At 57.0% G+C, this 115,343-nt stretch carries 102 protein-coding genes, 3 tRNA genes and 2 pseudogenes (2 of these 107 cut by a window edge); 67 read left to right on the top strand and 40 right to left on the bottom strand.

What is annotated here, in order from left to right:
- A protein-coding gene (locus AC4ICF_RS18645; protein ID WP_116341848.1) for a LysR family transcriptional regulator crosses the window boundary here: on the bottom strand, positions 1-636 show its 5' portion. Its footprint begins 291 nt before the window's first position; 636 of the gene's 927 nt are visible here — the first part of the coding sequence; the start codon lies at positions 634-636; the stop codon falls past the left edge of the window.
- 122 nt (positions 637-758) lie between these two features.
- Here AC4ICF_RS18645 and lysA point away from each other — a divergent pair, with 122 nt between their 5' ends.
- The gene (lysA, locus tag AC4ICF_RS18640; RefSeq protein ID WP_166712268.1) at positions 759-2,021 is read left to right on the top strand and encodes a diaminopimelate decarboxylase; all 1,263 of its coding nucleotides are present in this window, start codon (positions 759-761) and stop codon (positions 2,019-2,021) included.
- On the opposite strand, the gene AC4ICF_RS18635 is transcribed toward lysA, so the two are convergent.
- Complete coding sequence (locus AC4ICF_RS18635) at positions 1,991-3,028, bottom strand: LacI family DNA-binding transcriptional regulator (protein ID WP_316380102.1); 1,038 nt, start codon at positions 3,026-3,028, stop codon at positions 1,991-1,993. The genes lysA and AC4ICF_RS18635 overlap by 31 nt on opposite strands.
- Before the next feature lie 220 nt (positions 3,029-3,248).
- Between AC4ICF_RS18635 and AC4ICF_RS18630 the strand changes: the two genes are divergently transcribed.
- Positions 3,249-3,734, top strand: a complete 486-nt coding sequence (locus tag AC4ICF_RS18630; RefSeq protein ID WP_163329623.1) for a GNAT family N-acetyltransferase — start codon at positions 3,249-3,251, stop codon at positions 3,732-3,734.
- Here the strand turns inward: AC4ICF_RS18630 and galR are convergent.
- Positions 3,695-4,711, bottom strand: a complete 1,017-nt coding sequence (gene galR / locus AC4ICF_RS18625; protein WP_116341842.1) for an HTH-type transcriptional regulator GalR — start codon at positions 4,709-4,711, stop codon at positions 3,695-3,697. The genes AC4ICF_RS18630 and galR overlap by 40 nt on opposite strands.
- A 624-nt stretch (positions 4,712-5,335) precedes the next feature.
- Here galR and aas point away from each other — a divergent pair.
- Positions 5,336-7,495 (top strand): bifunctional acyl-ACP--phospholipid O-acyltransferase/long-chain-fatty-acid--ACP ligase, encoded by a 2,160-nt coding sequence (aas, locus tag AC4ICF_RS18620; RefSeq protein WP_491466119.1) that lies wholly within the window; start codon positions 5,336-5,338, stop codon positions 7,493-7,495.
- Positions 7,488-8,681: a lysophospholipid transporter LplT gene (gene lplT, locus AC4ICF_RS18615; RefSeq protein ID WP_302221231.1), complete on the top strand. Its 1,194-nt coding sequence runs from the start codon at positions 7,488-7,490 to the stop codon at positions 8,679-8,681. Before aas ends, lplT begins: the two co-directional genes overlap by 8 nt.
- 94 nt (positions 8,682-8,775) lie before the next feature.
- Here the strand turns inward: lplT and AC4ICF_RS18610 are convergent, their stop codons facing one another.
- The 4 genes and pseudogenes from AC4ICF_RS18610 to AC4ICF_RS18595 form a co-directional block, all read right to left on the bottom strand.
- Positions 8,776-9,816 carry an NADP(H)-dependent aldo-keto reductase gene (locus AC4ICF_RS18610; protein ID WP_028014287.1) on the bottom strand — a complete coding sequence of 347 codons (1,041 nt, stop codon included), beginning with the start codon at positions 9,814-9,816 and terminating at the stop codon, positions 8,776-8,778.
- 131 nt (positions 9,817-9,947) lie between these two features.
- Positions 9,948-10,166 carry a YgdI/YgdR family lipoprotein gene (locus AC4ICF_RS18605; RefSeq protein WP_014885085.1) on the bottom strand — a complete coding sequence of 73 codons (219 nt, stop codon included), beginning with the start codon at positions 10,164-10,166 and terminating at the stop codon, positions 9,948-9,950.
- A 128-nt stretch (positions 10,167-10,294) separates the two neighbouring features.
- A complete protein-coding gene (gene mutH / locus AC4ICF_RS18600; RefSeq protein WP_233003223.1) occupies positions 10,295-10,987 on the bottom strand; it encodes a DNA mismatch repair endonuclease MutH in 693 nt (230 codons plus the stop codon).
- A gap of 151 nt (positions 10,988-11,138) precedes the next feature.
- Positions 11,139-11,228: pseudogene (locus AC4ICF_RS18595) on the bottom strand (hypothetical protein); the annotation flags it as partial.
- Positions 11,229-11,670: 442 nt separating this feature from the next.
- Between AC4ICF_RS18595 and rppH the strand changes: the two are divergent.
- The 12 genes from rppH (at position 11,671) to recD (ending at position 30,191) form a co-directional block, all read left to right on the top strand.
- Complete coding sequence (rppH, locus tag AC4ICF_RS18590) at positions 11,671-12,201, top strand: RNA pyrophosphohydrolase (RefSeq protein WP_013098553.1); 531 nt, start codon at positions 11,671-11,673, stop codon at positions 12,199-12,201.
- Between the two features lie 12 nt (positions 12,202-12,213).
- Complete coding sequence (gene ptsP, locus AC4ICF_RS18585; protein ID WP_116341830.1) at positions 12,214-14,460, top strand: phosphoenolpyruvate--protein phosphotransferase; 2,247 nt, start codon at positions 12,214-12,216, stop codon at positions 14,458-14,460.
- A 259-nt stretch (positions 14,461-14,719) separates the two neighbouring features.
- Entirely contained in the window at positions 14,720-15,595 is an 876-nt protein-coding gene (gene lgt / locus AC4ICF_RS18580; RefSeq protein ID WP_316380104.1) for a prolipoprotein diacylglyceryl transferase, read from the top strand.
- A 6-nt stretch (positions 15,596-15,601) separates the two neighbouring features.
- On the top strand, positions 15,602-16,396 hold the full coding sequence (gene thyA / locus AC4ICF_RS18575) for a thymidylate synthase (protein ID WP_014885081.1): 795 nt from the start codon (positions 15,602-15,604) through the stop codon (positions 16,394-16,396).
- A gap of 211 nt (positions 16,397-16,607) precedes the next feature.
- The gene (locus tag AC4ICF_RS18570; protein WP_239508660.1) at positions 16,608-17,045 is read left to right on the top strand and encodes a prepilin peptidase-dependent protein; all 438 of its coding nucleotides are present in this window, start codon (positions 16,608-16,610) and stop codon (positions 17,043-17,045) included.
- Positions 17,036-17,596, top strand: coding sequence for a prepilin peptidase-dependent protein (locus tag AC4ICF_RS18565; protein ID WP_491466118.1), 561 nt, complete (start codon positions 17,036-17,038; stop codon positions 17,594-17,596). The genes AC4ICF_RS18570 and AC4ICF_RS18565 overlap by 10 nt, the downstream gene beginning before the upstream one ends.
- On the top strand, positions 17,593-17,994 hold the full coding sequence (locus AC4ICF_RS18560; RefSeq protein ID WP_316380105.1) for a DUF2509 family protein: 402 nt from the start codon (positions 17,593-17,595) through the stop codon (positions 17,992-17,994). The genes AC4ICF_RS18565 and AC4ICF_RS18560 overlap by 4 nt, the downstream gene beginning before the upstream one ends.
- Entirely contained in the window at positions 17,979-18,302 is a 324-nt protein-coding gene (locus AC4ICF_RS18555; RefSeq protein WP_316380106.1) for a prepilin-type N-terminal cleavage/methylation domain-containing protein, read from the top strand. The genes AC4ICF_RS18560 and AC4ICF_RS18555 overlap by 16 nt, the downstream gene beginning before the upstream one ends.
- Positions 18,303-18,314: 12 nt before the next feature.
- Positions 18,315-21,689 carry an exodeoxyribonuclease V subunit gamma gene (recC, locus tag AC4ICF_RS18550; RefSeq protein ID WP_491466117.1) on the top strand — a complete coding sequence of 1,125 codons (3,375 nt, stop codon included), beginning with the start codon at positions 18,315-18,317 and terminating at the stop codon, positions 21,687-21,689.
- Between the two features lie 263 nt (positions 21,690-21,952).
- Positions 21,953-24,835 (top strand): pitrilysin, encoded by a 2,883-nt coding sequence (gene ptrA, locus AC4ICF_RS18545; protein ID WP_316380108.1) that lies wholly within the window; start codon positions 21,953-21,955, stop codon positions 24,833-24,835.
- The gene (gene recB / locus AC4ICF_RS18540; RefSeq protein WP_316380109.1) at positions 24,832-28,374 is read left to right on the top strand and encodes an exodeoxyribonuclease V subunit beta; all 3,543 of its coding nucleotides are present in this window, start codon (positions 24,832-24,834) and stop codon (positions 28,372-28,374) included. The genes ptrA and recB overlap by 4 nt, the downstream gene beginning before the upstream one ends.
- The gene (gene recD / locus AC4ICF_RS18535) at positions 28,371-30,191 is read left to right on the top strand and encodes an exodeoxyribonuclease V subunit alpha (RefSeq protein ID WP_316380110.1); all 1,821 of its coding nucleotides are present in this window, start codon (positions 28,371-28,373) and stop codon (positions 30,189-30,191) included. Before recB ends, recD begins: the two co-directional genes overlap by 4 nt.
- Before the next feature lie 34 nt (positions 30,192-30,225).
- Here the strand turns inward: recD and argA are convergent, their stop codons facing one another.
- A complete protein-coding gene (argA, locus tag AC4ICF_RS18530) occupies positions 30,226-31,557 on the bottom strand; it encodes an amino-acid N-acetyltransferase (RefSeq protein WP_316380111.1) in 1,332 nt (443 codons plus the stop codon).
- Between the two features lie 226 nt (positions 31,558-31,783).
- On the opposite strand from argA, the gene amiC reads away from it, so the two are divergent.
- Positions 31,784-33,037: an N-acetylmuramoyl-L-alanine amidase AmiC gene (amiC, locus tag AC4ICF_RS18525; RefSeq protein ID WP_014885071.1), complete on the top strand. Its 1,254-nt coding sequence runs from the start codon at positions 31,784-31,786 to the stop codon at positions 33,035-33,037.
- An 88-nt stretch (positions 33,038-33,125) separates the two neighbouring features.
- On the opposite strand, the gene AC4ICF_RS18520 is transcribed toward amiC, so the two are convergent.
- The 3 genes from AC4ICF_RS18520 to AC4ICF_RS18510 all read right to left on the bottom strand — a co-directional run bounded on the left by AC4ICF_RS18520 (position 33,126) and on the right by AC4ICF_RS18510 (position 33,423).
- Positions 33,126-33,202: transfer RNA gene (locus AC4ICF_RS18520), tRNA-Met, on the bottom strand.
- A 33-nt stretch (positions 33,203-33,235) separates the two neighbouring features.
- Positions 33,236-33,312, bottom strand: a tRNA-Met gene (locus tag AC4ICF_RS18515).
- A 34-nt stretch (positions 33,313-33,346) separates the two neighbouring features.
- Positions 33,347-33,423: transfer RNA gene (locus AC4ICF_RS18510), tRNA-Met, on the bottom strand.
- Between the two features lie 209 nt (positions 33,424-33,632).
- On the opposite strand from AC4ICF_RS18510, the gene mltA reads away from it, so the two are divergent.
- A complete protein-coding gene (gene mltA, locus AC4ICF_RS18505) occupies positions 33,633-34,730 on the top strand; it encodes a murein transglycosylase A (protein WP_316380112.1) in 1,098 nt (365 codons plus the stop codon).
- 75 nt (positions 34,731-34,805) lie between these two features.
- Positions 34,806-35,612 carry a tRNA cyclic N6-threonylcarbamoyladenosine(37) synthase TcdA gene (tcdA, locus tag AC4ICF_RS18500; protein WP_316380113.1) on the top strand — a complete coding sequence of 269 codons (807 nt, stop codon included), beginning with the start codon at positions 34,806-34,808 and terminating at the stop codon, positions 35,610-35,612.
- Here tcdA and csdE read toward each other — a convergent pair.
- A complete protein-coding gene (csdE, locus tag AC4ICF_RS18495) occupies positions 35,603-36,049 on the bottom strand; it encodes a cysteine desulfurase sulfur acceptor subunit CsdE (protein ID WP_047364461.1) in 447 nt (148 codons plus the stop codon). The two genes, tcdA and csdE, sit on opposite strands and share 10 nt — an antisense overlap.
- On the bottom strand, positions 36,049-37,254 hold the full coding sequence (csdA, locus tag AC4ICF_RS18490) for a cysteine desulfurase CsdA (protein WP_316380114.1): 1,206 nt from the start codon (positions 37,252-37,254) through the stop codon (positions 36,049-36,051). Before csdA ends, csdE begins: the two co-directional genes overlap by 1 nt.
- A gap of 192 nt (positions 37,255-37,446) precedes the next feature.
- On the opposite strand from csdA, the gene AC4ICF_RS18485 reads away from it, so the two are divergent.
- The 4 genes from AC4ICF_RS18485 (at position 37,447) to rlmM (ending at position 40,472) form a co-directional block, all read left to right on the top strand.
- Complete coding sequence (locus tag AC4ICF_RS18485; RefSeq protein ID WP_008499648.1) at positions 37,447-37,674, top strand: YgdI/YgdR family lipoprotein; 228 nt, start codon at positions 37,447-37,449, stop codon at positions 37,672-37,674.
- A 352-nt stretch (positions 37,675-38,026) separates the two neighbouring features.
- Positions 38,027-38,944: a glycine cleavage system transcriptional regulator GcvA gene (gcvA, locus tag AC4ICF_RS18480; protein ID WP_014885066.1), complete on the top strand. Its 918-nt coding sequence runs from the start codon at positions 38,027-38,029 to the stop codon at positions 38,942-38,944.
- 39 nt (positions 38,945-38,983) lie between these two features.
- Positions 38,984-39,379 carry a DUF423 domain-containing protein gene (locus AC4ICF_RS18475; RefSeq protein ID WP_028014272.1) on the top strand — a complete coding sequence of 132 codons (396 nt, stop codon included), beginning with the start codon at positions 38,984-38,986 and terminating at the stop codon, positions 39,377-39,379.
- Complete coding sequence (gene rlmM, locus AC4ICF_RS18470; RefSeq protein WP_028014271.1) at positions 39,372-40,472, top strand: 23S rRNA (cytidine(2498)-2'-O)-methyltransferase RlmM; 1,101 nt, start codon at positions 39,372-39,374, stop codon at positions 40,470-40,472. Before AC4ICF_RS18475 ends, rlmM begins: the two co-directional genes overlap by 8 nt.
- A 138-nt stretch (positions 40,473-40,610) precedes the next feature.
- On the opposite strand, the gene AC4ICF_RS18465 is transcribed toward rlmM, so the two are convergent.
- From AC4ICF_RS18465 to queF, 7 genes and pseudogenes are all read right to left on the bottom strand, one after another.
- Positions 40,611-40,952, bottom strand: coding sequence for a hypothetical protein (locus tag AC4ICF_RS18465; protein ID WP_491466216.1), 342 nt, complete (start codon positions 40,950-40,952; stop codon positions 40,611-40,613).
- Between the two features lie 40 nt (positions 40,953-40,992).
- Positions 40,993-41,196, bottom strand: a pseudogene (locus tag AC4ICF_RS18460) (helix-turn-helix domain-containing protein); the annotation flags it as partial.
- Positions 41,197-41,370: 174 nt separating this feature from the next.
- A complete protein-coding gene (xni, locus tag AC4ICF_RS18455; protein ID WP_116343497.1) occupies positions 41,371-42,126 on the bottom strand; it encodes a flap endonuclease Xni in 756 nt (251 codons plus the stop codon).
- A 112-nt stretch (positions 42,127-42,238) separates the two neighbouring features.
- Entirely contained in the window at positions 42,239-43,606 is a 1,368-nt protein-coding gene (gene sdaB / locus AC4ICF_RS18450) for an L-serine ammonia-lyase II (RefSeq protein ID WP_080330114.1), read from the bottom strand.
- A gap of 65 nt (positions 43,607-43,671) precedes the next feature.
- Entirely contained in the window at positions 43,672-44,967 is a 1,296-nt protein-coding gene (locus AC4ICF_RS18445) for an HAAAP family serine/threonine permease (protein WP_028014268.1), read from the bottom strand.
- Positions 44,968-45,482: 515 nt separating this feature from the next.
- The gene (gene ppnN / locus AC4ICF_RS18440; RefSeq protein WP_023309027.1) at positions 45,483-46,847 is read right to left on the bottom strand and encodes a nucleotide 5'-monophosphate nucleosidase PpnN; all 1,365 of its coding nucleotides are present in this window, start codon (positions 46,845-46,847) and stop codon (positions 45,483-45,485) included.
- 114 nt (positions 46,848-46,961) lie between these two features.
- On the bottom strand, positions 46,962-47,804 hold the full coding sequence (queF, locus tag AC4ICF_RS18435; protein ID WP_116343495.1) for an NADPH-dependent 7-cyano-7-deazaguanine reductase QueF: 843 nt from the start codon (positions 47,802-47,804) through the stop codon (positions 46,962-46,964).
- Positions 47,805-47,873: 69 nt separating this feature from the next.
- Between queF and syd the strand changes: the two genes are divergently transcribed.
- The 10 genes from syd (at position 47,874) to AC4ICF_RS18385 (ending at position 57,450) form a co-directional block, all read left to right on the top strand.
- Entirely contained in the window at positions 47,874-48,419 is a 546-nt protein-coding gene (gene syd / locus AC4ICF_RS18430; protein WP_316380116.1) for a SecY-interacting protein, read from the top strand.
- A 760-nt stretch (positions 48,420-49,179) separates the two neighbouring features.
- Positions 49,180-49,671, top strand: a complete 492-nt coding sequence (locus tag AC4ICF_RS18425) for an Hcp family type VI secretion system effector (protein WP_316380117.1) — start codon at positions 49,180-49,182, stop codon at positions 49,669-49,671.
- 87 nt (positions 49,672-49,758) lie between these two features.
- Positions 49,759-50,232 carry a putative adhesin gene (locus AC4ICF_RS18420; RefSeq protein ID WP_233003233.1) on the top strand — a complete coding sequence of 158 codons (474 nt, stop codon included), beginning with the start codon at positions 49,759-49,761 and terminating at the stop codon, positions 50,230-50,232.
- Between the two features lie 83 nt (positions 50,233-50,315).
- Positions 50,316-50,645 carry a YqcC family protein gene (locus tag AC4ICF_RS18415; RefSeq protein WP_233003234.1) on the top strand — a complete coding sequence of 110 codons (330 nt, stop codon included), beginning with the start codon at positions 50,316-50,318 and terminating at the stop codon, positions 50,643-50,645.
- Positions 50,642-51,418, top strand: coding sequence for a tRNA pseudouridine(65) synthase TruC (truC, locus tag AC4ICF_RS18410; protein WP_233003235.1), 777 nt, complete (start codon positions 50,642-50,644; stop codon positions 51,416-51,418). The genes AC4ICF_RS18415 and truC overlap by 4 nt, the downstream gene beginning before the upstream one ends.
- A gap of 24 nt (positions 51,419-51,442) precedes the next feature.
- The gene (locus AC4ICF_RS18405) at positions 51,443-51,892 is read left to right on the top strand and encodes a flavodoxin (RefSeq protein WP_163330075.1); all 450 of its coding nucleotides are present in this window, start codon (positions 51,443-51,445) and stop codon (positions 51,890-51,892) included.
- Between the two features lie 292 nt (positions 51,893-52,184).
- Positions 52,185-53,540: a galactarate/glucarate/glycerate transporter GudP gene (gudP, locus tag AC4ICF_RS18400; RefSeq protein ID WP_116343490.1), complete on the top strand. Its 1,356-nt coding sequence runs from the start codon at positions 52,185-52,187 to the stop codon at positions 53,538-53,540.
- A complete protein-coding gene (locus tag AC4ICF_RS18395; protein WP_316380118.1) occupies positions 53,540-54,880 on the top strand; it encodes an enolase C-terminal domain-like protein in 1,341 nt (446 codons plus the stop codon). The genes gudP and AC4ICF_RS18395 overlap by 1 nt, the downstream gene beginning before the upstream one ends.
- A gap of 15 nt (positions 54,881-54,895) precedes the next feature.
- Positions 54,896-56,233: a glucarate dehydratase gene (gene gudD, locus AC4ICF_RS18390; RefSeq protein ID WP_316380119.1), complete on the top strand. Its 1,338-nt coding sequence runs from the start codon at positions 54,896-54,898 to the stop codon at positions 56,231-56,233.
- A 77-nt stretch (positions 56,234-56,310) separates the two neighbouring features.
- On the top strand, positions 56,311-57,450 hold the full coding sequence (locus AC4ICF_RS18385) for a glycerate kinase (protein ID WP_316380120.1): 1,140 nt from the start codon (positions 56,311-56,313) through the stop codon (positions 57,448-57,450).
- Between the two features lie 108 nt (positions 57,451-57,558).
- Here the strand turns inward: AC4ICF_RS18385 and barA are convergent, their stop codons facing one another.
- Positions 57,559-60,318 carry a two-component sensor histidine kinase BarA gene (gene barA, locus AC4ICF_RS18380; protein ID WP_163330079.1) on the bottom strand — a complete coding sequence of 920 codons (2,760 nt, stop codon included), beginning with the start codon at positions 60,316-60,318 and terminating at the stop codon, positions 57,559-57,561.
- Positions 60,319-60,375: 57 nt separating this feature from the next.
- Between barA and rlmD the strand changes: the two genes are divergently transcribed.
- The 5 genes from rlmD to eno all read left to right on the top strand — a co-directional run bounded on the left by rlmD (position 60,376) and on the right by eno (position 68,060).
- Complete coding sequence (gene rlmD / locus AC4ICF_RS18375; RefSeq protein ID WP_316380122.1) at positions 60,376-61,674, top strand: 23S rRNA (uracil(1939)-C(5))-methyltransferase RlmD; 1,299 nt, start codon at positions 60,376-60,378, stop codon at positions 61,672-61,674.
- Positions 61,675-61,725: 51 nt separating this feature from the next.
- Positions 61,726-63,957: a GTP diphosphokinase gene (gene relA, locus AC4ICF_RS18370; protein ID WP_008499628.1), complete on the top strand. Its 2,232-nt coding sequence runs from the start codon at positions 61,726-61,728 to the stop codon at positions 63,955-63,957.
- A gap of 69 nt (positions 63,958-64,026) precedes the next feature.
- A complete protein-coding gene (gene mazG, locus AC4ICF_RS18365; protein ID WP_491466116.1) occupies positions 64,027-64,818 on the top strand; it encodes a nucleoside triphosphate pyrophosphohydrolase in 792 nt (263 codons plus the stop codon).
- Positions 64,819-65,041: 223 nt separating this feature from the next.
- On the top strand, positions 65,042-66,679 hold the full coding sequence (gene pyrG / locus AC4ICF_RS18360; protein ID WP_116343482.1) for a glutamine hydrolyzing CTP synthase: 1,638 nt from the start codon (positions 65,042-65,044) through the stop codon (positions 66,677-66,679).
- 82 nt (positions 66,680-66,761) lie between these two features.
- Positions 66,762-68,060, top strand: a complete 1,299-nt coding sequence (eno, locus tag AC4ICF_RS18355; protein ID WP_006811784.1) for a phosphopyruvate hydratase — start codon at positions 66,762-66,764, stop codon at positions 68,058-68,060.
- A 53-nt stretch (positions 68,061-68,113) separates the two neighbouring features.
- On the opposite strand, the gene AC4ICF_RS18350 is transcribed toward eno, so the two are convergent.
- Positions 68,114-69,223, bottom strand: a complete 1,110-nt coding sequence (locus tag AC4ICF_RS18350) for an SDR family oxidoreductase (protein ID WP_316380124.1) — start codon at positions 69,221-69,223, stop codon at positions 68,114-68,116.
- Between the two features lie 357 nt (positions 69,224-69,580).
- Entirely contained in the window at positions 69,581-70,405 is an 825-nt protein-coding gene (locus tag AC4ICF_RS18345; protein WP_116343480.1) for a MurR/RpiR family transcriptional regulator, read from the bottom strand.
- A gap of 165 nt (positions 70,406-70,570) precedes the next feature.
- On the opposite strand from AC4ICF_RS18345, the gene AC4ICF_RS18340 reads away from it, so the two are divergent.
- The 3 genes from AC4ICF_RS18340 to queE are packed head-to-tail and all read left to right on the top strand — an operon-like array spanning position 70,571 to position 73,563.
- The gene (locus AC4ICF_RS18340; RefSeq protein WP_316380125.1) at positions 70,571-72,130 is read left to right on the top strand and encodes a PTS transporter subunit EIIC; all 1,560 of its coding nucleotides are present in this window, start codon (positions 70,571-70,573) and stop codon (positions 72,128-72,130) included.
- Positions 72,130-72,837 carry an N-acetylmannosamine-6-phosphate 2-epimerase gene (locus tag AC4ICF_RS18335; RefSeq protein ID WP_316380126.1) on the top strand — a complete coding sequence of 236 codons (708 nt, stop codon included), beginning with the start codon at positions 72,130-72,132 and terminating at the stop codon, positions 72,835-72,837. Before AC4ICF_RS18340 ends, AC4ICF_RS18335 begins: the two co-directional genes overlap by 1 nt.
- A gap of 54 nt (positions 72,838-72,891) precedes the next feature.
- Positions 72,892-73,563, top strand: coding sequence for a 7-carboxy-7-deazaguanine synthase QueE (queE, locus tag AC4ICF_RS18330; protein WP_316380127.1), 672 nt, complete (start codon positions 72,892-72,894; stop codon positions 73,561-73,563).
- Positions 73,564-73,591: 28 nt separating this feature from the next.
- Here the strand turns inward: queE and queD are convergent, their stop codons facing one another.
- On the bottom strand, positions 73,592-73,954 hold the full coding sequence (queD, locus tag AC4ICF_RS18325; RefSeq protein ID WP_014885039.1) for a 6-carboxytetrahydropterin synthase QueD: 363 nt from the start codon (positions 73,952-73,954) through the stop codon (positions 73,592-73,594).
- 306 nt (positions 73,955-74,260) lie between these two features.
- On the opposite strand from queD, the gene cysJ reads away from it, so the two are divergent.
- Genes cysJ through cysH form a run of 3 tightly spaced genes read left to right on the top strand, consistent with a single transcriptional unit; the run spans position 74,261 to position 78,528 of the window.
- A complete protein-coding gene (cysJ, locus tag AC4ICF_RS18320) occupies positions 74,261-76,066 on the top strand; it encodes an NADPH-dependent assimilatory sulfite reductase flavoprotein subunit (protein ID WP_116343476.1) in 1,806 nt (601 codons plus the stop codon).
- Positions 76,066-77,778, top strand: coding sequence for an assimilatory sulfite reductase (NADPH) hemoprotein subunit (cysI, locus tag AC4ICF_RS18315; RefSeq protein ID WP_116343475.1), 1,713 nt, complete (start codon positions 76,066-76,068; stop codon positions 77,776-77,778). The genes cysJ and cysI overlap by 1 nt, the downstream gene beginning before the upstream one ends.
- A 15-nt stretch (positions 77,779-77,793) precedes the next feature.
- Positions 77,794-78,528, top strand: a complete 735-nt coding sequence (gene cysH / locus AC4ICF_RS18310) for a phosphoadenosine phosphosulfate reductase (protein ID WP_316380128.1) — start codon at positions 77,794-77,796, stop codon at positions 78,526-78,528.
- Positions 78,529-78,735: 207 nt separating this feature from the next.
- Here cysH and AC4ICF_RS18305 read toward each other — a convergent pair whose 3' ends face one another.
- On the bottom strand, positions 78,736-79,779 hold the full coding sequence (locus AC4ICF_RS18305; protein WP_116343473.1) for an aminopeptidase: 1,044 nt from the start codon (positions 79,777-79,779) through the stop codon (positions 78,736-78,738).
- A gap of 246 nt (positions 79,780-80,025) precedes the next feature.
- Between AC4ICF_RS18305 and cysG the strand changes: the two genes are divergently transcribed.
- From cysG to rpoS, 13 genes are all read left to right on the top strand, one after another.
- Complete coding sequence (gene cysG / locus AC4ICF_RS18300) at positions 80,026-81,375, top strand: siroheme synthase CysG (protein ID WP_316380199.1); 1,350 nt, start codon at positions 80,026-80,028, stop codon at positions 81,373-81,375.
- Between the two features lie 9 nt (positions 81,376-81,384).
- A complete protein-coding gene (cysD, locus tag AC4ICF_RS18295) occupies positions 81,385-82,293 on the top strand; it encodes a sulfate adenylyltransferase subunit CysD (RefSeq protein WP_008499613.1) in 909 nt (302 codons plus the stop codon).
- A gap of 9 nt (positions 82,294-82,302) precedes the next feature.
- A complete protein-coding gene (gene cysN, locus AC4ICF_RS18290; protein ID WP_316380129.1) occupies positions 82,303-83,727 on the top strand; it encodes a sulfate adenylyltransferase subunit CysN in 1,425 nt (474 codons plus the stop codon).
- Positions 83,727-84,332 carry an adenylyl-sulfate kinase gene (gene cysC / locus AC4ICF_RS18285; protein WP_080330141.1) on the top strand — a complete coding sequence of 202 codons (606 nt, stop codon included), beginning with the start codon at positions 83,727-83,729 and terminating at the stop codon, positions 84,330-84,332. Before cysN ends, cysC begins: the two co-directional genes overlap by 1 nt.
- 58 nt (positions 84,333-84,390) lie before the next feature.
- The gene (locus tag AC4ICF_RS18280) at positions 84,391-84,717 is read left to right on the top strand and encodes a DUF3561 family protein (protein WP_080330142.1); all 327 of its coding nucleotides are present in this window, start codon (positions 84,391-84,393) and stop codon (positions 84,715-84,717) included.
- A gap of 79 nt (positions 84,718-84,796) precedes the next feature.
- Positions 84,797-85,108 (top strand): cell division protein FtsB, encoded by a 312-nt coding sequence (ftsB, locus tag AC4ICF_RS18275; RefSeq protein ID WP_008499609.1) that lies wholly within the window; start codon positions 84,797-84,799, stop codon positions 85,106-85,108.
- A gap of 19 nt (positions 85,109-85,127) precedes the next feature.
- Entirely contained in the window at positions 85,128-85,838 is a 711-nt protein-coding gene (gene ispD / locus AC4ICF_RS18270; RefSeq protein ID WP_116343470.1) for a 2-C-methyl-D-erythritol 4-phosphate cytidylyltransferase, read from the top strand.
- Positions 85,838-86,317: a 2-C-methyl-D-erythritol 2,4-cyclodiphosphate synthase gene (gene ispF, locus AC4ICF_RS18265; RefSeq protein ID WP_116343469.1), complete on the top strand. Its 480-nt coding sequence runs from the start codon at positions 85,838-85,840 to the stop codon at positions 86,315-86,317. Before ispD ends, ispF begins: the two co-directional genes overlap by 1 nt.
- On the top strand, positions 86,314-87,363 hold the full coding sequence (gene truD, locus AC4ICF_RS18260; protein WP_316380130.1) for a tRNA pseudouridine(13) synthase TruD: 1,050 nt from the start codon (positions 86,314-86,316) through the stop codon (positions 87,361-87,363). Before ispF ends, truD begins: the two co-directional genes overlap by 4 nt.
- Entirely contained in the window at positions 87,344-88,105 is a 762-nt protein-coding gene (surE, locus tag AC4ICF_RS18255; RefSeq protein ID WP_316380131.1) for a 5'/3'-nucleotidase SurE, read from the top strand. Before truD ends, surE begins: the two co-directional genes overlap by 20 nt.
- Positions 88,099-88,725 (top strand): protein-L-isoaspartate(D-aspartate) O-methyltransferase, encoded by a 627-nt coding sequence (locus AC4ICF_RS18250; RefSeq protein WP_000253882.1) that lies wholly within the window; start codon positions 88,099-88,101, stop codon positions 88,723-88,725. The genes surE and AC4ICF_RS18250 overlap by 7 nt, the downstream gene beginning before the upstream one ends.
- Before the next feature lie 116 nt (positions 88,726-88,841).
- Positions 88,842-89,966, top strand: a complete 1,125-nt coding sequence (gene nlpD / locus AC4ICF_RS18245; RefSeq protein ID WP_041908436.1) for a murein hydrolase activator NlpD — start codon at positions 88,842-88,844, stop codon at positions 89,964-89,966.
- A 59-nt stretch (positions 89,967-90,025) separates the two neighbouring features.
- On the top strand, positions 90,026-91,018 hold the full coding sequence (gene rpoS, locus AC4ICF_RS18240; RefSeq protein ID WP_013098493.1) for an RNA polymerase sigma factor RpoS: 993 nt from the start codon (positions 90,026-90,028) through the stop codon (positions 91,016-91,018).
- Positions 91,019-91,070: 52 nt separating this feature from the next.
- On the opposite strand, the gene AC4ICF_RS18235 is transcribed toward rpoS, so the two are convergent.
- Together AC4ICF_RS18235 and AC4ICF_RS18230 are read right to left on the bottom strand one after the other, a co-directional pair.
- A complete protein-coding gene (locus AC4ICF_RS18235; RefSeq protein ID WP_316380132.1) occupies positions 91,071-91,451 on the bottom strand; it encodes a DUF4440 domain-containing protein in 381 nt (126 codons plus the stop codon).
- On the bottom strand, positions 91,448-92,650 hold the full coding sequence (locus tag AC4ICF_RS18230; RefSeq protein WP_316380133.1) for an MFS transporter: 1,203 nt from the start codon (positions 92,648-92,650) through the stop codon (positions 91,448-91,450). The genes AC4ICF_RS18235 and AC4ICF_RS18230 overlap by 4 nt, the downstream gene beginning before the upstream one ends.
- A 108-nt stretch (positions 92,651-92,758) precedes the next feature.
- Between AC4ICF_RS18230 and AC4ICF_RS18225 the strand changes: the two genes are divergently transcribed.
- Entirely contained in the window at positions 92,759-93,646 is an 888-nt protein-coding gene (locus AC4ICF_RS18225) for a LysR family transcriptional regulator (protein WP_316380134.1), read from the top strand.
- Here the strand turns inward: AC4ICF_RS18225 and AC4ICF_RS18220 are convergent.
- The gene (locus AC4ICF_RS18220) at positions 93,643-94,050 is read right to left on the bottom strand and encodes a MarR family winged helix-turn-helix transcriptional regulator (RefSeq protein ID WP_045629941.1); all 408 of its coding nucleotides are present in this window, start codon (positions 94,048-94,050) and stop codon (positions 93,643-93,645) included. The two genes, AC4ICF_RS18225 and AC4ICF_RS18220, sit on opposite strands and share 4 nt — an antisense overlap.
- A gap of 172 nt (positions 94,051-94,222) precedes the next feature.
- Between AC4ICF_RS18220 and AC4ICF_RS18215 the strand changes: the two genes are divergently transcribed.
- From AC4ICF_RS18215 to AC4ICF_RS18205, 3 genes are read left to right on the top strand one after another with little or no spacing between them, the layout of a single operon-like run.
- Entirely contained in the window at positions 94,223-94,825 is a 603-nt protein-coding gene (locus AC4ICF_RS18215; protein WP_116343462.1) for a non-oxidative hydroxyarylic acid decarboxylases subunit B, read from the top strand.
- Entirely contained in the window at positions 94,815-96,242 is a 1,428-nt protein-coding gene (locus AC4ICF_RS18210; RefSeq protein WP_316380135.1) for a non-oxidative hydroxyarylic acid decarboxylases subunit C, read from the top strand. Before AC4ICF_RS18215 ends, AC4ICF_RS18210 begins: the two co-directional genes overlap by 11 nt.
- Positions 96,243-96,252: 10 nt before the next feature.
- Positions 96,253-96,474 (top strand): non-oxidative hydroxyarylic acid decarboxylases subunit D, encoded by a 222-nt coding sequence (locus tag AC4ICF_RS18205; RefSeq protein WP_003862116.1) that lies wholly within the window; start codon positions 96,253-96,255, stop codon positions 96,472-96,474.
- Positions 96,475-96,566: 92 nt separating this feature from the next.
- Here the strand turns inward: AC4ICF_RS18205 and mutS are convergent, their stop codons facing one another.
- Positions 96,567-99,128 carry a DNA mismatch repair protein MutS gene (mutS, locus tag AC4ICF_RS18200; RefSeq protein WP_316380136.1) on the bottom strand — a complete coding sequence of 854 codons (2,562 nt, stop codon included), beginning with the start codon at positions 99,126-99,128 and terminating at the stop codon, positions 96,567-96,569.
- Between the two features lie 113 nt (positions 99,129-99,241).
- Positions 99,242-99,472 carry a SymE family type I addiction module toxin gene (locus AC4ICF_RS18195; protein ID WP_116343457.1) on the bottom strand — a complete coding sequence of 77 codons (231 nt, stop codon included), beginning with the start codon at positions 99,470-99,472 and terminating at the stop codon, positions 99,242-99,244.
- Between the two features lie 175 nt (positions 99,473-99,647).
- On the opposite strand from AC4ICF_RS18195, the gene AC4ICF_RS18190 reads away from it, so the two are divergent.
- A complete protein-coding gene (locus AC4ICF_RS18190) occupies positions 99,648-99,992 on the top strand; it encodes a nitrous oxide-stimulated promoter family protein (RefSeq protein ID WP_116343456.1) in 345 nt (114 codons plus the stop codon).
- 5 nt (positions 99,993-99,997) lie between these two features.
- Here AC4ICF_RS18190 and AC4ICF_RS18185 read toward each other — a convergent pair whose 3' ends face one another.
- From AC4ICF_RS18185 to hypA, 10 genes are all read right to left on the bottom strand, one after another.
- Entirely contained in the window at positions 99,998-101,218 is a 1,221-nt protein-coding gene (locus AC4ICF_RS18185; protein ID WP_316380137.1) for an MDR family MFS transporter, read from the bottom strand.
- A gap of 16 nt (positions 101,219-101,234) precedes the next feature.
- Positions 101,235-101,996, bottom strand: coding sequence for a siderophore ABC transporter ATP-binding protein EitC (eitC, locus tag AC4ICF_RS18180; RefSeq protein ID WP_316380138.1), 762 nt, complete (start codon positions 101,994-101,996; stop codon positions 101,235-101,237).
- On the bottom strand, positions 101,996-103,033 hold the full coding sequence (locus tag AC4ICF_RS18175; protein WP_163330096.1) for a FecCD family ABC transporter permease: 1,038 nt from the start codon (positions 103,031-103,033) through the stop codon (positions 101,996-101,998). Before AC4ICF_RS18175 ends, eitC begins: the two co-directional genes overlap by 1 nt.
- Positions 103,033-104,031 (bottom strand): siderophore ABC transporter substrate-binding protein EitA, encoded by a 999-nt coding sequence (gene eitA, locus AC4ICF_RS18170; protein WP_316380140.1) that lies wholly within the window; start codon positions 104,029-104,031, stop codon positions 103,033-103,035. The genes AC4ICF_RS18175 and eitA overlap by 1 nt, the downstream gene beginning before the upstream one ends.
- Before the next feature lie 153 nt (positions 104,032-104,184).
- Entirely contained in the window at positions 104,185-106,257 is a 2,073-nt protein-coding gene (flhA, locus tag AC4ICF_RS18165; RefSeq protein WP_316380141.1) for a formate hydrogenlyase transcriptional activator FlhA, read from the bottom strand.
- Between the two features lie 64 nt (positions 106,258-106,321).
- Positions 106,322-107,332: a hydrogenase expression/formation protein HypE gene (gene hypE / locus AC4ICF_RS18160; RefSeq protein ID WP_316380142.1), complete on the bottom strand. Its 1,011-nt coding sequence runs from the start codon at positions 107,330-107,332 to the stop codon at positions 106,322-106,324.
- Positions 107,329-108,450 carry a hydrogenase formation protein HypD gene (gene hypD / locus AC4ICF_RS18155; RefSeq protein WP_116343449.1) on the bottom strand — a complete coding sequence of 374 codons (1,122 nt, stop codon included), beginning with the start codon at positions 108,448-108,450 and terminating at the stop codon, positions 107,329-107,331. The genes hypE and hypD overlap by 4 nt, the downstream gene beginning before the upstream one ends.
- Before the next feature lie 2 nt (positions 108,451-108,452).
- Positions 108,453-108,725: a HypC/HybG/HupF family hydrogenase formation chaperone gene (locus AC4ICF_RS18150; RefSeq protein ID WP_316380143.1), complete on the bottom strand. Its 273-nt coding sequence runs from the start codon at positions 108,723-108,725 to the stop codon at positions 108,453-108,455.
- The gene (gene hypB, locus AC4ICF_RS18145; RefSeq protein ID WP_316380144.1) at positions 108,716-109,579 is read right to left on the bottom strand and encodes a hydrogenase nickel incorporation protein HypB; all 864 of its coding nucleotides are present in this window, start codon (positions 109,577-109,579) and stop codon (positions 108,716-108,718) included. Before hypB ends, AC4ICF_RS18150 begins: the two co-directional genes overlap by 10 nt.
- A gap of 3 nt (positions 109,580-109,582) precedes the next feature.
- A complete protein-coding gene (gene hypA / locus AC4ICF_RS18140; protein WP_116343446.1) occupies positions 109,583-109,933 on the bottom strand; it encodes a hydrogenase maturation nickel metallochaperone HypA in 351 nt (116 codons plus the stop codon).
- Positions 109,934-110,144: 211 nt separating this feature from the next.
- Between hypA and hycA the strand changes: the two genes are divergently transcribed.
- The 5 genes from hycA to hycE all read left to right on the top strand — a co-directional run.
- Positions 110,145-110,609: a formate hydrogenlyase regulator HycA gene (hycA, locus tag AC4ICF_RS18135; RefSeq protein WP_116343501.1), complete on the top strand. Its 465-nt coding sequence runs from the start codon at positions 110,145-110,147 to the stop codon at positions 110,607-110,609.
- Between the two features lie 73 nt (positions 110,610-110,682).
- Positions 110,683-111,291 carry a 4Fe-4S dicluster domain-containing protein gene (locus AC4ICF_RS18130; protein WP_163330102.1) on the top strand — a complete coding sequence of 203 codons (609 nt, stop codon included), beginning with the start codon at positions 110,683-110,685 and terminating at the stop codon, positions 111,289-111,291.
- Positions 111,288-113,102, top strand: a complete 1,815-nt coding sequence (gene hycC / locus AC4ICF_RS18125; protein WP_316380145.1) for a formate hydrogenlyase subunit 3 — start codon at positions 111,288-111,290, stop codon at positions 113,100-113,102. The genes AC4ICF_RS18130 and hycC overlap by 4 nt, the downstream gene beginning before the upstream one ends.
- Before the next feature lies 1 nt (position 113,103).
- Entirely contained in the window at positions 113,104-114,027 is a 924-nt protein-coding gene (locus AC4ICF_RS18120; RefSeq protein ID WP_439210002.1) for a respiratory chain complex I subunit 1 family protein, read from the top strand.
- 15 nt (positions 114,028-114,042) lie between these two features.
- Positions 114,043-115,343 carry the 5' portion of a formate hydrogenlyase subunit HycE gene (gene hycE / locus AC4ICF_RS18115; protein ID WP_439210001.1) on the top strand. Its footprint extends 409 nt past the window's final position, so only the first 1,301 of its 1,710 coding nucleotides appear in the window; the start codon lies at positions 114,043-114,045; the stop codon falls past the right edge of the window.

Below are 115,343 nucleotides of genomic sequence, written 5' to 3'. Positions count from 1 at the left end.
AGCAAAAAGCGTATCCAGCAGCTGCCGGTAGCTGTCGGTTTGCGACAGGCTAATGTAGTTCTCACCGTGAAAATCCGCGGGCGTCAGCACCGCTTTGTGGGCAAGCCGATGCCCGGCGGGCAGAACGCACACTTCATCCAGCGCGAGCAGTTCCGTGCGCGCCGTGCCTGCGGGTGTCGAGAAGGTCTCGGTTAACCCGAGATCGTGCCGCTGTGCCGACAGCCACTCTTCAAGCAGAGGCGACTCCTGCGGCACGATGGTGAGATTGACCTCGGGATAGCGGGCCAGAAAAGGCTGGAGCAGCGTCGGTAAGAAGGACTGAGAGAAGACAGGCAGGCAGACAATCGACAGCTCGCCCTGACGAAACTCGCGCAGGCTTTCCGCCGCGCTGACGATTCTGTCCAGCCCGTACCATGAGCGCTGCACTTCCTCAAACAGGCGCAACCCCTGCACCGTCGGGTGAAGCCTTCCCCGGGCGCGTTCGAACAGCTTCAGCCCCAGCACTTTCTCGAAGCGCGCCAGCTCGCGGCTGACCGTCGGCTGGGAGGTATGCAGCATCTGTGCGGCTTCGGTGAGATTGCCGGCGGTCATCACGGCGTGAAAAATCTCGATGTGGCGTAAATTGACGGCGGGCATAGGGCACCTGAAAGCAAAGAACTGTCCATATCATTTTTGCATAGACTCGCGATAAAACGATATTTTTTATTCGGCTTCCGCTGTGGCGTAATCATAAAAAAAGAATTGACCCGGAGAAGACCATGCCACGCCCGCTCAACCAGACGGATACCGATTTGAACGCTGAAAACCTGCTGCGCCTGCCCGCCGAGTTTGGCTGCCCGGTATGGGTCTATGACGCGCAGATCGTTCGCGAGAAGATCGCCGCCCTGCATCAGTTTGACGTGGTGCGTTTTGCCCAGAAGGCCTGCTCCAATATTCACATTCTGCGCCTGATGCGCGAGCAGGGCGCGAAGGTTGACTCCGTGTCGCTGGGTGAAATCGAGCGTGCGCTGGCGGCCGGGTTCGATCCGAAAACCGATCCTGATGCGATCGTCTTTACCGCGGATGTGATCGACGACGCCACGCTTGCGCGCGTGCATGAACTGCAGGTGCCGGTGAATGCCGGTTCTGTGGATATGCTGGAGCAGCTTGGGCAGGTTTCGCCTGGTCATCGCGTCTGGCTGCGGGTGAACCCGGGCTTCGGTCATGGGCACAGCCAAAAAACCAACACCGGGGGCGAAAACAGCAAGCACGGGATCTGGTACGCCGATATGCCTGCCGCCCTGGAGGTGCTGCAGCGCTACAACATGAAGCTGGTTGGCATTCATATGCATATTGGCTCCGGCGTCGATTACGGGCACCTGGAGCAGGTGTGCGGGGCAATGGTGCGCCAGGTTGTCGACTTCGGCCAGGACCTGGAGGCGATCTCTGCCGGTGGCGGTCTTTCCATTCCTTATCGCGAAGGGGAAGAGGCGATCGATACCGATCACTATTACGGCCTGTGGAGCGCCGCGCGCGATCAAATCGCCGCGCATCTTGGTCATGCCGTGAAGCTGGAAATTGAACCGGGTCGTTTCCTGGTGGCCGAAGCCGGCGTGCTGGTGGCGCAGGTGCGCAGCGTCAAAGAGATGGGCTCCCGCCACTTCGTGCTGATTGACGCGGGCTTTAACGACCTGATGCGTCCGTCCATGTACGGCAGCTACCATCACATTACCGCCCTTGCCGCCGATGGCCGCGATTTAACGCACGCGCCGCGCCGCGAGACGGTGGTCGCAGGCCCGCTGTGTGAATCCGGTGACGTATTTACCCAGCAGGAAGGCGGCAAAGTGGAAACCCGTGCGCTGCCGGAGGTAGCGCCTGGCGATTACCTGGTGCTGCACGATACCGGCGCGTACGGGGCGTCTATGTCCTCGAACTACAACAGCCGTCCGCTGCTGCCGGAAGTGCTGTTTGATAACGGCAAGGCGCGGCTGATCCGTCGTCGTCAGACCATTCAGGAACTGCTGGCGCTGGAACTCGTTTGATGAAAGTACGGCCCCGTTGTGACCGAATCGCGTAATACCAGCGTGCCGGTAAACGGCGGGATCGCATCGACCGTCTGGTTCTTCGCCAGCCGGATCGCCTGATCGATAGCCGTGACGATCATGTTATCTATCGGAAGATAAACCGATGAGAGCGCAGGCTCCAGCCACTTCGCGCTTGGGGCATCGTCAAAGCCGAACAGGGAGATATCCTGCGGGATCTTAAGCCCTGCCTGATGCAGCGCTTTGGACGCGCCCAGCGCCATATCATCGTTACAGGCAAACAGCGCGCTGAACGATACCCCTTCAGCAATCAGCTCCTTACACAGCTCATAGCCCCGCGTCATTCCCGCATCACCGTACTTTATTCGACGCTCGTCCAGACGAATGCCGTGCTTTTCCAGCGCCTTACGGTAGCCCATTAGCCGCGCTTTACCCGTGGGGGTGTGGATCGGGACGGTAATGCAGGCGATCTCCCGGTGGCCCTGATTGATCAGGTAATCCACCGCCTTAAACGCGGCATCCTGCTGTTCGAAGAATACGCAGCGCTCCGGTGCCTGGCTGACTTCACGGTTGATGACCACCAGAGGCGTTTGCACGGTATTAATCAGCTTGATGATCGCCTTTTCGCTCATATAGCGCGTGTAAAGCACGATGGCATCGCACTGGCGGTCGGCCAGCATCTGCACCGCCTGTTCTTCCTGCTCTGGCGCGTCGTGACCGTCGGTGACGATCAGTTGTTTCCCGTGGGTTTCGGTCTGCCGCGACGCCTGCTGCAAAAGACGACCAAAGTAAAAGCCGTCGAAGGTAGAGACGACCAGACCAATGCTGTTGCTGGTCTGGTTAGCCAGCGAACGCGCGAGAAAGTTTGGGCGGTAGCCCAGCTCTTCCATCGCAGCAAAGACCTGCTGACGCGTACTCTCTTTAACCTGACCTGTGCCGTTCAGCACGCGCGAGACGGTAGCCTTCGACACGCCCGCGCGCAGTGAGACATCCAGCATTGTTGCCATTCTACATTCCTGCTTCCACGTAATGGTCTGCAGTTTAACACAGACCTGACAGCGTATAAGCGATGCGGGAAGCGCAAAACTTCTGCCACGATCACGCTTTTTGGTCACGATTCGCCTGGCCTGCCAGAAGTAAAACTAAATAGTCTGACTCTGGTAAAATACTCGCCAAGCCGGGCTGGAGGCGTCAGGCCAGCATATTCATTAAAAACGCAGGTGAAACGTGAAAAAGACCGTCATCCTCCCGCTTTACGAGGCACCGCACTATGCGGAGCAGGTTACCGACTGGCTATGGCAGGCCTTTGGCGAGGGGCTTTCGCGGGAATTTTTCCACAGCATCGTTGCGCACAGCCAGACGCCGGATGCCCTGCCGCTGACCTTTATCGCCGTAGAAGATGAACGGCTTCTCGGCACGGTGGGGCTCTGGCGCTGCGATTTGATTACCCGTCAGGATCTTTTTCCGTGGCTGGCGGCGCTCTACGTTGACGACGCGGCGCGCGGCAAGGGGCTGGCAGGAAAGTTACAGCAGCACGTTATTCGCTTCGCCGCACGGGCCGGGTACGAGGAACTCCATCTCTGGTCTGCCTGCCGCGACTTCTATGAACGTTACGGCTGGCAGTATATTGGCGATGGGCTGGAGTATCCGGATAAAACGGTACACCTGTATCGTTATTCGCTCTGCGCGTCAGCAGGCGCTGCAACGGAGTGACGGCGCACTAACGTTGGGCTGAAGAGATGGGTAATCTCCGGCGGCTGGCGTTGCTCGGCCAGCGCCAGCGCCAGCTCTGCGGCCTGGGTGGCCATCGTGATGATTGGGTAACGGACGGTGGTCAGGCGCGGGCGCACGTACCGGGAGACCAGGACATCGTCAAAGCCAATCAGTGAGATTTCCGTCGGCACCTCAATCCCGTTGTCATTCATGACACCCATTGCCCCGGCGGCCATCGAATCGTTATAGCTGGCAACCGCGGTGAAATTTCGTCCACGACCCAGCAGCTCCGTCATGGCCTGTTCGCCGCCGCTCTCATCCGGCTCTCCGTAGGCCACCAGACGGTCATTACACGGCAGACCGTTTTCGCGCAGGGCGTCGTAGTAGCCCTGCAGGCGGTCTTCCGCATCAGAAATAGGGTGATTGGAACAGAGATAGCCAATCCGGGTGTGACCCTGTTGAATCAGATGACGAGTTGCAAGCCAGGCGCCGTAGCGGTCATCGAGGGCCACACAGCGTTTTTCAAAGCCGGGGATAATACGGTTGATGATCACCATTCCGGGCATCTGCTTCATCAGGTGAATCAGTTCGGCATCCGGGAGCATTTTGGCGTGAACAACCAGCGCCGCGCAGCGGTGCCGGATCAGCTGCTCAATAGCCTGGCGTTCTTTTTGTTCATTGTGATAGCCATTGCCGATCAGTAAAAAATTACCCGTCTGATAAGAGACCTGTTCAACCGCTTTAACCATGGCCCCGAAAAAGGGGTCGGAAACGTCGCCCACCACCAGCCCAATGGTATCCGTTGACTGCTGGGCGAGCGCGCGGGCGTTGGCATTTGGATGGTAATTCAGGGTTTCCATGGCGCTTTGTACCGCCTGGCGTGATGCGTCACTGGCTTTGGGTGAATCATTAATCACGCGGGAGACGGTGGCTACCGACACACCTGCCAGACGAGCCACATCCTTTATTGTCGCCATTTATAACCTTCTTATTTGGGGTAAGCGTTTACACACTAAATAGTGTTGCGGAAAAGTGACGCGCATTCAAGGGAAGCCGGTTCCCTCGCGCCACAAACGTGACGCAGACCCACCCTGATAGTGTAATCGTTACACGCCTGGTCATGTCAGAAGAATGTCAATCTGAACCTTTAGTTACACTTTGCCTCAGGCTGTTGCGATTGGCCGGTGGCGATGACGTAAAAGAGGTTGGTAGAGTTGAGGTCCCAGAGGTATTGATAGGTGGAATCAACCCCGGTTGATTAACACGACTTACACCAGCCTGCGTTCTTACGCAGGTTTTTTTTTGCCTGACAGTTCAACCTGTAACAGCAACAGAGAATATTCACACCTGGTTGCATTTCGGCTCATTCCCTTGCGTTTTCCTGCTGGCGAAGCGCAGGGTCAACAGCCACAATCAAGATCCCAGAGGTATTGATTGGTGAGAATTCTTAGTACGGTTTCGTACTCATCACTTGCACCAACCTGCGCGGATGCGCAGGTTTTTTTTCGCCCCCACTTTTGCTGTCGCTCCTGTATCACTTCTCGTGTAATCTGCCACCATTTACCGTCACCCCACCACACTGTCTGGCAAAGGGAGTTGAGATGCTATTTGGGTTTTTCCGTACACTGTTCCGTATTCTTTTTCGCATCCGCGTCACTGGCGACGCCCAGGTGCTTCGCGGCGAGCGCGTTCTCATCACACCCAATCATGTTTCCTTCATAGACGGCATTCTGCTGGCGCTATTTCTGCCCGTGCGGCCGGTGTTTGCGGTGTACACCTCCATCAGCCAACAGTGGTACATGCGCTGGCTCACCCCGCTGATTGATTTTGTGCCGCTCGACCCGACAAAGCCGATGATGATTAAACATCTGGTACGTCTGGTAGAGCAGGGGCGTCCGGTGGTTATTTTCCCGGAAGGGCGCATTTCAGTGACCGGTTCGCTGATGAAAATCTACGACGGCGCGGGTTTTGTCGCGGCGAAGTCAAAAGCGACCGTGGTGCCGCTGCGTATCGAAGGTGCAGAGTTGACCCACTTCAGCCGCCTGAAGGGGCTGGTGAAGCAGCGTCTGTTCCCCAAAATCACTCTGCATATTCTGCCGCCAACGTCGCTCCCGATGCCCGACGCGCCGCGTGCCCGCGATCGCCGTAAAATCGCCGGGGAAATGCTGCACCAGATTATGATGGAAGCGCGCATGGCCGTGCGCCCGTGCGAAACGCTGTACGAATCCCTGCTTTCCGCGCAGTACCGCTATGGCGCAAAGAAAAACTGCATCGAAGACATCAACTTTACCCCGGATACCTATCGCAAGCTGCTGACCAAAACGCTGTTTGTGGGCCGCATTCTGGAGAAGTACAGCAAGAAGGGCGAAAAGATCGGCCTGATGCTGCCAAACGCGGGCATCAGCGCGGCGGTGATTTTTGGCGCGGTTTCCCGTGGACGTATACCGGCGATGATGAACTACACGGCGGGGGTGAAAGGGCTGACCAGCGCCATTACCGCCGCTCAGATAAATACCGTCTTTACCTCCCGACAGTTCCTGGACAAAGGCAAGCTCTGGCATCTGCCAGAACAGCTGACCCAGGTGCGCTGGGTCTTTCTGGAAGATCTGAAAGCGGACGTGACCACAGGCGACAAGCTGTGGATTTTTGCACACCTGCTGATGCCGCGTCTGGCGCAGGTCAAACAGCAGCCGGAAGATGATGCGATTATCCTCTTCACGTCGGGTTCGGAGGGCAACCCGAAAGGCGTTGTTCACAGCCACAAGAGTATTCTGGCGAACGTTGAGCAGATCAAAAGCATTGCCGACTTTACTGCCAGTGACCGCTTTATGTCGGCGCTGCCGCTGTTCCACTCCTTTGGCCTGACGGTGGGACTTTTTACGCCGCTGCTGACCGGTGCGGAAGTGTTCCTCTATCCCAGCCCGCTGCATTACCGCATTGTGCCGGAGCTGGTGTATGACCGTAACTGCACCGTCCTGTTCGGGACCTCAACCTTCCTGGGTAACTATGCCCGTTTCGCCAATCCGTATGATTTCTTCCGCGTGCGCTATGTGGTGGCCGGTGCGGAAAAGCTGCAGGAGAGCACGCGTCAGATCTGGCAGGACAAGTTTGGCCTGCGCATTCTTGAGGGCTATGGCGTTACCGAGTGCGCGCCCGTGGTCTCCATCAACGTACCCATGGCGGCGAAACCGGGTACGGTGGGCCGAATTCTGCCGGGGATGGATGCGCGTCTGCTGGCCGTGCCGGGCATTGAGGAGGGTGGCCGCCTGCAGCTGAAAGGGCCAAACGTGATGAACGGTTACCTGCGCGTAGAAAACCCAGGCCAGCTGGAAGCGCCGACGGCGGAAAACGTCAACGGCGAGGTTGAAACCGGCTGGTATGACACCGGTGATATCGTGCGTTTCGATGAGCAAGGCTTTGTGCAGATTCAGGGACGCGCAAAACGCTTCGCCAAAATCGCCGGTGAAATGGTCTCTCTGGAAATGGTCGAACAACTGGCGACGGCTGTCTCCGCCGATAAAATGCATGCGACGGTGGTGAAGAGTGATGCCAGCAAAGGCGAGGCGCTGGTGCTGTTTACCACCGACGGCGAGCTTAAGCGCGACAGGCTACTGAGCTATGCGCGTGAGCATGGCATTCCCGAGCTGGCGGTGCCGCGCGATATTCGCTACCTGAAGCAGCTTCCGGTGCTGGGTAGTGGGAAACCCGATTTCGTGACCCTGAAAGGCATGGTTGAAGAGGCGGAACAGCAAAATGCGTGAGTCAGTACACACTAACACCTCACTGCGTTCAAAAGGCATGATGGCGGTCATTGCCGCGCAGTTTCTCTCTGCGTTCGGCGATAACGCGCTGTTGTTCGCCACGCTGGCCCTGCTGAAAGCCGAGTTTTACCCCGACTGGAGTCAGCCGATCCTGCAGATGGTGTTTGTGGGCGCTTACATTATCTTTGCCCCGTTTGTGGGGCAGGTGGCGGACAGTTTCCCGAAGGGCCGGGTGATGATGTTTGCCAACGGTCTCAAGCTGCTGGGTGCCGCCAGCATTTGCTTTGGCTTCAATCCGTTTATTGGCTATACGCTTGTGGGCATCGGCGCTGCTGCCTACTCTCCGGCGAAGTATGGCATTCTTGGCGAGCTGACCACGGGCGATAAGCTGGTCAAAGCCAACGGTCTGATGGAGTCGTCAACCATTGCCGCTATCCTGCTCGGCTCCGTCGCAGGAGGCGTACTGGCCGACTGGCATGTCCTGGCGGCTTTGGGCGTATGCGCGGCGGTGTATGGCGGGGCGGTCGTGGCTAACCTGTTTATTCCGAAGCTGCCGGTCGCTCGCCCGGGGCAATCCTGGCGCTTCAAACCGATGACTGGCAGTTTCTTCAACGCGTGCCGCGTGCTGTGGCGTAACGGGGAAACGCGTTTCTCCCTGATGGGAACCAGTATGTTCTGGGGGGCGGGCGTCACGCTGCGCTTCCTGCTGGTCCTGTGGGTACCGGTGGCGCTGGGAATTACTGACAATGCGACGCCGACCTATCTTAATGCGATGGTAGCGATCGGCATCGTGGCTGGCGCAGGCGCTGCAGCGAAGCTGGTAACGCTCGAAACGGTAGCACGCTGCATGCCGGCGGGGATCCTGATTGGCGTCGTGGTGCTTATTTTCTCGCTTCAGCATGCGTTGCTGCCCGCTTATGCCCTGCTGATCCTGATTGGCATTCTGGGCGGTTTCTTCGTGGTGCCGTTGAATGCGTTACTCCAGGAGCGCGGCAAGCAGACCGTCGGGGCGGGGAATGCCATTGCGGTACAAAACCTCGGTGAAAACCTGGCAATGCTGTTAATGCTGGGACTCTATTCGCTGGCGGTGAAAGTGGGGGTACCGGTGGTGGCGATTGGCGTCGGATTTGGTGGACTCTTCGCGGCGGCGATTGCGGGATTGTGGCTCTGGCAGCGTCGGCGCTGATAAGTAGCCGGGTGGCGGCTTCGCCTTACCCGGCCTACGTTTGAGCACCTGTAGGCCCGGTAAGGCGAAGCCGCCACCGGGCAAAAGCATCAGGCTACGGTGCAGGATAGGTATAAACCTGATGCACCGCTTCAATCTCCGCCAACACCTCTTCACTCAGGTTCAGATGGAAACTCTCAATATTGGTTTTCAGCTGTTCCATCGTGGTCGCGCCCAGCAGGGTGCTGGCAACAAACGGCTGACGGCGCACAAAGGCCAGCGCCATCTGCGCCGGATCGAGGCCGTGGCGCTTCGCGATATCCACATAGGCTGCAACGGCTTTTTGCGTTTGTTCGCCGCTGTAGCGGGTAAAGCGGCTAAAGAGGGTATTGCGCGCCCCGGCCGGTTTCGCACCGTTGAGGTATTTCCCCGTCAGGGTGCCAAAACCCAGGCATGAATAAGCGAGCAGTTCCACTTCCTCATATTGCGTCACTTCGGCCAGCCCCACTTCGTAGCTGCGGTTAAGCAGGCTGTACGGGTTCTGGATGGTGACGATGCGCGGCAGATCGTGTTTATCCGCCAGGTGCAGGTAACGCATGACCCCAAAGGCCGTTTCGTTGGACACGCCAATGTAGCGGATTTTTCCCGCACGCTGGCACTCCGTCAGCGCTTCCAGCGTTTCCAGCAGGGTAACGGCGGGGGCGCTCTCGTTCCAGCTGTAGCCGAGCTTGCCAAAGCAGTTGGTTGGGCGCTGGGGCCAGTGGACCTGGTACAGGTCGAGATAGTCGGTTTGCAGACGCTTCAGGCTCGCGTCCAGCGCGGCGCGGATATTTTTGCGATCGAGGATCTGATTTGGGCGGATCCCGGCATCGTTGTTTCGCGCGGGGCCACTGACTTTCGAGGCGATGACCAGCTTTTCACGGTTACCGCGTTTTGCCAGCCAATTACCGACGTAGGTTTCGGTAAGTCCCTGTGTTTCAGGGCGTGGTGGCACAGGGTACATCTCTGCAACATCAATCAGGTTAATCCCCTGACTGACGGCATAATCGAGTTGTGCATGGGCATCGGCTTCGCTGTTTTGTTCACCAAATGTCATCGTGCCCAACCCCAGTTGACTTATCTCCAGAGCGCTGTGGGGGATACGGTGATAATGCATAGCCGGCTTCCTTCAATAGACATGTAGACCGCGTCAGGAACCTCCCGACAAAGGAATATAAACATGGCAGAGGGGAAGCAAAAGGGGAAGAAAAAAATCAAAAAGGCCAGTAAGCTACTGACCTCCGACCGTTATCGCTCAATAATTTGCGAGACTTCATCGCGATTGATCTGCATTTTATTGCCTGCCTGGTCGTGGTAGCTGACCAGACCGGTATCGTCGTCGACTTCGGGTTTGCCGTCGGTCAGGATCATCCGGCCATCTTTCGTTGCCATGACGTAATCGCTGCTGCAGCCCGATACGGCAAACGCCAACCCGACTGCTGAAATTAACACCGCCCATTTTTTCATCGTTATCGTCCTCATCTGGCTCGTATCAAATCATAGTGTAGTATTAACCCGTTATGGCAACAGGGTGAAGCGGTAAAATCTTAAAAACCAGGTGATTATGTTTGTGAGCTCGCAAAATAAGTAAAAAACTATGTTTTAAGTAAGAAATGACGAGCAAGCAGCGCGCCGGTGAAATTCTTTTTAAGATAAAAACCGCGCGGCAGCGTCAGTATGGGTTCGCCCATCGCGCCGATCGCCTCGGTAAGCGCTTTGCTGTTTGCCGCTTTCGGGCGCAGCTGTAACACTTCTCCGTGTCGGGCGGTAATTCGCTCGACCTGCCCGAGCACAATCATGTCCATCAACTCTTCCCAGTCCAGGCGCAGCTGATGTTCCTCCTCTTCATCCGGGCTCCAGAGCAGCGGTGCGCCAACGCGACGTTCGGCCAGCGGGATCTGCCGTTCACCTTCAACCGGTACCCAAAGCACGCGTTTCAGCTTATGACGCACGTGGCTGGTTTCCCACGTCACGCCGGTATTGCCGGTTAAGGGCGCAACGCAGACAAAGGTTGTCTCCAGGGGACGGCCCCAGCTGTCGATGGGGATGGTTTTTAACTCGACGCCAAGGGCGGCAAAATCTTGCTCAGGTTTGCTCCCGGCGCTGGCACCCAGCCACAGCTCCAGCAGCATGCCGATCCAGCCTTTATCCCGTTTAAGATCCTTCGGGATCTGAAGCCCTGCCATAGCCGCCAGTTCGCCAAGCGAGAAGCCTGCCAGGCGCTGTGCCTGCTCTAGCAGCTGGCCTTCGCTGGACGGCGGTGAGAGCAAGGGGGTAAGCGAATGCATGAAGGTAACCTTTTGATTAAAAAATAAACGAAGAAATTGTCCCCTGTGGATAGAGTTTATCTTTTTCTGTCCCAATATTCCATGTCTATGATTTATAGGTTTTTTTATGAGGTTTTAACTGTTTCATCTGAGACGTAAAACGGGTTGTTCAAATCTGGTCACTGACAATAAACAGGATCTTACACCATGTTATCCACAGAAAAGTGGGATAACTGGGCATAACCCTGACTACTGTTTCAATTTACAGCCTTGACGTGCGATGAAAATCCAAATTTCAGACAAATTGTGCCTAACTTATTGGCACAATCTGTGGATAAAACCGACGCTGTTCGATCTTTCATCAGTACGACGATCCCTGCTGTGACGATCGTCACGCTATTCTGCGTTTTATTTACTGGTATTAAGTTAATCGTATGAAAAATATGATTTTATATTGACGGTGTGAAAGAGGGCGGGAGAGGTTGTTTAAGGTTGTTCATCGGTAATCAGACACTTCTTCACAACTATATCCACAGAAAAGGTGAATAAAATTGTCCTCGTTACCGTATATCTGTTTATAACTCTGCACTTATTTGTGAGTTATTCAAATGTTATTAGGTTGCAGGCCTGTAAGAGAGTGGTTTACCGCCTCACTGTAGTGTGAAACAATCATTCATATATAAGGTTTAGTTTGGGGTAGTCCGGTGATTGATGACGATGGCTACCGCCCGAACGTAGGAATAGTAATTTGTAATCGTCAGGGCCAGGTAATGTGGGCCCGTCGATATGGTCAGCACTCCTGGCAGTTCCCGCAAGGCGGGATCAATCCGGGAGAGTCCCCAGAACAAGCGATGTACCGGGAGCTTTTTGAAGAGGTCGGTTTAAGCCGAAAAGATGTTCGCATCCTCGCTTCGACCCGCAACTGGTTGCGTTACAAGTTACCGAAACGTTTGGTGCGTTGGGACACAAAGCCGGTTTGTATCGGCCAGAAACAGAAGTGGTTTCTTCTGCAGTTGGTGGGCAACGATTCAGACATCAATATGCAAACCAGCAGTACGCCGGAGTTCGATGGCTGGCGCTGGGTGAGCTATTGGTATCCTGTTCGTCAGGTCGTGTCATTTAAGCGCGATGTTTACCGTAGGGTGATGAAAGAGTTTGCAAGTGTGGTGATGCAGCTTCAGGAGATCCCGCCTAAGCCGCAGAGCGCACCTGCCTGGCGACGTAAAAGAGGTTAAGCTACGCAAATCATGCTCACCCGCTTGCGAGAAATAGTCGAGAAGGTGGCCAGTGCTCCGCGTCTCAACGAGGCGCTGAATATTCTGGTCACTGACATCTGTCTTGCGATGGAGACCGAAGTCTGTTCGGTGTATCTGGCCGACCACGATCGGCGCTGCTATTACCTGATGGCGACCCGTGGTTTGAAAAAGCCACGGGGACGCACCGTAACGCTCGCATTTGATGAAGGTATCGTCGGCCTGGTTGGGCGGCTGGCTGAACCTATCAACCTTGCCGACGCGCAAAAACACCCCAGCTTTAAATACATCCCTTCCGTAAAAGAAGAGCGTTTCCGCGCGTTCCTTGGCGTGCCGATTATCCAGCGTCGTCAACTTTTGGGCGTGCTGGTCGTCCAGCAGCGGGAGCTGCGTCAGTACGATGAAAGCGAAGAGTCCTTCCTCGTCACGCTGGCGACACAGATGGCGGCGATCCTCTCACAGTCTCAGCTTGCAGCGCTCTTCGGTCAGTATCGCCATACGCGCATTCGTGCCCTTCCGGCATCGCCAGGGGTAGCGATTGCTGAAGGCTGGATGGACGCCACGCTGCCGTTAATGGAGCAGGTTTACGAAGCCTCTACGCTCGATGAAGCGCTGGAGCGCGAGCGTCTTACCGCCGCGCTGGAAGAGGCGGCAAATGAATTTCGCCGCTACAGCAAACGCTTTGCGGCGGGTGCGCAAAAAGAGACGGCGGCTATCTTCGACCTTTATTCGCACCTGCTTTCCGACGCGCGGCTGCGCCGTGAGCTTTTTGCGGAAGTGGATAAAGGTTCGGTAGCAGAATGGGCCGTTAAAAAGGTCATCGAAAAATTTGCTGAGCAGTTTGCAGCATTAACAGACGGTTACCTGAAGGAGCGTGCCGGCGATCTCCGTGCGCTGGGGCAACGTCTGCTGTTCCATCTTGATGACACCATTCAGGGGCCAAACGCCTGGCCAAAACGGTTTGTGCTGGTGGCCGATGAACTCTCGGCAACGACGCTGGCTGAACTGCCGCAGGACCGGCTGGCCGGTGTCGTGGTGCGCGATGGTGCCGCTAACTCCCACGCCGCCATTATGGTGCGCGCGCTCGGTATTCCTACCGTTATGGGGGCGGATATCCAGCCGTCGGTACTGCATCGACGCACGCTGGTGGTGGATGGTTACCGCGGTGAACTGCTGGTCGATCCTGAACCCGTTCTGCTCCAGGAATATCAGCGTCTCATCAGCGAAGAGAATGAATTAAGCAAGCTGGCGGAAGATGACGTTAACCTTCCCGCACAGCTGAAGAGCGGTGAGCGGATCAAAGTCATGCTCAACGCCGGTTTAAGCCCTGAGCACGAAGAAAAGCTGGGCAGCCGCATCGACGGTATTGGCCTGTACCGTACTGAAATCCCGTTTATGCTGCAGAGCGGTTTCCCCTCCGAAGAGGAGCAGGTGGCGCAGTATCAGGGGATGTTGCAAATGTTCAACGACAAGCCTGTCACCCTGCGTACCCTGGATGTCGGGGCGGATAAACAGCTGCCGTATATGCCGATCAGCGAAGAGAACCCGTGTCTTGGCTGGCGCGGGATCCGCATTACGCTCGATCAGCCGGAGATCTTCCTGATCCAGGTGCGCGCCATGCTGCGCGCTAATGCTGCGACGGGCAATCTCAGCATCTTACTGCCGATGGTCACCAGCATTGATGAGATCGACGAAGCGCGGCGCCTGATCGAACGTGCTGGTCGTGAAGTGGAAGAGATGATTGGCTATGCGATCCCGAAACCACGGATCGGCGTCATGCTCGAAGTGCCGTCTATGGTCTTCATGCTGCCGCAGCTGGCAAACCGCGTTGATTTTATCTCTGTCGGTACCAACGACCTGACGCAATATATTCTGGCCGTCGACCGGAACAACACCCGCGTCGCCAGTATCTACGATAGCCTGCATCCGGCAATCATTCGCGCGCTGGCGATGATTGCCCGTGAGGCTGAACAGTACGGTATTGATCTACGCCTGTGCGGTGAAATGGCCGGAGACTCGATGTGCGTCGCGATCCTGATTGGTCTGGGATACCGCCATCTGTCGATGAACGGCCGTGCCGTAGCGCGCGTGAAGTATTTGTTGCGTCATATAGACATCAATGATGCCCGTGAGCTGGCTGAGCGCAGCCTTGACGCACAGCTGGCGGCTGAGGTTCGTCACCAGGTGGCGGCATTTATGGAACGACGCGGTATGGGCGGCCTGATTCGCGGTGGTCGCTAAAGCCTTCCCCTCTCTCACAGGGCTGAGGGATCCCCATAAATTAATGCGAGCAGTGAACAATCCCCTCGCCCCTTTGGGGAGAGGGCCAGGGTGAGGGGACCAGCGTGCACAAAACCCTATACACATCTTTTACATCTCTGGCGCATCCTCCGCGCCAGCCTTATGCTATGATTCGCAACTTTGGAGCCTCTGCTTAAGGCAGAATCGCATTTCTACCGCTGTCCACTTTCAGCGGAATAACAACATCTTGTGGTGACAGATGAACAGTGGTTATCTGCATTTTCCGGAGTTTGATCCGGTCATTTTCTCAGTAGGACCTGTTTCGCTTCACTGGTACGGTCTGATGTACCTGGTGGGCTTCGTTTTTGCAATGTGGCTCGCGGGCCGTCGCGCCAGCCGTCCTGGCAGCGGCTGGACCAAAAATGAAGTTGAAAACCTGCTATACGCAGGCTTTCTCGGCGTGTTCCTCGGTGGCCGTATTGGGTATGTTCTGTTCTATAACTTCCCGGTATTCCTGAACGATCCCCTCTACCTTTTCCGCGTCTGGGACGGCGGCATGTCTTTCCACGGCGGCCTGATTGGGGTGATCCTGGTGATGGTGATTTTTGCCAAACGCACCAAGCGCAACTTTTTCCAGGTGTCAGATTTTATCGCACCGCTGATCCCGTTTGGTCTCGGGGCTGGTCGTCTGGGCAACTTTATCAACGGTGAGCTGTGGGGCCGCGTTGACCCAAGCGTGCCGTACACGATGCTCTTCCCGGGCTCCCGCGCGGAAGATATCGCGCTGCTGCCGTCGCACCCGGAGTGGCAGCCCATTTTCGATACCTACGGCGTGCTGCCGCGTCATATGTCCCAGCTGTACGAACTGGCGCTGGAAGGCGTGGTGCTGTTTATCATTCTGAACCTGTTTATTCGCAAGCCGCGCCCGATGGGGGCTGTTTCCGGGCTGTTCCTGATTGGCTATGGCGCGTTCCGCATCATCGTCGAATTCTTCCGCCAGCCCGACGCCCAGTTTACCGGCGAATGGGTACAGTACATCAGCATGGGGCAGATCCTCTCCATTCCGATGATCGTAGCGGGTGCCATTATGATGATTTGGGCGTATCGTCGTCGTCCACAGCAACAACTTTCCTGAGGAATCATGAAACAGTATCTTGAATTGATGAAAAAAGTGCTCGATGAGGGCACGCCGAAAAACGACCGTACCGGTACCGGTACGCTCTCCATTTTTGGCCACCAGATGCGCTTCAATCTGCAAGAAGGCTTCCCTCTGGTGACGACAAAGCGCTGCCACCTGCGCTCTATCATTCATGAACTGCTCTGGTTCCTGCAAGGCGATACCAACGTTGCGTATCTGCACGAAAATAACGTCTCCATCTGGGACGAATGGGCAGATGAAAACGGCAACCTGGGCCCGGTATACGGCAAGCAGTGGCGCGCATGGCCAACGCCTGATGGCCGCCATATTGACCAGATCACAACCGTCATGAACCAGCTGAAAAACGATCCGGACTCGCGCCGAATCATCGTTTCTGCCTGGAACGTGGGTGAGCTGGATAAAATGGCGCTGGCACCGTGCCACGCGTTCTTCCAGTTCTATGTGGCCGACGGTAAGCTCTCCTGCCAGCTCTACCAGCGCTCCTGTGACGTGTTCCTGGGCCTGCCGTTTAACATTGCCAGCTATGCGCTGTTAGTCCACATGATGGCGCAGCAGTGTGACCTTGAAGTGGGTGATTTCGTCTGGACAGGTGGGGACACCCATCTCTACAGCAATCATATGGAACAGACGCATCTTCAGCTCACCCGCGAACCGCGTGCGCTGCCGAAGCTGATTATCAAACGCAAACCGGCATCAATCTTCGACTACCGCTTTGATGATTTTGAGATTGAGGGCTACGACCCGCATCCAGGCATCAAAGCGCCCGTCGCTATCTGATGCGATAAAGCGTGACACAACCGGTGCTGTTTAGCGCCGGTTTTTTTTCGTCTTCATCCCGTTTTACGAGGCGTTATCAAGAAAGCGTGCAACGCGCTGCAACACGCTCAATTCTTCGGATAACGCCTCGTAAAACCCTTATTCACCGCTCGCCACGCCCTCGTCGAATCGCCACACTTCCCGCATGAAAAAAGAGAACGGCTTTACGCTTATCGAAACGCTGGTGGCTGTCTCGCTGGTTGTCATACTCAGCGCCTCAGGTCTGTACGGCTGGGACAGCTGGCAGCGGCAGCAGCGGTTGTGGCAAACCGCCGACCAGGTGCGCGACTATCTGGTCTTTCTGCGCAACGACGCCAACCGGCACAACCGCGACCATCAAATTCGCCTTCAGCGGGTGGGCGAAAAGGAGTGCCTCGTGAGCTCAGCCGTACAAGGCTGTGAGAAGGGCAGCCCCTTTGTTCTGATTCCACTCTGGCCAGAGGTCGCGGTGAGCGAAGTCACGCCGTCATTAGGGTTCTATGGGTTAAGGGATACGGCATGGGCAGGGCGGATAAGGGTTCAAAGCCGTGCCGGAGAATGGCTGATCATAGTCTCAGACGGAGGGCGCATCAGAATGTGTAAGGTCTCACAGGGAGGTTCATGTCGATGAGACAGCGCGGTTTTTCGCTGACTGAAGTTCTGATTGCCACGGCCATCAGTAGCCTGTTGTTGATTGGCGCATCGCGCTTTTTACCCGGATTGCAGCGGGCGGTATTACTGCAATCCGGCCAGAGAGAGCTGGAAGAAGAGGTCTGGCAGCGCCTGTTTGCTTTCGGCAAACAGCTTCAGCGTGCGGGTTACTGTGCGGGGAACTGTCAGGGGCAAGGGCTGACGATCGCAAGGCAGGGCAGTTGCGTCATTGTGCGGTGGGATGCCAACAGTAACGGCCGCTGGGATCGTAGTGCATCAGAAAACGACAGCACCGGTTTTCGTCTGGAATCGGGCGCGCTGGAAACCCTGCGTGGGGCAACCTCGTGTGAAGGTAAGAGATGGGAAAAGCTCACGGACCCGGACAGGCTTGCGATTGCACACTTTGTGGTGAGGAAAGTTACACGCGCCGGGTTTGCGCCGGAGCTGAATATCGAACTGTCCGCCCTTCGCAAAGGCGAGCATGGGGAGCCTTATCAGGCGTTGTATACGGTCACGGGGTACAACCTGTGAACCGTCAACGCGGTATGTCTTCTCTGGGGCTGGTCCTGCTTTTGCTGGTGCTCGGTACCCTGATCCTCACTGGCCTAAACCAGCAACTCACCACGTTTAGTGCGCTCGTTGGCGGTGAAAGCCGTTCGCTACAGCAGCAGGCTTCTGTCCAGTCAGCGCTTGAGTGGGGACGCGTTCAGAACTGGTCACCCGACCCTGAAGTTCAGTGTAAAAAGGCACCCGCGTGGCGAGTGTGTTTGCGGCAACTGAGTGAGAACACTGTTTTACTGATTGCTGGAGTCAACGACCTGCTGCTCTGGCGCTCAGGAGAGAGCGTCGACGGTAAAATTCACTTTTCGCCTCACGGCTGGAGTGATTTTTGTCCGCTAGAGGAGCGTTCGCTATGCCAACTGCCATAAACAAAGAGAAAGGATTTAGCATGGTTGAGGTTCTGCTGGCGATGATGCTGCTGGTAATCATCGTCACGGCACTGGCCGGCTATCATCGGGCGCTGGCGGCGCGGTTTACCCTGTTTAACCAGTATCGCCAGCTCTGGCACCATGCATGGAATCAGGCACAGCTCTCGACAAATGTTCTGCCCGCAGGCTGGCAGGCCAGTCGGGTGCAGACAACGCACGCAGGATGTGTCAGCATCACGGTTACACTTATTTCTCCTCTGGGGCGACGCGGTGAGATAACGCGTCTGCATTGCCCGGTTAGCCAGTAGTCGGGAGCGTCTATGTTAAGGGTCTACCACTCAAATCGTCTGGATGTGCTGGAAGCGCTGATGGAATTTATCGTTGAGCGCGAGCGGCTTGACGATCCTTTTGAGCCAGAAATGGTGCTGGTGCAGAGCACCGGTATGGCACAGTGGCTGCAAATGTCGCTTTCCCGTAAGTTTGGCATTGCCGCGAACATTGATTTCCCGCTGCCCGCGAGCTTTATCTGGGATATGTTCGTGCGCGTGTTGCCAGACATTCCCGAACAGAGCGCCTTCAACAAGCAGGGCATGAGCTGGAAGCTGATGGCGCTACTGCCGGAAATGCTGCAACACGATGAATTCGCCATGCTGCGCCACTACCTCAATGACGATACCGATAAGCGCAAGCTGTTCCAGCTGGCGTCCCGCACCGCCGATCTCTACGACCAATACCTTGTTTACCGTTCTGACTGGTTAATTCGCTGGGAAGCGGGCGAGCTGGTTGAAGGACTACCGGAGGCGCAAATATGGCAGGCACCGCTGTGGAAAGCGCTGGTAGAGCATACGGAGAAGCTTGGGCAGCCTAAGTGGCACCGTGCCAACCTGTACGATCGGTTTATCTCAATACTCGAGAATGCGTCGGAGCGTCCAGCCCGACTGCCGTCACGCGTTTTTATCTGTGGGATATCCGCATTACCGCCTGTTTATCTGAAGGCCTTGTATGCGCTGGGTAAACATATTGATATTCATATTTTGTTCACCAACCCTTGCCGACAGTATTGGGGGGATATCCTCGACGAACGTTGGCTTGCGCGGCTGGTAACTCGCCAACGAAAGCGCCTTTTTGAAGAACGATCCGTCCCGCTGTTTAAAGACGGTTCGACTGCCGGGCAGCTTTTTGATGAAGACGGTATCCAGAACCTGCCCAATCCACTGCTTGCCTCATGGGGGAAGCTGGGGCGTGATTACATTCATATGCTCTCCGATATTACCTCATCAGGCGAGGGTGACGTTGACGCCTTTGTCGAGATCGCGCCGGATAGCCTGCTGCATAATATTCAATTAGATATTCTGGATCTGGAAAACCGTGCCGTTATGGGCGTGACGGCGAAAGAGTTTGAGCGCAGCGACAGCAAGCGGAAGCTGGATGCTGAGGATCGCAGTATCACGTTCCATGTTTGCCATAGCCCCCAGCGTGAGGTCGAAGTACTTCACGACCAGCTGCTGGCGATGCTGCAGGACGACCCTGAACTCACCCCGCGCGATATCGTGGTAATGGTGGCGGATATCGACAGCTACAGTCCCTTTATTCAGGCCGTTTTCGGCAGTGCGAGCGGGGAGCGGTACCTGCCTTATGCTATCTCTGACCGTCGTGCCCGCCAGTCTCACCCGGCATTGCAGGCATTTGTTACCCTGCTTTCACTGCCGGATAGCCGCTTTATCTCCGAAGATGTTCTGGTATTACTGGATGTTCCCGTGCTGGCCGCGCGCTTCAACATCAATGAAGAAGGGCTGCGCTACCTTCGCCAGTGGGTAAACGAATCAGGCGTTCGCTGGGGGATCGATGACGATAACGTCCAGGAGTTCGAGCTTCCCCCAACCGGGCAGCATACCTGGCGGTTTGGCCTGACGCGTATGCTGCTGGGCTACGCCATGGAGAGCAGCCAGGGCGAGTGGAACGAAGTGCTGCCTTACGATGAGTCCAGCGGTTTGATTGCTGAACTGGTAGGGCATTTAGCTTCTCTCCTGATGCAGCTAAACCGCTGGCGCCGTGAGCTAATGCAGCCGCGTCCGCTTGAAGCGTGGCTCCCGGTTTGCAGGGCGTTACTTAATGATTTCTTCCTGCCAGACAGTGACACCGAAGCGGCGATGGCGCTCATTGAAACGCAGTGGCAGGCTATCGTCGACGAGGGCGTGAATTCCCACTATCACGAGGCGATTCCTTTGTCGCTGCTGAGAGATGAGTTGACGCAGCGCCTTGACCAGGAGCGAATCAGCCAGCGTTTCCTGGCAGGCCCCATCAATATCTGTACCCTGATGCCAATGCGCTCAATTCCCTTTAAGGTGGTCTGTCTGCTCGGCATGAACGACGGTGTTTATCCTCGTGCCCTGGCACCGCTGGGGTTCGATTTGATGAGCGCAGATCCAAAGCGGGGTGACCGTAGCCGTCGCGATGATGACCGCTATCTCTTCCTTGAAGCGCTTATCTCTGCTCAAAGTAAGCTCTATATCAGCTATATCGGCCGCTCCATTCAGGACAACAGCGAGCGCTTCCCCTCAGTTCTGGTGCAGGAACTGGTGGACTATATTGGCCAGAGCCACTATCTGGCTGGCGATGACGCGCTTAACTGCGATGAAAGCGAGCAGCGGGTGAAGGCGCACATTACGTGTATCCACAGCCGCATGCCGTTTGACCCGGTAAACTATATTGTCAGCGAACAGCAGAGCTATGCCCGCGAATGGCTGCCGGCAGCGAAAAAAGAGGGACGAGCCCATACGGATTTCATTCAGCCGCTTGATCCGCTGCCCATTAGCACCCTGACTTTCGAACAGCTTCAGCGGTTTTGGGCGCACCCGGTGCGCGCCTTCTTCCAGCAGCGACTACAGGTCAATTTCCGTTCTGAAGAGAGTGAAATTCCGGATGCAGAACCCTTTACCCTGGAAGGGCTGGAGCGCTATCAGTTAAACCTCCAGTTGCTGAATGCGCTGGTTGAAGAGGAAGATGCTGACAAACTTTACCGCCGCTACCGCGCTGCTGGGCAACTGCCTTACGGGGCGTTTGGGGAAATTGTCTGGGAGGCGCAGTGCCAGGAGATGACCGCTCTGGCTGAGCGCGTAAGGGAGCACCGCCAGCCCGGACAAAGCATCGAAATCGATCTCCACAGCAATGGCGTACAGCTCACGGGCTGGCTAACCCAGGTTCAGCCCGATGGGCTACTGCGCTGGCGGCCTTCTTTGCTCAGCGTTTCACAAGGATTGCAACTCTGGCTGGAACATCTTGTCTACAGTGCGGGTGGCAATAAAGGCGAAAGCCGGATCTTCGTGCGCAAAGACGGCGAGTGGCGCTTCCCACCAATGGAGGCAGAACAGGCGTTACGCTATCTGTCTTTGTACATCGAGGGCTATCTTCAGGGAATGAACAAACCCCTCCTGCTACTGCCCGAAAGTGGCGGTGCGTGGATAAAAGCCTGTTATGACGCGCAGAATGATGCGATGTTAACGGACGAGGCTTCGCTGCAGAAAGCGCGCAGTAAATTTATGCAGGCCTATGAAGGAAACATGATGGTGCGCGGTGAAGGTGAGGATGTCTGGTATCAACGTTTATGGCGAACGCTTGAGCCAGAATACTTCGAAGCTATTACGGAAGAGGCGCAACGCTACCTGTTACCGTTGTTTAAATTTAATCAGTCCTGAGTGCTGTATAAAAATTGCGCAGTATGGGGTGTTCATTTATGATGCACTTCTTATCACGGACTGATGTACCCAAATAAAGAGATGTTGGCGTGTCCAGCACGCAGTTTGTTAATGATGTTTGCCCTAAGTAATTCGAGTTGCAGGAAGGCGGCAAGGGCGTGAATCCCAGGGAGCTTACATGGGTAAGTGACTGGGGTGAACGCATGCAGCCGACGCACATGCAACTTGAAGTATGACGGGATAGCCGTGATAAAGAGGTCGTAATGCCAGGCAGCACCTTGTTCAAAGCATTTGTTTTGTTTGTCGCCCTTTGGGCGCCCGTCACTCAGGCAGACTCCGGTTGGCAACCCGTCCAGGAAACTATCCGTAAGAGCGAAAAAGATACCCGCCAGTATCAGGCTATTCGCCTTGATAACGGTATGACCGTGCTGCTGGTTTCCGATCCGCAGGCGGTGAAATCCCTCTCGGCGTTAGTGGTGCCGGTTGGATCGCTGGAAGATCCTGAGGCGCATCCGGGGCTGGCGCATTACCTCGAACACATGACGCTGATGGGCTCTAAAAAATATCCGCAGCCGGATAGCCTGTCCGAGTTTTTGAAAATGCACGGCGGCAGCCACAACGCCAGTACGGCACCGTACCGCACGGCCTTTTATCTCGAAGTCGAAAATGACGCGCTGGCAGGGGCGGTTGATCGTCTTGCCGATGCCATCGCCGCGCCGCTGCTGGATAAAAAATACGCCGACCGCGAGCGCAATGCTGTCAATGCGGAGCTGACCATGGCCCGTACCCGGGACGGTATGCGCATGGCGCAGGTCAGCGCCGAAACGATCAACCCGGCGCATCCTGGGTCACGTTTCTCGGGCGGTAACCTGGAGACGCTGAGCGATAAACCGGGAAGCCCGGTCATTGACGCCCTCCATGCGTTTCGCGACAAATACTACTCTGCCAACCTGATGAAGGCGGTTATTTACAGCAACAAACCGTTGCCGGAGCTTGCTGGCCTGGCGGCACAAACGTTTGGCCGGATGCCGAATAAAAATATCGCCCTGCCGAAGATAGACGTACCGGTTGTCACGGACGCGCAAAAAGGGATCATCATCCACTACGTCCCTGCCATGCCCCGCAAAGTGCTGCGCGTTGAGTTCCGCATTGATAACAACACCGCCCAGTTCCGCAGCAAAACCGACGAGCTGGTGACCTACCTGATTGGTAACCGCAGCCCGGGAACCTTATCTGACTGGCTGCAAAAACAGGGACTGGTGGAAGGGATCCGCGCCGATTCCGATCCCGTGGTAAACGGCAACAGCGGCGTGCTGGCGATCTCCGCCACCCTGACCGACAAAGGGCAGGCCAACCGTGATGAAGTGGTTGCGGCTATCTTTAGCTACCTCTCTTTACTGCGCGAGAAAGGCGTCGATAAACGCTACTTTGATGAACTGGCGCACGTGTTGGATCTCGATTTCCGTTACCCGTCCATTACCCGCGATATGGATTACGTGGAGTGGCTGGCAGATACCATGATCCGTGTACCGGTGGCGCACACGCTTGACGCGGTCAATATTGCCGATCGTTATGATGCCGAGGCGGTTAAAGCGCGCCTGGCGATGATGACGCCGCAGAATGCCCGCATCTGGTACATCAGCCCGAACGAACCGCATAACAAGACGGCGTACTTTGTTGATGCTCCTTATCAGGTAGACAAAATCAGCGACCAGACCTTCGCCGACTGGCAGAAGAAGGCCGGTGAGATTGCGTTGAAGCTGCCGGAGCTGAACCCCTATATCCCGGATGATTTCTCGCTGATCAAAACGACTAAGGATTATCCGCACCCGGAGCTTATTATTGATGAGCCGACGCTGCGCGTGGTGTATACCCCAAGCCGTTATTTCGCGAGCGAGCCAAAGGCCGATGTCAGCGTGGTCCTGCGTAATCCTAAAGCGATGAACAGCGCCAAAAATCAGGTGATGTTCGCGCTCAATGACTATCTGGCCGGTATCGCGCTCGATCAGCTCAGCAACCAGGCGGCCGTGGGCGGGATCAGCTTCTCCACCAACGCCAACAACGGTTTGATGCTCAATGCAAATGGCTATACCCAGCGTTTGCCTCAGCTTTTCAAGGCGCTGCTGGAGGGCTACTTTAGCTACACGCCAACGGAAGAGCAGCTTGAGCAGGCTAAATCCTGGTATGCGCAGATGATGGATTCAGCAGAGAAGGGCAAAGCTTACGATCAGGCGCTTATGCCTGCGCAGATGCTGTCGCAAATACCTTATTTCCAGCGTGAAGAACGCCGTGCATTGCTGCCATCAATCTCATTAAAAGAGGTGCTGGCTTACCGTGACGCGCTGAAAACTAACACGCGCCCGGAATTTCTTATCGTCGGCAATATGAGCGAAGATCGGGCCAAAACGCTGGCAGAGAATGTTCGCACGCAGCTCGGTTCGAAAGGCGACGAGTGGTGCCGCAACCAGGACGTGCTGGTTGAGAAAAAACAGAATGTGATTTTTGAAAAAGCGGGGAGTAGCACCGATTCCGCGCTGGCCGCGGTGTTTGTGCCAACGGGCTATGATGAATTCTCCAGCTCTGCGCAAAGCGCCGTTCTGGGACAGATCGTTCAACCGTGGTTCTATAACCAGCTGCGCACAGAAGAGCAGCTTGGCTACGCGGTGTTTGCCTTCTCGATGAACGTAGGCCGTCAGTGGGGGCTGGGCTTCCTGCTGCAAAGCAGCGACAAACAACCGGCCTATCTCTGGCAGCGCTATCAGGCGTTCTTCCCGCAGGTGGAAGCAAAACTGCGCGCCATGAAGCCGGAAGAGTTTGCCCAGATCCAGCAGGCCGTCATCGCGCAGGTGATGCAGCCGCCGCAGACGCTGGGCGAAGAGGCCTCGCAGCTGAGCAAAGATTTCGATCGCGGTAATCTGAAATTTGATTCGCGTGATAAAGTAGTGGCCGAGATAAAACAGCTGACGCCGCAGAAGGTTGCCGACTTCTTCCATCAGGCGGTCATTAAGCCGCAGGGGATCACCATTCTGTCCCAGGTTTCCGGTAGCCAGAACGGGAAAACGGAGTACGTGAACCCGAAAGGCTGGGTAGTCTGGAAGAGCGTCAGCGCGCTGCAGCAATCTATGCCCTGGAGTAAGAAAGAATGACCGACACCGCTGAGTCCCTTGATCCCTTACGTTTACCTCTGCAGGGTGAACGATTGATTGAAGCCTCAGCGGGAACCGGAAAAACGTTCACCATCGCCGCGCTCTATCTGCGCCTGCTGTTAGGGCTTGGCGGCAACGCCGCTTTTCCACGGCCTTTGAGCGTGGAAGAGCTGCTGGTGGTCACCTTCACCGAGGCCGCCACCGCTGAGCTGCGCGGTCGTATTCGGACCAACATCCACGAACTGCGCATCGCCTGTCTGCGCCAAAGCACGGATAACCCTCTCTACGCGAGCCTTCTGGAAGAGATAGCCGATAAGCAACAGGCAGCCCAGTGGCTGCTCCTCGCAGAACGGCAGATGGACGAAGCGTCCGTCTTCACCATTCACGGTTTTTGCCAGCGCATGCTGAGCCTGAACGCGTTTGAATCCGGCATGCTGTTTGAACAACAACTCATCGAAGATGAATCCGTGCTTCGCTATCAGGCCTGCGCGGATTTCTGGCGTCGCCACTGCTATCCGTTACAGCGAGATATTGCCGAAGCGGTACATGCGTTGTGGAAGGGGCCTGAAGCGCTGCTGCGCGCCATCGATCGTTATCTTCAGGGGGAAGCGCCGGTCATCAAATCTCCACCGCCAGCGGATGAAACCCTGGCTTCCTGCCATGAAAAAATCATCGCGAAAATTGCCGACATCAAGCAAAAATGGATTGAGTCAGTCGGCGAGATTGACGCGATCATCGAGAATTCCGGGATCGACCGACGTAAGTTCAATCGCGGCAATCAGGGCAAATGGATCGAGAAGATCAGCGCGTGGGCGCAGGAAGAGACGCGCGGTTACCAGCTCCCGGATGCGCTGGAGAAATTCTCCCGGCGTTTCCTGGTTGAGCGGACCAAAGCCGACGGCATCGTGCCTGAACATCCCCTGTTTGTGGCGATTGAAAACCTGCTGGCGGAACCCCTGACGCTCAACGATCTGATGATCGTCCGTGCCATGACTGAGATTCGCGACGCCGTCGCGCGCGAAAAGCGCCGCCGGGGCGAGCTGGGGTTCGACGATATGCTGAGTCGACTTGATGCGGCGCTGTGCAGTGAAAATGGCGAAGCGCTTGCCGCCGCGATTCGCACCCGCTTTCCGGTGGCGATGATCGACGAATTTCAGGATACCGACCCTCAGCAGTACCGCATTTTCCGCCGTATCTGGCGTCAGCAGCCCGGCACCGCGTTGTTGTTAATCGGCGATCCGAAACAGGCCATTTACGCCTTTCGCGGTGCGGATATTTTTACCTATATGAAAGCCCGCAGCGAGGTTGACGCGCACTACACGCTCGACACCAACTGGCGCTCTTCGCCCGGCATGGTGGAAAGCGTCAATGCGCTGTTCAGCCGCATGGATACGGCGTTTATGTTCCGGGAGATCCCTTTCCAGCCGGTCAAATTCGCCCCGAAAAATACCACCCTGCGCTTCGAGTTTAACGGCGAAACTCAGCCCGCCATGAACTTCTGGCTGCTGGATGGGGAAGGCTGGGGCGTCGCGGACTATCAAAATGCTATGGCCCAGCACTGTGCCGCGCAAATCCGTGACTGGCTCAGCGCAGGCGCGCGCGGTGATGCGTTGCTGTGGAAGGAGGATAAACCAGCCCCGGTAAAGGCATCCGATATCACGGTGCTGGTGCGCAGCCGTCAGGAGGCCGCGCTCATCCGCGACGCCCTGACGCTACTGAATATTCCCTCCGTCTACCTCTCCAACCGCGACAGCGTCTTTGAAACGCTGGAAGCCCTGGAGATGCTGTGGCTGCTTCAGGCCGTCCTGGCCCCGGAGCGGGAAAGCACGCTGCGCAGCGCCTTAGCGAGCGCGATGCTCGGGCTGAACGCGCGTGACATTGATGCGCTCAACAATGACGAAGCCGCGTGGGATTCTGTGGTAGACGAGTTTGTTCGCTACCGTGAAAAATGGCAGAAACGTGGCGTGATGGCGATGGTGCGTGAGCTTATGGCACAGCGTCACATTGCGGAGAATATGCTGGCGACAGCGGGCGGCGAGCGCCGTCTAACCGATATTTTGCATATCAGCGAGCTGCTCCAGGAAGCGGGTACGCAGCTGGAGAGCGAGCATGCCCTGGTGCGCTGGCTTGCCCAGCAGATTGCCGACCCGAACAGCAACTCCTCAAGCCAGCAGATGCGCCTCGAGAGCGATAAACATCTGGTGCAGATCGTCACCATTCACAAGTCGAAAGGGCTGGAGTATCCGCTGGTCTGGCTGCCGTTTATCGCTAATTATCGCGTGCAGGACCAGGCCTTTTACCACGATCGCGAGTCATTCGAAGCGGTACTCGATCTCAGCAACGCGGAGTCCAGCGTTGAGCTGGCCGAAGCCGAGCGTCTCGCGGAAGACCTGCGCCTGCTCTATGTGGCGCTGACCCGTTCGGTCTGGCACTGTTCCCTGGGTGTCGCGCCGCTATTCCGTCGCCGTGGCGAAAAGAGCGGCGAGAGTGATTTTCATCTGAGCGCGCTGGGGCGGCTTATACAGCGCGGCGAACCCAAAGATGCTGCCGGTCTGCGCCAGTGCATCGAATCACTTTGCTCAGAGCATGTTGCCCTGCATATTCCATCCCAGCCCGACAGCAGCCGCTGGCAGACGACGGAGCAGGGAGAGTCAGCGCTGCATGCCCGCGAGGTGACGCGCACCATTGTTGACGACTGGCGCGTCACCAGTTACTCCGGTTTACAGCAGCACGGGCAGAGTATCGCGCAGGATCTGATGCCAAAACTGGACGTGGATGCCGCTGGGGCCGGTAGCGTGCCCGTCGAGCCGGTGCTCACGCCGCACCAGTTCCCGCGCGGCGCCTCACCGGGCACGTTTTTGCACAGCCTCTTTGAAGAGCTGGATTTTACCCAGCCGGTCTCTGAAGAGTGGGTGCTGAAGATGCTGCAGAGCGGCGGCTACGACGCGCAGTGGCTGCCGGTTCTCACTGAATGGATCCGCGCTATTCTGCACGCGCCGCTCACGGCGCAGGGGATCTCGCTGAGCCAGCTGACCGCCAAAGATAAGCAGGTAGAGATGGAGTTTTATCTCCCCATCGCCAGCCCGCTCAGGGCCGAGGCGCTTGATGCATTGATCCGCGAGCACGATCCGTTATCCGCCGGGTGCCCGCCTCTCAACTTCCGCCAGGTGCAGGGGATGCTGAAAGGCTTTATCGACCTGGTTTTCCGCCACGAAGGGCGCTACTACCTGCTGGATTACAAATCGAACTGGCTGGGTGAAAACAGCGAAGCCTATACCCAGCAGGCGATGGCCTCAGCGATGCAAATGCATCGCTACGATCTGCAGTACCAGCTATACACCCTCGCGCTGCACCGCTACCTGCGCCATCGCATGGCCGATTATCGTTACGAAGACCATTTCGGCGGCGTCATTTACCTGTTCCTGCGCGGCGTGGATGCGAACGACCCGCGTTCGGGTATCTTCAGCACCCGTCCGGCTGCGGAGTTGATTGAAAAGATGGATAACCTGTTTGCTGCAAGCACGGAGGAGGTGGCATGACGATGCAGGCGCTACTGCTGGAAGCAGTTGAACAACGAACACTTCGCCACCTGGACGTGCAGTTTGCCATGATGGTGGCGGGCGAGGAGCCTGCCGTTATGCTCGCCGCCGCGATCCTGAGTAAAGATGCGGGGGAGGGACATGTGTGTCTTCCACTGTCGCGTCTGGTGGTGGATGAAAAAATGCCCCCGGCGTTACAGGCGTGTTTCACGCTGCTGGGTAAGGCGGTGGACTGGCAGGCGATATTACTCGGCTCACCTGCCGTGAGCGGAGCCGATACCGGGACGCCAATGATCCTTGTCGGCGAGCGTTTGTATCTGAACCGGCTGTGGCGTAACGAACTGACGGTAGCGCGCTTTTTCAGCGAAACCAACGCCCCGCTTCCCTGTGATGAAGCGCAGCTCCGGCAAACGCTGGATACGCTGTTTACCTCTGACGACGAGACAGACTGGCAGAAAGTGGCGGCAGCGGTGGCGTTAACGCGGCGGATCTCAGTGATTTCGGGCGGCCCGGGCACCGGGAAGACGACCACCGTGGCAAAGCTGCTTGCCGCGCTGATTCAGTTATCGGGTGAGAAAAAGTGTCGTATTCGCCTGGCGGCACCCACCGGTAAAGCGGCTGCACGTCTGACGGAGTCGTTAGGCGGGGCGCTGCAAAAACTGCCGCTTACCGGAGATCAGCTTGCGCTTTTCCCTAACGAAGCCAGCACGCTGCACCGCTTGCTTGGCGCGCAGCCGGGTAGCCAGCGTCTGCGCTACCATGCCGGTAACCCACTGCACCTGGACGTGCTGGTGGTGGATGAAGCATCGATGATTGACCTGACGATGATGTCGCGGTTGATTGACGCTTTGCCGCCGCACGCGCGCGTCATTTTCCTCGGAGACCGCGATCAGCTTGCCTCCGTGGAGGCTGGGGCCGTGCTGGGCGATATCTGCACCTATGCCAGCCTCGGGTACACCGCAGAACGTGCTGAGGAGCTAGTGCGCCTGACCGGATGCTCGCTCGCGGCTGAAAACCATGCACTTGCGGGAGCGCTGCGCGACAGCCTGTGCCTGCTGCAAAAAAGCTACCGTTTTGGCAGCGACTCCGGCATTGGCCAGCTTGCAGCGGCGGTGAACCGGGGCGACCGGCACACGACCTGTGCGGTATTTGACGGCACCTTCACCGATATTGAGAAAAAATCGCTGCAAACCGGGGAAGAGTATCAGGCGATGCTGGATGACGCTCTTCTGGGGTACCAACGTTTCCTGACGGGCGTACAGCAGCAAAGCGCGCCGGAGCAGGTTATTGCTGCGTTTGGCGAATACCAGCTGCTCTGCGCGCTCAGAGAAGGGCCTTTTGGCGTCAGCGGCCTGAACGACAGGCTGGAACAGTTGCTGGCGCAAAAGCGTAAAATCAGCCGTACCCCGCACTCGCGCTGGTATGAAGGCCGGCCGGTGATGATCTCCCGCAACGACAGCGCGCTGGGGTTGTTTAACGGGGATATCGGGATTGCGCTCGATCGCGGACAGGGGCTCCGCGTCTGGTTCCAGATGCCGGACGGTAGCGTGAAGTCCTTCCAGCCGAGCCGCTTGCCCGAGCATGAGACCGCCTGGGCGATGACGGTGCATAAATCCCAGGGCTCCGAGTTTAACCATGCGGCGCTGATCCTGCCCACACAGCTTTCCCCCGTCGTTACCCGCGAGCTGATCTACACCGCCATTACGCGCGCGCGTCAGCGTCTGTCGCTGTATACCGATGAACGGGTGCTGGTGCAGGCGATCGCCACCCGAACGGAACGCCGAAGCGGGCTGAGCGCGATATTTGAGTCCCTCTGAACGAAAGCCCTCGCCGGACGGTGAGGGCGTCGTATCATCCCAGGTCAGCCATCAGCACTTTTGAACGGCGCTGATAGTTGTACATCTCTTTCTTCGTTTCCGGCAGGGAATCAATATCCACCGGCGTGAACCCGCGCTCCTGGAACCAGTGAATGCTGCGCGTCGTCAGGACGAACAGCTTGCTCAGCCCCATCTGACGCGCCTGTGCCGCCACGCGCTCAAGCAGCATTTCACCGCGTGAAGAGCTGCGGTAATCCGGGTGCACCGCCACGCAGGCCATTTCTCCGATCTTCTCTTCCGGGAACGGGTAGAGCGCGGCGCAGGCGATGGTCAGGTTATCGCGCTGGATAATAGTGAATTTGTCGATCTCCATCTCCAGCTGCTCGCGGGAGCGACGAACCAGGATACCCTGCTGTTCCAGCGGGCGGATCAGCTCCAGAATGCCGCCGATATCGTTGATGGTGGCGCGGCGAATTTGCTCCGCACTCTCCATCACAATCTGGGTGCCAATACCGTCGCGGGAGAACAGCTCCTGCAGCAGGGCGCCGTCTTCCTGATAGCTGATCAGGTGGCTACGGCGCACGCCGCTGCGGCAGGCCTTCACGGCGCCACGCAGGAAGCGGACGGTGCCGGAGTAGTAATCCCCTTCGGCTTCCAGCGCTTCCACGCGGGCCTGGGCTTCGTTAGGGAAGAGTTCCGGCACAATCACCCCTTCATCGTTTACGACGCCCTGGGAAGAGCAAAACCCAATCATTTTTTCCGCCTTCAGCTTGATCGCCAGCTGGGTGGCAATCTCTTCAGACGTCAGGTTAAAGCTTTCGCCAGTTACGGAAACGGCCACCGGCCCCATCAGCACGATGGCACCGCTGTCCAGCTGACGGTGAATGGCCTCTTCATCAATACGACGAATGCGGCCGCTGTGGCAGTAATCCACGCCATCGTCCACGCCGAGCGGCTGAGCGATGATGAAGTTGCCGCTCACGACGTTAATATGCGCGCCCTGTAGCGGCGTGTTGTTCAGGCTCATCGACAGGCGAGCAGTGATATCAAGCTGCAGCAGTCCCGCCGCCTGTTTCACCAGCTCAAGGGTTTTAGCATCCGTGACGCGGGTGTGTTTGTGGTAAATCGGCTCGTGGTGGTGAGCAGCCAGGTTGGCATCGATCTGCGGGCGAGCGCCATAGACCACCACCAGGCGGATCCCGAGGCTGTGCAGCAGGCCGATGTCATTGACGATGCTGGAAAAATTTTCATGCTCAATGGCTTCGCCGCCAAGCATGATGACAAACGTTTTTCCCCGATGGGCGTTGATATAGGGAACAGAATGGCGGAATCCCTGGACCAGTTCGGTTCTACGTTCCTTCACCATGGCACAACCCTTAATGAATGTTTATTCGTAATTTCTGTATTTTTATTCGATTGTGGTCGCGGGTGCAAGTGCAAATTTTCTGCGACCTACAGAAATTAATAAGTAATCCGTGCGTTAGCGTATGATTGTTTACCCTTTTATAGATGACAGTTTATGCGTCATTCGTTAAAGTTTTCGGTCAATCTGCACTTTTGTATATCAGTTTGTTTTCTTGCTCGGGAGAAGCATGTCGGGATCCAATTCAGCAATAAGCCGCCGCCGTTTGTTAAAAGGGGCCGGGGCAATGTGGTTGCTTAGCGTCAGCCAGGTCGGTCTTGCCGCCACGAGTCAGGTGGTTGCGGTGCGCGTCTGGCCGTCGTCGACCTATACTCGTGTGACGGTTGAATCCAATCGCGTGCTGAAATATAAGCAATTTGCCCTCAGCAACCCGGAACGTGTGGTGGTGGATCTCGAAGGCGTTAACCTCAACTCCGTGCTGAAAGGCATGGCGGCGCAGATCCGCGGTGACGATCCGTTTATTAAATCGGCGCGCGTCGGGCAGTTTGATCCGCAAACCGTGCGCATGGTGTTTGAACTGAAGCAGAACGTTAAGCCGCAGCTGTTTGCCCTGGCGCCCGTTGCGACGTTTAAAGAGCGCCTGGTGATGGATCTCTACCCGGCGAATGCGACGGATATTCAGGATCCGCTTCTCGCCCTGCTGGAGGACTACAACAAAGGCGATCTTCAGCGTCAGGTGCCCCCTGCCCAAAGCGGCCCGCAGCCGGGGAAAGCAGGGCGCGATCGTCCGATTGTAATCATGCTCGATCCCGGCCACGGCGGCGAAGACTCCGGTGCGGTGGGGAAATACCATACGCGTGAAAAAGACGTGGTGCTGCAAATTGCCCGTCGGCTGAAGGCGTTAATTGATAAAGAGGGCAATATGCGCGCCTACATGACGCGCAATGAGGATGTCTTTATTCCGCTGAAGGTTAGGGTGGCGAAAGCGCAGAAGCAGCGGGCCGATTTGTTCGTGTCGATCCATGCGGACGCCTTTACCAGCCGCCAGCCGAGCGGCTCGTCGGTGTTTGCGCTCTCAACCAAAGGCGCGACCAGTACCGCAGCAAGATATCTTGCGGATACCCAGAACGCCTCGGACCTGATCGGTGGCGTGAGCAAAAGCGGCGACCGCTACGTCGACCACACCATGTTCGACATGGTGCAGTCCCTGACCATTAACGACAGCCTGAAGTTTGGTAAAGCGGTGCTGGGCAAGCTGGGGAACATCAATAAGCTGCACAAAAACAGCGTTGAGCAGGCCGGGTTCGCGGTGCTGAAGGCACCGGATATCCCGTCCATTCTGGTGGAAACCGCGTTTATCAGTAACGTTGAAGAAGAGCGTAAGCTCAAGACGGCAAAGTTCCAGCAGGAGGTGGCGGAGTCGATTCTGGCGGGGATACGGGCGTATTTCTCAGACGGGGCGACGCTGGCGCGGCGCGGGTAGGTTTTTAGCCGGGTGAAATGCCCGGCAAATTCACAAACGGCAGATACAAAAAAACACCCTTAAGGGTGTTTATTGTTTTTAGAAGTGTTGGTTGCGGGGGCCGGATTTGAACCGACGACCTTCGGGTTATGAGCCCGACGAGCTACCAGGCTGCTCCACCCCGCGGCACCGTACTTCTTATCTTTTCTAAAATTTGATTGGTTGCGGGGGCCGGATTTGAACCGACGACCTTCGGGTTATGAGCCCGACGAGCTACCAGGCTGCTCCACCCCGCGTCACCGTACTGCTTATACTTCATCAAATTTTAATTGGTTGCGGGGGCCGGATTTGAACCGACGACCTTCGGGTTATGAGCCCGACGAGCTACCAGGCTGCTCCACCCCGCGTCCGTGGAAGCGCACTATACTCGGATAGGTTTGTGATGCAACCCCTTTTTCACATAAATCATTAACTTTGTATGTAAATTGAACGGCATTGCGTCATTTGGACTATTTTTTGCTCAGAATTTGCCAAAGGGCATGCGATCGCATTTCATTCGCTTTGTCGGTTTGTTATCTTCATCACGCGGAAATGGGCAACTTAAAGACGAGATATAATGAAAGGACGTTGGGCGAAGTATCTAATGGCGGGCGCAATGGTGGTGATTCTTGCGGCCTGTTCTTCCAAACCGACCGATCGCGGTCAGCAGTATAAAGACGGGAAGTTATCCCAGCCTTTCTCTTTAGTTAATCAGCCTGATGCTGTTGGCGCGCCGATCAACGCCGGTGATTTCTCCGAGCAGGTCTACCAGATCCGCAACGCGTCGCCGCGTCTGTATAGCTCACAGAACAATGTTTATAGCGCGGTACAGGACTGGCTGAAGGCGGGCGGCGATACGCGCAACATGCGCCAGTTTGGTATTGATGCCTGGCAGATGGAAGGGGCGGATAACTACGGCAACGTCCAGTTCACCGGCTATTACACGCCCGTGATTCAGGCGCGACACACGCGCCAGGGCGAGTTCCAGTACCCTATCTACCGTATGCCGCCAAAACGCGGCCGTCTGCCGTCCCGCGCCGAAATCTACGCCGGTGCGCTGAGTGAAAACTACGTCCTGGCCTACAGCAACTCCCTGATGGATAACTTCATCATGGACGTGCAGGGCAGCGGCTACATTGATTTTGGCGACGGTTCGCCGCTCAACTTCTTCAGCTATGCCGGGAAAAACGGCCATGCCTACCGCAGCATCGGTAAGGTCCTCATCGACCGCGGCGAAGTGAAGAAAGAAGATATGTCGATGCAGGCGATCCGCGAGTGGGGCGAAAAGCACAGTGAAGCCGAGGTGCGTGAGCTTCTTGAGCAGAACCCGTCGTTCGTCTTCTTTAAACCGCAAAACTTTGCCCCGGTGAAAGGCGCCAGCGCGGTACCGCTGATTGGCCGTGCCTCGGTGGCATCGGATCGTTCTATCATTCCTGCGGGTACCACGCTGCTGGCGGAAGTCCCTCTGCTCGACAACAACGGCAAGTTCAACGGCAAGTATGAGCTGCGTCTGATGGTAGCCCTGGATGTGGGCGGAGCGATTAAGGGCCAGCACTTTGATATCTATCAGGGGATTGGCCCAGACGCAGGCCATCGCGCGGGCTGGTATAACCACTACGGGCGCGTATGGGTGCTGAAGGCGGCGCCGGGCACCGGAAACGTATTCAGCGGCTGATTGTGGTATTCTGAGCGCAATACGGATTATTGTTCAGGGTGAGGATAACCTCACCCTTTTTACATCTGAGGTTTTATGTCTGTGGTAATCAGCGATGCCTGGCGCCAGCGTTTTGGCGGCACGGCACGTCTCTATGGTGAAAAAGCCCTGCAGCTGTTTGCGGATGCGCACGTCTGCGTTGTGGGCATTGGCGGTGTCGGTTCCTGGGCGGTGGAAGCGCTGGCGAGAACCGGGATTGGCGCGATCACGCTGATTGATATGGATGACGTTTGTGTGACCAACACTAACCGCCAAATCCACGCCCTGCGCGATAACGTCGGCCTGGCGAAGTCCGAGGTGATGGCGGAGCGCATCCGTTTGATCAACCCGGAGTGCCGCGTGACGGTGATTGACGACTTTGTGACGGCAGATAACGTCGCGGAGTATATGAGCAAAGGCTACAGCTACGTGATTGACGCTATCGACAGCGTGCGGCCAAAAGCGGCGCTGATCGCTTACTGCCGTCGTTACAAGGTGCCGCTGGTCACGACGGGCGGCGCGGGTGGGCAAATCGATCCCACGCAGATTCAGGTGGCCGATCTGGCGAAAACTATTCAGGATCCGCTGGCAGCCAAGCTGCGTGAACGCCTGAAGAGCGACTTCAACGTGGTGAAGAACAGCAAGGGCAAGCTGGGCGTCGACTGCGTATTCTCCACCGAAGCGCTGGTCTACCCGCAGGCGGATGGTTCAGTCTGTGCAATGAAAAGCACGGCGGAAGGGCCAAAACGCATGGACTGCGCTTCAGGCTTTGGGGCGGCCACCATGGTAACCGCCTCCTTTGGCTTTGTGGCGGTCTCTCACGCACTGAAGAAGATGATGGCGAAGGCGGAACGTCAGGCCTGAGCCTGACGGGCTGCGTCCAGCACTGCATCGCTGAGCGCGATTAGACCCTGACCGCGCGAGGCGCTCAGCTGCGCGCGCAGCCCCAGCTCGTCGAACAGCGCCAGCGGTGAATGCGTTAACAATTCCGCCGCGCTTTTCCCCTCTATGGCGGTTAACAACACCGCCAGCAGCCCGCGTACGATGCGTCCTTCGCTGTCGCCAAAGAAATGCAGCTTCTCACCGGAGACGCTCACGCCCAGCCAGACGCGGTTTTCACAGCCTGCGATCTCTTTCGCCTGCGCTTTGAGATCGTCTGAAAGGGCAGGGAGCTGTTTACCCAGCAGGATCAGCTGTCGATATTTATCTTCCCACTGCTGGAGCGGGGCGAAGGTCTGTTTTAAGGTCTCTTCTGTGATGACCGTGCCAAACGGATGTCCGGCTAAAGCAGCGCTAGTCATTAATCCACCAGTATTTCAAGGGCGCGGTCAACGGCGGCAACCAGCGCGTCGACATCGCTTTGAGTGTTATATGGCGCAAACGAGGCGCGCAGCGTACCGTTAACGCCGAGCGCCGCCAGCAGCGGCTGGGCGCAGTGTTGTCCGGCGCGCAGGGCAATGCCGTACCCGGCCAGCAGCGTCACCATGTCGCTATGATGCACGCCAGCAAAATCAAAGGCGAGCAGGCTGGAGTCCTGAACGCGGAACGAGCGGAAACCCGGGCGTTTTTTCAACTCTTCTTCGGCAAGAGTGGCAAGGCCCCGGCTCCAGCTTTCAGCCTGTACAATGTCTGTTTCAGCCAGCCACTCCAGCGCCGCGCTTAAGCCAATGACGCCCGCCACGTTCGGCGTACCGGCTTCCAGACGATAGGGGACATCCTGCGTTTTGAAGCCATCGAACGACACTTCGGTAATCATTTTGCCGCCACCGAGCCACGGCGTCATTTTTGCCAGCAGTTCCGGCTTACCGTACAGCGCGCCAATCCCGGTTGGCCCGTAGAGCTTATGTCCTGAGAAGGCATAGAAGTCGATATCCAGCGCCTGCACATCAGCAGGGAAATGGACCACGCCCTGAGCGCCGTCGACCATCACCACCACGCCGCTGGCATGGGCAATCTCAATGGCGCGAGCCAGATCCGGACAGCCACCGGTAACGTTGGACATCTGCCCCAGCGCCAGGATACGGCTGCGGGGGGTAATCAGCTCGGGGAGACGGGCCACCTCTGGCAGCAAGTCTGCACCTAACGGGAGCTTTACAACGCGCGCCCCCGTTTGCTCCGCCACCATCAGCCACGGCACCAGGTTAGCGTGGTGTTCCGCCTCGCTGACGATGATCTCATCGCCCGGCTGAAGCAGCGGGCGGGCATAACACTGGGCCACCATATTGATGGCTTCGGTCGTGCCGCGCGTCCAGACGATATTTTTCCCGCTTTCGGCATTGAGCAGGCGAGCGACCTGGTCCCGTGCGGCTTCGTAGCGCGCGGTCAGTCGCTGCGCTTCGGTAAACTGGCTGCGATGCACGTTCCCGGCGCTCAGGCTGTAGAACTGCTGCGTGGCCTCGATCACCGCCTGAGGCTTCAGGGCCGTGGCGGCGCTATCAAGGTAAATACCGGCATCGGCCAGCGCCGAAAACTGTGCGCGAAACTGCGCAGGACTGAAAGCGTTCATGGAATTCCTCGTGTCGATAGAGAGATCGTCGCGCAATTTCAGCGGCAGAGCAAGGAGGTTGATATCTATCAGAATTGTCTGCTTATCCTTACGACCTCAAAAAAGCAGGTTATGCTAAATAGTGTTAGGCGGATGTTTTAGCCTGTTATAAATCGAGGTTTGAATAGCATTAATTGCTAAAGGAGAATAATCATGAATAAGACAGCTGCAATCATTTCTGCCTGTGCGTTTACTTTTGCCCTGAGCGCCTGTTCCGGTAACAATTACGTGATGCACACCAACGATGGTCGTTCTATCGTTTCGGAAGGGAAACCGACTACTGATAACGATACCGGGATGATTTCGTATAAAGATGCTAACGGGAACAAGCAGCAGATCAACCGCACGGACGTGAAAGAGATGAAAGAGATCGAGCACTAACCACCGATCGCAGGCGAAAAAAAAGCACCGCAAATTGGCGGTGCTACATTAATCACTATGGACAGACAGGGTAAATGTACAGGAAGTGAAAAATTGGTAGCGTTGCTACCGTGGTCTGAATCGCAGACCAATTGCAAACACAACAACACAACATCACAACCGTAAGCCAAAAGCCCTTCAGAACACGCATTCCGAAAAAAGCTCTTCGTTCCGGCTCAGGAAGTGCCGCCACTATAGGTATTTGCTGGTAGTTCCTCAACGGACAAATTATAATGGCTCAGATAAAAAAAACTAATAGGTTAAACGTTGTTTCCTGTTTGTTAAATTCCGTTAACATCTAAGCCAGATAACCATGTCAAAGCGATTGCCACCCCTTAACGCATTACGGGTTTTTGATGCAGCAGCACGTCACCTGAGCTTCACCCGTGCGGCAGATGAGCTTTTTGTGACACAGGCCGCAGTAAGTCACCAAATCAAGTCTCTGGAGGATTTCCTGGGCCTTAAGCTGTTCCGCCGACGCAATCGTTCATTGCTGTTGACTGAAGAGGGGCAGAGCTATTTTCAGGATATAAAAGAGATTTTTTCCCAGCTAACGGAAGCCACGCGTAAGCTGCAGGCCCGCAGTGCAAAAGGTGCCCTGACTGTTAGTTTATTGCCCAGTTTTGCCATTCAGTGGCTGGTGCCAAGGCTCTCAAGCTTTAACTCAGCTTATCCGGGGATCGACGTTCGAATCCAGGCGGTGGATCGTCAGGAAGACAAGCTGGCCGATGATGTGGATGTCGCCATTTTTTATGGTCGCGGTAACTGGCCGGGCTTGCGTGTTGAGAAATTATACGCAGAATATCTGCTGCCGGTCTGTTCGCCTCTGCTTTTAACGGGCGATAAAGCGCTGAAAACACCCGCTGACCTTGCGCAGCATACGCTTTTACATGATGCCTCTCGCCGCGACTGGCAAACTTATACCCGTCAATTAGGTCTTAGTCATATAAACGTGCAGCAGGGCCCCATTTTTAGCCACAGTGCGATGGTGCTACAGGCTGCCATTCACGGACAGGGCGTGGCGTTGGCGAATAACGTCATGGCGCAGTCCGAAATTGAGGCAGGCCGTCTGGTTTGCCCTTTTAATGATGTACTGGTCAGCAAGAATGCGTTTTATCTGGTTTGTCATGACAGTCAGGCAGAACTGGGTAAAATAGCCGCCTTCCGGCAGTGGATACTGGCGAAAGCGGCAAGCGAGCAAGAAAAATTCCGCTTCAGGTATGAACAATAACGTTTGTGTGCCGGGCACGCATCAATTCAGGACTTAAACATGACCAGCCGATTCATGCTGATTTTTGCCGCGGTGAGTGGCTTTATTTTTGTTGCACTGGGCGCCTTTGGCGCGCACGTATTGAGCAAGTCTTTGGGCGCCGTCGAGATGGGCTGGATCCAGACCGGCCTTGAATACCAGGCGTTCCATACGCTGGCTATTTTTGGGCTGGCGGTGGCGATGCAGCGCCGGATCAGCATCTGGTTTTACTGGAGTAGCGTATTTATGGCGCTGGGTACCGTGCTGTTCAGCGGCAGCCTTTACTGTCTGGCACTCTCGCATTTGCGCCTCTGGGCGTTTGTTACACCTGTCGGCGGCGTCAGCTTCCTGGCGGGATGGGTATTAATGTTTATCGGAGCTATCCGTCTGAAACGCAAGGGCGTTGTTCATGAATAAGGTTGTTTTATATTGTCGCCCGGGGTTTGAGAAAGAGTGCGCCGCGGAAATTACCGATAAAGCGGCGAAGCGTGAAGTCTTCGGTTTTGCCCGCGTCAAAGAGAATGCGGGTTATGTGGTATTCGAATGTTATCAGCCTGAAGACGCCGACAAGCTGGCGCGCGAGCTGCCGTTCAGCTCGCTGATCTTCGCCCGCCAGATGTTCGTCGCGGGTGAGCTGCTGAAAGACCTTCCGCCAGAAGATCGCATCACGCCGATTGTGGGCATGCTGCAGGGCGTGGTGGAGAAGGGCGGCGACCTGCGCGTTGAGGTTGCCGATACCAACGAAAGCAAAGAGCTGATGAAGTTTTGCCGTAAGTTCACCGTGCCGCTGCGCGCTGCGCTGCGTGACGCGGGCATACTGACGAACTACGAAACGCCGAAGCGTCCGGTTGTGCATATCTTCTTTATCGCACCGGGCTGCTGCTATGCGGGCTATTCGTACACCAATAACAATTCGCCATTCTTTATGGGCATCCCGCGTCTGAAGTTCCCGGCAGATGCGCCGAGCCGTTCAACCCTGAAGCTGGAAGAGGCGTTTCACGTCTTTATCCCGGCAGATGAGTGGGACGAGCGTCTGGCAAACGGCATGTATGCCGTCGACCTTGGCGCGTGCCCGGGCGGCTGGACCTATCAGCTGGTGAAACGCAACATGTGGGTGTCGTCTGTGGATAACGGCCCGATGGCGCAAAGCCTGATGGATACCGGGCAGGTGACCTGGCTGCGTGAGGACGGTTTCCGCTATCGCCCAACCCGCAACAACATCTCCTGGATGGTGTGCGACATGGTGGAGAAGCCGGCGAAAGTTGCCGCGCTGATGGCCTCCTGGCTGGTGAACGGCTGGTGCCGTGAGACCATTTTCAACCTCAAGCTGCCGATGAAAAAGCGCTACGAGGAGGTATCCCAGAACCTGGCCTATATTCAGGCACAGCTGGATGAGCACGGTATTAACGTGGAGATCCAGGCGCGTCAGTTGTACCACGACCGTGAAGAGGTGACGGTGCACATTCGTCGCTGGTGGGCGGCTGTAGGCGGACGTCGCGACGAGCGATAATTCAATGTTTCCCCTCACCCTAACCCTCTCCCCGGAGGGGAGAGGGGATTGCTCGGTGCTGTCTTTTCACCCTCGCCCCTTTGGGTGTACAGTCCGGGGACATGGTAGACAGGTGGTCGGGGACATGGTGAACACTTTTTAACATCCTTTACCCATGGTGATCGACTTTTTCTTCAGGTCGATCACCCCCACTTTCGTGCTGTACCACCACACTTCATAGCAGCCGTCCTCCTGCGTCTCCTTCAGCCCGACCCGTTCTCCCCTGAACGCCTTGCCTGCGCTCAGACTTACCCCTTTCATGCTCAGCTTTCCGCTGACATCCACTTTCCTGACTATCACGCCCTCGTCATATTCCGGGGGCGTTGTGTTGCCGCTGAACTGCCGCGCTGACGGCTGATACCGCGAGCCCGGTACCGCCATATCCAGCGCCGTCCAGGTGCCGGTGGTGTCGCCCCACGGTGAGCGGATGGCAGCGGCCACCGCCAAAGAGAAAGTGGCCTTTAAAATCCATCTGCCAGAGGCGGTTCGGGGAATGGTGCGGTATGCGCGGGCGGTCCTGAAGGCCGGCGGCACCTTCCAGAGCCCAGCGGCGAAGCCACTTGTAGCCGGTGGCAGGTGAAATGCCAAAGCGACGGCAGAGGGAACGGATGTTCGCCCCGTTCTGCGAGGCGAACAAAACAAACCCGGTACGTAATGACATGGTATCTCTCGCATCCCAGGGCATAAGCGACTCCATAAACGGGTTCTTATGCCTCAGTTGTAAGTGTCTACCATGTCCCCGAACAAGTGTTCACTATGTCCCCGGACCGTACACCCCGGAGGGGAGAGGGGATTGCTCGGTGCTGTCTTTTCACCCTCGCCCCTTTGGGGAGAGGGCCGGGGTGAGGGGGGCCGGCTATTACCGCTCTAACCTTAACTGCTGCAAATTCCCGTCCAGCTGTAAATCCGTTCGTAACGTCGCTACATCCCGGCAGATAAACGCCATCTCTTTATGCGCTTCCAGCTTCTTGCGCCATTTTTCCGGCACGTCATCCAGACGAGAGTAAATTCCTTCCAGGCTCTGAAAGTCCGTCAGCAGCTGGGCGGCGCTCTTCGGCCCTATGCCTGCAACCCCCGGCACCTTTGAGCTGCTTATCCCCGCCAGCCCCCAGTAGTCAGGCAATTGCTCTGGCGAAACGCCAAACTCGCTGGCAATGAAGGGGGCATCGAGCCAGCGTTTCTGGAAATAATCGCGAATGCGGATCGTGGGTGAAAGGAGCTGGCAGTAGCCTTTGTCGGTTGAAACGATCGTCGCCTGGTGTCCTGCGCTGGCCACCTTTACCGCAAGCGTCGCGGCCAGATCGTCAGCTTCATTGCCGTGTGCGCCCCAGCAGGGGACGCCGCGCTGCTCAAAGGCGGCACGCAAGGCGGGCATTTCGGCATGCAGATCGTCCGGCATTGGCGCGCGTCCGGCCTTGTAGTCGGGCAGGCGCTGATGTCGCCAGCCGCTGTTGCGCGCTTCGTCATCAAACACGGCCACGACATGCGTCGGTTCGCTGTGGCGAATGAGCTGCTCCAGCGCGTGCAGGCAGGTGTCCTTGCAGGGCGTGCCTTGTACCGCATGGATCCGGCGAATCAGATTGAGCGCGTCGACGATAAGCAAATGAACAGCCACAGATATTCTCCCTTAAATCTAATGGGTAAAGGGTATCACTGTCGGCAGGATGAAACGAATAGCGTGAGGAAAAACAGGAAGAAGCCTCGCAAAACGAGGCTTCCGGAGAGGCTTAATCGCAGGTCACGATCTTCATCGCCAGGCCGCCGCGAGAGGTTTCGCGGTATTTGGCGTTCATATCTTTACCGGTTTCGTACATGGTTTCGATAACTTTATCGAGACATACGCGCGGTTCGCTGGTGCGGCGCAGCGCCATACGCGCCGCGTTCACCGCCTTGACGGAGGCGATCGCGTTTCGCTCGATGCACGGAACCTGTACCTGTCCGGCAACCGGGTCACAGGTCAGCCCAAGGTTATGTTCCATGCCGATTTCCGCAGCGATGCACACCTGCGCCGGGCTTGCGCCCAACAGCTCCGCCAGACCTGCCGCCGCCATGGAGCACGCCACGCCGACTTCACCCTGACAGCCTACTTCCGCACCGGAAATGGAGGCGTTCATTTTATACAGCGAACCAATCGCGCTGGCGACCAGCAGGTAGCGCGCCAGGGAGTTGGCGTTCACTTCACGGATAAACTTGTCGTAGTACGCCAGCACGGCCGGAACGATACCGCAGGCACCGTTGGTTGGCGCAGTGACCACGCGGCCCCCTGCGGCGTTCTCTTCGTTCACTGCCAGCGCGAACATGTTGATCCAGTCGACGACGGCCATCGGGTCCGTTGTCGTTTTGTCGGTGCTCACCAGCATACGGCGCAGCGCCGCCGCACGACGCGGTACGCGAAGCTTGCCCGGCAGCACGCCTTCGGTGGTGATCCCGCGCTCAATGCCGCCGCGCATCACTTCCCAGACGCTAGCGAAGTGCTGTTCCAGCTCTTCTTTGCTGTGAAGGGCCAGCTCGTTTTTCATCATCAGACCGGAGAGGGAAAGACCCGTCTCCTGGCAGTGGCGCTGGAGGTCCGCCGCGGTTTTGTACGGATACGGCACCTCAACAGAAGAGGTACTGGTTTGACCAAAGTGGTCTTCGTCGACGATAAAGCCACCGCCGATGGAGTAATACGTCTGGCTGTAAACCGCTTTGTCGCCAGCCAGCGCGGTAATGCGCATGCCGTTTTCGTGCAGCGACAGGTTGTCCGCATGGAAATTCATGCAGTGGTCAACCGGGAATTCAACCTCATGCTCACCGTTTGCCAGCAGCAAACGACCGTGGGTGTTCACGTCCTGGATGAAGCCAGGGATCGCGTCAATATCAACGGTATCCGGCAGATTTCCCGCCAGGCCCATGATAATGGCGATATCGGTATGGTGGCCTTTCCCGGTCAGGGAAAGCGAGCCGTACACATCGACAACCACGCGGGTGATGTCGTGCAGAATGCCGCGTGCAATCAAGTCATCCGTGAACTGCTTACCGGCTTTCATTGGTCCGACGGTGTGAGAGCTGGAAGGACCAATACCGATTTTGAAAATATCGAATACGCTAATCATGATGCGTCCATTGCTTTCAGTCAGAGGGGGAGGAGTGCGCCGCCCGAAGGCGGCGCGGGCGTTCATCAGAACATGGTGTACAGGGAGTAGAAGATCGCAGAGATAGCGATAAGGCCCATGATAACCACAAACACGTTGCTGACCTGGCCGCTGTACTTGCGCATGGCAGGCACTTTCTGAATTGCGTACATCGGCATCAGGAACAGAATCATCGCGATAACCGGGCCACCCAGGGTTTCAATCATGCCCAGGATGCTTGGGTTCAGCGTTGCTACCGCCCAGGTGGTGAGCAGCATGAACAGTGCAGTGATTTTGTTCAGCTTGTTGATTTCAATGCTCTTGCCTTTACCGCGCAGAGATTTAATCACCATACCGTTGAAGCCTTCACGTGCGCCCAGGTAGTGGCCCAGGAAGGATTTGGTGATGGCGATCATCGCGATGATCGGTGCCATCCACGCAATCAGCGGTGCGTTAAAGTGGTTCGCCAGGTAAGACAGAATAGAGATGTTCTGCTCTTTCGCTGCCGCCAGGTCCGCCGGGGAGAGGCTCAGTACGCAGCTGAAGACGAAGAACATCACGGTCAGCACCATCATCACGTGAGCGCGGGCCAGAATGCTGGAGCACTTCTTCTCTGCACCATTACCGTACTCTTCGCGTTTCGCCACGGCGAAAGAGGAGATGATTGGGGAGTGGTTGAAGGAGAAGACCATTACCGGGATCGCCAGCCACAGGGTCATCAGCAGGCCGTTACCGGTCGCAGACGCGCTGCTCAGGGACAGGGTTTCCAGCGCTGCACCGTTCCACTGTGGGATCAGGTAGCAGGCCAGCAGCATCAGCGCAGCCACAAACGGGAAGACCAGCACGCTCATGGCCTTAACAATCATCTGCTCGCCGAAGCGCACGATGGTCATCATGCCCACGATCAGGATCAGAGACAGAATGGCACGCGGTGGCGGCGTCATGTGCAGCTGGTGCGTCATGAAGCTTTCAACGGTGTTGGTGATTGCCACGCTGTAAACCAGCAGGATTGGGTAAATCGCGAAGAAGTAGAGCAGGGTAATCAGTTTACCTGCGCCAACGCCAAAGTGTTCTTCAACCACTTCGGTGATGTCTTCGCCCGGGTTTTTACCGGACAGCACGAAGCGGGTCAGACCGCGGTGTGCGAAGTAGGTCATCGGGAAGGCGATGATGGCCATAATGATCAGCGGAATCAGACCGCCGACGCCTGCGTTGATAGGAAGGAACAGTACACCAGCGCCGATTGCCGTGCCGTAAAGGCCAAGCATCCACATGGTATCCGTTTTGCGCCAACCACTTCGGGATTCAATCGAAGCAACGGTGCTGGTTTGAGTGGTTTCCATCTGTATCTCCTGGAGGAAGCAAATTGTCAGGTTTTTAGTCAAATCCGATGAAAAAGTGCCTGACGGTAATATGAAATTCGTTCAGTGACGGTTTTTTAATAATTTTCGCCCGTAACTATTGGCGGGCGGAAAGATACATTCTCGTTATGAATCTATCAGTGATCGCGATCCCAAATGCAATAATCCACTTATGATGTGGGCATCTTTAGACCATTTATCTGTTAAAAAAACATCAAAGAGAATTTACGCGCGCGAAGGCTACCACCAACGACATGTAAGCTAAAAGAGCGGCCCGCTAGATAGGTGTCTTTCGCTGTAAAGAAATGTCTTTATAGGATTTTCTGGCAAGTAATTTGGATTAAGGCTGATAAATTACGGTTGTTAAATGGAGGTAATCGTTTGCGTTCACCGTAAGTTTGTTAAATCTATACGTGAAACCTATGAATTGATTCGGTAATAAAAAAAGCCGGGACCCGCTACAGGGTGCCCCGGCTTTACGAAGAAGACGCTGAGCGTTACGTGCAGATTTCGTAGCACGGAATGTAGGCTGAACCCGGCAACTTCATACGGTGTTGAGCCACAAAGCCCTGCAGCATGTCATCCATACGGCGCATCATCTCCGGGTCGCCGTGGATCTTGTACGGACCATACTGCTCAATCGCGCGGATGCCCATCTCCTTCACGTTCCCCGCCACAATCCCGGAGAAGGCGCGACGCAGGTCGGCGGCCAGCACTTCCACCGGCTGGTCCGGATAGAGTTTCAGGTTCGCCATATTTTCATGGGTAGGCTCGAACGGGATCTGAAGGTCTGGTGCAATACGGATTGACCAGTTAAAGCTGTACGCATCACCGGTATCACGACGATTCTCTTTCACCAGCGGCATCGCTTTTTTCATCTGACGCGCCACTTCCGCCGCGTCATCAATGATGATGCGATAGTGGCGACGCGCGGCTTCGCCCAGCGTATGCACGATAAACTCGTCCAGCACGCGGAAGTAGTCGGCGCTCTCTTTTGGCCCGGTCAGGATCAGCGGCAGAACCTGATCTTTGTTGGCCGGGTTCATCAGAATCCCCAGCAGATAGAGCAGCTCTTCCGCCGTTCCCACGCCGCCCGGGAAGATGATAATCCCGTGAGCGATACGGACAAACGCCTCAAGGCGCTTCTCGATATCCGGCATGATAATCAGCTCATTGACCAGCGGGTTCGGCGGCTCGGCGGCAATGATTGACGGCTCAGTCATGCCGATAAACCGTCCTTCTTTGTAACGCTGCTGCGCATGACCCACCGCTGCACCTTTCATTGGTGCTTCCATCGCACCCGGACCACAGCCGGTACAGATATTCAGCTCGCGCAGGCCAAGCTGCGTTCCGACCCGGCGGGCATAGAGATATTCGGTTTCGTTAATCGAGTGGCCGCCCCAGCAGACGACCATGTTCGGTGCTTCGCCAACGTGCAGGGCGCGGGCGTTGCGCAGAATAGAGAACACCAGGTTGGTGATATGGACCGAGCTTTCCAGGTCGAGATGCTGGAAGCGGCCTGCATTGTGGATCTGCCCGTTAACAAACAGGATATCGCGCAGCACCGCAAACAGGTTAGCCTGAAGGGAACGAATGATACGCCCGTCGACAAAGGCCTCTTCCGGCGGGTTGATGACTTCAAGCTTCACGCCGCGCTCGCGGCGCAGCACGTTAATATCAAAGCTTTCGAAGCGGGACAGCAGTTCTTTACTGTTATCTGTCAGGCTTCCGGAGTTCAGTACGGCAAGTGAACAGTTACGAAACAGTTGATAAAGATCGCTGCTGGCCGTGCGTTTAAGCATGTCCACTTCCAGCTGCGACAACATATCCATTGAGCCAAGCGGGCTAATATGTGTAATCAAGTGAGCTCCTTATGGGACGATTATCGTCATTCCCTTTGATTACAATAGCCCTGGCGCGTGACGTTTCACAACACTTCGGCGGAATACCGCCCGCATATTGTGAAAATATTTATATTATTGACGTACCAGCCGACCCGTTGCCGGCACAAAATCGGTGTTGGTGCGCCACGGGTTAATGTCCAGCCCGCCACGGCGGGTATAGCGCGCGTAGACGCTCAGCTTTTCCGGCTGGCAGAAACGCTGAATATCGTTAAAAATGCGCTCCACGCACTGCTCGTGGAATTCGTTGTGATTGCGGAACGACACCAGATAGCGCAGCAGCTTTTCCCGGTCAATTTTCGGCCCGCGGTACTGGATCTGCACCGAACCCCAGTCCGGCTGGTGGGTAATCAGGCAGTTAGACTTTAGCAGATGGCTGACCAGCGTCTCTTCAACCACTTTTCCGCTCGCCGCGTTTTCGAGGTAATCTGCGCTGAAATCATAATTCTCCACCTCGATGTCCTGCTCGTCGATGCAGGTCCCGTGGAAGTGGGCAATCGGCTGCCCCTCCAGCTCGTGCAGGCGGTACAGTGACACGCTCACCTTTCCCTGTGCGCAGGCGGTTAAATCGCGTTCCAGCGTCTGCTGAACATCATCCCAGCTGTTAAATTTGGTCTGGTTAAAGCTGTTGAGATAGAGCTTAAAGCTTTTGGATTCCACCAGGTTCTGGCTGGCGTAATCCAGCTCAACGTGGCCGACCGCCACCTGAGGCAGACCGCGCGCGTTAAGCCACGAGAGTTCGTACAGCGTCCAGATATCGCCGCCGACAAACGGCAATGCGTCCGCATGCAGTCCAAGGGGATCGCGGTTCAGGCTGCGCGGCACACCCTGCAGCAGGCCTGCATCGTAGGTATCGCGGTAATCGGTCGATTTACCCAGCGTTAAGCCGGTTAACGCCTGATGATTTTCGTAAGACATGTTTCATAGCCACTTTACAGGTACACTTATGGGCAGAGTTTATCCTGTCTTACAAGAAGAGAGAAATCGGTGGACATCGAAACCGCAAATGCCCTTACTACCTTCACGACCCGCTATTGCGATGCATGGCATGAAAAGCACGGAACATGGCCGCAAAGCGCTGATTTATATGGCGTGCCGTCGCCGTGCATTATCTCTTCGCAGGATGACAACGTTATCTGGCAACCGAAGCCCAATACCGCTGAGCAAAATGTAAATGCGGTTGAACGGGCTATGGACCTTGTGGTACAACCAGCGGTTCATGCATTTTATGCCACGCAGTTTGCAGGGGATATGCCCGCGCGCTTTGGTGATTTGACGCTGACGCTGTTGCAGACCTGGAGCGAAGACGATCTGCAGCGTGTTCAGGAAAACCTGATTGGTCATCTGGTCACGCAAAAACGCCTTAAGCTTTCTCCGACGCTCTTTATTGCCACGCTGGACAGCGAACTGGATGTGATATCCGTCTGCAACCTGTCCGGGGAAGTGATTAAAGAGGCCATCGGTACCCGCAATCGCGAAACTCTCGCCCCCTCTCTTGCGGATTTCCTTACCCAGCTTGAGCCACTTCTGTAATCCATGATGCTACGGCGCGTGTGAGAGATCTCTTACAAGGTTTGTAAGAGATCGCTGGATCGTTCAGTATTGCCTTATTTAATTCAGAATAATATCACTCTGTTTTTCAAAGAATTAGTTGTTCATCGCATCTTTTTTAGGGATTTCTTACGGCTTACAGTGCTGCAAGGGTGGGTTGTAAGACGAAGCGGAATAGCGGATTCTATCTCCGTCGACAGGACGCCGACACGAGAAACGAACATCAGGATGATGGCGTTTCTTACTCAGGACACGTCAGGATGGCGCTGCAGGAAGGCTTCAGGATGAAGTAAAGGGATAACGCAGGACGCGTAAGGGACACCTCCAGGAAGGAGAACGAGAACCGAACAGGATGGTCGGTGGGTCAGGAAGGCCAGGACGTTTCAGGATGAAACAAGCGTGTCAGGAAGATGCGGGCAGGATGCGAAAGGTATAAGGATGACCAGGCCTTCGGGCATCAGGAAAAGTTGTCACGGAAGAGCAGGGAGCACGAATTGTAGCTGGAATGCTGCGAAACGAACCGGGAGCACTGTTTTTACAGTGCTCCCTTTTTTATCACCTGAAGAAATAACCTCCGCTAATTATCTTCATACAAAGTCACTCCTCCGATGATTAAATTTATTCTGAGATCACCGCGCCATTCTTAAATTTTATTGTGCTGCCATTTTTGTCTCTTTATTATCGATTTTGATTTTAAGTCTTATCTATAAACTTCATGCATTATTCTATTCTGGAGAAGAAAATGGCAATTCCTGCTTATTTATGGCTGAAGGATGATGGCGGCGCGGATATAAAAGGGTCAGTCGACGTTGTTAATCGTGAGGGGAGTATTGAAGTATTAAGTTTTTCTCATGGTCTGGATATTCCTGTGAGTGGCAATGATGGTAAAATTACAGGAACACGAATTCATAATGCAATGACGATTGGCAAAGAGTTTGACCGCTCCTCGGCTTATCTCTATAAGGCTGCTGCAACAGGGCAGGCGTTGAAATCTGCTGAGCTTAAGTGGTACAGAATCAACGATGCGGGGATGGAAGAAGAGTACTTCAACATCTTTGTTGAGAATGTCAAAATCGTATCTATTCATCCTTTGATGAACAATTGCAAAGACCCAGCCACTTCACATATTAACCATATGGAATTTATTAGTCTGAGATATGATACGATCACCTGGAAGACTTGTGATGGAAATATAATGTTCACGGATTCATGGAATGACAGGCGAACCGCGTAATAAAATTGGTTTTGAAAGCTTATATACTATCAGCTTAAAAACTCATTCCTGTCAATTTAGGGGGCAAACTTCCCTTAAGGTCATTTTATGCCTGTCTACAAGTATAAAAATGTTATTATTTCAAGTGCCTCTTCTAGCGCCAGACAGGCAGTGTTGATCTGTCATGGCGGCCATACTCCTGCTCGAAACAGACTCATGACGGGATCGGGAGAGGTAATGGTGCCACATGGATTGAATGTTGGCTTTAACACGACTGAAGATAACTTTTCTATTGGGCCAAGGGTACTGCATTTTTTGCAAGGTTATGATTATTCGCCTGTTGAGATCGTGCGCGGAGGTGAAATCATAAAAAATTACTCGCTCAGCTGTGATGAAAAATATGCGGAACTCAATCCTACGTTAGATAAAGATGTGATTACGATATCTGATAAAGGGAAGGCACATATGTCAGATGTCTTTGAGGCGATTCGTATCCACTCTCTCATGTATACTACCCTCTACAGTTTTGCCTGCCGGGTCAACAAGCTGACTTACACCGGGGCAATCCAGGTAAGACGCTAAACTTAATGAACAAACGTTCAGCGAAGCTGGGGACTCCAGTCCCATCCAGCCTTGCTGGACGTCATTATCATTCCTGAGAGATTATGGAACAGAGTAATAAAATACGTCTTCAACTTCACGCCATCGAAGCCCTTTTGCGCCAACATCAGCTGTGGCAGGAGACTGCGCCGCAGCCGGAAGCGTTCGCCAGTACCCAGCCATTCTGCCTGGATACGCTGGCCCCGTTCGAGTGGCTCCAGTGGGTATTAATTCCGAGAATGCACGCGCTGCTGGAAGGCGGCCACCCGCTGCCGCAGGCGTTTGCTGTTTCTCCCTATTATGAAATGGCGCTTGAGGCTACGCACCCTGCTCGGGCTGTCATGCTGGCTGAGCTGGAAAAACTGGACGCCCTGTTTGCCGGTGATGAGGCATGACGCTGGAAATCCTCTATCAGGATGAGTGGCTGGTAGCGGTGAACAAACCATCTGGCTGGCTGGTGCACCGCAGCTGGCTCGATCGCGACGAGAAAGTGGTGGTGATGCAGACCGTGCGCGACCAGATTGGTCAGCATGTTTTTACCGCCCATCGTCTCGACAGGCCCACTTCCGGCGTGCTGCTGATGGGGCTTTCCAGCGAGGCGGGCCGCCTGCTGGCACAGCAGTTCGAGCAGCATCAGATCCAGAAGCGCTACCATGCGATCGTCCGTGGCTGGCTGACCGAATCCGCCACGCTCGACTATCCGCTGGTGGAGGAACTGGACAAAATCGCCGATAAATTTGCCCGGGATGACAAAGGTCCGCAGCCCGCAGTGACGGATTATCGCGGCATGGCGATCGCGGAAATGCCGGTGGCAACAAGCAAGTTTCCCACTACACGCTACAGCCTGGTTGAGCTTTTGCCCAAAACCGGACGCAAGCACCAGCTTCGTCGCCACCTTGCGCACCTGCGCCACCCGATAATTGGCGATAGCAAGCACGGCGATCTGCGCCAGAACCGCAGCGCGGCAGAGCATTTTGGCTGTAATCGTTTAATGCTGCACGCCAGCGAGCTTAGCCTGACTCACCCGTTTACCGGCGAACCATTGATCATCCGTGCGGGGCTGGACGACGTCTGGATGCAGGCGCTGTCACAGTTTGGCTGGCGGGGGCAACTCCCCGAAAATGAAAGGGTTGAGTTTGTATCAGGCAACGTTCAGGATGAACGGTAAGCGCAATAATCATGGGAGCAAAGCATGGCTGAAGTAGGCATTTTTGTCGGCACGATGTACGGCAACTCGCTGCTGGTAGCGGAAGAGGCTGAGGCGATTTTGACAAGCCGGGGCCATAAAGCCACGGTCTATGAAGATCCAGAGCTGGCGGACTGGGAAAAGTATAAAGATAAATACATTCTGGTGGTGACCTCCACCACCGGGCAGGGCGATCTGCCGGACAGCATCGTGCCGCTTTTCCAGGGTATTAAAGACCAGCTTGGCTACCAGCCTGACGTTCACTACGGCATCATTGCCCTGGGTGATAGCTCCTACGCCAACTTCTGCGGCGGCGGTAAGCAGTTCGATGCGCTTCTTCAGGAACAGAGCGCTAAGCGCGTCGGCGAGATGCTGCTGATCGATGCCGGTGAGCATCCTGAACCCGAAAGCGAGTCGAACCCGTGGGTTGAACACTGGGCAACGCTCCTTAAATAGTTTCGTAAGCCGGGTAAGGCGTAGCCGCCACCCGGCAATACACTCCACACCAAACGCCAATTCCGTGAACCACCTTCCACTCACCTGGGCTTATGCCATAAACAACCTCTCACATGCCCTTTAATACTGTGTTTTTGCACGGTGAGAGGACGCGTCACTCCTTCATATACTTTTCCGGTCACGATAAAACGGCTTCATGCCGAACTAAAACGACAAAACTAATCTCATTCTGATTACCCTACCGGTGCTGTACAGAATGAACAGGCGAAAGCTATGTTTCAGGAGTGCAACAATGAGTACATTAAGCCACGCAGCGAGCAGCGCTGAAAAGCGCACCAATGCCCGCTACTGGATAGTGGTGATGCTGTTTATCGTCACGTCCTTTAACTATGGTGACCGCGCCACGCTGTCGATTGCCGGCTCGGAAATGGCAAAAGACATCGGCCTTGATCCGGTGGGCATGGGTTACGTTTTCTCTGCATTCTCATGGGCCTACGTCATCGGCCAAATTCCTGGCGGCTGGCTGCTGGACCGCTTTGGCTCTAAACGCGTCTATTTCTGGTCCATTTTTATCTGGTCTGCTTTTACCCTTTTGCAGGGTTTCGTCGATATCTTCAGCGGCTTCGGCATTATCGTGGCGCTCTTTACGCTGCGCTTCCTGGTGGGCCTGGCGGAAGCACCTTCCTTCCCGGGCAACAGCCGCATTGTCGCGGCCTGGTTCCCGGCGCAGGAGAGGGGAACGGCGGTGGCAATTTTTAACTCCGCCCAGTATTTCGCGACGGTGATCTTTGCGCCCATTATGGGCTGGTTGACGCATGAGGTGGGCTGGTCGCACGTCTTCTTCTTCATGGGCGGGCTTGGGATCGTCATCAGCTTTATCTGGCTGAAAGTGATCCACGAACCCAACCAGCATCCTGGCGTGAACAAAAAAGAGCTGGAGTACATTGCCGAGGGCGGGGCGCTGATCAATATGGATCAGAAATCCGAGAAAGCAAAAGTCCCGTTCAGCCAGAAATGGGCGCAGATCAAACAGCTCGTCGGCTCGCGTATGATGATCGGTATCTATCTCGGCCAGTACTGTATCAACGCCTTAACCTACTTCTTTATCACCTGGTTCCCGGTTTACCTGGTGCAGGCGCGCGGTATGTCGATCCTGAAGGCGGGGTTTGTCGCCTCGGTCCCGGCAATCTGCGGCTTCATCGGCGGCGTGCTTGGCGGCGTAATTTCCGACTGGCTGATGCGCCGTACGGGGTCGCTGAATATCGCGCGGAAAACGCCGATCGTGCTCGGCATGCTGCTCTCCATGACCATGGTGTTCTGTAACTACGTCAGCGCCGAGTGGATGATTATCGGCTTTATGGCGATGGCCTTCTTCGGCAAAGGCATTGGCGCGCTGGGTTGGGCGGTGATGGCGGATACTGCGCCAAAAGAGATTAGCGGCCTGAGCGGCGGCCTGTTCAATATGTTCGGCAACGTTTCCGGGATTGTCACGCCAATCGCTATCGGCTACATCGTCGGCACCACGGGGTCTTTCAACGGCGCGCTGATCTACGTCGGCGTGCATGCTCTGGTGGCGGTTCTGAGCTACCTCGTGCTGGTAGGCGATATCAAACGCGTCGAACTTAAACCTGTTGGGGAGCGCGGCTGATGACAACGCAATCGAGCCCAACCGTGAACGAAATGAAGATCATACCGGTGGCCGGTCAGGACAGCATGCTGCTCAATATTGGCGGCGCGCACAACGCCTGGTTTACCCGGAATATCGTCGTGCTGAAAGACAGCGCAGGGAATACCGGCGTGGGCGAGGCCCCTGGCGGAGAGGTGATTTACCAGACGCTGGTCGATGCCATTCCGCAGGTGGTGGGCCAGGAGGTCGCCCGCCTGAACAAGGTGGTTCAGCGAGTGCATAAGGGTAACCAGTCGGCGGACTTTGATACCTTTGGCAAGGGCGCATGGACGTTCGAGCTGCGCGTCAATGCGGTGGCCGCCCTGGAAGCGGCGCTGCTGGATTTACTCGGTAAAGCCCTTAACGTTCCGGTCTGCGAACTGCTGGGGCCGGGCAAACAGCGTGATGCGGTCACCGTGCTGGGCTATCTGTTCTACGTTGGCGATCGCAATAAAACCGATCTCCCCTATCTGGCCCGCTCACCGGGCGACCACGACTGGTATCAGCTGCGCCACCAGGAAACGCTCTCCAGCGAGGCGGTGGTCCGCCTCGCTGAGGCTGCGCAGGATCGCTACGGTTTTAAGGATTTCAAGCTGAAGGGCGGCGTACTGCCCGGTGAACAGGAGATTGAAACGGCACGGGCGCTGAAAAAACGCTTCCCGGCGGCGCGCATCACCGTTGACCCGAACGGCGCATGGCTGCTGGATGAAGCGATTAGCCTGTGCAAAGGGCTGAGGGAAGTCCTGACCTACGCTGAAGACCCGTGCGGCGCTGAGCAGGGCTTTTCTGGTCGCGAGGTGATGGCTGAGTTTCGTCGTGCCACCGGCCTGCCGGTCGCGACCAATATGATCGCCACCAACTGGCGCGAAATGGGCCATGCGGTAATGCTGAACGCCGTCGACATTCCGCTGGCGGACCCGCACTTCTGGACGCTTTCAGGAGCGGTGCGCGTGGCGCAGCTGTGCGACGACTGGGGTCTGACCTGGGGTTGCCACTCGAACAATCACTTTGATATTTCGCTGGCGATGTTTACCCACGTTGGCGCGGCGGCGCCGGGGAACCCGACAGCCATCGATACCCACTGGATTTGGCAGGAAGGCGAAGCCCGCCTGACGAAAAATCCGCTGGAAATCAAAAACGGTAAAATTGCCGTACCCGATGCGCCCGGACTGGGCGTGGAGCTTGACTGGGATCGGGTCCATAACGCCCACGAGGCGTATAAAAAGCTACCGGGCGGCGCGCGTAACGACGCGGGTCCGATGCAGTATCTTATTCCCGGCTGGACATTTGACCGTAAGCGCCCTGTTTTTGGACGTCACTGATAAAAGGATTACACGATGAGTACTTTTACTACCCCTGTCGTCACTTCCATGCAAATCATTCCGGTCGCGGGTCATGACAGCATGTTGATGAACCTGAGCGGGGCGCATGCGCCGTTTTTTACCCGCAATATTGTCATTATCAAGGACAATGCCGGCCATACCGGCGTGGGTGAAATTCCGGGCGGGGAGAAGATCCGCAAAACGCTGGAAGATGCCATTCCGCTGGTGGTGGGAAAAACGCTGGGTGAGTACAAAAATGTCCTCAACACCGTGCGCAACACCTTTGCCGATCGCGATGCCGGCGGCCGCGGCCTGCAAACCTTCGATTTGCGCACCACTATCCATGTGGTGACCGGCATTGAAGCCGCGATGCTGGATCTGCTGGGCCAGCACCTGGGCGTTAACGTTGCCTCGCTGCTGGGCGAGGGCCAGCAGCGCAGTGAAGTGGAGATGCTCGGCTATCTGTTCTTTGTCGGCGACCGCAAGCTGACGCCGCTGCCGTACCAGAGCCAGCCGGACGAACGATGCGACTGGTACCGTGTACGTCACGAAGAAGCGATGACCCCGGATGCGATAGTGCGCCTTGCGGAAGCCGCGTATGAAAAATATGGTTTTAATGATTTCAAACTGAAAGGCGGCGTGCTGGCCGGGGAAGAGGAGGCGGAAGCCATTACCGCGCTGGCAAAACGTTTCCCGCAGGCGCGCGTGACGCTCGATCCGAACGGTGCGTGGTCGCTTGATGAAGCGATCAACATTGGCAAACAGCTGAAAGGCGTGCTGGCGTATGCGGAAGATCCGTGCGGGGCTGAGCAAGGCTTCTCGGGCCGCGAAGTCATGGCGGAATTCCGTCGCGCCACGGGGCTGCCGACTGCGACCAATATGATCGCCACCGACTGGCGTCAGATGGGGCACACGCTCTCTCTGCAATCGGTGGATATCCCGCTGGCGGACCCGCACTTCTGGACGATGCAGGGCTCGGTTCGCGTAGCGCAGATGTGCCATGAGTTTGGCCTGACCTGGGGTTCACACTCCAACAATCACTTTGACGTGTCGCTGGCGATGTTCACCCACGTTGCTGCCGCCGCGCCGGGCGCCATTACCGCGATCGACACGCACTGGATCTGGCAGGAGGGTAACCAGCGCCTGACCAAAGAGCCGTTTGAGATTAAAGGTGGCATGGTGCAGGTACCGTCAACTCCAGGTCTTGGCGTGGAGCTGGATATGGACCAGGTGATGAAGGCTCACGAGCTGTATCAAAAACATGGTCTGGGCGCGCGCGACGACGCGATGGCGATGCAGTACCTGATCCCTGACTGGACATTCGACAATAAACGTCCGTGCATGGTACGATAAACGCATTGGGACCGCTCCCATGAGCGGTTCTCTACGTGGTGTATGCTTAACGTAACGACTATGCGTAAGGATGGCTTATGAAAATTGTTATCGCACCGGACTCGTATAAGGAAAGTTTGAGTGCGCTTGAGGTTGCGACAGCAATCGAGCGCGGTTTTCGCGAGATTTTCCCTGAGGCGGTTTACGTCAAACTGCCAGTCGCTGACGGCGGTGAAGGTACGGTTGAGGCGATGATCGCAGCAACGCAGGGACGCATTGTGCACGTTCCGGTGACCGGTCCGCTGGGCGAGCGAGTGGAAGGGTTTTATGGGATATCCGGTGACGAGCAGAGCGCCTTTATTGAAATGGCGGCGGCAAGCGGTCTGGAGCTGGTTGTACCTTCACTGCGTGACCCTCTGAGAACGACCTCCTGGGGTACGGGTGAACTTATCCGCCACGCGCTGGATGCGGGCGTTAAGCATATCATCATCGGTATCGGCGGCAGCGCCACCAATGACGGCGGCGCCGGGATGGTGCAGGCGCTGGGGGCGAAGCTGCTGGACGACAATGAACAGCCGCTGGGGCAGGGCGGGGGCGAGCTGGGTAGACTCGCGCGTATTGACCTGAGCGGCCTCGACAAGCGTCTGGCGGAGTGCCGGATAGAAGTCGCATGCGATGTGACGAATCCGCTCACCGGGAAGGATGGCGCGTCAGCAGTGTTTGGCCCGCAAAAGGGCGCCACGCCAGAGATGATCGTCACCCTGGACAACGCGCTTGCGCACTATGCGAGAGTCATTGCCCGGGACCTGGATATTGATGTGCTCAACCTTGCCGGTGGCGGCGCGGCGGGTGGCATGGGCGCGGCGCTGTACGCTTTTTGTGGCGCACAGTTGCGCCAGGGCATTGAGATTGTGACCGATGCGCTACACCTGGCCGACCAGGTGGCCGATGCGGATCTGGTGATCACCGGGGAAGGCCGCATCGACAGCCAGACGATCCACGGCAAGGTGCCGGTGGGGGTGGCGAAAGTGGCGAAACGCTTTAATAAGCCCGTTATCGGCATTGCGGGCAGCCTGACGGCGGACGTTGGCGTGGTACACGATCACGGCTTAGACGCGGTGTTTAGCGTGCTCTATACCATCTGTTCGCTGGAGGACGCGCTGGAAAATGCCAGCGCGAATGTACAGATGGCCGCAAGGAATATCGCGGCGGTGCTGAAAGTGGGGCAGGGGATGTAGTTCACCCTCTCACCCTAACCCTCTCCCCAAAGGGGAGAGGGGACGTTATACACCCTCGGCCCTTTGGGGAGAGGGCCGGGGTGAGGGGAAAATCAGGCCGCACCCGCCTCAGCTCCCCAATACCTTCATCGCTTCCCGCGTTACGTTATCCATTTCATCCAGCAGCTCCAGGAACTCCGGTTCAAGCTCCGATTCCGGCGTACCCGCGCGCAGCTGCTGCTCCAGCAACTGGCAGAGGTTTTTCAGTCGCGGTACGCCGCTGTAGCCGCAGCTGCCGTGCAGCTTGTGGATCGCTTCCAGCAGTTCTTCCGGGTTCTCGCCCACCAGCTGTTCTTCAACCTTGTTCCGAATCTCCGGCAGAAACGCGACCAGCATTTGCAGCATCTCTCGCGCTAAATCGGGTTTCCCTGCTGCCTGGCGCAGGGCAAGCTGCCAGTCAAAGGTCGCGTTCTGGTTGACGCTGATTTCAACCGGTTCGCTGGAAACCGTGTACGTCCCGCCAATATGACCCGGCTTATAGCGTAACAGCAGGTTATGAAGCTTCTCTTCGTCGATAGGTTTCGCCAGGTAATCATTCATCCCGGCACTCAGCAGCTTCTCTTTCTGACCGGCCATCGCATGCGCGGTGACCGCAATCACTGGCGTTTGCTGCTGGTGCGGGAGCTGGTGGATCAGCTCACAGGCCCGAATGCCATCCATGCCCGGCATCTGAATATCCATCAGAATCAAATCGAACTGCATCTGTTTAGCCAGTTCAACCGCCTGCGCGCCGCTGGTACACAGCTCAACGTGCTGAACCTGGTCTTCCAGCAATACGCCAATTAGCTTCAGGTTTGCCGGATTATCATCCACCGCCATCACGCTCATGGGCAGTTTTTGCTCATCGTTAATCAACGGCAGGGCGTGCTGGCTAAGACGGCAATACTCCGTGAGCGCGGGCAGCAGGCGAGTCGCGGTGAGCGGCTTAAGCAGGCATGCTGCCGCCCCGTCGTTTTTCAACTCTTCCGCATTTATCTGGGCGTGGCAGGGCAGTGCCAGCAGCAGGTAGTCTGTCATCGACGCGGCTTTCGCCAGCCGCTCCTGCTGCATGGTCAGCTCGCCGGTGAAAGTCACCGGGATCCCCATCAGCAGAATGTCGTAATGATCAACGGCAAGGGCTGAGAAGGTTGGACTGTAAACCACCTCCAGCGGCGTGGTGCTTAAGATATCCAGCGCGCACTGCGCCGCCGCCGCGTTAGGCTCGACGTAGGCCAGACGCTTCCCTTTCAGACAGTCCGTCACCGGGCCGTCGGTCAGCACGTTTGGATTGAGGTCCAGGTTAATGTGGAACCAGAAGGTTGAGCCGCGGTTTGGCTGGCTATGGAAAGAGATATCTCCGCCCATCTCGTTCACCAGCCTCTGCGTGATCACCAGCCCAAGCCCGGTACCGCCATGGCGGCGGGAAATGCTGGCATCTGCCTGGCGGAAGGCCTGGAACAGACGCGACTGATCCCGCTCCGGAATGCCGATGCCGGTATCGCGGATTTGAACCTCAATCTGTACCTTGTTATTACTGATCGCGCGTTTTTCTACCAGGATGTCGATGTTGCCGCTTTCGGTGAATTTAATGGCATTCCCGACAAGATTGGTAATGACCTGCTGCAGGCGCAGCGGATCGCCAATGACGTTGTCCGGCACGTCGTTTTTAATATTGAGCGTTAGCTCAAGGCCCTTGTCGTGCGAGGAGTGCGCGAGCAGCGTCACCACTTCATCGAGCGTACTGCGCAGCGGGAACGGAATACTTTCCAGAATCAGTTTGCCCGCCTCCAGCTTGGAGAAGTCCAGCACGTCGTTAATGATCGCCAGCAGGTTATTGGCCGAACGTTCAATGGTGTGCAGGTGATCGCGCTGAGTCGGATTAAGCTCGCTTTTTAGCGTCAGGCGGGTAAAGCCGATCACGCCATTGAGCGGCGTGCGCAGCTCGTGCGACATATTGGCCAGGAACTCAGACTTAATACGCGCCGCTTCCTGAGCGCGCTTTTTCGCCAGATCCAGCTCAACGTTCTGGATCTCCATCTGCTCCAGCGTTTCGCGCAGGTCAGAGGTGGCCTGGTCAACGTTATGCTGCATCTCTTCATGATAGGCCGCCAGCGACATCGCCATCGAGTTAATGCCGTTTTTCAGCATATCCAGCTCGCCCAGCATAAATCCTTCCACGCGGCTGTCGAGCTGTCCCCGGCGGATGCGGTCAACGGTGTTAACCATATTACGGATGGGGCCTGTTACGTCGCGCATCAGACGCCAGCCGAAGATCAGCGCGATACCAATGCAGAACAGCATCATCACGCCAGAGATAAAAATTTCTTTGTACTGCTGCAGCCGTACCGACTTGAGATCCAGCTCCAGCGCTACATATCCCAGCATGTTATTGCTGGATTTAGCATCGGATTGCGCAGACTCATCGGGGGAATAGCTTTCCGACACGATCGGCGTGCGCAGAATCATGATATCGCCACGGCGCAACACGGTGAGATGGCGCGGGAAGGGCGTACCGTCCGGGATCTTCAGCGTTGCCGGATCGAGATGAAAATTCGAGGTGACAAACAGGCGGTTATGTTCGTCGTAGACGGAAATGGCGCGAACAATCTCCGAGTGGCGCCGGTGGAGCACACTGATTAACTGACCAATGGATTCGCGGTTTTGCAGGTTCATCCCGTACTCGCTTGAGACGGCGAGCGGTTCGATAATGCTGGCGCCTGCATCCTCCAGCTGTCGCTGCAAATCGTTATAGCGGTGCACGACAAAGAAGATACTCAGCAGCAAACCGATGAGAACGGTGGGGGCGAGGATCAAAATCATCATGCGCGCGCGCAGGCTGTAGTTGGTCATGGCGTTCCGTTATGGGACAATTAAAATAATTATGTTTATGTGAGAAAAATCTCGGCGATGGCGCAATTCTACTCTGCAAAGCGACGCGTGACGACGCGTCAAATCATTACTGTTGAAGCCACGGATCTTGATCCGTTTGGTCAGGGAGTGGCTCGTCACAATGGTAAGACTCTGTTTATAACAGGTTTGCTGCCAACAGAACGAGCAGAAATTACGCTGACGGAAGACAAACGCCAGTACGCACGCGGACAGGTGAAGCGTCGCCTCAACGATAGCCCGCAGCGCGTGGCGCCCCGCTGCCCCCATTTTGGCGTGTGCGGCGGCTGCCAGCAACAGCATGCGAGCACAGAATTACAGCAAAAAAGTAAAAGCCAGGCCCTGGCGCGTCTGCTGAAGCACGACGTTAACGAAATTATCGCCGATGAGCCCTGGGGCTATCGCCGCCGCGCGCGTCTTAGCCTGAGCTATCAGCCTAAAACGGCGCGGCTGGAGATGGGTTTTCGCAAAGCGGCCTCCAGCGATATTGTTGACGTGAAGCAGTGCCCCATTCTGGTGCCCCATCTTGAGGCATTGCTTCCTGACGTGCACCGCTGTCTTGCATCGCTCGACGGGGTGCGTTCACTGGGCCACGTTGAACTGGTGCTGGCGAACAATGGCCCGCTGATGGTGCTGCGCCACACCGCGGCACTGTCGAAAAAAGATCGCGAAAAACTGGAACGCTTTTCGCATTCTCATGAGCTTGCGCTTTTCCTCGCGCCGCAAAGCGAGATACTTGAACAGGTAACAGGTGAAGCTCCCTGGTATGCGTCAGACGGGCTACGCTTAACGTTCAGCCCGCGGGATTTCATTCAGGTCAACGACGGCGTAAACCAGCAGATGGTGGCGAACGCCCTGGCATGGCTTGACGTACAGCCCACTGACCGGGTGCTCGATCTGTTCTGCGGCATGGGTAACTTTACTCTGCCGTTGGCGCGCAGAGCGGCAAGCGTCGTCGGCGTGGAAGGCGTTGAGGCGCTGGTGGCGAAAGGGCAGGAGAACGCGCGGCAGAACGGCTTGCAAAATGTGACATTCTTTCATCAAAATCTTGAGGACGATGTCACCCAACAGCCTTGGGCACAGCAGGGCTTTGATAAAATCCTGCTCGACCCGGCGCGTGCCGGTGCCCCGGGCGTGATGGCACATATTATTAAACTCGCGCCGAAGCGTGTGGTCTATGTTTCCTGTAACCCGGCAACGCTTGCCCGGGACAGTGAGGCGTTACTCAGCGCGGGTTACCAGATTCAGCGTCTGGCAATGCTGGACATGTTCCCGCACACTGGACATCTGGAATCGATGGTGTTGTTCGAGCACATCTAATTTGTTTGGCTTGTCGACTTCGACAGGCCCTGGTCCCTAAAGGAGAGGACAATGGTTGCGGTAAGAAGTGCACATCTCAATAAAGCTGGGGAGTTTGACCCACAAAAATGGATCGCAAGTCTGGGAATTTCCAGCCAGCAGTCGTGTGAACGCTTAACCGAAACCTGGGCCTACTGTCTGCGCACCACGCAGGGACACCCGGATGCCGATCTTCTCTTATGGCGCGGCGTGGAGATGGTGGAAATCTTGTCCATGCTGAACATGGACATCGAAACCCTGCAGGCCGCGCTGCTGTTCCCTCTCGCGGATGCGGACGTAGTCAGCGAAGATGTGCTGCGCGACAGCGTCGGGAAATCCGTCGTTGCGCTGATCCACGGCGTGCGCGATATGGCGGCTATCCGCCAGCTTAAAGCCGCGCATACCGACTCCGTCTCCTCTGAGCAGGTTGATAACGTCCGCCGGATGCTGCTTGCCATGGTGGATGATTTCCGCTGCGTGGTCATCAAGCTGGCCGAGCGTATTGCCCACCTGCGCGAGGTCAAAGATGCGCCGGAAGACGAGCGCGTGCTGGCCGCAAAAGAGTGTACGAACATTTATGCCCCGCTGGCGAACCGCTTAGGGATTGGTCAGCTGAAATGGGAGCTGGAAGATTACTGCTTCCGCTACCTGCATCCGGCAGAATATAAGCGCATTGCTAAACTTCTGCACGAGCGCCGTATCGACCGCGAGCACTATATCGAGGAATTTGTCGGCGGCCTGCGCCAGGCGATGAAAGAAGAGAATGTGCGTGCCGAAGTTTACGGTCGACCTAAGCATATCTACAGCATCTGGCGCAAAATGCAGAAGAAACACCTCGCCTTTGACGAGCTGTTTGACGTGCGCGCCGTGCGTATCGTGGCGGAGCGTCTGCAGGACTGCTACGCCGCGCTGGGTATAGTACATACTCACTTCCGCCATCTGCCGGATGAGTTCGATGACTACGTCGCGAACCCCAAACCAAACGGCTATCAGTCCATTCATACCGTGGTGCTTGGCCCCGGCGGCAAAACGGTCGAGATTCAGATCCGCACCAAACAGATGCATGAAGACGCCGAGCTGGGCGTTGCCGCGCACTGGAAATATAAAGAAGGTACCTCGGGCGGAGCGCGTTCTGGCCATGAAGACCGCATTGCCTGGCTGCGCAAGCTGATTGCGTGGCAGGAAGAGATGGCCGACTCCGGCGAGATGCTCGATGAGGTGCGTAGCCAGGTCTTTGATGACCGCGTCTACGTCTTTACCCCGAAAGGGGACGTTGTCGACCTGCCGGCCGGCTCTACGCCGCTCGATTTTGCTTACCATATCCACAGCGACGTGGGGCACCGCTGCATCGGGGCGAAGATCGGCGGACGTATCGTACCGTTTACCTACCAGCTGCAGATGGGCGACCAGATTGAAATCATCACCCAGAAGCAGCCTAACCCGAGCCGCGACTGGCTTAACCCGAACCTGGGTTACGTCACTACCAGCCGCGGGCGCTCTAAAATCCACGCCTGGTTCCGCAAGCAGGATCGTGACAAAAACATTCTTGCCGGTCGCCAGATCCTCGACGACGAGCTGGAGCACATCGGGATCAGCCTGAAAGAGGCGGAAAAGTTCCTGCTGCCGCGCTACAACTTCAACGAGCTGGACGAGCTGCTGGCGGCGATTGGCGGCGGTGATATCCGTCTTAATCAGATGGTCAACTTCCTGCAGGCGCAGTTCAACAAGCCTAGCGCGGAAGAGCAGGACGCGGCGGCGCTGAAGCAGCTGCAGCAGAAAACCTATGCCCCGCAGCAGCGCAGCAAAGACAACGGCCGCGTGGTGGTTGAGGGCGTGGGCAACCTGATGCACCACATCGCCCGCTGCTGCCAGCCGATTCCGGGTGACGACATCGTCGGCTTTATCACTCAGGGGCGCGGGATCTCTATCCACCGCTCCGACTGCGACCAGCTTGCGGAGCTGCAGTCCCATGCGCCGGAGCGCATCGTGGAGGCGGTCTGGGGTGAGAGCTACTCCGCCGGTTACTCGCTGGTGGTGCGCGTTACCGCCAACGACCGCAGCGGTCTGCTGCGCGATATCACCACCATTCTCGCCAACGAGAAGGTCAACGTGCTGGGCGTTGCCAGCCGCAGCGATACTCGCGAGCAGCTTGCCACCATCGATATGACCATCGAAATCTACAACCTGCAGGTGCTCGGCCGCGTGCTGGGCAAGCTGAACCAGGTGCCGGATGTGATTGACGCGCGTCGTCTGCACGGCGGTTAAGATTTCCCTCTTTTGTAGGCCGGGTAAGGCGTAAGCCGCCACCCGGCATTTTTTTATCAGGACATAATCATGACTCAAATCGACCGCCTGCTTGGCATCATGAAACGCCTGCGCGACCCGGAAAACGGCTGTCCATGGGACAAAGAGCAGACTTTCGCCACCATCGCGCCCTATACCCTCGAAGAGACCTATGAGGTGCTGGACGCCATTTCCCGCGAGGACTTTGATGACCTGCGCGGTGAACTTGGCGACCTGCTGTTCCAGGTGGTCTTCTACGCCCAGATGGCGCAGGAGGAAGGGCGCTTTAACTTTGAGGATATCTGCGCCGCTATCAGCGACAAGCTGGAGCGCCGCCACCCGCATATCTTTGGCGATGCCACCGCAGGAAACAGCGCAGAGGTGCTGGCCCGCTGGGAGCAGATAAAAAGCGCCGAGCGCGCTGAAAAGTCTCAGCACTCTGCGCTGGACGACATCCCGCTGAGCCTGCCCGCGCTGATGCGCGCCCACAAAATTCAGAAACGCTGCTCGGCCGTGGGTTTTGACTGGGATTCACTGGGACCGGTGCTGGGTAAAGTGCATGAAGAGATCGACGAAGTGATGCACGAAGCGCAGCAGGTGGTGGTGGATGAAGCAAAGCTGGAGGAAGAGATGGGCGACCTGCTGTTCGCGACCGTCAACCTTTCTCGCCATTTAGGGGTAAAAGCGGAAACCGCCCTGCAAAAAGCCAACCTGAAATTCGAACGACGCTTTCGTGAAGTAGAGCGGATTGTGGCCTCGCGCGGCCTGGAAATGACCGGAATTGACCTCGACGCTATGGAAGAAGTCTGGCAGGAAGTAAAACGCCAGGGATCTGATCTCTAACGGAATTTTGCGATCAAGCGCAATTTGTGTGATTTTTTAAATGACAAGCGCTTGATTTGCGTCAAAAACATTTACCCAAAAGGGGCTATTTTCTCACTCCTTATGTTTGTCATGGCCTGGAATGGAGACGGAGAATGAAAGTTTGTGGCGCTCGCCGTGTTCGGGTATACTACTTTCCCGTCCTGGTTATTCCATCGTTTCACCCTAACTTCTCAGGTTCAGCATGACAACGAACTATATTTTTGTGACCGGCGGGGTCGTATCCTCTCTGGGTAAAGGCATTGCCGCAGCCTCCCTCGCAGCCATTCTTGAAGCCCGTGGCCTCAATGTGACCATGATGAAACTGGATCCGTACATCAACGTCGATCCTGGCACCATGAGCCCAACCCAACACGGGGAAGTGTTCGTTACTGAAGACGGCGCTGAAACCGATCTGGATCTTGGCCACTACGAGCGTTTCATTCGTACCAAAATGACCCGTCGTAACAACTTTACGACTGGCCGCATCTACTCTGACGTTCTGCGTAAAGAGCGCCGCGGTGACTACCTGGGCGCGACCGTGCAGGTTATCCCACACATCACTAACGCAATCAAAGAGCGTGTCCTTGCCGGTGGCGAAGGGCATGACGTTGTGCTGGTTGAAATCGGCGGCACCGTGGGTGATATCGAATCCCTGCCATTCCTCGAAGCGATTCGTCAGCTGGCGGTAGACATTGGTCGTGAACACGCGCTGTTCATGCACCTGACGCTGGTGCCTTACATGGCGGCAGCAGGTGAAGTGAAAACCAAACCGACTCAGCACTCCGTTAAAGAGCTGCTCTCCATCGGTATTCAGCCTGACATCCTGGTTTGCCGTTCCGATCGCGCAATCCCGGCGAACGAACGTGCGAAAATTGCATTGTTCTGTAACGTGCCTGAAAAAGCCGTTATTTCAATGAAAGATGTCGATTCCATTTATAAAATCCCGGGCCTGTTGAAATCACAGGGTCTGGACGATTATATTTGTAAACGATTCAGCTTGAACTGTCCGGAAGCTAACCTGTCTGAATGGGAACAGGTTATTTACGAAGAAGCTAACCCGGCGGGCGAAGTGACTATCGGTATGGTCGGCAAGTACATCGAACTGCCGGACGCCTATAAGTCCGTAATCGAAGCGCTGAAACACGGTGGTCTGAAGAACCGCGTCTCCGTGAACATCAAGCTGATTGATTCGCAGGATGTTGAAACACGTGGCGTTGAAATTCTGAAAGATCTGGATGCTATCCTCATCCCTGGCGGCTTCGGCTACCGTGGTGTTGAAGGCAAGATCGCCACTGCACGCTATGCGCGTGAAAACAATATTCCATACCTCGGCATCTGCCTGGGTATGCAGGTTGCGCTGATCGAATTTGCGCGCAACGTAGCGGGAATGGAAAACGCGAACTCTACGGAATTTGTGCCAGACTGTAAGTACCCTGTAGTGGCGCTGATTACGGAATGGCGTGACGAAGACGGTAACGTTGAAGTCCGTACCGAGAAGAGCGATCTGGGTGGCACTATGCGTCTTGGCGCACAGGCTTGCCAGCTGTCCGACGATAGCGTGGTTCGCAAGCTGTACGGCGAGCCGGTCATCACCGAGCGCCATCGTCACCGCTATGAAGTCAACAACATGTTGTTGAAACAAATTGAAGCCGCGGGCCTGCGTGTTGCGGGTCGCTCCGGGGATGATCAGTTAGTCGAGATCATCGAGGTGCCAAACCATCCGTGGTTTGTCGCCTGCCAGTTCCACCCGGAATTTACTTCAACGCCGCGTGATGGACATCCGCTGTTTGCAGGCTTCGTGAAAGCCGCCAACGAGTACCAGAAGCGTCAGGCGAAGTAAAAAAAGTTAGAACGGCAACGCGTACCAACGGTACGCGTTGTTTGTCTGGAGTTTTAGTTTAACTTGTACTGAGGAAAATCTAATGTCCAAAATCGTTAAAGTCATCGGTCGTGAAATCATCGACTCCCGTGGTAACCCGACCGTTGAAGCCGAAGTTCATCTGGAAGGTGGTTTCGTCGGTATGGCAGCTGCTCCATCAGGTGCTTCTACAGGTTCTCGCGAAGCGCTGGAACTGCGTGATGGCGACAAATCCCGTTTCATGGGCAAAGGCGTACTGAAAGCGGTTGGCGCTGTTAACGGTCCTATTGCTCAGGCTATCGTTGGCAAAGATGCCAAAGATCAGGCTGGCATCGACAAGATCATGATCGATCTGGACGGTACTGAAAACAAATCTAACTTTGGTGCGAACGCAATCCTGGCAGTTTCCCTGGCGAACGCCAAAGCAGCAGCCGCTGCTAAAGGTATGCCACTGTTCGAGCACATCGCTGAACTGAACGGCACCCCAGGCAAATACTCTATGCCTGTACCAATGATGAACATCATCAACGGTGGTGAGCACGCAGACAACAACGTTGATATTCAGGAATTCATGATTCAGCCAGTTGGCGCGAAAACCCTGAAAGAAGCGGTTCGTATGGGTTCTGAAGTGTTCCACAACCTGGCGAAAGTTCTGAAAGCTAAAGGTATGAACACTGCTGTTGGTGACGAAGGTGGCTACGCGCCAAACCTGGGTTCTAACGCAGAAGCACTGGCTGTTATCGCTGAAGCGGTTAAAGCAGCAGGCTACGAGCTGGGCAAAGACATTACCCTGGCGATGGACTGTGCAGCATCTGAATTCTACAAAGACGGTAAATACGTTCTGGCTGGCGAAGGCAACAAAGCGTTCACCTCCGAAGAGTTCACTCACTTCCTGGAAGACCTGACCAAACAGTACCCAATCGTTTCTATCGAAGACGGTCTGGACGAGTCTGACTGGGATGGTTTCGCATACCAGACCAAAGTACTGGGCGACAAAATCCAGCTGGTTGGTGACGATCTGTTCGTAACCAACACCAAGATCCTGAAAGAAGGCATCGAGAAAGGCATCGTTAACTCCATCCTGATCAAATTCAACCAGATCGGTTCTCTGACCGAAACGCTGGCTGCGATCAAAATGGCGAAAGACGCTGGCTACACCGCTGTTATCTCTCACCGTTCTGGCGAAACTGAAGACGCGACCATTGCTGACCTGGCTGTGGGTACCGCTGCTGGCCAGATCAAAACCGGTTCTATGAGCCGTTCTGACCGTGTTGCTAAATACAACCAGCTGATTCGTATCGAAGAAGCGCTGGGTGAAAAAGCGCCTTACAACGGTCGTAAAGAGATCAAAGGCCAGGCATAATTGCTTAAGCCTTAAAATGAAAATGCCAGTCGAATGACTGGCATTTTTTTTGGCTATTTAAAATCGACCGCCATCTGCTCCGGAATGGTTAGCCCCCGGGTGGTTTGCACGCAGCGGGCAATATAATCCGTAAACCGGGGTGGCTTTGGCATCCCCATGCTGAGCAGTTTATCGTTGCTGAAGCGCACGTTCAGCGTGGCAAAGGCACCGTATAAACGCATGGCTCTCAGCATCAGACGTTCGTTGCATGGGCCAAAAATTGTTTTCAGCTCACGGCGCATTTTGACCAGCGTTTCGTAGCTGACCTGCGCGTACTTATCGCCAACAGGCGCTTTCTCCAGTGCCTGCGCCATCGCCCGATCGATATCCGCAAAGCGAACGCTATTCTCTTCCCCGGCAGAAATGTGTACCACTTCTCCCGGACGCGCGTTGCTGTTGAGCAGCATTAACATCGCATCGGCGCAATAATCCACCGGGACAACGTCGATCCGGTCTTCCATCGAGCACATAAACTTCTGCAGCATCAGGCCCATGCTAAAGACCCAGAAGATGCTGCTCGACGGCGTGCAGCCGTGGCGGGTATGGCCGACGACGATGGACGGACGAGCGATGAGCAGCGGCAGATTCGGGCACTCCTGGCGCATTAGCTGTTCGATGGTTGACTTCGAATACGTGTATTCCACCAGGTGCTCAGCATTTTCTCTGAATTCCGCACTTTCGGAGACCAGCGAATCCTGCTCCGGCGTGCATGACATTGCGGTGCCTACGTGCAGGAAACGCTGCAGCCCTGCGACCTGCTCCATGCGGCGCGCCAGCGCAAGGGTACCTTCGACGTTTACCTTCCAGATCAGCGGGTTATTCCCAAATGACGCAACTGCCGCACAGTTAACGACATGCGTAACCTGGTCCAGTCGGGGATCGTTCAGAAAGGCTTCCGGGTGGCTGAGGTCACCAATAAGGATATTATCCACGCTCAGGGAGGCCAGCTTCTTCTCAGGAACGTTAAACTTACGCATGTTCTCCTGCACGCGCGCCAGCCCGCTCTGCGGATCGTCGGCGCGGGCAAGCAAAAGGAGTTTTACGGATTGATCGCTGGTCAGGATTTTTTCAAGTACTGCCCCGCCCAGAAAACCGGTCACGCCTGTAATCAATAACATCTTCATTAATACCGTCTCATTATGATTGATGAGGCGGATTGTAGGCGCGCAAAAGTAAACGGCATTTAAATAATAAAACGCAGGAATCGAGAGCGTCTTAAGCTTATTTTAAGGAAAGGAAATCAGGTGAAAATATTGGACAGTGCGGAGAGCGGAAAAATTCAATTTATTAATATTTAAATTTCAACCATATGATTTTAAATTGATTTTATCGAGGTTGGTGGCGCGATGAGTGTAATTCAAAATGTAATAAATAAAATACTTTGTTACACCAAACGTTTATCAAATAAATGAATTGAGCCTTGCTTAAGTGAAATTGGGAAAAATAAAACGCAGGCTATTTATTAAGCCTGCGAATGGTTTTCAGAGCAGAAGAGGAAGCGTGGCGCTGGCCGTTTGCTGGCTAACGTCAGCGTAATGACCATCCAGAGCAATCATGGATGTCGTCAGCAATTCGATCAGCAGCATCACCCCAACCTTGGCATTGAGCGCACCTGCGCTAAGGGGGCCTTCTGGCTTGGCGGCCACCAGCTGCATATCGCTAAGAGACGCCAGCGGGCTGCGGGGCGTGTTACTGAGCGCAAGAACTTTCACGCCCCGCTTGCGGGCAAGTTTCACCACGTGAAGCAAATCTCGCGTTGAACCGGAACTGGAGATCGCCACCACCAGCGTCTCTGCCGAAAGCGTTGTCGCATTCATGGCTGCGCGGTGCATATCGCTAAACAGCTGTGCAGGTTTACCCAGCCTTAATAGCTTGTAATGCAGGTACTCCCCGAGGATCGCGCTGGCCGCGACGCCATAAATCTGCACGGATTGCGCCTGGTGCAGCGCCAGTGCGGCCTTTTCAAGCAGCGCGCGGTCGAGGAGTCTCGCGGTATCCTGCAGAGCCTGAACCGACTCATCCACCACGCTGTCAATCTCATCCCCCGCCTGACGCGCGGGCTGGCCCTGCTGAATATCCAGCGCCAGCGCCATTTTAAATTCGTTATACCCTTTGCAGCCCAGCGTCCGGCAAAGACGCGTCACGCTGGCCTCGCTGGTGTGGCTCTCGCGCGCCAGCTCGGTGATGGTCAGGTAGAGCACCCGGGCAGGGTCGCTCAGGACAAACTCGCCGAGTTTTTGCTGCGTTGGGCTGTACCCGGAAGCTTCCTGGCGGAGCTTCAGCAGCAGGTTTTCATGGTCCGACATGCCACGTCCTTAATGTGTTTCACTGCGACTAGTGTGGCGGAAAGCGGGGGAAAGATGCCAGTCATTTTAAAAAAGTATGATCGGCCTCCTGGTTTTTGATGATAATTTTCACTATTAAAAATTAATATGATAAAAATTTTCATCTTTTAACGGGGGGATGAAAAAATGATGCAAATATTCAGTGGTGCTTCGTCGGGGGAATGGTTTGAAAAAGCGCAGCGCTTTGGCAAATCCTTTATGTTGCCTATCGCCGTGTTGCCCGCGGCGGGTCTGCTGCTCGGTATCGGCGGGGCGTTATCGAACCCCAATACGCTGGCGGCCTATCCATTTTTAGATGTGAGCTGGCTTCAGGCCATTTTCACCATCATGAGCAGTGCCGGTTCAATTGTGTTTGCGAACCTCTCGGTGCTGTTTGCCGTTGGGGTGGCCGTCGGTCTGGCAAAAAGCGATAAGGGCACGGCGGGGCTGGCGGCGCTACTCGCGTTTCTGGTGATGAATGCCACCATCAACGCGCTGCTGATCCTCACCGGCAAACTGGCGCACGAAAACCCCGGTGCCGTCGGGCAGGGCATGACGCTGGGCATTCAGACGCTGGAAACCGGCGTGTTTGGCGGCGTGGTGATTGGTCTCGTGACCTGCGCGCTGCACCACCGTTTTAACAAGATAGCGCTTCCGCAGTTCCTGGGCTTTTTTGGCGGCTCGCGCTTTGTCCCTATTATCAGCTCGCTGGCGGCTATACTCGTCGGTGCGCTCATGACCGTGGTATGGCCGCACTTCCAGAAGCTGATTTTTGGTCTGGGCGGGCTGGTGGATGCCACCGGTTATCTGGGCACCCTGCTGTACGGCTTCATTTTGCGCATGCTGGGCCCGTTTGGTCTGCACCACATCTTCTATCTGCCGTTCTGGACCACCGCGCTCGGCGGCAGCGAGATTGTCAACGGTCACCTGGTGGAGGGCACGCAGCGGATCTTCTTCGCCCAGCTGGCCGATCCCACGACGCGTCAGTTTTACGAAGGCACGTCACGCTTCATGTCCGGGCGCTTTATTACGATGATGTTTGGCCTGCTCGGCGCCTGTCTGGCGATGTACCACACGGCTAAACCGGAGAATAAAAAGCGCGTTGCCGGGCTGCTGCTCTCCGCGGCGTTAACCTCGTTTCTGACGGGAATAACCGAGCCCATCGAGTTCTCCTTCCTGTTTATTGCCCCGGTGCTCTACGTCATTCACGCGCTGTTTGACGGGCTGGCGTTCATGCTCGCACACATGCTGCACATCACCATCGGGCAAACCTTCTCCGGCGGTTTTATCGACTTCGTGCTGTTCGGCATCCTGCAGGGGGAGGCCAAAACCAACTGGATGTTCGTTCCGCTGGTCGGCGTGCCCTGGTTCTTCCTCTACTACTTCACTTTCCGCTATCTGATTAACCGCTTTGATTTTGCCACGCCGGGTCGGGAAAGGGAGGCGATGGCCAGTGAAGTGGCCTTATCGCAGAGCGAGCGCGCCGTTGCGGTGATCGCCGGGTTAGGCGGAAAAGACAATCTCGAAGAGGTGGACTGCTGCGCCACGCGTCTTCGCGTCACGGTGAAAGACGGCAGCAAAGTGAATGATGCGGCGCTGAAAGCCACCGGCGCGCGCGGCGTCATCGTGCGCGGTAACGGCGTGCAGGTCATTTATGGCCCGCACGTCACGATTATCAAAAACGAAGTGGAAGAGATCTTATCGTAATGAAAACTGTACTGGGTAACCTGAAGGGAAAACTGGTCGTCTCCTGTCAGGCGCTGGAAAATGAACCGCTGCACAGCCCGTTTATCATGTCGCGGATGGCGCTGGCGGCGGCGCAGGGCGGGGCCGCCGCCATTCGCGCCAACAGCGTGGTGGATATCAAAGCCATTAAGCAGCAGGTCTCTTTACCTGTCATCGGCATCATCAAGCGGGATTATTCAGATAGTGAGGTGTTCATCACCGCCACGATGAAGGAGGTGGATGAGCTCATGGCCGTCTCTCCGGAAATCATTGCGCTTGATGCGACGGCGCGGGAGCGTCCCGGTGGGGAATCCCTGGAAACGCTGGTCACGCGCATCCGCTCGCGTTATCCCTCGGTACTGCTGATGGCGGATATTTCCACGGTAGACGAGGCCGTGACGGCGCAGGCGCTTGGCTTTGACTGCGTCGGCACCACGCTTTATGGCTATACGGCGGAAACGGCGGGCCATTCGCTTCCGGAGAACGACTGCGCGTTCCTGAAGGCCGTGCTGGCTGTCGTGACGGTTCCGGTGATTGCCGAAGGCAATGTGGATACGCCTGAACGCGCGGCCAGATGCCTGGCGCTGGGTGCGCATACGGTCGTTGTCGGCGGGGCGATTACCCGTCCACAGCAAATCACCGCGCGCTTTATGGCGGCGATTAGCGCGCAAAGCACCGATGGAGCATGACCATCCGGCGGGGATCTGCGATACTTATCGTTTATCCCCTTTACTGAGATGACTATGCAGTACCCGATTAACGAGATGTTCCAGACCCTGCAAGGCGAGGGTTACTTTACCGGCGTTCCCGCTATTTTCATTCGTTTACAGGGATGCCCGGTTGGCTGTGCCTGGTGTGATACCAAACATACGTGGGATAAGCTCGCAGATCGGGAAGTGTCGCTGTTTAGCATTCTGGCGAAAACTAAAGAGAGCGATAAGTGGGGCGCGGGCAGTCCAGAGGATCTGCTGGCCATTATTGGTCGTCAGGGCTGGACGGCGCGCCACGTCGTGATCACCGGCGGTGAACCCTGCATCCACGATCTGACGCCGCTGACCGAGCTGCTCGAAAAGAACGGCTACAGCTGCCAGATCGAGACCAGCGGCACCCATGAAGTGCGCTGCTCGCATACCACCTGGGTGACGGTATCGCCAAAAGTGAATATGCGCGGCGGGTATAACGTGCTGTCTCAGGCGCTGGAGCGCGCGGATGAAATCAAGCACCCGGTAGGGCGCGTGCGTGATATCGAAGCGCTGGATGAACTGCTGGCAACGCTGACGGATGAGAAGCAGCGGGTGATTGCCCTGCAGCCGATCAGCCAGAAAGAGGATGCGACGCGCCTGTGCATTGAAACCTGCATTGCGCGCAACTGGCGCCTGTCGATGCAGACGCACAAGTACCTGAATATTGCCTAAAAAAAAGCCCGGTTTGCCGGGCTTTTTTTTACTCTCCGCGATACACGCAGCCTGCCGTGCAGGTCTCTTTGATCATCACCGCGCTCAGCAGCGGTACCAGCGGCTTCATCTGATCCCAAATCCATTTTGCCAGCACTTCGCTGGTCGGGTTTTCAAGACCCGGGATTTCATTCAGGTAGTAGTGATCCAGACGATCGTAGGTCGGCTTAAACGCGGCTTTCAGCTCGGCAAAGTCCATGATCCAACCGGTATGCGGATCAACTTCACCGGTGATCTCAAGACGCACCATGAACGAATGCCCGTGCAGGCGGCCGCATTTATGCCCTTCAGGCACATGCGGAAGGTGGTGGGCGGCTTCGAAGGTGAAATCTTTAAACAGTGTGGTGGACATGATCGCTCTCAGTAATGCGGAAAAAACCGCCGCATAGTACCGGAAAGCACAATTTTTAGCATTAACTAAAACGGCTCTGAACGACACCAGCCTCACATTCAGGGGCTTTATCTATTTTTATTATTGCATTTCAATAGGTTATTTAATCGTTTTTATCGTTAAGAACGATAACTAAAACAGGTTAGTCCATTTGGTTATTTATTATTTCCATCCCTTCTTTAATTGTTATTATCCACGCCGTTAACCTTATCTTCAGTTTGGATTTATTCGCTTAAAGTCCGCTTGGCTACTGGAACATAACGACGCATGACAACACAGGCCCCACCTTCAAACTTGCTTCCCCTGAACCCGGAGCAACTGGCGCGCCTTCAGGCTGCCACCTCTGATTTTTCTCCCACTCAGCTTGCCTGGGTCTCCGGTTATTTCTGGGGAATGCTCAACCAGCAGCCTGGCGCTGTGGCGGGCGCACCGGCAACGGCCGTGGAAATTCCGGCCATTACGCTGATCAGCGCCTCGCAAACGGGCAACGCACGCCGCGTGGCCGAAGCGCTGCGTGACGACCTGCTGGCCGCCAAACTGAACGTGAACCTGGTCAACGCCGGGGATTATAAATTCAAGCAAATCGCGTCAGAAAAACTGCTGGTGGTGGTGGCTTCTACGCAGGGTGAAGGTGAACCTGCTGAAGAAGCGGTGGCGCTGCATAAGTTCCTGTTCTCGAAAAAAGCGCCGAAGCTGGATGGCACGGCGTTTGCCGTATTTGGCCTGGGCGATACCTCCTATGAATTCTTCTGCCAGTCCGGTAAAGACTTCGACAGCAAGCTGGCGGAGCTGGGCGCGGAGCGCCTGCTGGACCGCGTGGACGCGGATGTGGAATACCAGACGGCCGCCGCCGAATGGCGCGCGCGCATCGTTGAGGTGCTGAAAGCCCGCGTCCCGAAAGAGACCCCGGCGCAGGCTGCCGTAACCGCTGCGGGCACCGTCAATGAGATCCACACCAGCCCCTACACCAAAGAGGCGCCGCTGACGGCGAGCCTGTCGGTGAACCAGAAAATTACCGGTCGCGACTCGGAAAAAGACGTGCGCCATATTGAAATCGATCTTGGCGACTCCGGCCTGCGCTATCAGCCTGGGGATGCGCTGGGCGTCTGGTATCAGAACGATCCGGCGCTGGTGAAAGAGCTGGTCGAGCTGCTGTGGCTGAAGGGTGATGAGCCTGTCACCGTGGAGGGCAAAACGCTGCCGCTCTCCGAGGCGCTGCAGTGGCATTTCGAGCTGACTGTGAACACCCCGAATATCGTTGAAAATTACGCCACCTTAACGCGCAGCGAATCGCTGCTGCCGCTGGTGGGCGATAAGGCGAAGCTGCAGCATTACGCCGCTACGACGCCGATTGTCGATATGGTGCGTTTCTCTCCGGCACAGCTGGATGCCGACGCGCTGATCGGCCTGCTGCGTCCGCTGACCCCGCGCCTGTACTCCATTGCCTCTTCCCAGGCGGAAGTGGAAAGCGAAGTTCACGTTACCGTCGGCGTGGTGCGCTACGACATCGAAGGCCGCGCTCGCGCGGGTGGCGCGTCGAGCTTCCTGGCCGATCGCGTGGAAGAAGAGGGCGAAGTGCGCGTCTTTATCGAGCACAACGACAACTTCCGCCTGCCGGCGAACCCTGAGACCCCGGTCATCATGATTGGACCGGGCACCGGCATTGCGCCGTTCCGCGCCTTCATGCAGCAGCGTGCTGCAGACGAAGCGCCGGGCAAAAACTGGCTGTTCTTCGGCAACCCGCACTTTACCGAAGATTTCCTCTACCAGGTTGAGTGGCAGCGCTACGTCAAAGAAGGCGTACTGACCCGCATTGACCTGGCCTGGTCCCGCGACCAGAAAGAAAAAATATACGTACAAGACAAACTGCGCGAACAGGGCGCAGAGCTGTGGCGCTGGATCAATGACGGTGCCCACATTTATGTCTGCGGCGACGCCAATCGCATGGCGAAAGACGTTGAGCAGGCACTGCTGGAAGTGATTGCCGAGTTCGGCGGTATGGATGCCGAAGCGGCGGATGAATTTTTAAGTGAGCTGCGCGTTGAGCGCCGTTATCAGCGAGATGTCTACTAATGAGCGAAAAACATCCAGGGCCACTGGTGGTCGAAGGTAAACTGACAGACGCCGAGCGCATGAAGCTGGAAAGCAACTATCTGCGCGGCACCATTGCTGAAGATCTGAATGACGGTCTCACCGGCGGCTTCAAAGGCGACAACTTCCTGTTGATCCGCTTCCACGGCATGTATCAGCAGGACGACCGCGATATCCGCGCCGAGCGCGCTGAACAGAAGCTGGAGCCTCGCCACGCCATGCTGCTGCGCTGCCGCCTGCCGGGCGGGGTGATCACCACCAAACAGTGGCAGGCGATCGATAAGTTTGCCGGTGAAAATACAATTTATGGCAGCATCCGCCTGACCAACCGTCAGACCTTCCAGTTCCACGGCATTCTGAAGAAGAACGTCAAGCCGGTTCACCAGATGCTCCACTCCGTCGGGCTGGACGCGCTGGCGACCGCCAACGACATGAACCGTAACGTGCTCTGCACCTCGAACCCGTACGAGTCCGAGCTGCACGCCGAAGCGTATGAGTGGGCGAAGAAGATCTCCGAGCACCTCCTGCCGCGCACCCGCGCCTACGCGGAGATCTGGCTCGATCAGGAGAAAGTCGCCACCACCGACGAAGAACCGATCCTCGGTCAGACCTACCTGCCGCGTAAGTTTAAAACTACCGTGGTGATCCCTCCGCAGAACGATATCGATCTGCACGCCAACGACATGAACTTCGTGGCGATTGCCGAAAACGGCAAGCTGATTGGCTTTAACCTGCTGGTGGGCGGCGGCCTGTCTATTGAGCACGGTAACAAGAAAACCTACGCCCGCACCGCAAGCGAGTTCGGTTTCCTGCCGCTGGAGCACACGCTGGCCGTGGCAGAAGCGGTGGTGACCACCCAGCGCGACTGGGGCAACCGTACCGATCGTAAAAACGCGAAAACCAAATACACCCTGGAGCGCGTGGGCGTGGAGACGTTCAAAGAGGAAGTGGAGCGTCGCGCGGGGATAAAATTTGAGCCGATCCGCCCTTACGAATTCACCGGTCGCGGCGATCGCATCGGCTGGGTGAAAGGGATCGACAATAAATGGCACCTGACGCTGTTTATTGAAAACGGCCGTATTCTGGATTATCCGGGCCGTCCGCTGAAAACCGGTCTGCTGGAAATTGCGAAGATCCACAAAGGCGAGTTCCGCATTACCGCTAACCAGAACCTGATCGTTGCCGGCGTGCCGGAGAGCCAGAAGGCGAAGATCGAGAAGCTGGCGCGCGATCACGGGTTGATGGATGCGGTCAAACCGCAGCGTGAAAACTCGATGGCCTGCGTGTCGTTCCCGACCTGCCCGCTGGCGATGGCCGAAGCGGAACGTTTCCTGCCGTCATTCACCGATAAAGTGGAAGCGATTCTGGAAAAACACGGTATTCCGGACGAGCATATTGTTATGCGCGTGACGGGCTGCCCGAACGGCTGCGGTCGAGCGATGCTGGCCGAACTGGGGCTGGTAGGCAAAGCGCCGGGCCGCTATAACCTGCACCTGGGCGGTAACCGTATCGGCACGCGCATTCCGCGCATGTTCCGCGAGAACATCACCGAGACGGAAATTCTTGATTCCATCGACGAGCTTGTCGGGCGCTGGGCGAAAGAGCGCGAAGCGGGTGAAGGCTTCGGCGACTTTACGGTGCGTGCGGGCATCATTCGCCCGGTGCTCGATCCCGCAAGGGATTTCTGGGAGTAACCACGAGAGGTAATTATGTCCGGACTCGATCTAAATGCCCTGAATGAACTGCCAAAAGTCGAACGCATTCTTCAGCTTTCAGAAACTAACGCCCACCTTGAAACGCTGGATGCCGAAGGGCGCGTGGCGTGGGCGCTGGAAAACCTGCCGGGAGACTATGTGCTCTCGTCGAGCTTTGGTATTCAGGCGGCAGTCAGCCTGCATCTGGTGAATCAGATCCGTCCGGACATTCCGGTGATCCTCACCGATACCGGCTACCTGTTCCCGGAAACCTATCAGTTTATTGACGAGCTGACGGATAAGCTCAGGCTGAACCTCAAAGTCTACCGCGCCACGGAAAGCGCGGCCTGGCAGGAGGCGCGCTACGGCAAACTGTGGGAGCAGGGCGTTGAGGGCATTGAAAAATACAATGAGATCAACAAAGTTGAGCCGATGAACCGGGCGCTGAAAGAGCTAAACGCGCAGACCTGGTTTGCCGGCCTGCGCCGCGAGCAGTCGGGAAGCCGCGCCACGCTACCGGTGCTGGCGGTTCAACGCGGCGTGTTCAAAGTGCTGCCGATTATCGACTGGGATAACCGGACGGTGTATCAGTATCTGCAAAAACACGGGCTGAAGTACCATCCGCTGTGGGACCAGGGCTACCTGTCGGTGGGCGACACCCACACCACGCGCAAATGGGAACCGGGAATGGCGGAAGAAGAGACGCGATTTTTCGGGCTGAAGCGCGAGTGCGGGCTGCACGAAGGGTAAAGATACTACCCCTCACCCCTGCCCTCTCCCCAAAGGGGAGAGGGGGAAAAGACGGCTTCGTGCGAGCCCCTCTCACCAAAGGGGCGAGGGGGAAAAGACGGCTTCGTGCGATCCCCTCTCACCAAAGGGGCGAGGGGGAAAAGACGGCTCCGTGCGATCCCCTCTCCCCTAAGGGGAGAGGGTTAGGGTGAGGGGGAAAATAACGCGCTAGGCTTTCCCCGCTTTCGCCAGCTCCTTCACCAGCGGCAGCATCACCTTCACCACGTCGCGGCTGCGATGTTCAATCCGCTGCGGCAGGGCACTGTCTATGTGCTGCTGGTTATCCAGCTGCACATTATGCCAGCTGGTCCCGTCCGGGAACGCTTTCGATTTAGCGCGCTGCTGGTAGCCATCTTTTTTGCCCAGCGCCCAGTTCGTCGCCTCGACGTACAGCACCGGAATGCCTGCCTTATCAAACACTTCTCCGTCATTACAACAGCCAGTGCCTTTTGGATAATCCGGGTTACCGCCTGGGTTTGTCGCGGCATAGACGCCATGCGTACGGGCAAGCGCCAGCGCGCGGTCGCGGGTGAGTTTACGCACGCTGCTCGGCGTGCTCTGTCCGCTATTAAAATAGAGCTTATCGCCCACGATCAGATTATCGAGGTTAATCACCAGCAGCGTATTTTTCTTCTCCTCGGCGCTCATCCGTTTAAGGAGATTCTCAGCGCCGAGTTTCCCTTCTTCTTCGCCGCTGGTCGCCACAAAGCGAATACCGTATTTCGTCGGGATATTCTTAAGGCGTTCAGCCAGTTCAAGCATCACGCCGAGACCCGCTGCGTTGTCGTCCATACCCTGCAGCGTCAGTCCCCCAAGGTTATTATCAATATCGGCGTCGCTCATTGGCGCGTAGGTATCCAGGTGAGCCATGATAATGATCTGCTCAGCCGCCTTTCCTTCGTGCGCTGCAATCACCGTACTGCCGGTCACGTTATGCCAGTTCTGCGTTTTATTGCGTGAGGTATAGATGTAGCGGCTGTGAAACGAGCGAATATCACTCTGGTAGCCCATCTGTGCAAACTGCTGGCGAATATAGTCGGCGGAGAGCATCTCCGCGGGTGAACCGGTCATGCGGCCAGGGAAAACCGTCGCAATATGCCGCGCCTGCATAGTGGCGATTTCACCATAAGGTTGATTTTTTGCCTGAGCCGGAAGGATAAAGCAAACGCCGAGCGCCAGGGCAGCAATACGGTGGCGCGTTGCGGAAAACATAGTGAGTCCTTAAAAACAGAGCAAAATAATAACGTGCATAGTATGAAACTGTGATCGTCCATACACAATTTGAATTGCTCTTAAATGCCCGAAATGTCGCGAGTTAAGCACTTTTTGGTATTTGCTTTTTCATGTCGTTATTCCATTGAGTAACTACTCATTCCAATTCGTAATTTCATTCGATCTAAGCCGCCCCCTATAGTCCCTCTATTCCTCGTTGTTAGTGAGTTGTTGCCTGTGGACTATCTGCCCCTTTTTGCCGCCTTAAAAGACCGACCGGTACTGGTTGTCGGCACGGGTGAAATTGCCGATCGCAAAATCGCGTTTCTGCAGCGTGCAGGGGCACAGGTGCGTGTCGTTGAAGAGGCGGATTTCGACGAGTCACAACTCGACAGTGTGGTGCTGGTGATTGCGGCAACTGAAAATCGGGAACTGAACCGGCGTGTCTCTGAAGCCGCCCAGGTCCGTCACCGTCTGGTGAACGTGGTGGACGACCAGCCTTTATGCTCATTTATCTTCCCGTCGATCGTTGACCGTTCGCCGCTGCTGGTGGCGATCTCCTCCGGCGGCACCGCGCCGGTGCTGGCGCGCGTCCTGCGGGAAAAAATCGAAGCGCTGCTGCCGACCAGCCTCGGACGCATGGCGGAGAAAGCCAGCTACTGGCGCAACCATTTAAAAAACCGTCTGACCAGCGTGACGGAACGCCGTCGCTTCTGGGAGCGCGTGTTTCGCGGCCGCTTTGCCAGCCTGATGCATGCCGGTAATGAAACGGCGGCGCAGAAAATCCTCGAAGACGAACTGGATAACCCCGGCAACACGAGCGGGGAGATCATTCTTGTGGGGGCAGGGCCGGGCGATGCCGGGCTGCTGACGCTGCGTGGCCTGCAGGTTTTGCAGGACGCGGACGTGGTGTTCTACGACCATCTGGTCACCGACGGCGTGCGCGAGTTGATCCGTCGCGACGCGGAGCAAATCTGCGTCGGCAAACGGGCTGGCGAGCACTCGGTGCCACAGCACGACACCAACCAGATGCTGGTTGATGCCGCCAAAGCGGGTAAAACCGTGGTGCGCCTGAAAGGGGGCGATCCGTTTATTTTCGGTCGCGGCGGTGAAGAGCTGCAGGCGGCAGCCGAGGCGGGCGTACCGTTCCAGGTGGTGCCCGGCATCACGGCGGCCTCTGCGGTGACGGCCTACGCCGGTATTCCGCTGACCCATCGCGATTACGCCCAGAGCGTGACCTTTGTAACCGGCCACTACAAGGCCGACAGCACTCCGTTCGACTGGTCGCATCTCGCCCAGAGCCGCCAGACGCTGGCGATCTACATGGGCACGATGAAGGCGGCAGACATCAGTGAACAGCTTATTCAGCACGGTCGCGAGGCGACGACGCCCGTTGCCGTCATTTCTCGCGGCACGCGCGTCGATCAGCACGTTGCGACGGGCACGCTGGAACATCTTGCAACCCTGGCGAAAGACGCCCCGATGCCCGCCCTGATTGTGGTGGGGGAAGTGGTGCAGCTGCACAGCACGCTCGCCTGGTTTCAGAACACAACCGATACAGAAGGCTTTGGTTCTTCTGTCGTAAATTTGGCTTAAGGAACGGTTATGGACCAAAAACGTCTTACACACCTGCGGCAGCTTGAAGCGGAGAGTATCCATATTATCCGCGAAGTGGCCGCCGAGTTTTCTAACCCGGTGATGATGTACTCCATCGGTAAAGATTCCAGCGTCATGCTGCATCTGGCGCGTAAAGCGTTTTATCCAGGTACGCTGCCGTTCCCGCTGCTGCACGTGGATACCGGCTGGAAATTCCGCGAAATGTACGAGTTCCGCGACCGTACCGCGAAAGCCTACGGCTGCGAGCTTCTGGTGCATAAAAACCCGGAAGGGGTGGCGATGGGCATTAACCCGTTCGTGCACGGTAGCGCCAAGCATACCGATATCATGAAAACCGAAGGGCTGAAGCAGGCGTTGAACAAATACGGTTTCGACGCGGCTTTCGGCGGCGCGCGCCGTGATGAAGAGAAATCCCGCGCCAAAGAGCGTATCTACTCCTTCCGCGATCGCTTCCACCGCTGGGACCCGAAAAACCAGCGCCCGGAGCTGTGGCACAACTACAACGGCCAGATCAACAAGGGCGAAAGCATTCGCGTCTTCCCGCTCTCCAACTGGACCGAGCTGGATATCTGGCAGTACATCTATCTGGAAAATATTGAGATCGTGCCACTTTATCTGGCCGCCGAGCGCCCGGTGCTGGAGCGCGACGGCATGCTGATGATGATCGACGACGATCGCATCGACCTGCAGCCGGGTGAAGTGATCAAAAAACAGATGGTGCGTTTCCGTACCCTCGGCTGCTGGCCGCTGACCGGCGCGGTGGAATCCAACGCGCAGACGCTGCCGGAGATCATCGAAGAGATGCTGGTGTCCACCACCAGCGAGCGACAGGGGCGCGTGATTGACCGCGACCAGGCCGGCTCCATGGAGCTGAAGAAACGTCAGGGTTATTTCTAAGGAGCCGCCATGAACACCACTATTGCTCAACAAATTGCCAACGAAGGCGGCGTCGAAGCGTATCTGCACGCGCAACAGCACAAAAGCCTGCTGCGTTTTCTGACCTGCGGCAGCGTGGATGACGGGAAAAGTACCCTGATTGGCCGCCTGCTGCACGATACGCGCCAGATTTATGAAGATCAGCTCTCTTCCCTGCACAACGACAGCAAGCGTCACGGTACCCAGGGCGAAAAACTCGACCTGGCGCTGCTGGTGGACGGCCTGCAGGCGGAGCGCGAGCAGGGCATCACCATTGACGTGGCCTACCGCTACTTCTCGACCGAAAAGCGCAAATTTATTATTGCCGACACGCCAGGGCACGAGCAGTACACCCGTAATATGGCGACCGGCGCCTCTACCTGCGATCTGGCGATTCTGCTGATGGACGCGCGTAAAGGCGTGCTGGATCAGACCCGCCGCCACAGCTTTATCTCGACGCTGCTGGGGATCAAACATCTGGTGGTGGCGGTCAACAAGATGGATCTGGTGAACTTCAGCGAAGAGAAATTCGAGGAGATCCGCCAGAGCTACCTGACCTTTGCCGAACAGCTGCCGGGCAACCTGGATATTCGTTTTGTGCCGCTTTCGGCGCTGGAAGGCGATAACGTCGCCTCACAGAGCGCGAACATGCCGTGGTACAGCGGCCCGACGCTGCTGGAAGTGCTGGAGACCGTTGAGATCCAGCGCGTGGTCGACACCCAGCCGATGCGCTTCCCGGTGCAGTACGTTAACCGTCCTAACCTCGATTTCCGCGGCTTCTCCGGCACTATCGCCTCCGGCGCCGTGAAGGTGGGGCAGCGCGTCAAGGTGCTGCCATCGGGTGTGGAGTCGGCTATCGCTCGCATCGTGACGTTCGACGGTGACCTGCAGGAAGCCGGGGCAGGGGAAGCGGTCACGCTGGTGCTGAAAGACGAAATTGACATCAGCCGCGGCGACCTGCTGGTCGACGCGCAGGAGACGTTGGCGGCGGTGCAGGGCGCGTCCGTGGACGTGGTGTGGATGGCCGAACAGCCGCTGACAGCAGGCCAGAGCTACGACATCAAAATTGCGGGCAAGAAAACCCGCGCCCGCGTGGACGGCATTCAGTTCCAGGTGGACATCAACAACCTGACCCACCGTGACGTGAGCGAGCTGCCGCTGAACGGTATTGGCCTGGTGGATCTGACCTTCGACGAGCCGCTGGTGCTGGATCCGTATCAGCAGAACCCGGTAACCGGCGGGCTGATCTTTATCGACCGTCTGACGAACGTTACCGTCGGCGCGGGGATGGTGCGTGAGCCAAACGAGCAGGCGACCGCGGCCTCGGAATTCAGCGCCTTCGAACTGGAACTTAACGCGCTGGTGCGTAAGCACTTCCCGCACTGGGGCGTCCGCGATCTGCTGGGAGGTAAGTAATGGCCGCCCATGATGAGAACGTCGTCTGGCATCCTCATCCGGTCACCGTCGCCCAGCGCGAACAGCTCCACGGCCACCGTGGGGTTGTGCTGTGGTTTACCGGGCTGTCTGGCTCCGGTAAATCCACGGTAGCGGGCGCGCTGGAAGAGGCGCTGCATCAGCAGGGAGTGAGTACCTACCTGCTGGATGGCGACAACGTGCGTCACGGCCTGTGCAGCGATTTGGGGTTCAGCGACGACGACCGTAAAGAGAACATTCGCCGGGTGGGGGAGGTTGCCAGCCTGATGGCGGACGCCGGGCTGGTGGTGCTGACGGCGTTTATCTCACCGCACCGCGCCGAACGCCAGATGGTGCGCGAGCGCGTGGGCCAGGATCGCTTTATTGAAGTGTTTGTCGATACGCCGCTGGAGATCTGTGAAGCGCGCGATCCGAAAGGGCTGTATAAAAAAGCGCGTGCCGGCGAGCTGCGAAACTTCACCGGAATTGACTCGGTTTACGAAGCGCCTGAATCGCCTGAGATTCATCTGAAGGGTCAACAATTGGTAACAAATTTAGTAAGCCAATTATTAGACCTGCTCAGACGGGACGATATTATCAGATCCTGAGGCGGTATCGTTCGGGAGCTGTCTTCCCGAACGATGAGTCACGGTCACAGGATTAGCTATGCGCAACAGTGAAAACTACATTATCACCACCGGGTCGGAACCGTTAACCACCGATGACGAGACGACCTGGTCCTTCCCTGGGGCGATAGTCGGCTTTGCGTCGTGGTTACTGGCGCTGGGTATCCCGTTTTTGATCTACGGGGGTAACACCCTTTTCTTTTTTCTCTACACCTGGCCCTTCTTCCTGGCGCTGATGCCCGTTGCGGTCGTTGTTGGGGTTGCGCTGCACTCCCTTTTCAACGGCAAGCTCCTGTATAGTACGGTTATCACGATTGCCACCGTTGTCGTCATCTTTGGTCTGCTGTTTTTATGGCTGATGGGCTAACTTGCGACATAATTAAAACCCCGCAGTAGAGTCGAACGGAAAGTTATGGGATGATGATGCCGTTTTTTCAGGGGGCAGGATGGGTAAACTAACGCTGCTGTTGCTGGCTTTGCTAATCTGGCTGCAATATTCGCTGTGGTTCGGTAAAAACGGACTGCACGACTACAGCCGGGTGAGCGATGACGTCGCGGCTCAGCAGGCAACAAACGCCAAACTTAAGGCGCGTAACGATCAACTCTTTGCTGAAATTGATGACCTCAATGGCGGACAAGAGGCGATTGAGGAACGCGCGCGTAATGAACTTAGTATGACTAAGCCGGGCGAAACCTTTTATCGTCTGGTTCCGGATGCGTCTAAACGCAATCAGGGCTCAGCACAAAACAATCGATAATCAGGCCCAGGATTACGACATGGCAGCAACTTTTTCGGACGTATGTGCCGTGGTGCCGGCCGCAGGTTTTGGTCGGCGCATGCAGACAGAATGTCCCAAGCAGTATCTCTCAATTGGCGATAAAACGATCCTCGAGCACGCCGTGGCGGCGCTGCTGGCGCACCCGCGGGTGACGCACGTGGTCATCGCCATCAGTTCCGGCGATGCGCGTTTTGCGCAGCTGCCGCTGGCAAACCACCCACAGATTACCGTTGTCGATGGCGGTGCCGAGCGCGCCGATTCCGTGCTGGCAGGCATTCAGGCTGCCGGAAACGCGCAGTGGGTACTGGTGCATGACGCGGCGCGTCCGTGTCTCCATCAGGACGATCTGGCACGCCTGCTGGCGCTGAGCGAAACCAGCAAAGTGGGCGGCATTCTGGCCGCGCCGGTGCGCGACACCATGAAGCGCGCCGAGCCGGGCATGCATGCAATCGCCCACACCGTTGAGCGCGTCGACTTATGGCACGCGCTGACGCCGCAATTTTTCCCCCGCGAACTGCTCCACGACTGCTTAACGCGTGCGCTTAACGAAGGTGCGACCATCACGGACGAAGCCTCCGCGCTGGAGTATTGCGGTTTTCACCCAACGCTTGTTGAAGGACGCGCTGATAATATAAAAGTGACGCGCCCGGAAGATTTACAGCTCGCGGAATTTTATCTTACCCGTTCGACCCATCAGGAGAAGGCATAATGCGAATTGGACACGGTTTTGATGTACACGCCTTTGGAGGCGTTGGCCCAATTATCATTGGCGGCGTACGTATTCCTTACGAAAAAGGGCTGCTGGCGCATTCTGATGGCGACGTGGCGCTGCATGCGCTGACCGACGCGCTGCTCGGCGCTGCCGCGCTCGGCGATATCGGCAAGCTGTTCCCGGACACCGATCCGGCCTTTAAAGGAGCAGACAGCCGCGAACTATTGCGCGAAGCGTGGCGCCGCATTCAGGCCAAGGGTTACACCCTCGGCAACGTCGACGTGACGATTATTGCCCAGGCCCCGAAAATGCTGCCGCACATTCCGCAGATGCGCGTGTTCATCGCCGAAGATCTGGGCTGCCATATGGACGATGTCAACGTCAAAGCTACCACCACGGAGAAACTGGGCTTTACCGGTCGTGGCGAAGGGATCGCCTGTGAAGCCGTGGCGCTGCTGGTGAAGGCAACAAAATGACGGACTTCGATAACCTGACGTACCTGCACGGTAAGCCGCAGGGGAACGGTGTGCTGAAAGCCAGCCCGGAGGATTTCCTCGTGGTGGAGGATCTGGGCTTTGAGCCGGATGGCGAAGGCGAACATATCCTGGTGCGTATTCTGAAAAATGGCTGCAATACCCGCTTTGTGGCCGACGCGCTGGCAAAATTCCTCAAAATTCATGCCCGCGAAGTGAGCTTTGCCGGGCAGAAAGATAAACATGCCGTCACCGAGCAGTGGCTCTGCGCGCGCGTTCCCGGCAATACGATGCCTGATTTAAGCAAATTTGAGCTTGAAGGCTGTAAGGTGCTGGAGTACGCCCGCCACAAGCGCAAGCTGCGCCTGGGAGCGTTGAAAGGCAACGCGTTTACGCTGGTGCTGCGCGAAGTGTCTGACCGTGAAGACGTTGAAAAACGCCTGAATGCCATTAATGACCGCGGCGTACCGAACTACTTTGGCGCGCAGCGCTTTGGCATTGGCGGCAGCAACCTGCAGGGCGCGCTGCGCTGGGCGCAAAGCGATGCACCGGTGCGCGACAGGAATAAACGCAGTTTTTGGTTGTCGGCGGCCCGCAGCGCGTTGTTTAATCAGATTGTGAGCGAAAGGCTGAAAAAACCGGACGCGAATCAAGTTGTTGTTGGCGATGCGCTACAATTAGCGGGACGCGGAAGCTGGTTTGTTGCAACGGCCGAAGAAATGGCCGATGTCCAGGCGCGCGTGGATGCCAAAGCGCTGATGATTACCGCAGCTTTGCCGGGCTCAGGCGACTGGGGCACCCAGGGCGACGCGCTGAGCGCAGAGCAGTCGGCGGTGGCGGATGCGCCAGAATTACAATCCTTGCTGGTGCGGGAAAAAGTCGAAGCAGCACGCCGCGCGATGCTGCTCTATCCGCAGCAGTTAAGCTGGAACTGGTGGGATGACGTAACCGTCGAGTTACGCTTCTGGCTGCCGGCAGGTAGCTTTGCCACCAGTGTTGTCAGGGAACTTATCAACACCTCGGGTGATTATGCGAATATTGCTGAGTAACGATGACGGGATCCACGCGCCGGGCATTCAGACCCTGGCGAAGCACCTCCGTGAATTTGCGGATGTGCAGGTTGTGGCTCCCGATCGTAACCGCAGTGGAGCGTCTAACTCGCTGACGCTGGAGTCGTCGCTTCGCACCTTTACCTTTGAAAATGGCGATATTGCCGTGCAGATGGGCACGCCGACCGACTGTGTCTTTCTGGGCGTGAACGCGCTGATGCGGCCGCGTCCGGATATCGTCGTCTCCGGCATCAACGCCGGGCCGAACCTTGGCGATGACGTGATTTACTCCGGAACGGTAGCGGCGGCAATGGAGGGGCGCCATCTGGGGTTCCCGGCGCTGGCGGTCTCGTTAAACGGCCACACGCACTACGATACCGCCGCCGCGGTAACCTGCTCGATCCTGCGGGCGCTCGGCCGCGAACCGCTGCGTACCGGACGTATTCTCAACATCAACGTGCCGGATCTTCCTCTCAGTGAAATTAAAGGCATTCGCGTTACGCGATGCGGAAGCCGACACCCGGCCGATCAGGTGATCCCGCAGCAGGATCCTCGCGGCAACACGCTTTACTGGATAGGGCCTCCTGGCGATAAGTGCGATGCGGGTCCGGACACCGATTTTGCCGCCGTGGATGAAGGCTACGTCTCGGTTACCCCGCTGCACGTAGATTTAACCGCGTATAGCGCGCATGATGTGGTGTCGGGCTGGCTGGATCGCGCAGGAGTGAACGCGCAATGGTAAGCAAACGTGTACAAACTCTTCTGGAACAACTTCGCGCACAGGGGATCCGCGACGAGCACGTGCTTGAGGCGCTCGCTCAGGTCCCGCGTGAGAAATTTGTAGACGAGGCGTTTGAACACAAAGCGTGGGAAAACGTGGCGCTGCCCATCGGGCAAGGCCAGACGATTTCGCAGCCTTATATGGTGGCGCGGATGACGGAGCTGCTGGAGCTCACGCCCGACTCACGCGTGCTGGAGATTGGCACCGGGTCGGGGTATCAGACCGCCATCCTGGCGCATCTGGTACACCATGTCTGTTCCGTAGAGCGGATCAAAGGTTTGCAATGGCAGGCGCGTCGTCGCCTGAAACAACTTGATTTACATAATGTTTCGACACGACACGGTGATGGATGGCAGGGTTGGCAGGCTCGCGCCCCGTTTGACGCTATCATCGTGACGGCGGCTCCGCCTGAAATTCCCGCTGCGCTCTTGTCGCAGCTGGATGAGGGGGGCATTCTTGTTCTGCCCGTTGGGGACGAGCAGCAGCTGCTGAAGCGCGTTCGTCGGCGCGGCGGCGAGTTTATTATCGACACCGTGGAAGCCGTGCGCTTTGTGCCTCTGGTAAAAGGGGAGTTGGCCTGAGACTCAGATTTATCCAGGGTTATTAAGGCAAATTCAGCGTATGGTGTGGCGCGAAAGATTCGTGTCATCACGGTAAATTTTAAGTCACTGGTAGTTAACACATTCCTGGGGGATAAATGAGCGCGGGAAGCCCTAAATTCACCATCAGCCGTGTTGCGGCATTATCACTGGTTTCGCTCTGGCTGGCAGGCTGTACAAGTTCTAATAACGCGCCTGCGCCCGTCAGTTCCGTCGGGGGAAACAGCGGCTCTGGTAACACGTCCAGCGGAATGTTGATCACGCCTCCGCCTAAAATGGGCACTGCTGCGCCGCAGCAAACACCACAAATTCAGCCTGTGCAACATCCTGTTACACAGCCAACGCAGATTCAGCCAGTTGAACAGCCTGTTCAGACCCAAAATGGCCGCATAGTCTATAACCGCCAGTATGGGAACATTCCGAAAGGCAGCTATACCGGCGGCAGCACCTATACCGTGAAGCGCGGCGATACGCTGTTCTATATTGCCTGGATCACCGGGAACGATTTCCGTGACCTCGCGCAGCGCAATAACGTCCAGGCCCCGTATGCTCTGGAAGTTGGCCAAACGCTCCAGGTGGGCAACGCAACGGGTACGCCTCTGACGCCTGGCAATACGGTTTCAGCGGCCGATGTGACGGCTCAAAATAACAGCGTTAAGCCTGCACAAAAATCCACCACGGTGGTTGCTTCACAACCTGTAATTACGTATTCTGAGGATTCAGGTGATCAGACTGCTAACAAAATGTTGCCGAATAATAAAGGGACTGCGACTGTTGTCACAGCACCGACCACGGCACCTGTGGTTAGCTCTACTGAACCGACTGCAAGCAGTCAGAATGCCAGTTCGTCCATCACCGCATGGCGCTGGCCAACCGACGGCAAGATTATCGAGAACTTCGCAACCTCTGAGGGTGGAAACAAAGGGATCGATATCGCAGGCAGTAAAGGACAGGCTATCATCGCGACCGCAGACGGACGCGTTGTGTATGCCGGTAACGCTCTGCGCGGTTACGGTAATCTTATTATCATCAAACATAATGATGATTACCTGAGTGCCTACGCCCATAACGACACAATGCTGGTCCGGGAACAACAAGAAGTTAAGGCGGGGCAAAAAATCGCTACCATGGGTAGCACCGGAACCAGTTCTACACGCTTGCATTTTGAAATTCGTTACAAGGGGAAATCCGTAAACCCGCTGCAGTATTTGCCGCAGCGATAAATTGACGGGGCATGCCAGCCAGGGTGTCTCGTTCAGGGATCACGGGTAGGAGCCACCTTATGAGTCAGAATACGCTGAAAGTTCATGATTTAAATGAAGACGCGGAATTTGATGAGAACGGAGCAGAGGCTTTTGACGAAAAAGCCTTAGTAGAAGAGGAACCCAGTGATAACGATTTGGCTGAAGAAGAGCTGTTATCGCAGGGCGCCACACAGCGTGTACTGGACGCGACTCAGCTTTACCTTGGGGAGATTGGTTACTCCCCACTGCTAACGGCCGAAGAAGAAGTCTATTTCGCACGTCGTGCTTTGCGTGGTGATGTTGCCTCGCGTCGTCGCATGATTGAAAGTAACCTGCGACTGGTCGTGAAAATTGCCCGCCGTTACGGCAATCGTGGTCTGGCTCTGCTGGATCTGATTGAAGAGGGCAACTTAGGTCTCATCCGCGCAGTTGAGAAGTTTGACCCGGAACGCGGGTTCCGTTTCTCAACCTACGCGACCTGGTGGATTCGTCAGACCATCGAACGGGCTATTATGAACCAGACCCGTACGATCCGCCTGCCGATCCACATCGTCAAAGAGTTGAACGTCTATCTGCGTACCGCGCGCGAGTTGTCCCATAAACTGGACCACGAGCCAAGCGCAGAAGAAATTGCCGAACAACTCGACAAACCGGTTGATGACGTAAGCCGTATGCTGCGTCTCAACGAGCGCATTACCTCCGTTGACACCCCTCTGGGTGGCGACTCCGAAAAAGCGCTGCTGGACATCCTGGCCGATGAAAAAGACAACGGTCCGGAAGACACCACGCAGGACGATGACATGAAGCAGAGCATCGTCAAATGGCTGTTCGAACTGAACGCCAAACAGCGTGAAGTGCTGGCACGTCGTTTCGGTTTACTGGGGTATGAAGCTGCGACACTGGAAGACGTCGGCCGCGAAATTGGCCTGACCCGTGAACGTGTTCGTCAGATTCAGGTAGAAGGTCTGCGCCGCCTGCGTGAAATCCTGCAGGGGCAAGGTCTGAATATCGAAGCGCTGTTCCGCGAATAAGCAACCTTTCGTCAAAAAAGGCCCGTCGTGAGACGGGCCTTTTTCTTTTGTGTTACGGCTGTGCCGCCGTTTCGTGCAGCAGACGCCACGTTATTTTGTCGCCTTCCTGACTGAGCACCGCGGTTGACCAGCGCACGTTGACGGGCAGGTCTGGCCGGGTTTGCGTCTCTCGGTAGTGCAGCACCGCGCCGTGGGGCCACGCCTGTCGCGTCGTTAATTCATCAATAACGATCTTCAGTCCGGGACGGCTTCCGCGCTGACTGTGCAGAAAGCCCACAAGGCCGTCATAGTCGACATGGACGCCGCCCGGCGGGATCATCAGAAAATCTGGACGGAAGCGGGCGAGCAGGGCGTCGGAATCGCCTTCACCTGTGCCTAACCAGTCTTCAAGCGCAATGTGGAGGTCGATAATCTCGTGTTCGAAAGGCGTCATGAATTCTCCTGTCGCAGCTGGGTCAGCAGCTGCGTATTGTTAAGACGAAAAACGTACAGTACAGGCAGCAAGGTCATGCCTGCGGCAAAAATAAACATCCCGTGCCAGGCGGCGAGCGGTGCCAGATAACTCTGCGCCAGACTCAGGGCCTCTGCCAGCAGCAGGGCGCCGGCAAAAAAGCTCAGCTGACGATTGAGATTCCACAGCGCGCTGGCATCCGGCATCTCTTCCCGGCGCATCGTCAGAAAAGCGCTGCTCTGAGCTGTACTGCTGCACAGGCTTCCCCCCGCGCCCATCAGGGTAAACGCAGCGGCAGGAAGCAGCGTAGCCGAGCTGACGAGAATCAAAAGCAGGATACCCGTCGCCTGCAGCAGGCAGCCGATGACAATCAGCGGCTGGGGGCCGATACGGTTAAAATAGCGTCCCGTCGCCGTGATGGCGATAAACGATGCCACGGACCAGGGCAGCATGAGCATTCCCGCTGCGGATGGGTTCATGTTCGCCTCGTGCTGAAGATAAAACATGCCCGTAACGTTCACCCCAATAAACATGCCGGGCACGCATAAATAGACAAGCATAGAAAAACGCAAAAGCGGGTCCGCGAGCAACCGCAGGTTGAGCAGTCTGGCCGCTTTCATCGCGGGTATTTCGTGTTTAAGCCACAGGCAGGCCAGCACAAAGGTCACGATGGCCACCGGGAGCGTGGCGAAAAATATCCAGCGCCAGCTCACTGCCTCTACCAGCACGCCTCCGAGTGCAGGGGAACAGGCGGGAGCAAGCAGCGCCACCAGCATCACCGCCGAGGAGAGTCTGGCACGCTCGTGAGGCTGAAACTGTTGCCAGGTCAGCGCCTGTCCGACGGGGATGAGTAAGCCTCCGCCCACGCCCTGCAGCACGCGCCAGGCAATCAGACTTTCCAGCGTTGCAGACAAGCCTGCCGCAGCAGAAGCCGCGCTGAACAGAAAAAGCGAGAGCAGGATGACGCGCTTTGGTCCGACGCGGCGCGTGAGCATGCTGCTGAACGGGATCGCCAGCGTCAGGCCGGCAATGTACCCGTTACTCACCCAGGCAAGCGCTGAAGGCGTGGCGTTAAGGGCATGCGCCATCGCCGGAAAGGCGACGCTGGCAATAAACATGTTGATCAAATCAAGAAAAAAGCCCAGCAGATAGACAGCGGCGACTTTACTGCGATACGTCATGGTGGATCCTCCCGTGAGGTGGCGTATCGTATCGGCCCCGGAAGTACGGATAAACCTGACAAAGCGCGATATACTGTCAAAAAAATTTTTACAGTAAAAGGCGTGAGGATGATTAACCTACAGCGGACGCAGATGTTTGTTGCGGTGGCCGATACCGGCAGCTTTACTGCCGCAGCCGATGCGCTGGGCCTGACAAAAGCCGTGGTCAGCTTCAATATTCGCCAGCTCGAAGCCGAGCTGGGGGTTACGCTGCTGCTGCGCTCCACCCGCCGCCTGACGTTAACCGAGGCGGGAGCGCTTTTTCATCAGCGCAGCGTGGCGCTTCTGAAGGACGCAGAACGGCTGCAGGATGATGTTCGCGCGAATCATGCGGGACTCACGGGTGAATTGCGGATCACCACCACGCCTGAGTACGGTTCACGGGTCGTGGTACCGTTGCTGGCCAGGTTTAGCCAGATGCACCCGGAGCTTCGCGTGCGTCATGTTTCGTCTTCACTCCATGCCGACCTTATCTCAGAGCGCTTTGACGTGGCTATCCGGTTGGGAACGCTTACCGATTCACGCTACCACGCCGCATTGATTTCACATTTTTCTATCCTGCCCGTCGCGACGCCCGAGTGGCGGGTTAATCATCCGGTTGAATCGCTTGAGCAGCTGGCGCACGCCGACTGGATTATTCATGAGCGCTTAGCTTCGCCGCTGCGCTGGCAGGTGAAAGATGCTAGCGGTGCGCCTGAAATGCTGGAGATAAAAAAAGCGCCGCGCCTGTTTGCCGACAGTGCTCAGGCGCTTATGGCCTTTGCGCTCGCGGGAAGTGGCGTGGCGTTACTGCCTGAATGGCTGGTGCGCGATGCGCTTAATGCGGGAAAACTGGTCCCGGTTTTACCGGGCTATACCTTTGCGCGGCAGGGCATCTACGCGGTTTATCCCGATGCCCGGCATGTGCCCGCGAAAGTGCGCACCTTTATCGATTTTATGCGCACCAGCGTCAATTAATCGTGCATCATCTTTTTGATGAGCGCAGAGAATTGCTCCCGTTCGGCCTTATTAAGACGCCCTAAAAACGCCTCATCCACCTCGTTGCCGACCGGCTGACAGTCTGCAAGCAGGGCTTCGCCTTCCGGCGTCAGGAAGACAAACCGGCGGCGCTTATCTGCGGGATCGTGCTCGCGTTTGACCAGCCCGCGCGCCTCCATTCGACTGAGCATCTCCGCCAGAGTCGCCTTCGTGCTGACCGCCACTTCGGTCAATGCCACCTGCTCAATGCCCGGGTGCTCGGCAATGGAGCGCATAACCGCATACTGCGGCTTGGTCAGTTCCGGCAGGGCATGTTGCCACTTAGCGGTATGCTGTTGAAAAAGCTGACGTAACAGGTGGAACGCCTCTTGTCTTAGTTCCATGAACACTCCGACAGAAAATATCACCCCCTATGATAGCCGCTAAAGCCCGGGATGATAACGCGGGATTTTTTAGCAATTAGTGTGATCGTGTACGAACGATATTGTCAGTAGAGCGATCCGGGAGTAGTTTATCTACAACGTTCGTACACGAACAAATTGATTGGGGTGATGAATGAGATTGATCGTGGGAATGACAGGAGCAACGGGGGCTCCGCTGGGCGTGGCGCTGCTGCAGGCGCTGAGGGAAATGCCGGAGGTGGAGACCCATCTGGTCATGTCGAAGTGGGCAAAAACAACCATTGAGCTGGAAACGCCTTACAGCGTGCAGGACGTTGCTGCGTTGGCTGACGTTGTTCACAGCCCGGCTGACCAGGCCGCCACCATCTCCTCCGGCTCGTTTCGCACCGACGGCATGATCGTCATTCCCTGCAGCATGAAAACGCTGGCGGGGATCCGCGCGGGCTACGCCGAAGGGCTGGTGGGCCGTGCGGCAGATGTGGTGCTGAAAGAGGGGCGTAAGCTGGTGCTCGTTCCCCGCGAAACGCCGCTCAGCACCATTCATCTGGAGAACATGCTGGCGCTTTCCCGCATGGGCGTGGCGATGGTGCCGCCCATGCCTGCGTATTACAACCATCCGCAAACCGCCGATGACATCACCCAGCATATCGTGACCCGTGTGCTCGACCAGTTTGGTCTGGAGCACAAAAAGGCGCGCCGATGGAACGGGTTGCGGGAGGCGAAACATTTTTCACAGGAGAACAAAGATGGCATTTGATGATTTGAGAAGCTTCCTGCAGGCGCTCGATGAGCAAGGGCAACTGCTGAAAATTGCGGAAGAGGTGAATGCGGAGCCGGATCTGGCGGCGGCAGCCAACGCCACAGGCCGTATTGGCGACGGCGCGCCCGCGCTGTGGTTCGACAACATTCGTGGCTTTACCGATGCCCGCGTGGTGATGAACACCATCGGCTCGTGGCAGAACCACGCCATATCGATGGGGCTGCCAGCGAATACTCCGGTAAAAAAACAGATCGACGAGTTTATTCGCCGCTGGGACAAATTCCCCGTTACGCCGGAGCGCCGCGCTAACCCGGCCTGGGCGCAAAATACCGTCGACGGTGAAGACATTAACCTGTTCGATATCCTGCCGCTGTTTCGCCTGAACGACGGTGACGGCGGTTTTTATCTCGATAAAGCGTGCGTTGTCTCGCGCGATCCGCTCGACCCGGACCATTTCGGCAAGCAGAACGTCGGGATCTACCGCATGGAGGTCAAGGGCAAGCGCAAGCTCGGCCTGCAGCCGGTACCGATGCACGATATCGCCCTTCATCTGCACAAAGCGGAAGAGCGCGGGCAAGATCTGCCGATCGCGATTACTCTCGGCAACGACCCGATCATCACCCTGATGGGCGCCACGCCGCTGAAATACGATCAGTCTGAGTATGAAATGGCTGGCGCGCTGCGCGAAAGCCCGTACCCGATTGCCACCGCGCCGCTGACCGGCTTCGACGTGCCGTGGGGGTCTGAAGTGATCCTGGAAGGGGTGATTGAAGGCCGCAAACGTGAAATCGAAGGGCCGTTCGGCGAGTTTACCGGACACTATTCCGGTGGCCGTAATATGACGGTGGTCCGTATCGACAAAGTTTCTTACCGCACCAAACCGATCTTCGAATCCCTTTACCTCGGCATGCCGTGGACCGAGATTGACTATCTGATGGGACCAGCCACCTGCGTGCCGCTTTATCAGCAGCTGAAGGCGGAATTCCCGGAAGTGCAGGCGGTGAACGCGATGTACACCCACGGTCTGCTGGCAATTATCTCCACCAAAAAACGCTACGGTGGTTTTGCCCGCGCGGTCGGTTTACGCGCCATGACCACGCCGCACGGTCTGGGCTACGTGAAGATGGTGATTATGGTGGATGAGGATGTCGATCCGTTCAACCTCCCGCAGGTGATGTGGGCGCTCTCATCGAAGGTCAATCCGGCAGGGGATCTGGTGCAGCTGCCGAACATGTCGGTGCTTGAACTCGACCCAGGCTCCAGCCCGGCGGGCATTACCGACAAACTGATTATTGATGCCACCACGCCTGTTGCACCGGACACCCGTGGCCACTACAGCCAGCCGGTACAGGATCTGCCTGAAACTAAAGCCTGGGCTGAAAAACTGACCGCGATGCTGGCAGCACGCCAATAAGGAGGAAAAGATGATTTGTCCACGTTGTGCCGATGAGCATATTGAAGTGATGGCGACGTCACCGGTGAAAGGGGTCTGGACCGTTTACCAGTGCCAGCATTGTCTTTATACCTGGCGCGATACCGAACCGCTGCGTCGTACCAGCCGCGAGCATTACCCGGAAGCGTTCCGCATGACGCAGAAGGATATTGATGAAGCACCGCAGGTGCCGACGATCCCGCCGCTGTTGTAAAAAAAGCCCGGTGGCGCTGCGCTTACCGGGCCTACGGGTTTTGTAGGTCGGGTAAGGCGAAGCCGCCACCCGACAAAACAGACCGCAGAAAACTAAACCAGACTCTTCAACCGATAAATCCACTCCAGCGCCTGACGCGGCGTCAGTGAATCCGGGTCGAGGTTCTCCAGCGCTTCCACTGCAGGCGACGTTTCTTCCGCTGGCGCCAACAGCGACATCTGGGTGCCATCGATCTGCGTCGCTGCCGCATTCGGCGACAGGCTTTCCAGCTCACGCAGCTTCTGGCGAGCGCGCTTGATCACCTCTTTTGGTACCCCTGCCAGCGCCGCGACGGCAAGGCCATAGCTCTTGCTCGCCGCGCCATCCTGCACCGTGTGCATAAAGGCGATGGTGTCGCCGTGCTCAAGTGCATCAAGATGAACGTTAGCCACGCCTTCCATTTTATTCGGCAGCTGCGTCAGTTCGAAGTAGTGGGTGGCGAACAGCGTCATGGCCTTGATTTTATTTGCGAGGCTTTCGGCGCAGGCCCAGGCCAGCGACAGGCCGTCATAGGTTGAGGTTCCGCGTCCTACCTCATCCATCAGCACCAGGCTGTGCTCCGTCGCGTTATGCAGAATGTTAGCCGTTTCGGTCATCTCGACCATAAAGGTTGAGCGACCGCTCGCCAGATCGTCCGCTGCCCCAACGCGGGTGAAGATACGGTCGATGGGGCCGATCTCCACTTTTTGCGCCGGGACGTAGCTGCCGATATACGCGAGCAAAGCAATCAGCGCCGTCTGGCGCATGTAGGTACTCTTACCGCCCATGTTCGGGCCGGTAATGATCAGCATTCTTCTTTGTGGCGACAGGCTCAGCGGGTTGGCAATGAACGGTTCGTTCAGCACCTGCTCAACTACCGGGTGACGGCCTTCAGTGATGCGAATGCCAGGCTTGTCGGTAAAGGTTGGGCAGGTATAGTTCAGCGTTTCCGCGCGTTCTGCCAGGTTCACCAGCACGTCCAGCTCCGCCAGCGCGCTGGCGCTCAGCTGCAGGTCGGCCAGGTGCGGCATCAGCATGTCAAACAGCTCGTCATACAGCTGTTTTTCCAGCGCCAGGGCTTTACCTTTCGAGGTGAGCACTTTGTCCTCGTACTCTTTCAGCTCGGGAATGATATAGCGTTCGGCGTTTTTCAACGTCTGGCGGCGGACGTAGTGAATCGGCGCCAGATGGCTCTGCCCGCGGCTAATCTGAATGTAATAACCGTGTACCGCGTTATATCCCACTTTCAGCGTGTCGAGTCCAAGACGCTCGCGTTCGCGGATTTCCAGCTTATCGAGATAGTCCGTTGCGCCGTCGGCCAGCGCGCGCCATTCGTCCAGCTCTTCGTTGTAGCCCGGAGCAATCACGCCGCCATCGCGCACCAGAACCGGAGGCGCATCGATAATGGCGCGCTCCAGCAGTTCGCGAAGCTCGGTAAATTCGCCCATGGTTTCACGAAGTTTCTGTACCGGCGCGCTGTCAACGTCGCTCAGCTGAGCACGCAGCTCCGGCAGCTGCTGGAAAGCATGCCGCATCCGCGCGAGGTCGCGCGGGCGCGCGGTGCGCAATGCCAGACGGGCAAGAATACGTTCCAGATCGCCTACCTGACGCAGGACCGGCTGCAGTTCGGTATAGCGATCCTGCAACGCAGCAATCGTCTGCTGGCGGCAAACCAGCGTATCGGTATCGCGAATCGGCATATGCAGCCAGCGTTTCAGCATGCGGCTGCCCATTGGCGTCACCGTGCTGTCGAGCACCGACGCGAGCGTGTTTTCAACGCCACCCGCCAGGTTCTGGGTGATCTCAAGGTTACGGCGCGTGGCGGCATCCATGATGATGCTGTCCTGCTGGCGCTCCATGGTGATAGAACGGATATGCGGCAGGGCGGTTCGCTGGGTGTCTTTCACGTACTGCAGGAGGCAACCTGCGGCACACAACCCGCGCGGAGCGTTTTCCACTCCAAAGCCAATCAGATCGCGGGTGCCAAACTGCAGGTTCAGCTGCTGGCGGGCGGTATCAATTTCGAATTCCCACAACGGGCGGCGGCGCAATCCGCGACGGCCTTCAATCAGCGCCATTTCGGCGAAGTCTTCGGCGTAGAGCAGCTCTGCCGGGTTGGTGCGCTGCAGTTCGGCAGCCATCGTTTCACGATCGGCCGGCTCACTCAGGCGAAAACGCCCGGAGCTGATGTCCAGCGTGGCATAGCCAAACCCTTTGCCATCCTGCCACAGCGCTGCCAGCAGGTTATCCTGGCGCTCCTGAAGCAGGGCTTCATCACTGATGGTGCCTGGCGTGACGATGCGTACGACTTTGCGCTCAACCGGGCCTTTCGAGGTTGCCGGGTCGCCGATCTGCTCGCAAATAGCGACGGACTCGCCCTGATTCACCAGCTTGGCCAGATAGTTTTCAACCGCGTGGTGCGGGATACCGGCCATCGGAATGGGCTCGCCTGCCGATGCGCCACGTTTGGTCAGCGAGATGTCGAGCAGCTGCGATGCACGCTTAGCATCGTCATAAAACAGCTCGTAAAAATCGCCCATACGGTAAAACAGCAGGATTTCCGGATGCTGTGCCTTCAGCTTCAGATACTGCTGCATCATTGGCGTATGTGCGTCGAAATTGTCGATTGTGCTCATGGAGTTATGATGTCCATTTCTTTGAAAATAAACCGTTTTGAGCGGCTCAGTGGCCGTTTGTTCCTTCTATTGTCGCATGAAAAAAAGGTCCGGCGCAGAAAAATGTGGCGGCTTTACGAGGTGCCTTCCGACATTAATTCGATGACAATTTTTCCATGCTCTACGCCCACCCTGACCCGGGAGTTAGTGGTAAAGCCCGCTTTTTCAAGCCAGTCGCCTTTTAAGCTCAGCGCCGCATGTACGCTGTACCGCTTTGGAATCTTCGTTTTTCGATCCTCGTGACGTTTTCTGAAATATCCCACTTTTAAATGGCGGTAGGGTTTGCCGATCGCGATCTCTTTCATAGGGTCTCCAGACTATACGGACAACGGTCATTCCTGATACCTGTATAAAATACCAGTGATTTTTAGCGGGCGCAGGGATAATAGTGGAATCAGGCTTCAGAAAACGGAATGCAACACCTGAAATTCAGCGTGTAAAAGTGTACTATTGATGCATCTTATTGTTCGGTAAGTCGCTATGACCGGTAAACGCATATCACGTGAAAAAGAGACCATCGCGAAAATGATCGCGTTGTACGAAAAGCAGTGTCCACAGGCTTCTCAGGAAGCGGGGCATTATCGGGCGCTCAACGCGTATGCCGATAAGCGCCTGGATAAGTGTGTTTTTGGTGAAGAAAAGCCCGCCTGTAAACAATGCCCGGTGCACTGCTACCAGCCTGCCAGACGTGAAGAGATGAAGCAGATTATGCGCTGGGCAGGCCCGCGTATGTTATGGCGACACCCCATTCTGACCGTCCGTCATCTGATGGATGACCGTCGTCCGGTGCCGGAACTGCCGGAAAAGTATCGCCCGAAAAAATAAGCCGTTCAGCTTCGTAGCGGGCGGCAAATTACATTCATGGCCAGCGCGCTACAGAGTGGAAAGAGCGCCAGCAGCAGCCAGGGATACATTGCCTGCGTTGAAGGCACCAGCGCGCGATCCAGCAGGCTGCCAAACAACAGGTTTCCGGCCAGTACCGCAATGCCTCCGGCGGTGGAGAGTGCGCCGTAGTGCGCGCCCAGCGTTGATTCCTCGGCGAACCGCGGAATAAGATCTTTTGCCGACGGCACCAGCAGCATCTGTCCCAGCGTCAGCAGCGTGACAAACGAGACCGAGGGCAGAAGCCGCAGCCAGCCTTCAGGCGGTATTGTTGCCGCGAACATTGCCACGCTCGCAAAGGCGGCGGAAAGCAGCAAAAAGCCCACCGGCAGAATGTTCACCGCGCCCACGCGACGGGCGAAACGCGCCAGCGGCAGCTGTAAGGTAATGATCAGAACGGAGGCCAGCATAAAAAGCGGGCCGAGATCTTTCTCGTTACCGCCGGAGCGCTGGATCTCTACCGGCAGCGCCAGATAGAGCTGGTTGTAGCTTAACAGCCAGGTACTGTAGGCAATGATAAAGGCGACAAAGCGCGGCTGGCGGAACGTCGTCCACCAGGGCACTATTTTTATCTTCTGTGAACGGTGTCCTGCAGCAGGCAGACAGAAGTAAAGCACCACTAACGCAATGATAAAGACGCCTGCACCCGCCAGCGCCACCTGGCGGAAGCCAAGCCCCGTTAGCAGGGCGCCAGCAACCGGGCCCAGTACCGCGCCGAGCTCTCCGCAGACGGCAAAGAGCGCAAACCACTCCGCGCGGCTTCGTTTGCCTTTCGCCTCACTGTGCGTGCCCGCTTTTGCCAGCAGAGCCTCAATTGAGGGAGAAAATAACGCGCCACCGACGCCCGTCAGACACGCGCCCAGAATAATCGGCCACAGCGATCCCCCGAAGGCCAGCAGCAGATAGCCCGAAACACGAACTATACAGCCGCTGAGGATAACCACTTTCGCGCCAAACCGGTCCGAGAGTGCCCCGCCAACGATAAACATCCCCTGTTGCGAGAACGTGCGCAGGCCCAGGATCAGCCCGATAAGCCCGCCGGAGAGCAGCATGTCGTCGCGCAGAAATATTGCGAGGAAGGGAACGACGGCGTAAAACCCAATGTTAAAAACAAACTGACTACCCAGTAAAACGGGCGGCCAGAGCGTGGTGGCGGGGCGAAGGGACATTGTCGATCACTCGTTCCTACACGATAAAGTGAATGTGCTTTTTGCCATGGAACGGCGAGATCTCAATTTTGGTTTTGACTCTGAAGACGTCCCAGAGCAACGATTCGGATAAAATGTCCTGCGGTGTTCCGGTCGCCACAATTTGCCCTTTCTGCATCACAATCAGCGAGTCGCAGAACATTGAGGCGTGGTTGAGATCGTGAATGGCGACAATGCTGGTAACAGGTAATTCGCTGATCAACTGCATCAGCTGCATCTGATGATGGATGTCCAGGTGGTTGGTCGGTTCATCCAGCAGGATTTCGGTTGGCGTTTGTGCCAGCGCGCGGGCGATATGCACCCGCTGACGCTCTCCGCCGGAGAGGCTCAGCCAGCCCTGTTCGCTGCGGTCCAGCATATCGACACGCTGCAGAGCTGCGGTGACGGTGTCGTCATCTTGCGCGCTCCAGTTCGAAAAAGCGGAGTGGTGCGGAATACGCCCGAGTTTCACCACGTCGCGCACGCGCATATTGGCGTCGGTCATCCCGTGCTGCTCAACGAACGCCACCCGGCGGGCAAGCTGCTTTTTGGCGATGCGGGAAATGTCCTGCCCGTCCAGGGTCACGCTGCCCGCATCCGGGCGACGCAGGCCAGCCAGGATACGCAAAAGAGACGATTTGCCGCAGCCGTTAGGGCCAAGGAGACCCACGGTTTCGCCCCGGGAAACCTTCAGCGAGACGTCATTGACGATAACTTTTTTGCCGACCTTCCAGGTAATATTTTCAGCGCAGATACTCATCACTTATTCCTTGAACGGTAGATAATCACGGCAAAGAAAGGCACGCCCACCAGCGCGGTGACTACGCCGACGGGGAGGCTTTGCGGCGCAATCAGCATCCGCGAGGCGATGTCGGCCAGCACCATCAGGATCGCCCCGGCCAGCGCGCTGGCAATCAGCAGCGTGCGGTGCAGCGGCCCGAACAGGAAACGCATAACGTGCGGTACCACCAGCCCCACAAAGCCGATTGAACCCGCCATGCTGACAATCGTCGCGGTAATTAGCGCGGTAGTGGTAAAGAGCGTCAGGCGAACCCACGGGACGGCAATACCTAAAGAGGCCGCGGCGTCATCACCAAAGGTAAAGGCGTCCAGCGCCCGGGAATAGTAGAGGCAGACGGCAAGGCCCGCCAGCACGACAACCAGCGCCAGCTGGAATTCCGGCCATCGCACGCCGCTAAAGCTGCCCAGCAGCCAGAACATCACGTCGCGCGCCTGCTGGGCGCTGGCGGAGGTGCTGATGGTATAGGCGGTAATGGCGTTGAACAGCTGAGAGGCCGCAACCCCTGCCAGAATGGTACGTTCATTCCCCCCGCGCGCGCCGTTCGTCAGAAACGCGACAAACGCAAAGGCGGCGAACGCCCCGGCAAACGCGCCCGCAGAGAGCGATACCGCGCCGGTGCCGATGCCCAGAACGACGACCGACACCGCCCCGGTTGAAGCTCCCGCCGACACGCCGAGCACGTAAGGTTCCGCCAGCGCGTTTTTCAGCAGGCTTTGCAGCACGGCGCCGCAGATGGCTAAACCGGCCCCGCAGCACGCCGCCACCAGCGCGCGGCTCAGGCGGAAGTCCCAGATAACGCTCTCATAGATGCGGTTGAGCGGAACGTCGGTCAGCCCCAGCTTATTACCGATAGCATAAAAGACATTGGACAGCGGAATCGACAGCTCGCCGACGCTGACGCCAAGGGCAATCACCAGAAACAGCAGGATAACAGCAAGCAGAGCAGAAGTGGTCAGGATCAGGCCCTGGCGGGCCTGAAGTACGGCAACTGTCATCAGTTCAGCCCCAGCTTTCTGAGCTGCTCGCCCACCTGCTCAGCACCGTAAATCGTACGAATCGTCGGGTTCATCGCCTGACCGTCCATCACCACGATATGGCCTTTCTTCACGGCGTCCATCTGGCTGACGGCGGGATCGCTTTTCAGGAATTTGATTTTCTCTTCCGCGTTATCCAGCGCCCAGCGGTTGCGGTCCAGGCTGGAGACCACAATCACATCCGGATTAGCGGCAATAATGCTTTCCCAGCCGACGGTTGGCCATTCGGTCTCAGCGGTAATGGCGTTATGGCCGCCCAGCACGTTGGCAATAAAACCGGAGGCGCTGTTTTTCCCGCCGACATAGGCATCCGCCGAAGGCGAGGCGCTTGAGAACCAGAAGACAAACGAGAGATCTTTTTTGTTTTTACCAAATTCCTGACGCAGGTCGGCCTCGCGTTTTTTGAAATCGGCAATGACGGCCTGGCCGCGCGCTTCAACGTTGAAAATCTTCGCGAAATCTTCAATCTCTTTATAAAGGTACGTCATATCCCACAGCGTCTGGCGGCTGCCGTACATATCGCCTGCGGCCTTTTTGGTGGCGCACATGCCTGGTGATAAATAGCTGTTCACGCCGACGGTGGCCAGATCTTCACGTTTTGCGACCTTACTTTCCGGCCCGAGCAGCAGCGGCAGCTGGGCAGGAACAAAATCGGGATTTTGCGAAAGGATGGATTCAAGGGTAGGAATTTCAACCGTCAGGGTTTTGATTTTGGCATTCTGTTCCGCCAGCTGCGGCAGCACTTTTGTCGGCCAGAAGGCGCTGGCCTTCACCTTATCTTCAAGGCCCAGCAGGAGCAAAATTTCCACGGTGTTCTGGCCCAGGGCCACGACGCGTTCCGGCGCTTTAGCGAATGTCTCTTTGTAGCCACAGTTTTCAATCGTCAGAGGATATGTGGTTGCCAGAGCGGAACTGACCGACGCAATCGCCAGGCCTAACGCGCAGATGACCTTCTTCATGAAATGCTACCCTTCATTAAAATTATTTTTGATGCAAATGAAACGCATTATTAAGGCGGAATTTTATACAGAGGAAACGATTTTGTGTCAATGAGGGACAATTGCGCAGGGTAACAAAAGGCGGTGTCAGAAAAACACCGCCGGAATAAAGCCTTAAATGAGGCTCTCTTTATCAATCCCGAGACGCTTCATGCGCGACAGCAGGGTGGTGCGTTTTAACCCCAGCCGCTGGGCCGCCCCTTTCGGCCCGGCCACCACGCCGTTGGTCTCTTTGAGTACGCGCAGAATGAGCTGATATTCATCTTCTCCCTCTTTCGCTACCTCGGCGGCGGGTACGGTCACGTCAGGAAGGGCAATCTCCGGCAGGGAGAGCTGCAGCACGTTCCCGCGCGTCAGCAGCACCGCGCGCTCAATGACGTTTTCCAGTTCACGCACGTTGCCCGGCCACTCCATCGATGAAAGGGTGCGCAGCGTCTCGGCGGGAATGCTGTCGATGTTTCGCCCCATCCGGCGCGCGATTTTCGCGGTAAAGGCCTTGACCAGAAGGGGGATATCTTCCGGGCGTTCGCGCAGCGGCGGCAGGCAGATCGGAAAGACGTTCAGGCGATAGTAAAGGTCGCTTCTGAATTCGCGGTCGGTAACCATTTTTTTCAGATCGCGGTTGGTGGCGGCAATCAGGCGCACGTCGGTCTGGATAAGCTTGTTGCTGCCGAGGCGCTCAAACTCCTGCTCCTGCAAAACGCGCAGCAGCTTGGGCTGTAGCTCCAGCGGCATATCGCCCACTTCGTCGAGGAAAAGCGAGCTTTTATCCGCCAGCTCGAAACGTCCCAGGCGCTGGCTGCTGGCTCCGGTAAACGCGCCGCGCTCGTGGCCGAAGAGATCGCTTTCCAGCAGACCCGCTGGCATCGCCGCGCAGTTCATCTTCACCATGCGGCGGCTGTTGCGGTTGCTCAGGTTATGGATGGCGCGGGCAATCAGCTCTTTACCGGTACCGGTTTCGCCGAGGATCAGCACCGTGCTGTCGCTCTGTGCCACCATTTCCACCTGCTTGAGGACGCTGTACATGGCGTCGCTGCGCCCGATGATTTCGCCAAACTCGCTGTCCACGTTGTTGAGCTGCTCGGTCAGGGCCAGATTCTCGTCCACCAGCCGCTCTTTCAGGCGGTGGATCTCCTGATAGGCGAGGGCGTTATCCAGCGCGATAGAAATACGCTCGGCGATCTGGCGCAGCAGCTTCAGGTTGGCGGTGGTAAACACGGCTTCATCGCACTGCGCCAGTTTGAGCACCCCAAGCATGGTGCTGCCGGACATCAGCGGCAGCAGGCACAGGGTCTGAATTTTGTTGCCCCAGGTGTTAAACAGCATCCGCTCGTACGGCGCCACCGGATCCTGCTCGCTAAGGTTAAGCAGCAGGATCTCCTTGCTTTTAAACACCCGCTCAGAAAGGGTGCCCGCTTCGTCCACCTCGCTCTGCTCGTGCGCCGGGTTGGCCTCATCGAGGTAGTGGGTGGAATAGATGTTCAGCTTGCCTTTGCGGTTTCCGCGCAGCGCGATGCTGATGGCGTCGATTTTGAAATAGTGGTGGATCTCCTTCGAGACTTCGCTGACCAGCTCATCCATATCGAGACGCGACAGCACGGCGTTGGTGATGGCGACCAGAATACGAAAGTTGTCGCGCTCGCGGCTCAGCAGGTCGTAATCCACGTTATTGGTGACGCGGCTTTGGATCTGCTCCGCGACGACGGCCACGATCTGGGTAAAGGTATGCAGACGCTCGTACTCCGCCTCGCTCCAGGGCTGGTCTGTATTGCGGATAAACTCGCAGCCGCCAAAAATATGGCCCTCCGCCGCCAGCGGCAGCATGCCGTAATGACCGAAAGGCTGATAAAGATTGCTCTCTGCCAGCCGCGGCCACGCCATCCGAAACTCTTCAAAATTGCAGTGCAGCACTTCAGGCCGGGAGAGAATGCGGCGCACCGGGCCATGCGCCAGATACGTCTCGTCCTCGTACTCAAACGCTTTGCCATTATCGCGCGTTGAGTAGTAGCTCGCGCGGTGCGTTTCGCTATGCCAGAGCACAATCGCCGCGCTGTCCGCCAGCGCTGATTGCCTGACCAGCCGCGTCAGGGCATCGCTCAGCGCGCCGAGATCGGGCTGTTGTAAAAGTGTGCGCGTAATGTCAAACAGGCCCTGCTGTCCAAGATCGCTCATCGGTGTATACGGCATTATTGCTTTCCAATAGAAACTGGCAAAAAAGAGAGATTCAGTGCTGACCGCTTATGGCGCGGCTCTAGCAAATTCGGGGTAGCGGCTCAGCGTGCGGCAGGTCCAGCGTGCGCTTCACGCCATAAAGCCCGGCCAGGCGCACCCCTTTGCGCTCAACCACGTCGCCGATGATGGCCGCGTCTTTCCCTAAGGGATGCGCACGTAGCTGCTCAAGCACCGCCTCAGCAGCCTGGCGCTCCACGCCGATCGCCAGCTTGCCTTCGTTAGCAAAGTTTAGCGGGTCAAGCCCCAATAGCTCGCACAGCCCGCGTACGGCAGGCTTAACGGGCAGGCTGCGCTCGGTGAGTTCAATTCCGCACCCGCAGCTTGCGGCGAACTCGTGGACGACGGCATTCACCCCTCCACGGGTGGCATCGCGCAGGGCCTTCACGCCGGGAATGGCGCGCAGCGTCTGAATCAGCGGGGTGAGTACCGCGCAGTCGCTGCGAAGCTCGCCGTCCAGACCTAATCCTTCGCGCAGGTTAAGGATAGTCGCCCCGTGGCAGCCCAGCGTGCCGGTCACGATCAGCACGTCGCCGACGCTAAGCCGCTGCGCGCCCCAGTGAACGTCTGCGGGGATCGCCCCCATGCCGGCGGTGTTGATGAAGAGCTTATCGGCCGCACCGCGCTGGACCACTTTGGTGTCCCCGGTGACGATAGCGATCCCCGCCTCGCGCGCGGTGTGCGCCATGCTGTTCACCACCGCCGTGAGCGTTTCCATCGGTAACCCTTCTTCGAGAATAAATCCGCAGGAGAGGTAGCGCGGAATGGCGCCGCTGACCGCTACGTCGTTGGCCGTGCCGCAGACGGCGAGCTTGCCGATATCGCCGCCCGGGAAGAACAGCGGGTCAATCACGTAGCTGTCGGTGGAGAACGCCAGCCGATCGCCCTGTGCGGTGAGGGACGCGAGGTCAATGCGCGCCTGATCCTCCTGCTCGGCAAGCCAGGGGTTATTGAAGGCCTCCATGAACAGCCGGTTAATCAGCTGCTGCATCGCCTGTCCACCACTTCCGTGCGCCATTTCCACCGTGTTCATGCTTCACACTCCTGGTTGCGATACTGATACCACGCGGCGCAGGCTCCTTCGGAGGAGACCATCAGCGCGCCAAACGCGGTTTGCGGGTTACAGGTGTTGCCAAATAACGGGCAGTGATGAGGTTTGCATTTGCCGGTAAGCACCTCGCCGCAGCGGGCGCGGGGATCGTCGCACACCTGCTGTGGCTGTGGGCGGAAGTGCGCTTCGGCATCGAATGCGCGATAGGCAGGCGTCAGGCGCACGCCGGATTCGGCAATCAGCCCCAGCCCGCGCCACTCGCTGTCGCCCTCGACGCTAAACACGTCGGCTATAGCCTGCTGCGCCCGTTCATTTCCCGCATCGGGCACCACGCGGCGATACTGATTTTCCACCGCGCTCAGGGCCGCTATTTTCTGCTCAACCAGCATGGTCACACCTTGCAGTAGATCAAGCGGTTCGAAACCAGCGACCACTAACGGACGATTGTACTGTTCAGCGATAAAACCGTAGGCGTCTGTGCCAATCACCATGCTGACGTGGCCCGGTGCCAGAAACGCGTCGATGCCGTTGTCCGGCTCTTCCAGCAGGCTGCGCAGCGTGGGAATGAGCGTAATGTGCTGGCAGAAAAAGAAAAAGTTACCGACGCCGCGCGCTTTCGCCTGCTGCAGCGTGATGGCCGTAGCGGGCATGGTGGTCTCAAAACCCAGCCCGAAAAAGACGACCTTGCGCTCAGGGTTATCCATCGCCAGCGTCAGGGCATCCATCGGTGAGTAAACGATCCGCACGTCCGCCCCGCGCGCTTTCGCCTGCAGTAGCGAGCCGTTTTTCCCCGGCACGCGCATCGCGTCGCCAAAGGTGCAGAAAGTAACGTCGGGCTGGCCGGCAATTTCAATGCAGCTGTCGATGCGCCCCATCGGCAGCACGCACACCGGGCAGCCAGGGCCGTGAATAAACTCGATGTTCTCCGGCAGCAGCTGGTCGAGGCCAAATTTGAAGATGGCGTGCGTATGTCCGCCGCACACCTCCATGATCCGAAGCGGCTTTTCTTTCGTGTAGTCCAGCAGCGCCGCGCGCGTTTTCAGATGCCCGATAAGCTGCATCACCTGCTCCGGCGCGCGGTATTCATCAACGTAACGCATGATTACCTTTCCTCGCCGTACAGGAGCGCGCCCACGTCCGGCTCCACGTCAAACATGTTTTGCAGCGCGTCGAGCGTGTCGCGGGCTTCTGCTTCGTTAATCACGCTCATCGCAAAGCCTACGTGGACCAGCACCCACTGGCCGAGACGCGAGGCGCCGCTTTCATCGGTGCTGCCCACCAGCGTCAGGTCGACGTCGCGTAGGATGCCGCAAACCTCGACTTTGGCCTGATTGCCGTCAATGGAGTGGATTTGTCCGGGTACGCCTATGCACATCGTTCGCTCTCCAGCCAGTCCAGCCAGGCGTCCATCCCGTCGCCGCGCGTGGCGGAAACCAGCAGGATGTGAATGTCCGGGTTCACCTCGCGGGCATACGCCATGCACTTATCAACGTCAAAATTCAGGTACGGCAGCAGGTCGACTTTGTTCAGCAGCATGATGGAGGCGGCGGCGAACATGTGCGGATACTTCAGCGGCTTGTCTTCGCCTTCGGTCACCGAAAGCACCGCCACCTTGTGTCGTTCACCCAGATCGAAGCTCGCCGGGCACACCAGGTTGCCGACGTTTTCAATAAACAGGATGCCGTTATCTGCCAGCGGCAGGCGCGGGGCGGCGTCGGCAATCATCTGCGCGTCCAGGTGGCAGCCTTTACCGGTGTTGACCTGGATCGCGGGCGTGCCGGTTTCACGAATGCGCGCCGCGTCGTTAACGGTTTGCTGGTCGCCTTCGATCACCGCGCAGGAGACGCGTTCATTCAGACACTTCAGGGTTTCGGTAAGCAGGGTGGTTTTGCCGGAACCGGGGCTGGAGACCAGGTTCAGCACCAGCTGTTTGCGGGCGGCGAAGCGGGCGCGGTTGCGGGCGGCGATCTGGTTATTTTTGTCCAGCACGTCGAGCTCCACCTCCAGCATCTGGCGCTGGCTCATGCCCGGCGCGTGGGTGCCCGCTTCGCCGTGGCCGTAATGCAGGTCGCCCGCGTCGGAGCGCTGCGGTGCAAAGGTGATCCCGGTCAGGGCCGCCGCAGGACGCGGGGCGGGGGAAAAGGGCGCGGAGCGAAACGCGGAGTGGGGGCGGTGTTCATCCCCTTCTATATACAGGTTGCCTTCGGCGCAACCGCAGGTACTACACATACTTTACTCCTTCTCAATTTCGAGGCGTTGGATCTGCATGCCGTCATCCGCCACGATGCGCAGCCCGGCGCTCTGGCACTGCGGGCAGCGCTGAACCTTCGATGACAGCAGGGTGACGTACTGCTGGCACTGCTCGCACCAGCACTCCGCCTGCTGCTCTTCAATATGCAGCGCGCAGCCTTCCGCCAGCGTGCCGCGGCACACCAGCTCAAAGCAGAAGGCCAGGGCGCTGGTCTCGACGCAGGAAAACGCCCCGACCTTCAGCCAGACGCCGGTGACGCGTTTCGCGCGGTTTTGCACTGCCTGCTGTTCGATAAGCTCCAGAGCACGCTGGCAGAGGGTGATTTCGTGCATGACGCCTCCTCAATGAATTGCGCCATTGAATGCAATAACGGTGCCAGCTTGATTTTTGTTAAGGCGTGACGATGTCAACGCTGTCGAAATGACACGTCGACATCGCAGCGTTGACAGTGAATTTTTTGATAAAGGCATTGTAAATCAATTAATTAAAAACTGGCACGGAATCTGCTTAACAGCCGCTATCTCCATTAACCGGATACCTTTTATGACTATTTGGGAAATCAGCGAAAAAGCGGATTACATCGCGCAGCGCCACCAGCAGCTTCAGGATCAGTGGCACCTCTACTGCAACTCTCTGGTTCAGGGGATCACCCTGTCAAAAGCGCGTCTGCATCACGCGATGAGCTGTGCGGCGCAGGGCGATATGCGATTTGTCCTCTTCGGCCATTTCACGGTTTTTGTCACCCTGGCAGACAGCTTTAACAGCCACACCATCGAGTACTACGTCGAGAACAAAGAGGGTGAAAAACAGTGTATTGCGCAGGCCCAGCTGATGGCCGACGGCATGGTCGACGGCTACGTCAGCAACCGCGATCGCCAGCAGGTGCTTGAGCACTATCTGGAGAAAATCGCGCCGGTTTACAACGGTCTCTACGCCGCGGTTGAACACGACTTGCCGGTCGACCTGAAACAGCTGGTCGCGGGAAAGATTCCCGCTAACCCTGCCTGATAACCGTGTGTCGAAAAGTGTCGATGAGACAGTTTTTCGTCGTCAAAAATGACCATCACCTGAGGATTGCCCGGTGAACCGTTTTGTAATTGCTGACTCGACGGTCTGTATTGGCTGTCGAACCTGTGAGGCGGCGTGCTCGGAAACGCACCGCCTGCACGGGCTGCAGTCCATGCCGCGCCTGCGCGTCATGCGTAATGAAAAAGAGTCTGCCCCGCAGCTCTGCCACCACTGTGAAGATGCCCCGTGTGCGGGCGTGTGCCCGGTTAACGCCATCACCCGCGTCGATGGCGCGGTCCAACTGAACGAAAGCCTGTGCGTCAGCTGCAAGCTGTGCGGCATCGCCTGCCCGTTCGGCGCCATTGAATTTTCCGGCAGCCGCCCGCTGCATATCCCGGCGAACGCCAATACCCCGAAAGCGCTGCCTGCGCCACCCGCTCCGGCGAAGGTGAGCACGCTGCTGGACTGGGTGCCCGGCATCCGCGCTATCGCGGTGAAGTGCGACCTGTGCAGCTTTGACGAACAGGGCCCGGCCTGCGTGCGGACCTGCCCGACCAAAGCGCTGATCCTGGTCAACATCCGCGACATCGCCCGCACCAGCAGGCGCAAGCGCGAGCTGACCATTAATACCGACGTCGGCGATCTTTCGCTTCTGCAGTCGCTTAACGAGGGGGCGAAATGAACGCGATATTTATGATTAACAGCGCCGTGGCGTACTTTGCCGCTGCCGCCGTGCTGGCGCTGGTGTTCTCTTTCCATAAAACCCTGAGCGGCTGGATAGCCGGTATCGGCGGGGCGGTCGGCAGCCTGATGACGCTGGCCGCTGGCGGCGTGGTTCTGCTCGGCGGACAATCCGTGGAAACACTTATGCCGCTGATTCGCCACACCGTGGCGATTACACCGCTAAACGCCATCTGGCTGGTGACCTTTGGCCTGTGCGGGCTGTTTATCAGCCTTTTCAATATTGACTGGCACCGTCATCAGCAGGTCAAAGCCAACGGCCTGCTGGTGAACCTGCTGATGGCCACGGCGGTCTGCACGGTTATCGCCAGCAACCTCGGTGCGCTGGTGGTGATGGCGGAGATCATGGCCCTGTGCGGCGTGTTCCTGACGGGCTGCAGCGCCTCCGGCAAGCTGTGGTTTGCGCTCGGTCGCCTCGGGACGCTGCTGCTGGCGCTGGCCTGCTGGTTGGTGTGGCAGCGTTTCGGCACCCTGGACTTTTCCGCGCTTAACGGCCAGACGCTGGGCAACGACGTCTGGCTGCTTGGCGTAGTCGGCTTTGGCCTGCTGGCCGGGATTATCCCGCTGCACGGCTGGGTGCCGCAGGCGCATGCGAATGCCCCGGCGCCGGCTGCCGCGCTGTTCTCCACAGTGGTGATGAAGGTGGGGCTGTTCGGTATCCTGACCCTCACGCTGACCGGCGGTCAGCCGCCGCTGTGGTGGGGCGTGATGCTGCTGATTGCGGGCATGGTCACCGCGTTCGTTGGCGGGTTGTACGCCCTGATGGAGCACAACATTCAGCGCCTGCTGGCGTACCACACCCTTGAAAACATCGGCATCATCCTGCTCGGTATGGGCGCGGGCGTCGCCGGGCTGGCGCTTAACCAGCCGGCGCTGATTGCTGCCGGGTTTATCGGCGGCCTGTATCACCTCGTCAACCACAGCCTGTTTAAAAGCACCCTCTTCCTCGGGGCGGGTAGCGTCTGGTTCCGCACCGGCCATCGGGATATCGAAAAGCTCGGCGGCATCGGCAAAAAGATGCCGGTGATTTCACTCGCCATGCTGGTGGGGCTGATGGCGATGGCTGCGCTGCCGCCGCTGAACGGCTTTGCCGGGGAGTGGGTGATCTACCAGTCCTTCTTCGCGCTCGGTCAGAGCGATCTCTTTATCGCGCGCCTGTTAGGCCCGCTACTGGCAGTCGGGCTGGCGATTACCGGGGCGCTGGCGGTGATGTGCATGGCGAAGGTTTACGGCGTGACCTTCCTCGGCGCGCCGCGCACCCGTGAAGCTGAAAACGCCTGCTGCGCACCGGTACTTATGTGTGCCAGCGTGGTCGCGCTGGCGCTGTGCTGCATTGCGGGCGGGGTTGCCGCGCCGTGGCTACTGCCGCTGCTGGGCAACGCCGTTCCGCTGCCGCTGACCACGGCGCATACCGTCGTATCCCAGCCGATGATGGCGCTGCTGCTGGTTGCCGCACCGCTGCTGCCATTCGTGCTGATGCTGTTCTTTAAACGCGACCGACTCGCCTCCCGCTCGCGCGGCGCGGCGTGGGCCTGCGGCTACGAACACGAGCAGTCGATGGTCATCACCGCCCACGGTTTCGCCATGCCGGTGAAGGAAAACTTCGCCGCCGTGCTGAAGCTGCGCCGCTGGCTGAACCCGGTGGGCTGGGTACCGGGCTGGCAGAGCGCTGCCGCACCCGCGCTGTTCCGCCGTCTGGCGGTCATCGAGCTGGCGGTGCTGGTGGTTATTGTGATTTCACGAGGAGCCTGACATGAGTCTGTTACTGGCAATTCTTCAGGCGCTGGTGCTGTTCGCCGCCGCGCCGCTGCTGTCGGGCATCACTCGCGTGGCGCGCGCCCGGATGCACAACCGCCGAGGGCCTGGGGTGCTCCAGGAGTACCGCGATCTCTTCAAGCTGCTTTCTCGTCAGAGCATGGCCCCGGACGCCGCAGGCTGGGTCTTCCGCCTGACGCCGTTCGTGATGGTTGGCGTGATGCTGACCATCGCCACCGCTCTGCCGGTGGTGACGGTGGCGTCGCCGCTGCCGGCGCTCGGCGATCTGATCACGCTGATTTACCTCTTCGCCATCGCCCGTTTCTTCTTTGCGATTGCGGGCCTGGACACCGGAAGCCCGTTTACCGGCATCGGCGCCAGCCGCGAGGCGATGCTCGGCGTGCTGGTGGAGCCGATCCTGCTGCTGGGGCTGTGGGTCGCCGCGCAGGTGGCCGGTTCCACCCATATCAGCTTTATCACCGACACCGTTTATCACTGGCCGGTGGCCCGCTCCATTCCGCTGGTGCTGGCGCTCTGTGCCTGCGCGTTCGCCACGTTTATTGAGATGGGCAAACTGCCGTTCGATCTGGCGGAAGCCGAGCAGGAGCTGCAGGAAGGTCCGCTTACCGAGTACAGCGGATACGGCTTCGCGGTGCTGAAGTGGGGCATCAGCCTCAAGCAACTGGTGGTGCTGCAGATGTTTGTCGGCGTCTTCTTCCCGTGGGGACAAATGACGCACTTCACCGCGGGTGGTCTGGTGCTGGCAGTCGTGATTGCCGCCCTCAAGCTGCTGGTCGGCGTGCTGGTGATTGCCCTGTTTGAAAACAGCATGGCGCGCCTGCGTTTTGTCGAAACGTCACGCATCACCTGGGCCGGTTTTGGTTTTGCATTTTTAGCGTTCGTCTCCTTGCTGGTGGCGTGATTAAAGAGAATTTTTATGTCTGAAGAAAAGAAAGGTCAGCAGTATCTCGCCGCGTTGCATCAGGCTTTCCCCGGCGTGGTGCTGGAGGAGTCCTGGCAAACTAAAGACCAGGTAACGGTCACCGTGAAGGTGAACTACCTGCCGGAAGTGGTGGAGTTTCTTTACTACCGTCAGGGCGGCTGGCTGTCGGTGCTGTTCGGTAACGACGAACGCCAGCTGTGCGGCAACTATGCGGTGTACTACGTGATGTCGATGGAGCAGGGCGAGAAGTGCTGGCTCACCGTGCGCGTCGAAGTCGACCCGAATAAGCCGGAATACCCGTCTGTCACGCCGCGCGTGCCTGCCGCCGTCTGGGGCGAACGCGAGGTGCGCGACATGTACGGCCTGGTGCCGGTCGGCCTGCCGGACGAGCGCCGCCTGGTGCTGCCGGACGACTGGCCGGACGAACTCTACCCGCTGCGCAAAGACAGCATGGACTACCGCCAGCGCCCGGCGCCGACCACCGACAGCGAAACCTACGAGTTCATTAACGAGCTCGGCAGCAAGAAGAACAACGTGGTGCCGATCGGCCCGCTACACGTCACCTCCGACGAACCGGGCCACTTCCGCCTGTTCGTCGACGGCGAGAACATCATCGACGCCGACTACCGCCTGTTCTACGTCCATCGCGGCATGGAAAAGCTGGCGGAAACCCGCATGGGCTATAACGAAGTGACGTTCCTCTCTGACCGCGTGTGCGGCATCTGCGGCTTTGCCCACAGCACTGCCTATACCACATCGGTGGAAAACGGCATGGGGATCGTCGTGCCGGAACGCGCGCAGATGATCCGCGCCATTCTGCTGGAGGTGGAACGCCTGCACTCGCACCTGCTCAACCTCGGCCTTGCCTGCCACTTCGTTGGCTTTGACTCCGGGTTTATGCAGTTCTTCCGCGTACGCGAAGCGTCGATGAAGATGGCGGAGATCCTCACCGGGGCGCGTAAAACCTACGGTCTGAACCTGATCGGCGGGATCCGTCGCGACCTGCTGAAGGACGACATGATCCAGACCCGCCAGCTGGCCCAGCAGATGCGCCGCGATGTGCAGGAGCTGGTGGATATGCTGCTCAGCACGCCAAACATCGAGCAGCGCACCGTCGGCATCGGCCGCCTTGACCCGGAAATCGCCCGCGACTTCAGTAACGTCGGCCCGATGGTACGCGCCAGCGGCCACGCCCGCGACACCCGCGCCGATCACCCGTTTGTCGGCTACGGCCTGCTGCCGATGACCGTGCACAGCGAGCAGGGCTGCGACGTCATCTCGCGCCTTAAGGTGCG

The organism is Enterobacter sp. ECC_219_Taxon_10, assembly GCF_058354905.1.
This window is presented reverse-complemented; position numbering and strand designations above follow the sequence as displayed.

Coding starts and splice junctions, on each gene's coding strand:
- lysA (WP_166712268.1), top strand. CDS start 759: ATGCCACGCCCGCTCAACCAGACGGATACCGATTTGAACGCTGAAAAC.
- AC4ICF_RS18635 (WP_316380102.1), bottom strand. CDS start 3,028: ATGGCAACAATGCTGGATGTCTCACTGCGCGCGGGCGTGTCGAAGGCT.
- galR (WP_116341842.1), bottom strand. CDS start 4,711: ATGGCGACAATAAAGGATGTGGCTCGTCTGGCAGGTGTGTCGGTAGCC.
- aas (WP_491466119.1), top strand. CDS start 5,336: ATGCTATTTGGGTTTTTCCGTACACTGTTCCGTATTCTTTTTCGCATC.
- lplT (WP_302221231.1), top strand. CDS start 7,488: ATGCGTGAGTCAGTACACACTAACACCTCACTGCGTTCAAAAGGCATG.
- AC4ICF_RS18610 (WP_028014287.1), bottom strand. CDS start 9,816: ATGCATTATCACCGTATCCCCCACAGCGCTCTGGAGATAAGTCAACTG.
- AC4ICF_RS18605 (WP_014885085.1), bottom strand. CDS start 10,166: ATGAAAAAATGGGCGGTGTTAATTTCAGCAGTCGGGTTGGCGTTTGCC.
- mutH (WP_233003223.1), bottom strand. CDS start 10,987: ATGCATTCGCTTACCCCCTTGCTCTCACCGCCGTCCAGCGAAGGCCAG.
- ptsP (WP_116341830.1), top strand. CDS start 12,214: ATGCTCACCCGCTTGCGAGAAATAGTCGAGAAGGTGGCCAGTGCTCCG.
- lgt (WP_316380104.1), top strand. CDS start 14,720: ATGAACAGTGGTTATCTGCATTTTCCGGAGTTTGATCCGGTCATTTTC.
- thyA (WP_014885081.1), top strand. CDS start 15,602: ATGAAACAGTATCTTGAATTGATGAAAAAAGTGCTCGATGAGGGCACG.
- AC4ICF_RS18565 (WP_491466118.1), top strand. CDS start 17,036: ATGTCGATGAGACAGCGCGGTTTTTCGCTGACTGAAGTTCTGATTGCC.
- AC4ICF_RS18555 (WP_316380106.1), top strand. CDS start 17,979: ATGCCAACTGCCATAAACAAAGAGAAAGGATTTAGCATGGTTGAGGTT.
- recC (WP_491466117.1), top strand. CDS start 18,315: ATGTTAAGGGTCTACCACTCAAATCGTCTGGATGTGCTGGAAGCGCTG.
- ptrA (WP_316380108.1), top strand. CDS start 21,953: ATGCCAGGCAGCACCTTGTTCAAAGCATTTGTTTTGTTTGTCGCCCTT.
- recB (WP_316380109.1), top strand. CDS start 24,832: ATGACCGACACCGCTGAGTCCCTTGATCCCTTACGTTTACCTCTGCAG.
- recD (WP_316380110.1), top strand. CDS start 28,371: ATGACGATGCAGGCGCTACTGCTGGAAGCAGTTGAACAACGAACACTT.
- argA (WP_316380111.1), bottom strand. CDS start 31,557: ATGGTGAAGGAACGTAGAACCGAACTGGTCCAGGGATTCCGCCATTCT.
- amiC (WP_014885071.1), top strand. CDS start 31,784: ATGTCGGGATCCAATTCAGCAATAAGCCGCCGCCGTTTGTTAAAAGGG.
- mltA (WP_316380112.1), top strand. CDS start 33,633: ATGAAAGGACGTTGGGCGAAGTATCTAATGGCGGGCGCAATGGTGGTG.
- tcdA (WP_316380113.1), top strand. CDS start 34,806: ATGTCTGTGGTAATCAGCGATGCCTGGCGCCAGCGTTTTGGCGGCACG.
- csdE (WP_047364461.1), bottom strand. CDS start 36,049: ATGACTAGCGCTGCTTTAGCCGGACATCCGTTTGGCACGGTCATCACA.
- csdA (WP_316380114.1), bottom strand. CDS start 37,254: ATGAACGCTTTCAGTCCTGCGCAGTTTCGCGCACAGTTTTCGGCGCTG.
- AC4ICF_RS18485 (WP_008499648.1), top strand. CDS start 37,447: ATGAATAAGACAGCTGCAATCATTTCTGCCTGTGCGTTTACTTTTGCC.
- gcvA (WP_014885066.1), top strand. CDS start 38,027: ATGTCAAAGCGATTGCCACCCCTTAACGCATTACGGGTTTTTGATGCA.
- AC4ICF_RS18475 (WP_028014272.1), top strand. CDS start 38,984: ATGACCAGCCGATTCATGCTGATTTTTGCCGCGGTGAGTGGCTTTATT.
- rlmM (WP_028014271.1), top strand. CDS start 39,372: ATGAATAAGGTTGTTTTATATTGTCGCCCGGGGTTTGAGAAAGAGTGC.
- sdaB (WP_080330114.1), bottom strand. CDS start 43,606: ATGATTAGCGTATTCGATATTTTCAAAATCGGTATTGGTCCTTCCAGC.
- AC4ICF_RS18445 (WP_028014268.1), bottom strand. CDS start 44,967: ATGGAAACCACTCAAACCAGCACCGTTGCTTCGATTGAATCCCGAAGT.
- queF (WP_116343495.1), bottom strand. CDS start 47,804: ATGTCTTACGAAAATCATCAGGCGTTAACCGGCTTAACGCTGGGTAAA.
- AC4ICF_RS18425 (WP_316380117.1), top strand. CDS start 49,180: ATGGCAATTCCTGCTTATTTATGGCTGAAGGATGATGGCGGCGCGGAT.
- AC4ICF_RS18420 (WP_233003233.1), top strand. CDS start 49,759: ATGCCTGTCTACAAGTATAAAAATGTTATTATTTCAAGTGCCTCTTCT.
- AC4ICF_RS18415 (WP_233003234.1), top strand. CDS start 50,316: ATGGAACAGAGTAATAAAATACGTCTTCAACTTCACGCCATCGAAGCC.
- truC (WP_233003235.1), top strand. CDS start 50,642: ATGACGCTGGAAATCCTCTATCAGGATGAGTGGCTGGTAGCGGTGAAC.
- AC4ICF_RS18405 (WP_163330075.1), top strand. CDS start 51,443: ATGGCTGAAGTAGGCATTTTTGTCGGCACGATGTACGGCAACTCGCTG.
- gudP (WP_116343490.1), top strand. CDS start 52,185: ATGAGTACATTAAGCCACGCAGCGAGCAGCGCTGAAAAGCGCACCAAT.
- AC4ICF_RS18395 (WP_316380118.1), top strand. CDS start 53,540: ATGACAACGCAATCGAGCCCAACCGTGAACGAAATGAAGATCATACCG.
- gudD (WP_316380119.1), top strand. CDS start 54,896: ATGAGTACTTTTACTACCCCTGTCGTCACTTCCATGCAAATCATTCCG.
- AC4ICF_RS18385 (WP_316380120.1), top strand. CDS start 56,311: ATGAAAATTGTTATCGCACCGGACTCGTATAAGGAAAGTTTGAGTGCG.
- barA (WP_163330079.1), bottom strand. CDS start 60,318: ATGACCAACTACAGCCTGCGCGCGCGCATGATGATTTTGATCCTCGCC.
- rlmD (WP_316380122.1), top strand. CDS start 60,376: ATGGCGCAATTCTACTCTGCAAAGCGACGCGTGACGACGCGTCAAATC.
- relA (WP_008499628.1), top strand. CDS start 61,726: ATGGTTGCGGTAAGAAGTGCACATCTCAATAAAGCTGGGGAGTTTGAC.
- mazG (WP_491466116.1), top strand. CDS start 64,027: ATGACTCAAATCGACCGCCTGCTTGGCATCATGAAACGCCTGCGCGAC.
- pyrG (WP_116343482.1), top strand. CDS start 65,042: ATGACAACGAACTATATTTTTGTGACCGGCGGGGTCGTATCCTCTCTG.
- eno (WP_006811784.1), top strand. CDS start 66,762: ATGTCCAAAATCGTTAAAGTCATCGGTCGTGAAATCATCGACTCCCGT.
- AC4ICF_RS18350 (WP_316380124.1), bottom strand. CDS start 69,223: ATGAAGATGTTATTGATTACAGGCGTGACCGGTTTTCTGGGCGGGGCA.
- AC4ICF_RS18345 (WP_116343480.1), bottom strand. CDS start 70,405: ATGTCGGACCATGAAAACCTGCTGCTGAAGCTCCGCCAGGAAGCTTCC.
- AC4ICF_RS18340 (WP_316380125.1), top strand. CDS start 70,571: ATGATGCAAATATTCAGTGGTGCTTCGTCGGGGGAATGGTTTGAAAAA.
- AC4ICF_RS18335 (WP_316380126.1), top strand. CDS start 72,130: ATGAAAACTGTACTGGGTAACCTGAAGGGAAAACTGGTCGTCTCCTGT.
- queE (WP_316380127.1), top strand. CDS start 72,892: ATGCAGTACCCGATTAACGAGATGTTCCAGACCCTGCAAGGCGAGGGT.
- queD (WP_014885039.1), bottom strand. CDS start 73,954: ATGTCCACCACACTGTTTAAAGATTTCACCTTCGAAGCCGCCCACCAC.
- cysJ (WP_116343476.1), top strand. CDS start 74,261: ATGACAACACAGGCCCCACCTTCAAACTTGCTTCCCCTGAACCCGGAG.
- cysI (WP_116343475.1), top strand. CDS start 76,066: ATGAGCGAAAAACATCCAGGGCCACTGGTGGTCGAAGGTAAACTGACA.
- cysH (WP_316380128.1), top strand. CDS start 77,794: ATGTCCGGACTCGATCTAAATGCCCTGAATGAACTGCCAAAAGTCGAA.
- AC4ICF_RS18305 (WP_116343473.1), bottom strand. CDS start 79,779: ATGTTTTCCGCAACGCGCCACCGTATTGCTGCCCTGGCGCTCGGCGTT.
- cysD (WP_008499613.1), top strand. CDS start 81,385: ATGGACCAAAAACGTCTTACACACCTGCGGCAGCTTGAAGCGGAGAGT.
- cysN (WP_316380129.1), top strand. CDS start 82,303: ATGAACACCACTATTGCTCAACAAATTGCCAACGAAGGCGGCGTCGAA.
- cysC (WP_080330141.1), top strand. CDS start 83,727: ATGGCCGCCCATGATGAGAACGTCGTCTGGCATCCTCATCCGGTCACC.
- AC4ICF_RS18280 (WP_080330142.1), top strand. CDS start 84,391: ATGCGCAACAGTGAAAACTACATTATCACCACCGGGTCGGAACCGTTA.
- ftsB (WP_008499609.1), top strand. CDS start 84,797: ATGGGTAAACTAACGCTGCTGTTGCTGGCTTTGCTAATCTGGCTGCAA.
- ispD (WP_116343470.1), top strand. CDS start 85,128: ATGGCAGCAACTTTTTCGGACGTATGTGCCGTGGTGCCGGCCGCAGGT.
- ispF (WP_116343469.1), top strand. CDS start 85,838: ATGCGAATTGGACACGGTTTTGATGTACACGCCTTTGGAGGCGTTGGC.
- truD (WP_316380130.1), top strand. CDS start 86,314: ATGACGGACTTCGATAACCTGACGTACCTGCACGGTAAGCCGCAGGGG.
- surE (WP_316380131.1), top strand. CDS start 87,344: ATGCGAATATTGCTGAGTAACGATGACGGGATCCACGCGCCGGGCATT.
- AC4ICF_RS18250 (WP_000253882.1), top strand. CDS start 88,099: ATGGTAAGCAAACGTGTACAAACTCTTCTGGAACAACTTCGCGCACAG.
- nlpD (WP_041908436.1), top strand. CDS start 88,842: ATGAGCGCGGGAAGCCCTAAATTCACCATCAGCCGTGTTGCGGCATTA.
- rpoS (WP_013098493.1), top strand. CDS start 90,026: ATGAGTCAGAATACGCTGAAAGTTCATGATTTAAATGAAGACGCGGAA.
- AC4ICF_RS18235 (WP_316380132.1), bottom strand. CDS start 91,451: ATGACGCCTTTCGAACACGAGATTATCGACCTCCACATTGCGCTTGAA.
- AC4ICF_RS18230 (WP_316380133.1), bottom strand. CDS start 92,650: ATGACGTATCGCAGTAAAGTCGCCGCTGTCTATCTGCTGGGCTTTTTT.
- AC4ICF_RS18225 (WP_316380134.1), top strand. CDS start 92,759: ATGATTAACCTACAGCGGACGCAGATGTTTGTTGCGGTGGCCGATACC.
- AC4ICF_RS18220 (WP_045629941.1), bottom strand. CDS start 94,050: ATGGAACTAAGACAAGAGGCGTTCCACCTGTTACGTCAGCTTTTTCAA.
- AC4ICF_RS18215 (WP_116343462.1), top strand. CDS start 94,223: ATGAGATTGATCGTGGGAATGACAGGAGCAACGGGGGCTCCGCTGGGC.
- AC4ICF_RS18210 (WP_316380135.1), top strand. CDS start 94,815: ATGGCATTTGATGATTTGAGAAGCTTCCTGCAGGCGCTCGATGAGCAA.
- AC4ICF_RS18205 (WP_003862116.1), top strand. CDS start 96,253: ATGATTTGTCCACGTTGTGCCGATGAGCATATTGAAGTGATGGCGACG.
- mutS (WP_316380136.1), bottom strand. CDS start 99,128: ATGAGCACAATCGACAATTTCGACGCACATACGCCAATGATGCAGCAG.
- AC4ICF_RS18195 (WP_116343457.1), bottom strand. CDS start 99,472: ATGAAAGAGATCGCGATCGGCAAACCCTACCGCCATTTAAAAGTGGGA.
- AC4ICF_RS18190 (WP_116343456.1), top strand. CDS start 99,648: ATGACCGGTAAACGCATATCACGTGAAAAAGAGACCATCGCGAAAATG.
- AC4ICF_RS18185 (WP_316380137.1), bottom strand. CDS start 101,218: ATGTCCCTTCGCCCCGCCACCACGCTCTGGCCGCCCGTTTTACTGGGT.
- eitC (WP_316380138.1), bottom strand. CDS start 101,996: ATGAGTATCTGCGCTGAAAATATTACCTGGAAGGTCGGCAAAAAAGTT.
- AC4ICF_RS18175 (WP_163330096.1), bottom strand. CDS start 103,033: ATGACAGTTGCCGTACTTCAGGCCCGCCAGGGCCTGATCCTGACCACT.
- eitA (WP_316380140.1), bottom strand. CDS start 104,031: ATGAAGAAGGTCATCTGCGCGTTAGGCCTGGCGATTGCGTCGGTCAGT.
- flhA (WP_316380141.1), bottom strand. CDS start 106,257: ATGCCGTATACACCGATGAGCGATCTTGGACAGCAGGGCCTGTTTGAC.
- hypE (WP_316380142.1), bottom strand. CDS start 107,332: ATGAACACGGTGGAAATGGCGCACGGAAGTGGTGGACAGGCGATGCAG.
- hypD (WP_116343449.1), bottom strand. CDS start 108,450: ATGCGTTACGTTGATGAATACCGCGCGCCGGAGCAGGTGATGCAGCTT.
- AC4ICF_RS18150 (WP_316380143.1), bottom strand. CDS start 108,725: ATGTGCATAGGCGTACCCGGACAAATCCACTCCATTGACGGCAATCAG.
- hypB (WP_316380144.1), bottom strand. CDS start 109,579: ATGTGTAGTACCTGCGGTTGCGCCGAAGGCAACCTGTATATAGAAGGG.
- hypA (WP_116343446.1), bottom strand. CDS start 109,933: ATGCACGAAATCACCCTCTGCCAGCGTGCTCTGGAGCTTATCGAACAG.
- hycA (WP_116343501.1), top strand. CDS start 110,145: ATGACTATTTGGGAAATCAGCGAAAAAGCGGATTACATCGCGCAGCGC.
- hycC (WP_316380145.1), top strand. CDS start 111,288: ATGAACGCGATATTTATGATTAACAGCGCCGTGGCGTACTTTGCCGCT.
- AC4ICF_RS18120 (WP_439210002.1), top strand. CDS start 113,104: ATGAGTCTGTTACTGGCAATTCTTCAGGCGCTGGTGCTGTTCGCCGCC.